This window comes from Sinomonas flava (genome assembly GCF_039531875.1).
Taxonomy (GTDB): domain Bacteria; phylum Actinomycetota; class Actinomycetes; order Actinomycetales; family Micrococcaceae; genus Sinomonas; species Sinomonas flava.
In genome coordinates, this window is the sequence record NZ_BAAAQW010000003.1 from 890,762 (window position 1) to 1,003,902 (window position 113,141).

The following is a 113,141-nucleotide window of genomic DNA, read 5'->3' on the forward strand; positions in this document are numbered from 1 at the left end:
CTGGGCCAGCTGCCCCGGCGTGTCATGCTGCAGGGGCACCGAGACGAGGTCCCGTCTGACCCCGAGGTGTTTGCGGGCGAGCATCGAGAACTCGCGGGCGAGCCCGTGGAACATCTCGAAGTCGCTCCGGGCCTCCCACGGGGGATCGATCGCGGGCGTGAACGCGTGGACGTACGGGTGCATGTCGGTCGATGAGAGGTCGTACTTCTCGTACCAGGTCGCGGCCGGGAACACGATGTCGGAGAGCAGGGTCGTGCTCGTCATGCGGAAGTCCGCGGACATGAGCAGATCGAGCTTGCCCTCGGGCGTCTCCTCGTGCCACGCGACGTCGCGCGGGCGCGGCATCCCGGGCTCTGCCGCAGTCCCCATCACGTTGTTGTGGGTACCGAGCAGGTTCTTGAGGAAGTACTCGTTGCCCTTCGCGGAGGAGCCCATGAGGTTGGAGCGCCACAGCACGAGGGTCCGGGGCCAGTTCTGCTCGGCGTCGACGTCGTCGATCGCGGGCTTCAGCGTGCCTTGCTTGAGCTGTGCCGCCACGTACTCGGCCTCGCTGGCAGCGGCACCCGACGCGACGGCGTCGTGCGCCTCATCCGCGACCGCGAGCGGGCTGCGGTCGAACTGCGGGTAGAACGGCATCCATCCGAGCCGTGCCGACTGCGCGATCGCGTCGGCCGTGTGCATGCCGTCGAGGTGGCCCTCCGCCAGCGGGGAGGCGAGCGAGGCCGCCGAGTACCCGTCGTTGCGCCACTGTCCGGTGTGCATGTACCAGTACGAGGTCCCGGTCATGGTGCGCGGCGGCCGGCTCCAGTCGAGGGCGTTCGCGAGCGAGACCCACCCGGTGATGGGGCGGGTCTTCTCCTGGCCCACGTAGTGCGCCCAGCCGCCGCCGTTGCGGCCCATGGAGCCGGTGAGGAGCAGGAGGGCGAGGATCGAGCGGTAGGTCGCGTCGCCGTGGAACCACTGGCAGATTCCCGCGCCCATGATGACCATCGAGCGTCCCTGGGACTCCTCGGCGTTGCGGGCGAACTCCCGCGCGATCCGGATGCACTGGGACGCCGGGACTGAGGTGATGGCCTCCTGCCAGGCGGGAGTGTAGGGGCTGGACGCGTCGTCGTACCCCGCAGGCCACTCCCCGGGCAGGCCCGGCCGCGCCACGCCGTATTGGGCCATCATCAGGTCGAACACGGTGGTCACGGTGCGTCCCCCCAGCTCGCGCACCGGGACCCCGCGCGTCAGTACCGACCCCGACCCGTCTGGGGCCTCGAAGCAGGGCAGGAGGACTTCGGCCGTGCCGCCCTCGGGATCACCGTGGAGGCTCAGGCGCGGCACGACGTCGCCGAGGTCAAGGTTCCACTTGCCCTCGCCGGAGTCGCTGTAGCGGAAGCCGATCGAACCATTGGGCACCACGGGCTGGCCGGTCGCGTCGTCGAGGAGCACGGTCTTCCACTTCGCATCCTCGGTGCCGTCCTGGCCGCCCTGGTCCTGGCCGTCGGGGAGGTCCGCGGCGGTGAGGAACTTTCCCGGCACCAGCCCCGCGCCGTCGGGCCCCTGCACGAGCGTGATGAGGAACGGGAGGTCGGTGTACCGGCGCGCGTAGTCGGTGAAGAAGCCGACCTGCCGGTCGCGGAAGAACTCGGTGAGCAGCACGTGGCCCATGGCCATGGCCAGGGCCGCATCGGTGCCCGCCTGCGCGGGCATCCACTCGTCGGCGAACTTCGTGTTGTCCGCGTAGTCGGGGCTCACCACGACCACCTTCGTGCCGCGGTAGCGCACCTCGGCCATCCAGTGCGCGTCCGGGGTCCGGGTCACCGGGACGTTCGAGCCCCACATGACCAGGTAGGTGGAGTCCCACCAGTCGCCGGACTCGGGGACGTCCGTCTGGTCCCCGAACACCTGTGGACTGGCCACGGGGAGGTCCGCGTACCAGTCGTAGAAGCTCGTCATGACGCCGCCGATGAGCTGGACGAAGCGTGTCCCGACGCAGTGGCTCACCATCGACATCGCGGGGATCGGCGAGAAACCCGCGCACCGGTCGGGCCCGTACGTGCGGATTGTGTGGACGTGGGCGGCCGCCGCCATCTCGGTGGCCTCGTTCCAGCTGGCCCGCACGAGGCCGCCCTTGCCGCGGGCCTGGTGGTAGCGGCGCCGCCGCTCCGGGTCCGACACGACGTCGGCCCAGGCCTCGACGGGGTCCCCCAGGCGCTGCTTCGCCTCCCGGTACATCTCCAGCAGCACGCCGCGCACGTACGGGTAGCGCACACGCGTGGGCGAATAGGTGTACCACGAGAAGGCCGCACCGCGGGGGCAGCCCCGGGGCTCGTACTCGGGACGGTCCGGGCCCACCGAGGGATAGTCGGTCTGCTGCGACTCCCACGTGATGATGCCGTCCTTCACGTACACCTTCCACGAGCACGAGCCCGTGCAGTTCACGCCATGGGTCGAGCGGACCACTTTGTCGTGGCTCCACCGGTCCCGGTAGAACACATCCCCTGCGCGCCCGCCCTCGCGGAACACAGCGCGCCCATCATCGGTCTCGTCCCAGCGGGTGAAGAAGCGACCCATCGCGAGCATCGCGTCGGATGCGCTTCCGTCCAGCCCGGGGCGGATTGGTCCGGCAGCCATGGCCACACTCTAGGAAGCGGGTCAGACCGGCGTGAAGGACCAAGGACCCTAGCGAAGGAAAATCTGCGCTAATCGGATGCCGGATTTGGATCGGTCACGCGACTGTCCTCGACAGCGGCCGCGACATTCCTTGTGAAGAGCACAAGCCATGAGAGAATGACGCCCGCCACGACGAGCTCCATGGCCGTCATGTTGTAGTACGCGAGGGGCCACCAGATGAGCACGGAGAGCACCGCCGCCCCCAGCATCACGTACCCAGCGGCGTAGAACGTCCGGCCCAGCCCGGGCAGCCACGCGGGCGCGCGCAGGACGAGGAACGTGTAGACGGCCGTCATCGCCGTCGCGAGTGTGTTGTGGAGCGGCATGAAGACGTCCACCGGAATCAGTCCGGCGCCCGCGAGGAGGACCCCGAGGAGCACGAGGCTGGCGAGGAGCGCGCGCTCGCGTGTGGGGCCCAGAGACGAGCGGGCCCGGCGCCTGTAGAGGTCCAGCGACCTCAGGTCGCGGGTCATGTACTCCGCCAGGAGCGTGATGACGGCGCCGGCCGTGACGAGCGTGGCATTGAACGTGAGCGAGACCCCGTAGTCGGCGGCCCCGAGCACGCTGAAGTTCACTTCCCACCAGTCGGTGCGGTTGGTGGTGACCATCGAGGTCAGCACGCCCGCCGCCAGGAAGGTCGCGAGGAGGTTGGACAGGGCGTAGCTGTCCATCCGAGAGCCGGACTGGTGCGACGAGTAGCCGGCGAGACCACCTGCCACCGCCGTCAGGAGCGAGGCGGCGAAGGCGTCCAGCGTCAAGCCGGTGAACGCGCGCTGGAAGATCTGGAAACTCGCCCACGTCACCATGAACGCGATCGCTGCGTGCGCGAAGGACAGCGCCACGAGCCCGAGGAGCCGGCGCCAGAGCGGCCGTTCCGCGAGCCAGCGGCGCTCCGGGTCGGCATAGGAGCGCCGGTAGGCCACCGGGAAGGACACCAGTGCCGCGGCCCCGGCCACGATCGCTGCGACGTCGCCGACCCCGTTGTCTCCCGACAGCGCCGGCCTGCGCCCGGCGAAGGCGGCGAGCGCCACCGCCACACCCACGACGGCGGCCGTCCCCGCAGCGAAGAGCGCGTGGGCTTCCGCCGTGGTCGCCGGGCCCGCGACGCGGCGGGGCGCGGCGGCGTTGCGGCGCTCCGGGCCGGCGACGCGGCGCGGCATGTCGGCGCTGCGCTGGCCGGCCTCGGGGTCCCGGCTCATGGAAGCCTCCTCATGGGCGCCAGTCTAGTGGCGGGCGGCATGCTTCCCCGGGGAACGCGAGAGCCCCCTCCCTGCTCGGGGAGGGGGCTCTCAGTGTCGAGGCGCCGTGGGCCGATCAGCCCTCGAGGATCACCTTGGTCGCGTTCGGGTCGACCGGGACACCCGGGCCGAACGTCGTGGCGACGGTGGCCTTCTGGATGTAGCGGCCCTTCGACGCGGACGGCTTGAGGCGGAGGATCTCCTCAAGGGCGGCCGCGTAGTTCTCGGCCAGCTGGCGGGCGTCGAACGAGCTCTTGCCGATGATGAAGTGCAGGTTCGAGTGCTTGTCGACGCGGAAGTCGATCTTGCCGCCCTTGATGTCCGTCACGGCCTTCGCGACGTCCGGGGTCACCGTGCCGGTCTTCGGGTTCGGCATGAGGTTGCGGGGGCCGAGGATCTTGCCGAGGCGGCCGACCTTGCCCATGAGCTCCGGGGTGGCCACGGCGGCGTCGAAGTCCGTCCAGCCGCCCTGGATGCGCTCGATGAGGTCGTCCGAGCCGACGATGTCGGCGCCGGCGGCCTCAGCGGCCGCGGCCTTGTCACCGGTCGCGAACACGACGACGCGGGCGGTCTTGCCGGTGCCGTGCGGGAGGTTGACGGTGCCGCGGACCATCTGGTCCGCCTTGCGGGGGTCGACGCCGAGGCGGAACGCGACCTCAACGGTGGCGTCCGCCTTCGACGAGCTGATCTCCTTGGCGAGGGCGACGCCCTCGGCCGGGCTGTACAGCTTGCCGGCCTCAATCTTGGCGGCTGCTGCCTCGTATGCCTTGCTGCGCTTTGCCATGCTGCTCTTGATCTCCTTGTGCAGGTGTGGTCGTTGTGGGCCGCGCTAGGCCCTGCCACGGACTTCTCAGGTGGGGCAAAGGCCCCGGTGGTTGCGGAGCCGAAACCCCGGTCAGGAGGGACTAGCCCTCGACGGTGATGCCCATCGAGCGGGCCGTGCCCGCGATGATCTTCTTCGCGGCCTCGACGTCGTTCGCGTTGAGGTCCTCGAGCTTGGTCTTGGCGATCTCCTCGACCTGCGCGTCGGTGAGCTTGGCGACCTTGACGGTGTGCGGCGTGGCCGAGCCCTTGCCGACGCCCGCAGCCTTCTTGATCAGCTCAGCGGCCGGCGGGGTCTTGGTGATGAACGTGAACGAGCGGTCCTCGTAGACCGTGATCTCGACCGGGATGACGTTGCCACGCTGGGATTCCGTCGCGGCGTTGTACGCCTTGCAGAACTCCATGATGTTGACACCGTGCTGGCCAAGCGCGGGACCGATCGGCGGGGCCGGGTTGGCGGCGCCTGCCTGGATCTGCAGCTTGATGAGGCCGGTGACCTTCTTCTTGGGAGCCAATGTAGGGTCCTTCTCTTCTTCTGGTTCCCGGTGCAGCAGGAGCGCCGCACCGGTGGTGACTGCCATGGCCAGGCAGTCCGCCGCCCCGGGGCCGGAAAGGCGTCCGGCCCCGGGGCGAAATCTTCAGTTGTCCTGCCCCGCGCTGGGCTGCGCGGGCAGGGCCCTAGATCTTCGAGACCTGGTTGAACGCGAGGGTTACCGGGGTCTCGCGCTCGAAGATCGAGACGAGCACCACGAGGGTCTGCGACTCCGGCTTGATCTCCGAGATCGTCGCGGGGAGGGTCTCGAAGGGGCCCTCCTTGACGATGACGGACTCGCCGACCTCGAAGTCGACCGCGACCGGCGCGGAGGGAACCCGCTGGCCGGCCTTGCCCGCCGCCTTGGCCTCGGCGGCCTGCTCCTGCTCGAACACAGGCGCGAGCATCGAGAAGACCTCGTCGAGCGTCAGCGGGACCGGGTTGTGGGCGTTGCCCACGAAGCCGGTGACACCCGGGGTGTGGCGTACGGCGCCCCACGAGGCGTCGGTGAGGTCCATGCGCACGAGCACGTAGCCCGGGATGCGCACGCGGTTGACCACCTTGCGCTGGGCGTTCTTGATCTCGACGACTTCCTCCATCGGGACCTGGATCTCGAAGATGTAGTCTTCCATGTCCAGCGTCTGGATGCGGGTCTCGAGGTTGGCCTTCACGCGGTTCTCGTAGCCTGCGTACGAGTGGATGACGTACCAGTCGCCCGGCTGGCGGCGCAGCTTGGCGCGGAACTCCTCGGCAGCCTTGGCTGCGGCCTCGGCGGGGTCGACCGGCGCTTCCGGCTCGGCGGCCTCTTCGGCCTCGGCCTCGTCAGCCTCGACCTCATCGGACTCGGTTTCGTCGGTGCCCTCGGTGGCCAGCTCGTCCTCGGTCTCGATGTGGACGCCCGGCGCGCCGAACGCCTCGGCGGCGACAGCCTCGTCGTCGTCCGTCTCGGCCTCAGCCGACGCCTCGTCGTCCGTCTCAGCCTCAGCCTCAGCCGAAGCCTCGTCCTCAAAGGTGGCCTCGTCCTCGGGGGCGGCAGGGGCAGCCGCGGAGTCGGCGGCATCGGAGAAGGCCGGCTCGAAGGCCGTCTCCTCGTGCTCGGTTCCGCGATCCTCGAGCTCGTGCTCAGACACTTAGTCTCCTGCTTTCCTCATCTGCGACTTAAATGCGTCATCCGCACACCCCGGTCCGGGGTGCCGGATCTCGTTCCAGCACCCGGGCCACGGTCTGCGGACCCGGCCTACCTGTCAGTGGGCGACGTCCCGTCGAAGACCCAGCCGACACCGATCCCGAAGAGGAAGTCCAGGACGGAGACGACGACCATCATGACGACGACGAACCCCAGCACCATCAGGGTGTAGTTGAGCAGCTCCTGGCGCGTCGGCGTGACGACCTTGCGGAGTTCGCCGATGACCTGTCGGAGGAAGAGGGCAATGCGGCCGAAGAAGCCGAGCTTCCTGGCCTGCTTGGGGCGGCCCGCCGAGCTGCTCGCAGCTGTTTCGGTCACCGATTCCTCGCTTACTCCCTTATCGCCCGCAGGACATCCCCGCCGGATCCGTTCTGTGGGTGCTGGAAAAGCCCGGACCAGCCGGGCTATTCCTTGCGCAGGGTAGACAGGACTCGAACCTGCAACCTGCGGTTTTGGAGACCGCTGCGCTACCAATTGCGCCACTACCCTATGGCGGTTCACCGCCTCGACGGCGGAATCACCGTGGACCACCATACCAAGCTTCCGGGCTCGGACGCGCATCGTCCGCGGAAGGCAGGTGGCCCTAGGAGTTCCAGCGCCGAGGATCAAGTCTACGCATATTCCGGGCCGGCGTCGAACTCGCCCCGCCACGCGCGCGGCGCGAGAGGCCCGTACCGCCTAGAGTAGAGGGCGACCCCGCCACCGCTCACGAAGGATGCCCCCATGACCTCCGCCCGCATCTCCCAGCGCATCGGATCCATCGCCGAATCCGCCACCCTTGCTGTGGACGCGAAGGCGAAGGCCCTCAAGGCGGCCGGGCGCCCGGTGATCGGCTTCGGCGCGGGCGAGCCGGACTTCCCGACCCCCCAGTACATCGTCGATGCCGCGATCGAGGCCGCTCGCCAGCCCAAGTACCACCGCTACTCCCCCGCCGCGGGCCTTCCCGAGCTCCGCGAGGCGATCGCCGCGAAGACCCTCCGCGACTCCGGATACGAGGCCGCCGCCAGCCAGGTCCTCGTGACCAACGGCGGCAAGCAGGCCGTCTACAACACGTTCGCCACGCTCCTCGACCCGGGCGACGAGGTCCTCCTCCCCACCCCGTACTGGACCACGTACCCGGAGGCCATCCGCCTCGCGGGCGGAGTGCCCGTGGAGGTCTTCGCGGGCCCCGAGCAGGGCTACCTCGTCACGGTGGACCAGCTCGAGGCCGCGCTGACCGAGCGCACCAAGATCCTCCTCTTCGTCTCGCCGTCGAACCCGACGGGAGCCGTGTACTCCCCGGAGCAGGTCGCCGAGATCGGGCGGTGGGCTGCCTCGAAGGGCCTCTGGGTCGTCACGGATGAGATCTACGAGCACCTCACGTACGACGGCGTCCCGTTCACCTCGATCGCGACCGCCGCGCCCGAGCTGGGCGACAAGGTCGTGATCCTCAACGGCGTCGCCAAGACGTACGCGATGACCGGCTGGCGGGTGGGCTGGATGGTCGGGCCCGCCGACGTGATCAAGGCCGCCACGAACCTGCAGTCCCACGCGACGAGCAACGTCGCGAACGTCTCGCAGATGGCCGCTCTCGCCGCGGTGTCCGGACCGCTGGACGCGGTCCAGGAGATGAAAGCGGCCTTCGACCGCCGCCGCCAGACCATGGTGAAGATGCTCTCGGAGATCGACGGCGTCAACTGCCCGACGCCGAAGGGCGCCTTCTACGTCTACCCGGACGTCCGCGGCCTCCTGGGCAAGGAGATCGCCGGGGTCCGCCCCGCCACCTCGGCCGAGCTCGCGGCGCTCATCCTCGACAAGGTCGAGGTGGCGATCGTCCCCGGCGAGGCGTTCGGCCCGAGCGGCTTCGTCCGCCTCTCCTACGCCCTCGGCGACGCTGACCTCGCCGAGGGCGTGGGCCGGATCCAGGAGCTCCTCGGCACCGCCAAGTAGCCCGCGGCCGGGCGGCACGCCCCAAGTCGCCGAAGTCACCCCCTGTGGCGCCGAGGTCACCCCATGTGGGCCCGAGGTCACCCCGTGCCGGCCGTCCGAGCGGGAGAAGCACCTCAGGCCGCACCAGAAGTGCCCGTGTCATCCACAAGTAGCGGTTTCCACAACTTGTGGATGGCACGGGCACTCTTCGTCCAGCTGTCCTCGTCCGCGCTGCTCCGGGCGCACGACGGCGAGTGGTCGCCTGACGCGAGTTCGGCGCCCAGGGCGCCACGCGACGTCGTGCGTCCCGTAAAGGTGACCTCGCGCCCACACGGGGTGACCTCGGCGCCACACGGGGTGACCTCGGCGCTGCAAGGGGTGACCTCGCGCCCACACGGGGTGACCTCGGCGGGAGAGGGGTGAGGTCACCAGATCCGGCGGTCGGCGGCCCAGCGCGAGAGCTCGTGGCGGTTGGCCAGCTGGAGCTTGCGCAGCACGGCGGAGACGTGCGTCTCGACCGTCTTGACCGAGATGAAGAGCTCCTTGGCCGTCTCCTTGTAGGAGTACCCGCGCGCGATGAGGCGCATGACGTCGAGCTCGCGGGCCGAGAGCTTCCCGAGATCGTCGTCCGCGACGGCGGAGGTGCCGAAGGCGTCGAGGACGAAGCCCGCGAGCCGCGGCGAGAACACGGCGTCGCCGCCTGCCACCCGTAGCACCGCGTCCGTGATCTCCGGCCCCGACGCCGTCTTCGTCACGTAGCCGCGGGCGCCCGCGCGGATGACGGCGACGACATCCTCCGCGGCGTCGGAAACGCTCAGGGCCAGGAAGCGAACCTCGCCGAGGAGCGGCGCGCACCGGGTGAGGACCTCGCGCCCTCCCCCGCCGAGCCCGCCCGGGAGGTGGACGTCGAGCAGGACCACCTGCGGTCGGAGCCGCTCGATCACCTCGACGGCCTGCTCGACCGTCCCGGCCTCGCCGACCACCTCCACCTCCTCTCCGAGGTCTGCCTTGAGTCCAGACCGGAAGATCGTGTGGTCGTCCACGATCACCACGCTCACAGGCACAGGGCGGGCTCCCCCCGCGGCGTTCTCGCTCATGTCTCCTCCGTTCCTGGCAGCCGCAGCCGCACCTCGGTGCCGCCGGGACCGCTCGCGATCGTCGCCTCGCCCCCATGGCGGCGCATCCGGCCGATGATGGACTCCCGCACGCCGAGCCGGTCGGTTGGCACCGCCTCCAGCTCGAAGCCGGGGCCCCGGTCCCTCACGAACACCTCCACCGCACCTCCGCGGGACTCGGCATACACGGACACCGGACCGCCGCCGCCGTGCCGCGACGCGTTCAGCATCGCCTCGCGGGCGGCCTGCAGGAGCGCATCGTAGGCGCCGTTGCCCTGCTCCGCCGACCCCGCGGCGTCGGGCGCCACGCCCACGACAACGACGTCGATCGGCGCGCCCACCGCCGTCTCGACTTCGGCGGCGAGCGCCGTGAGGCGGTCCTCGAACGACCCGCCCGACGTCCGGGCGTCCCGGTACAGCCATTCGCGCAGCTCGCGCTCCTGGGCGCGGGCGAGCCGCACGACGTCGGCCTCGCTCCCCGCGCGCCGCTGGATGAGGGCGAGGGTCTGCAGGACGGAGTCGTGCAGGTGGGCGGCGATCTCGGCGCGCTCCTCCTCGCGCACGCGGGCGGCACGCTCGGCGCCGTACTCCCGCCAGAACTTGAGCCCCCACGGGAGCAGGACGAGCGCCACACCCGCGATCACCGCGAACGACGCGATGAGCGCCGTCCCGATGACGCTCCACTGGCCCCCCGAGACGGCCAGCACCACGCCCGCGACGACCAGGGCCAGCCCGGCCCCGAGCCGCAGCCAGCCCGTCCAGCGCTCGGCCCCCGCGCCGCGCACGAGGCTCTGCCGGCGCGACTCGTCGAGCTGCATCCACGCGAGCGCCACGCCGCCGAGGATGGCCGCGATCGGGACCACCGTGTCGACCGGAACGTCCACTCCGAACACCTGTCCGCCCAGCACGAGGGCCCCGATGACGAGCACCGCCCCGAGCAGGATCTCCCGCGTGTAGCGGGGCAGCTGGCGGGGGCGCGGGGGCCCGGGCTCCGGCGGAGGGGCGGCCGCCACCGCCGGTGCGATGGGCGACGCCGGTCGGCGGGCCGCGCGACGGGCAGCCTCCGCCGCCGTGGGAACCATGATCCACAGCCACGCGTACAGGACGATCCCGGCCCCGCCGAGGAAGGCCGCCGCCACCATGCCCCAGCGGACCAGGTCCACGCGCAGGCCCAGATGGCGGGCAAGGCCGGAGCAGACGCCTGCGACCACACGGTCCTCGCCCCGGACCAGGGCTGGACGGACGGGCACGGTGCTCATGCATTCATCCAAGCACGCTGGGGCCTCCTCAGGGACGCTCCGAGCCGCTTCCCCGGGTCCGTTCAGGGTCCGCTCAGGGGAGGCCCCCATGGGAGGGCCGCGGTGCCAGCGGAAGGATTGAGGCATGAGCACCGAATCCCAGTCCCACCACCCTGATCCGGACCCCGCCCCGGGCCCCCAGCCGACTGGCCCCCAGCCGGGCACGCCGCCGGGCCCACAGTCAGTCGGCCCCCAGCCGGATTCCCAGCCCGGCGCCTACCCGCCGTCCGCGGGCCGCCCCTCCCGGCCACCCCGCCAGGGCGACGTCTTCGGCTGGGTGCGCGGGCTCGGCGTCGTGCGCGGCTCGGACCGCTGGGTGGGCGGCGTCGCGAGCGGCATCGCCCACCGCTGGGGCGTCGACCCGATCCTCATCCGCGGCCTGTTCATCGTCGCCGCGATCTTCCTCGGCATCGGGGTCCTCGCCTATGGCCTCCTGTGGCTGTTCCTGCCCGAGCCCGACGGGCGCATCCACGTCCAGGAAGCGGGACGCGGCCACTGGACCAGCGGCATGACCGGCGGCCTGATCGTGACGATCCTCGGCCTCGGCGGCGCCAGGGCCGGGTTCTGGTTCGGCGAGCGCGGGTTCGGCGGCGCCTTCTGGGGGCTGTTCTGGCTCGCGGTCGTGGCGTTCGCGGTCTACAGCATCGTGCGCGGCAGCCGACGCCGGCATGCTGTCCCCGGGGCTGTGCCGCCCGGGAATGTCGCGGGAAGCACCCCGTCCGGCGGCGTCCCGGGAAGCACCCCGGCCCCCGCCGCGCACTACGCAGGGGCCCCGGCGCCCGAGCCGGGCGACGCCTACTACGCCAAGGCGACCACCGCGCCGTCGTACGCGGGCCCCTACGCGCCGTCGGCAGGAGGGCAGCCGGCAGGGGGCTGGGCGCCGGTCCCCACACCCCCGCCGCTGCCCCCGCGACCGCGCAGGCGCGGCCCAGGTGCCGGGTTCGCCACCGTGGTCGTCGGGATCGCCGCGCTCGCGGCCGGCACCCTCCTCGCGCTGACCCTCGCCGGTGCCGTGAGCGTCTCGGGGGGCGCCATGTGGGCCACCGCCGCAGTGGTGATCGGCGCAGGCATCGTGGTGGCCGGGCTCCGCGGGCACACCGCGGGCATCCTGTCGCTCTTCGCGGTGATCGCCCTCGTCTCCGCCGCCCTGTCGCTCGGGATCGAGAGGGCCCTGCACGCGGACGGATTCCCCTGGCGCTCGGACGGCCCGACCCGGGTCGCCTACACGCCGTCGACCGTCACCGAGGCCGAGCACGGCTACCAGGTCACCGCTGCGCAGGGCCGCATCGACCTCAGCGCACTCGACGACGCCGGCCCCCTCGCCTCGGACAGGACCGTCCCGATCGACGTGAGCCTCAGCGATCTCACCATCGAGATCCCCAAGGACGTCCCCGTCACCGTCCGCGCCGACACGACCCTGAGCAGTGTCGAGCTGGGCAGCAGGAGCATCGCGGGGCTGCGGCAGTCGGGCTCGGAGAGCTACAACGCCGACCGGCCGGGCGGAACGCTCGTCCTGGCCCTCGACACGAACCTCAGCGACGTCAAGATCACCAAGGAGAACTGACATGAGCACCGACTACGGCGCGAGCGGCGCATCCGCCGGCGTGCATACCGGCCCCGTGGAGAAGCAGGGGCCCGCCGTGGGAACCATCGTATGGGGGGCAGTCGTGATAGCAGTGGGAGCGCTCATGCTGGCCAACCGGCTGGGATGGCTGACCGTCGACCCGGGCTTCGCGGCCGCAGGGGTGCTCCTCCTGGCTGGGCTGGGGCTCGTCATCGGCGGGCTGCTCGCCTCACGCAGGAGGCGGGGTACGGCGGACGACGCCGGCGCCTCCCCCGCGGGCGAGCATCCTTCCGAGGGTGGTCCCCACGGCGCCAGCCCGTACGCGACCGAGTGAGAGACCAGGAGGAACCATGGACAAATTCTTTGCCGCCATCCGCTCGAGCGGCCTGAAGCGCGGACCGCGACGCATGCTGGGAGGGGTGCTCGGAGGCCTCGCGGCCAGGGCCAACGTGGACGTCGCGTTCGTCCGGATCGGCTTCCTGCTCCTGTGCCTCCTCCCCGGGCCCGCCTTCCTCGCCTACCTCGCGGCGTGGATCCTGATCCCCGGCCAGGATGACCGCATCATCTTGGAGGACTTCCTGAACAACAGGAGCATCGGGAAGGGCGGATCCGCCGGGCCCGGCGTCGGGACAGGCCCGACGGTCTGAGCTCGACAGACGCTGCGCCTGACGCCCGGCCCGCGAGGCCCGGCCCACGAGGCCCGGCCCCTCGTGAGGGGCCGGGCCTCTGCCGTTGGCCGCAGGCAGAGGCCCAAGGCCTCTAGAGGGGGGTGCGGCCCGGCCGGACACTGGAATCAGCGGCCCAGCCCGCCGTGTCGTGTCTGGAAGGACCGAGTCATGAGCAGCCACCCAGCCCAAGGAGCCCCAGGGGCTCCCATCCAGCCCTCCGGACACGCCGGTACAGATTTCTTCACCTGGGTCCGCACGCTCGGCATCTCCCGCGGCACCGACCGCTGGGCAGGAGGCGTCGCGAGCGGGCTTGCCCACCGGTGGGGCGTGGACCCGATCCTCGTGCGGGCCCTCTTCGTCGTCGCGTCGATCCTCCTCGGAGCCGGGCTTCTCGTCTACGGGGTCCTCTGGCTCCTGATTCCCGAGCCCGACGGCCGCATCCACCTCCAGCAGGCCATCCACGGCCACTGGACCGGGGGCATGACGGGCGCTCTCGTAGCCTCGGTCCTCGGCCTAGGCGGGACACGGACCGGCCTGGCCTACGAGGCCGGCAGTGGCGGGCCCGTCTGGGGCGCCGTGTGGGGCGTCTTCTGGCTGGCCGTCGCCGTACTGATCGTGACCAGCATCGCCCGGTCCGCCCGCTCGCGGCGGCCGGGCAGCGTTACTGCCCGACGCCACCGTGGCACCCGACGCCGCTGTGCCGGCGGACAACGCCGTGCCACCCGACGATGTGCCGCCGCCGCTCTATGCCTCGGCCGTTCCATACGGCCCGGCGTACGGAACGGCGCCAGCACCGTCCGGGCACGCGCCCGGCGCCCCGGCACCGACCGTGGTGCGCCCCTCCCGGCCCGGGCCCGGCGGACCGTACGCGACCGTCGTCGTCGGGCTCGCGGTCATCGTCGCCGCGGTGCTGCTCGCCTTCCAGCTCGCGGGGACCCCACTCGTCGACCCGGCCTCAGGCGCCATCTGGGCCGTCGCGGCCGCGGTGGTAGGCATCGGCATCATCGTCGCCGGGCTGCGTGGGCGCTCGAGCGGCATCCTCTCCTTCTTCGCCGTCGTAGCCCTGGCAGGAGCCGCGGTCACGCAGCCCGCCTACCAGCTGAGCCAGACACCCGGGGTGGTGGACCTGTCGCCCAGCACAGTGGCGCAGGCGACCGCCGGCTACTCGCTCACGGGAGCCTCGGGGCAGCTCGACCTGCGGGCGCTGGACACCGCAGGCACCCTCGCCTCCGATGCGGCGGTTCCGGTGGACGCGACGATGAGCAGCCTCAAGATCACGGTCCCCAAGGATGTTCCCGTGCGGGTGGAGGCGGATTCCGTCCTGAGCACCGTGAACTTCGGGTCCAAGTCCCTCTCGGGCATCACTGCCAAGGACTCCGAGACGTACAACGCCGACCGGGCGGGCTCCGCCCTCGTCGTGCGCGTGCACGCGACCATGAGCAGCATCGAGATCCAACAGGAGCGGTGAGATGAGCACGCAGCCCAGCACGGAGCGTGAGTACCGGCAGGGACCGAGCCTGGGAACAGTCATCTGGGGCGCCGTCGTCGTCGCCCTCGCCGCGCTGATCGTGGCGGGACGCCTCGGGTGGTTCGCCGTCGACCCAGGGATGGTCGCCGTCGTCCTGCTCCTCGTCGGGGGCCTGGGACTCGTGGTGGGCGGCGCGGTGGCAGCCGCCCGAGGCCGCCGCGGGCCGGCCGGTGTCAGGTCACCGGAGGAACGCGCGGAACCGTGACACCCGGCCTCGGCTGTGGTGTGCATCACGAAGAGGCCGCCGATACAATCGCCGTGGGCTCAACGGGGCGCCTCGAGCAAGCACGGCGGCCCTCGCATCTGCGGGGCTAGCCGTACCCACCACGGAAAGGCCCTGCATGAAGATCGGCATCCTCACCTCCGGCGGCGACTGCCCCGGCCTCAACGCAGTCATCCGCGGAGCCGTGCTCAAGGGCATCGCCGTCCACGGGCAGGAGTTCGTGGGCTACCGCGACGGGTGGCGCGGCGTCGTCGAGGGCGACATCGTCGACCTCCCCCGCACGAGCGTCCGCGGCATCGCCAAGCAGGGCGGGACGATCCTGGGCACCTCCCGCACCAACCCGTTCGAGAACGGCGGCGGCCCCGAGGTCATCAAGGGCCACATGGACCGGCTCGGCATCGACGCCATGATCGCGATCGGCGGCGAGGGCACGCTCGCCGCGGCGAAGAGGCTCACCGACGCCGGGCTCAAGATCGTCGGCGTCCCCAAGACCGTGGACAATGACCTCGACGCCACCGACTACACCTTCGGCTTCGACACCGCCGTGGAGATCGCGACCGAGGCGATCGACCGGCTCCGCACGACCGGCGAGTCCCACCACCGCTGCATGATCGCCGAAGTCATGGGCCGCCACGTCGGCTGGATCGCCCTGCACGCCGGCATGGCCTCCGGCGCCCACGCGATCCTCATCCCCGAGCAGCGGGTCACCATGGACCAGGTCGCGACCTGGGTGCGCCTGGCCCACGAACGCGGACGCGCCCCGCTGGTCGTCGTCGCCGAGGGTTTCGTCCTCGAGGGCATGAGCGCCCCGCACTCCGAGCGCGGCCTGGACACCTTCGGCCGGCCGCGCCTCGGCGGCATCGCCGAGCAGCTGGCACCCGAGATCGAGTCCCGCACCGGCATCGAGACCCGCGCGACCATCCTCGGCCACATCCAGCGCGGCGGCGTCCCCACCGCGTTCGACCGCGTCCTGGCCACCCGGCTCGGCATGGCCGCAATCGACTCCGTGGTCGAGGGCCGCTGGGGGACCATGGTCTCCCTCGACGGCACCGACATCGTCCATGTCGGCTTCGACGCCGCCCTCGGCCGCCTCAAGACCGTCCCCCAGCACCGCTACGACGAGGCCGCCGTCCTCTTCGGCTGAGACGTGGGCACTGCAGGGACATTCCACCAGGGGAGCCGCGACATCGTGCGGCTCGTCTGGGCGCGCCGGCTGGGTCTCCCCGACCTGGCCTTCGCGGACGACGGCGCGCGGCTGCTCGGGTGCCGCGACGACGCCGAGGAGCTGGTCGCCGTCGTGCTCTTCGGGCAGCTGGCCATCGCTGGGCCGACGGAACTCGTGGAGGCGGCCGCCGACTGTGCGCCTGAAGACCTCGTGTCCGGCCGCGCGCTCCTGAGGCTCGCCGGGCACGGGGCACACGGGCTGCGTACCGCCGTCCTGGGCTTCGCGGACGACCTCCCGCTCGAGCAGCCCGACGTCGAGCCGGAGGTCTCCCGGGGGACGCCCGAGGCGATCGAGCTGGAGATGCGCTGTCCGCCCGACGACGTGAGCTCCGCCGGCCTCACCCGGCGGGAGCACCGTTTCACGCTGATGCTCCCCGATGGCCCGGCGGCCTGTGCCGCGTACGGCGAGGAGGGCGGGCTTCTTGCCGACCTGTCCGTGCTCGTGGCACCGGCCTACCGCGGGCGCGGGCTGGGGCGGCTCGTGGCCTCGATCGCGGCGCACGAGGCCCTGGCCGACGGCCTCGTGGTCCAGGTGGCGGTGCCGTCGCACACGACGGCGGCGCTGCGCCTCGTCGATTCGCTCGGCATCGCCCCTGCGGGCCAGCTGGCCTCGATCCGGCTCGGACCCCGCACCCCCTGACCCGCCGAGATCACCCCCACTGACGCCGAGATCACCCCCACTGACGCCGAGATCACCCCCCGTCGAGCGATCTCGGGCGCAGAAGGGGTGATCTCGGGCGCACACGAGGTGACCTCGGGCGCAGACGGGGTGACCTCGGGCGCACACGGGGTGACCTCGCGCGCACACGGGGCGACCTCGGCGTCGCGGCGTCAGCGGGGGGCGGGCTGCTTCGGCGCCGGAGCCGGCTTCGGCGCCGCGGGCACCTTGACGAAGAAGAACGCGACGGCGAACCCGACGAGCACCACCGCTGCCGGGAGGAGCACCGACTGGCCCATCGCCGCCGAGAACGGCGCATGCAGCATGGGCGGCAGCGCCGCCCCGGCGAAATCACCAGCGGGGCCGGACTGGCCGCCGCCGGGCATCTCGGCCGCAAGGCGCGCCTGGATGAGGGCCGCGATCGCCGCGGACCCGAGGACTGCCCCGATCTGGCGGGTCGTGTTGTAGATCCCGGAGCCCGCGCCGGCCAGCTGCGGCGGGAGGCTCCGCGTGGCGAGGGTCGCGAGCGGTCCCCACAGCCCCGCGTTCGCGAGACCGACAACCGCGCTCGGGATGAGCAGCGCCCAGATCGGCATGTCCGGGGTCAGGAGGACTGCGTAGAGCACGAGTCCGAACGCGAAGAGCAGCATCCCGCCGATGTTCATGATCTTCGCGTACCCGCGGTCCACGAGCTTGCCGCCGACGGGCGCCAGCGCACCGGACAGCACCGCCAGCGGAATCATCATGAGCGCCGACTGGGTCGGCGTCATGCCGCGCACCAGCTGGTAGTAGAAGATCGTCGGCAGCCCGAACGACGTCACGGCGAAGCCCACCGTGGTGATGCCGACGTTCGCGAGGGTGAAGTTGCGGTCCCTGAACAGGCCGAGCGGCACGAGCGGCTCCGCCCGGTTGCGCCACTGCCACACGACGAAGAGCGCCATGACCACCACCCCGGCGATGATCAGCTCCCAGACCGTGAGCGGCCCGGAGATCGTGCCCCACGAGTAGGTCTGGCCCTCCTGGATGCCGAACACGAGCAGGAACATGCCGACGCCGCTCAGCACGACGCCGAGCCAGTCGAAGCGGTGCGCGTGCGTCGCGAGGCGCGGGACGAGCCGCGCCGCGAGGAGGAAGCCGACGACGCCGACCGGGACGTTGATGAAGAACACCCACTCCCATCCGGCCCCGTCCACGAGGACGCCGCCCAGAATCGGGCCGACGAGCATCGCGACGCCCGCCGTCGAGCCCCAGATCGCCATCGCGGAGCCCCGACGCTCCGGCGGGAAGATGCGCGTGATGACCGCCATGGTCTGCGGCGTCATGAGCGACGCGCCGAGCCCCTGCACCACGCGCGCCGCGATGAGCGAACCCACGCTCCCCGAGAGGCCGCACCACAGCGAGGCGAGGGTAAAGACCACGAGCCCGCCCAGGTACATGTTCTTGGGGCCGAAGCGGTCACCGAGCCGGCCCGTGATCAGCAGCGGCACGGCGTACGCGAGCAGGTAGGCGCTCGTGACCCAGATGACCGCGTTGATGTCCGCCCCGAGGGCCCGCATGATCGCGGGGTTCGCCACCGACACGATGGTCGTATCGATGAGGATCATGAAGAACCCGATGACGAGGGACCAGAGGGCGGCCCACGGCCGTTCGACGTTTTCCACCGGACAAGGGTCTCACTTCTTCAGGACAGTGTGGGTCCTCAGGAGTTCGCCCGTGGCGAGAACCACAGCTACCACGTGTTGTTGTTGGTCCTCGCGCGGCCGCCCTTGCCGTCGTCGACCACTGCCCAGCCGTTGGACCAGGGATTGATCGAGTTCTTGCCCAGGAAGCAGTACTGGTTGTTGCGGAAGTAGCCGTTGCCGTCTGTGTTGTCCCAGTACTCGGCGAAGACGTGCGGGTTCGGCGCGGAGTCGATGTAGCACTGCACGTGCACCCTCGTGTTGGGGTGGAAGTTCCGGCCCGTGACGTCGAAGTACCAGCACGCATTGGACGTGCACTGGGGGTCGTTTGCGCGTGGGCCCTGGGCCAGTGTCGCCGAGGGCGACGCCGTGCGGGCCGAGTCCGACTTCGTGGAGCAGTTCGTGGGCTCCCCCTGGACGCAGGCCTTGAGCGTGATCGAGTGCGCCTCGTCCGGCCCGTTGCCGACCGTCGCGGCGCCGTCGTTGGTGACCTGGCCGCCGTCGATCGTCACCGTCACGTTCGTGGGCCGGCCGTTGTCGTAGCCGCCGGTGTTCCACGTCATGTTGACCCGGATGCCGTTCTGGGCGGCGTTGGCGACCGGCGTCTGGGGCCGGCCGTAGGGGTTGGCTGCGTCGCTGTTGCCGTTCGGGCCCGGACCCGCCGAGTTCACGGCGCGCACCATGAACGAGTAGTTCGTCCCGTTGGCCAGGCCCCCGACCACCCGGCTCGCGGCCAGGTTCTGCCAGCCGCCGCCGTTGACGGCGTACTGGTAGCCGGAGATCGCGTCGCCGTTGTCGGCGGGCGCGGTGAAGGCGAGCTTCACCTGGTGCCCGTCGCCGGTGGTGTCGTACGGCGTCGCCGACAGGGTGGTCACGGCGCCGGGCCGGCCGTAGGGCGTCACAGCGTTGCTTCGGGCCCCCTCCGGCGAGGATCCCACCTTGTTCGAGGACACGACGGAGAACGTGTAGCTGGACGAGTTGTCGAGGCCAGTGACCTGCAAGGACGTCTGCGCAGTCTGCGCGGTCGTCTTCTCGAGCGCGCCGTTCCGGTAGACCTTCACGACATATCCGGTGACCGGCTCGCCGTTGCTCTTGAGCGGCTCCGAGGCCCAGACGACGTCGACGGCGCCGCCGTTGACGGCCGACGTCGTGCGAGCCGCCTGGGGTGCCCCGGGCGCCAGCGGCGGCCCGGCCGGCTTGGCGGCGGCCGAGAGCGCGGACCAGTCCGACGGGTCCTTCGCGCCGTTCTTCGCCTGAATCCGCGCCCGGTACTCGACGCCGTTGGTCAGGCCGTCCCACGTGAGCTGGGTGACCGGGCCGACGGTCTTCCGCTGGAGGCCCTGCGACGAGGACAGCTCGATGGTGTAGCTCTGGATCGGGGTGCCCTCGTTCGCGGGGGCCGTCCAGGCCATCGAGATCGCCTTGTCGCCGCGCGTCAGCACGGGCGCCGCGGGGGCCGCGGGCTTGGCGTCCGGAGTCACGGGGGCGGAGGCAGGGCCGGGTGCGGACGGCCCGACAGCGTTGACCGCGATGACCGTGAACGTGTACTGGGTCCCGTTCGTCAGCCCGCCGATGGTGCACGTGTTGGTCGGGCAATCCTGGCTCCCGCCGGCGAAGCCGACCTTGTAGCCGGTGATCTCGGCGCCGTTGTTGGCCGGCGGAGCCCAGTGGAGGACCACCTGGCGGCTCGACATGCTGTCGACGACGGGCGCGCTCGGCGCGTCGGGCCTGTCGCGGACGGTGACCGTGAACTGCCCCTCCACCTCGCGGTCGCCGTCCCCGGTGGCGTCCTGGATCCGGTAGGAGCCGGTGAGCTGGCCGTGGAAGCCCGCGGCGGGGGTCACGACGACGCGATCGCCGTCCACGCGCGCGCTCCCCCCACCGGAGCCGACAGCGGCGTTCAGGAGCCGCAGTGGCTTGTCCGGGAACGGGTTGGCGTCGTTGGCGAGTACGGGGATGTCGACCGGCTTGCCGGCCTGCGCTTCAGGCACCGCGTCGGGATTGGCGACAGCGAGCGGCCGGGTCGAGCGGACAACGCGCACCTCGACCGCCCCGGAGACCTTGCCGCCGCGGCCGTCGTCGACCTCGATGCCGACCTGCCCCGCGGCGCCCCGCTGGGCGCTGCCTGCCTTGGCGACGAGGACCGAGCCGTCGAGGCTGACGTCCACCCCCTCGGGGGCGCCGCCGGTGAGGCGGAAGGACATGCGGTCGATGTCGCCCGGGTCGGGGTCCGTCGTGGCAGCACGGAGGTCCAGCCGCGCGCCGTCCTCGCCCTGCGCCGTCTCGAGCACGCTCGTGGCGAACGTGGGCGGGGTGTTGGGCTTGTCGGCGGTCGGCTCGACATCGAGCGGGATCGTCAGGACGCTCTTGAGGCCCCCGGGGTCGTCGGGGCCGGAGCCGTCCGTGACCTCGAAGGTGATCGAGGCCCGTCCTCCGTAGTCCTTGCGCGCCGCGTACCGGAGGGTGCCGGCGTCCTTCACGAGCGGCTGCCCGTCGGAGGCGATGGCGGTGACCCCAGCCTCGGTCGTGATCCGCGGCGCGCGGCCGGGACGCACGGTGACGTAGTCGCCGAGCTTCAGCTCGACCGGCTCGCCGGCCTTGGCGTGGACCGGGTTCAGGGTCTTCAGGACCGGCCGCTGGTCGCGCAGGCCTGGGACCCAGATGATGGCGGTCGAGGAGAGCCCGTCCACGTCCGTGACGGTGTATGGGATGGCCTGCGGCTGCTGGGCCAGCGCGACGTTCACGGTCCGCCCGTTCACGGTGGTCCCGGCCGCGGCCGCGCTGGCCGGGACCTCGACCCTGAGGTCGCCTGCCACGCCGTCGGGGTCCTCGTCGTTTTTCAGGACGTCCACGGCGAACGTCGTCCTGCCCGCGACGTCCATGGCGTTGACCCGGTCGTCCCGGGCGATCGGCGCCTTGAGCTCCGCCTCGGGGCTGACGTCGACGATGATGCTGCCGATCGCGCGCCCGCCGCGCCCGTCGTCGACCGTGTAGCGGACCGTCGCCGTGCCGGGCGCGGCCGGGGCCGTCACGACGACGCGGCCCTGGTCGGCCCGCGCGGCCGCCCCGTCCGGGACCTCGAAGCCGTCGGAGACGAGGCGGACCGTGTCGCCGTCGGGGTCGGTGTCGTTGGCCAGGGCGTCGACGGACACCGGCCGGCCGGGGCGGACCGAGACCTTGTCGTCCCCCGGGATCGGGGCCTGGTTCCTGTTCGGGGTGGCGGCGACGCCGACGAGCACCGTCGCGACGCCGCGGCCGCCGTAGCGGTCCTCCACGACGTAGGTGAAGGTGTCCTTGCCGTAGGCGTTGTTCGCCGCGCTGTACTCGATGTACCCGTCCTTGACGATCGCGGTGCCGAGGGCGGGCGGCTTCTCGATGCCGGTGATGGTGACGGAGTCGCCGTCGGGGTCCACGCCGTCCAGCGGCACGGCGACCTTCGCGGTGTGGCCGGCGAGGACGCGGGCGGTGAGGTTCTTCGGCACGGGCATGGCGTTCTGGGCGGGGTCGTCCGCGCGGATGGTGATGGTGACCTTCGCGGAGTCCTTCTGGCCCGCGGGGTCGACGACCTCGTAGATGCCGTACACGGTCCCGGGGTTCGGGCCGGCGGAGAAGCGCAGGGTGTCCTGGTCCACGAAGAGGTGCCCCGTGGCCGCGTCCGGGACCTCGACGAGCTTCGGGCTGAGGGTGATGGGGGCGCCGTTGGGGTGGGAGTCGTTGGCGAGGACGGGGATCGTCACGGTGTCCCCCGCACGGACCACCACCTCGTCGCCCTTCGCCACGGGCGGCTCGAGCTTGGCCGGCTGCGGCACGGGCGTCACGGTCACGGTCGAGCTCGCTGTCTTGTCCCCGTTGGAGACGACGTAGCCGATCGAGAGGGGCTCCTTGAGGCCGCGGGTGTCCGTGATCTTCAGGATTGCGTGGTTGATGACGGAGACCGTGATGGGCGCGTCGGAGGGCAGCGAGATCGACTGCACGACGAGGACGCCTCCCGCGGGGTCGGTGTCGTTCGCGAGCGGGTCGACGAGCACGCTCCCGCCCGTGGGCAGGAGCCCGACGTCGCGCACCGCCACGGGCGCCCCGCCGTCGGTCTTCGCCGCCTCGACGTCGATGCGCACGAGGCCCTGCGCCGTCGCGGCGCCGTTCGAGGCGAGGTAGACGGCGTAGTACACCTTGGGCTCGGCCGCCTGGGCCGAGAAGGTGCCGTCCTCGGAGTTCATGACGATGTCGAGCCCGGCGACGGGCTCCACGCGCAGGAGCCGCAGGCCCTTCCCGGAGGGATCGATGTCGTTCGCAAGCGGTGAGACCACGATCGGCTCGCCGACTCCGGTGCGGACGTGGTCCGGCGTGGTCTGCGGGGGCAGGCTCCCGACGGCGCGCACGTCCGCGGAGATCGTCGCCTCGGTGACGTCGCGGCCGTCGGAGACGCGCACGCGGATCTCCTTCTTGCCCAGGCCCAGGCCGCCGTCCGTGAAGACGACCGTTCCGTCGGCCTGGAAGCGGACCGAGTCCCCGGGGGCAGGGGTGCTCGCGCCGGCGAGGAAGAGCTCGTCGCCATCGGGGTCGACGAAGTCCCCGAGGATGTTCTGGGAGACCGTGCTGCCCTGTTCGACGGCGATCGTGTTCGCGCGCAGCTGGCGCGGCGCGGCGTTGGACGACCCGTCCCGCACCGTGAGGTTGACCCGTGCGGAGGCCGTGCCCCCGCGGCCGTCGGAGACCTCGTACTCGAACCCGTCGCTGCCCGCGGCGCCGGCGTTGACCACGATCTGCAGGGCAGCCCCGTTGAAGATCGGCTGCACCTGGCCGATCCGCGCCGCCGTGCCCGTGGGCCGCACGGTGAGGACGTCCCCGTCGGGGTCCGTGTCGTTCAGCAGGATGGGGAGGATCACGGTCCGGCCCGGGCGCACGCCGAAGTCGTCCGGCATGGCGGTGGGGGGCCTGTTCTCCTCGGTCCGGTCCGGCAGCTCCTTCTGGAGCATGATCTCGGCCGAGTCCTCCTTGTCCCCGTCCTTGGTCTGCTTCTGGGGGACGATCTCCTGCCAGTTGTTCACGAGCTGCATCTGCTCGGTCACGAGCCACACGTTGCCCCCGCGGACGTCATTGAGCACCACGATGTCGCGGTTGACCCGGAACACGAGCTCGGAGTCCGGCTTGGCGGAGGGGATGTCCTTGGTCTCGGTCTGGCCGCCGCAGTCGCGCACGTACATGCCCGTCCCGGACCACGCGGCGTGGACGCAGCCGCCCTGCTGGACCGGGCGTGCGGGCAGGCCGGGGCGGCCCTGCGCGGCGTCGAGCTGCCGGCCGGCACCCCCGCCGAGCGGCACGAGCACCAGGGCCTTCGCCGTCGCCACGGCGACGTCGCCGGCCGCTGGACCGGACTGCTGCAGCTGCGCATTGCGGAAGTCGTCGCGCTGGACCTTCTGCCCGCCGGGGAGCAGGAGGGTCCCGCTGCCGGGATCGAGCACGACGGCGTCGCTCCCCACGGTGGCGAGCTGCACCTTCGCGTTCGGGGCCAGGCCGTCGACCGTGGTGAACGTGGCCTCGCGGCCCTCGGGGATGCGCACAATCTCGCTGCGGGCCGGTGAGACCGCAACGACCTCGTTCTCGGACGAGACGGTGGCGACGGCGCCGGGGACGTCCTGCGCGCTGGGCTCCGTCGACTCGGGGTTGAACCCCGAGAGCCGTTCGAGCGGGAGGGCCCACACACGGCCCGTGCCCGGGTCGGCGAGCGCCGCCGTCGTGCTCCCGAACGCCGCGGTCCCGGTGCCGCTGAACGGGAGGTCGCCGCTGAGGCGCACCTCGGCCGAATCGACGGGGCTCAGGGTGGCGACGCCCTTGTCCTGGACGGCCACCGAGCGTGACTGCTGGACGACATCGAAGGTCTTGGAGCGGGCGGCCACGCCGCCGTCGAGGACCTTGGAGGAGAAGTTGAGGTGGCCTGCCATGTTCATGGAGCCGTTGGTGACCCAGACGCCGCCGTCGTTGAGGTCCGCGGAGACCGACCTGAAGCCCGGGTACAGGATCGCGGCGGTAACGAGGACCGCCCCCACACACGCCATCGCAATGGCAGTCACAATGCGCGGCGCGTGCTGGCGCAGCCCCCCGGCTCGTCGCAAAGCGGTCCCCCCGTCAGTCGCGCCGGCCAGCGCACGGCGCACTGGTCCCGGTTCCGCGAGATGTCAGCCGCCGGGCCTCCCCGAGAGGCGCAGCGGCACCCCCCGAGGGTAACGCACCTGTCCGGCGCGTCCCCAGCCGACGGGGAGAACTCCCCATGCCCGGCCCCGAGGGCAGGCCCGGGGGACGGGGAACCGGTCAGCCGGCCGTCCCGAACCGGTCGAGGAGGTCGGACCGGCCGAACATGTGGGCCGCCTGGCGCGCGGACGGAATGCCCGCATCCGGGCTCGCGCCGAGGGCCAGCAGGGCGTCCACGACGTCCCCGTAGTCCTTGAACACCGCTCCCGCGAGCGGGGTCTGGCCGCGGTCGTTCGCGGCCTCGACGTCGGCGCCCCGCTCCCCCAGCAGCCGGACCGCGCCCGCGTGGCCGTGGTAGGCGGCCAGCATCACGAGCGTGTCGCCGGACTGGTTGGCGAGCGACGCCGGCGCCCCGGCGTCGAGGTACGCGCGCAGCACGGCCTCGTCCCCGGCCCGTGCGGCATCGAAGAGCCTGCCGGCGAGGGCGATGACGTCGTCGTCGGGCGCGGGGGCGTCGTTGTTCTCGCTCATGCGTTCCTCCTGAGGAGTCCTGTGGGCCGGCCGACGACCTGGCCGGCGTCCGGGGCGACGATCAGCTCCTGGGCTGCCGCGTAGTCCTCGCCCTCCGCTTCGCCGCGCACCACGAGGGTCGCTGCCGGGTCCACGGACCGCTTGAGCACGGCGAGGGCGATCGGCCCCATCTCGTAGTGCAGCGCAGCCGAGGTGACCTGCCCGACCTGGCGCGCGCCGGCGTCGTGCGTCGCCCCGCCTGCCGAGGCGAACACGGGGCTGCCGACGGCCGGGAGCGTGTGCCCGGAGCCGTCGAGCTGGAGCATCGTGAGCCGCCGCGGCGGGTGGCCCAGGTTGTGCACTCGCGCGACCGTCTCCTGGCCCTTGTAGCAGCCCTTCGCCAGGTGCACGGCGGTGCGGAGCAGGTCGAGCTCGTGGGGGATGGTGCGCTCGTCGGTCTCGAGGCCCCAGCGCGGCCTCCATGCGGCGATGCGCAGCGCCTCGGACGCCATGGCACCGGCCAGCCCGACGCCGTCGGCCTCGAGCGCGGCGACCGCGTCCTGGAGCCGCGAACGCTCGACGACGTGCTCGAACCACGGGCGGTCGAGGCCGGGATGGCGGTCCTCGCCGACCACGGCGTAGGAGTAGCCGCCGGGGGCCACGCGCGGCCACGGGTCTGCCCAGGTCAGCGGGGCGCCGCCGGGGCCGAAGGGGTCGAGCGCGGCGAAGCGGCGCGTGCCGGCCAGCACGGCCCACGCGTCGGTCGCGTCCTCGACCTCGACGCGGAGCATGAACTTCATCGAGGTGAGCCAGGCCGCGAGGCCGGGGGCCTCGGCGCCCTCGACGAGGAGCCACGCGCGCTCGCCGTCGTCGACGATCCGCGCGTCGTACTCGATGCGGCCCTGGACGCTCAGGAGGAGCAGCTCACTGGACTCACCCGGGGCCAGGGACGCGACCTGCTGGGAGGAGAGCGTCGTCAGCCACGAGAGGCGGTCCGGGCCGGAGACCGTGACGATGCCGCGGTGGGAGAGGTCGACGGCGGCGCGGCCGGCGGCGAGCTCCCGCTGCTCCCGCAGCGGATCGCCGTAGTGAGCCGCGACGCCCGCGTCGGCGCCGCCGGCCTCGACGGCACCGGGACGGGCGAGCAGAGGAGATGAAGAGGTCATGTCCGTTCCAACGCCTCGGGGGCCGATTTCACTCCACACCCTCGGCAGGTCACTCGGTCGGCGGCTGCGCGGCGGACGGCGAGGAGGTCCGGTGCAGGATCGCCGACGCGTGCGGGGCCAGCGGAGACTCGCCCGCGGCGACGTCCCAGCGCCAGAAGAGGTCGCCGTTGACGAGGCCGAAGATCCGGGTCGCGGCCTTGTAGTCGCGGGCGTGCGCGCCGCGCAGGACGGCGTCGGTGCTGAGCTGGATCTGGGGGCCCTTGATCTGGCCGTAGTAGAGCTCGGCGATGCTGCCGGGATGCAGGATCGTGACCGTGATGTCGAACCCGTCCTGGTTGTTCCGCAGGGTCTCGACCTCGTCGGCGGACTTGTAGGCCGGGACGATGTCGGCGGGGGTCAGGCCGGGGCCGCCGTCGGCGTCCTGCAGGGGCCTGTCGAGCTGCCAGAAGCCCGTCTCGGTGGACAGGGGCCGCAGCCGGTTCCCGTTCTCGTCGGAGAGCCAGCTGTCAGCGGTGTACTGGAGATAGGGAAAGCCGTTGTGGGCGAACACGACATGCTGGACGAAGTGCTCGTCCCCGGCCTCTCCGGCACCGAGCCGACCCCGCCCTTCCCACTCCCCGATGAGCCACGACAGCGGGACAAGCTCGGGGGTCAGGCCGGACGGGATCTCGATGGGCACTGGGCTCCTTCTTCGGTGCTACGGTGCGGTCTTCCTTCGGCAGCGCGGCCGCTGCCGCCGGGTCAGCGCTGGCCCTTGAACAGCTTCCACACGACGAGGCCGGCGAACCAGGCCATGGAGATACCCGCGACGGCGAGGAGGACAAGGAAGAAGATCTCGAAGGCAACAACGCTCATACGGCCCATCGTAGCGCCTCGGGCGGGGCCCGCTGCCCGTGAGGCTGGCCACAGCGCCGGGCGCCCGGACCCCGTGCCAGCTGCGGGGAGGACGCTGTGCTAGACGACGAGCATCCGGTCGAGGAAGTACGCGATCGACCCGACGGCGAACGCCGGCGCGAGCCCGAGCGCGACCACGCCGAACGGTGCCAGCCGGATGCTGCGCGTGCTGTTGAGCCTGCGGAACGCGGCGAGAACCGCACCGATCACGACCCCGGCGATCGTCGCCGGAAGCACCGAGATCCCCGTCAGGACCAGTCCCGCGAGCGGCGCCGCGAGGCCCGCGAACACGATGGCGAGCGGGGCGACGATCGTGTCCGGCCACCGGATCATGCCGATGAGGAGGGCGACGACCGTGCTGATCCCGGCGACGAGGAGCATGGAGCCCGCACCGGTGAGCCGGGCCGTGCCGATCCACCCGGACCCGAGGCAGCACAGCAGGACGCCCGCGCTCGCGCCGAACGCGGATTCGAGCCGGTGGCTCTGCCCCGTGCCGCGGAGCAGCTGGACGACGACGACCGCCATGACGCCGACCGCGATGGCGAGGGGCGTCCACGAGAGGAGCTCGGGTCCCGAAGTGAAGGTGACCGCCGCCGCCGACGCTACCCCGGCGAGCGCGATGACGGCGCCATTGGTCTTGCGGGCCGGAATCCCCAGGAAGTGGGGCCAGCCGAACCCGACGGCCACGGCCACGGCCGCGACCCCGGCGAGCTGCACGAGCGGGCCGCCCAGGCTCGACCCGACCGCGAGCGCCGTGCCGGCGATCGCGATCGCACCTCCCGCGACGGACCTCACCCAGGACTTCACCGCGCTGTTCCCGTCTGTGCCCTCATCACCCTGCCATCCTGCCTCACCGGGGCACCGGTCTGTGACTTGCCTTCGGCGGGTCTGGGCCGGGCCGCGCCTATAATCGGCGTCAAAGGTACCCCTGCCCGACGCCGTGCAGCCAGATCCTCGGGAGGAACCATGTCGCACATCCTGCTTCTGACGAACGCCAACGGCTCGTCAGTGGACATCCTCCCGGCCCTCGAGCTGCTGAACCACCGGGTCCACATCCTGCCGGCCGAACCGACCGCGCTGCTCGACGCCGATCCCGCCGACGTCATCTTCCTCGATGCGCGCAAGGACCTCGTCGGCTCGCGCTCGCTCACCCAGCTCCTGCGCGCGACCGGCCTCGGCGCGCCGCTCATCCTCATCCTGACCGAGGGCGGGATGGCAGCGGTGTCCTCGGCCTGGACCGTGGACGACATCATCCTGGACTCCGCCGGGCCGGCCGAGGTGGAGGCCCGCATCCGGCTCGCCATCTCGAAGACGTCCGCCGCCGAGGAGCCGGAGACGGAGATCCGCGCGGCCGGCGTCGTGATCGACGAGGCGAGCTACACTGCGAAGGTCAACGGGGAGGCCCTGAACCTGACGTTCAAGGAGTTCGAGCTCCTGAAGTACCTCGCCCAGCACCCCGGCCGGGTGTTCACCCGCCAGCAGCTGCTCACCGAGGTGTGGGGCTACGACTATTACGGCGGCACCCGCACTGTCGACGTGCACGTGCGGCGGCTCCGGGCGAAGCTGGGGCCGGACCACGAGGGGCTCATCGGCACCGTCCGGAATGTCGGCTACCGGCTCACGCTCACGCGCCTCAACGAGGACGAACTGAGCGAGGCCTGACCCCCGCCCCCACCAGCGTTTCGGGTACACCAAAGCCCTCCCCTGAGGGCTTCGGGTACACCAAATCACGCCCCTGAGCGTCTCGGGTACGCGCCGGCTCGCGGCGAGGGTCGGCCGGCGCACGACGGCGGCGAGCCGGCTCGCGCTCGGTGCGCACCCGGCGTCGTGCGCGCCGTGCCCGAGATCCAGCCAGGCCGCATTTCGCGTACCCGGAACGCCTTGGAGCCGCATTTCGCGTACCTGAAAGACCGAGGAGCCGCATTTGGCGTACCCGAAACGCGCCGGGGCTTCCCTGGACGCGCCGAGGGCCCCGCACGGTGGATGCGGGGCCCTCGGGAAGGGTGGAGGACATACGGGTCGAACGTATCAAAGCCACCCCACTGGTGGATCCCCCTCGGCCGCCGGTGCGCCCGGCGACAGGACATTGAGAGTACCCGAGGCGGCCTGCGGCGTCAAAACGCGCGCCAGCCGGGCGCCGTCGTGCGAAACACCCCAATCGGCGGCCTTTTCGCTAGCCTTGCCTACATGACCAGCGCATACCCGCAGGATTGGCCCGTCACCGTTGTCGAAGGCCGCGTCCCGCAGGCTCTCTGGGCCGAGATCCAGGCCCTGCTGGAGGCCGCCGAGGAGTCCGACGGCAACCCCTCCCTCTCCGAGCAGACCACCGTGCTGATGAAGTCCCCCGACACCCGGTCCGAGGAGATCGTGACGGTCGCCGTCCACGCCCTCGACGACACGTCGGGCTCCTCGGCGCCCGAGGACCTCGCGGGCCTTGCCGCGATCGCGTTCGGCGAGGACGGCGCGGGGGTCGCTGAGCTGGCCGTGCACCCGAACTACCGCAACCAGGGCGTGGGCATGAGGCTCGTGGAGGCCATCAAGGAGCTCCGGGGCGCCACGGGCCTGAAGGGCCTCAAGGCCTGGTCCCACGGCAACCACGAGGCCGCGGCGGAGCTCGCCACGCACTACGGGTTCGTGCCCGAGCGCCAGCTGTGGAAGATGGTCCTCGTCCGCCACCCCCACGAGACCGCCGAGCCCCTCCCCGAGGGCGTGCACATCCGCACGTTCGAGCCCGGCCGCGACGAGGACGCGTGGCTGGCCGCGAACCGGACCGCGTTCTCCCACCATCCGGAGCAGGGCTCCCTGCGCCGCAGCGACCTCGAGGCGCGCATGGCGGAGGACTGGTTCGATCCGCGCGGCTTCTTCCTCGCGGTCGACGACGACGGCGGCATCCTCGGGTTCCACTGGACCAAGGTGCACCCGGCGCACGGAGAGCACCGCGCCCTCGGGGAGGTGTACGTCGTCGGCGTGGTGCCCGAGGCGCAGGGGCGGGGGCTGGGGCGGGCGCTGACGCTGCACGGGATCGACTACCTCCACTCGCTCGGGCTGGCGACGATCATGCTGTACACCGATGCGGACAATCTGCCCGCGGTGGCCATGTACCGGCGCCTCGGGTTCACGCTCTGGGACCGGGACGTCCTCTACTCCCTCGCCTAGCCCGCGCCCCTGCGGCGGCGCCCTAGTAGTGTTGACCCGACACACCAAGCTCCTGCGGAGGAACCATGACTGAAGCCGCCCAGAACCAGAGCAGTGCAGCAACGGAGCCGCAGACTGACCCCACCCCCTCGACCCTGTCCGCGCACGACGGCGCCGCCGCGCCCACCGCGGCCGTCGCACCCCGCGCTGTGCCCGTGTTCGGGTCATCGGAGGTGCCCGCGGCGCGGGCGACGCAGGACCGCATCGACATCCCCGAGTTCGCCCCGCAGCAGGTCCCCGAGGGCGACGTGGGCCCGGACCGCTTCCTGGACCGGGAGCTCAGCTGGCTCGCGTTCAACGCCCGCGTCCTCGAGCTTGCCGAGGACCCGGAGCTCTACCTCCTCGAGCGTGTCACCTTCCTCTCGATCTTCGCCTCCAACCTCGACGAGTTCTTCATGGTCCGCGTCGCAGGGCTCAAGCGGCGGATCGCGACCGGGATCGCCGTGCCCTCGGCGGCCGGCCTGAGCCCCATTGAGGTCCTCGAGCAGATCTCCGAGGAGGCGCACCGCCTCCAGGAGCGGCATGCGCGCGTGTTCGCGGACCAGATCCGGCCTGCCCTCGCGAAGGAGAACATCCACATCGTCCACTGGGACGACCTCACCCACGAGGAACATGCGCGGCTGCGCGGCATGTTCTCCGAGCAGGTCTTCCCCATCCTGACCCCGCTCGCCGTCGATCCCGCCCACCCCTTCCCGTACATCTCCGGCCTCTCGCTCAACCTCGCCGTCGTCGTGCGGAACCCGGTCAGCGAGAAGGAGCTCTTCGCCCGCCTCAAGGTCCCCGACCAGCTCCCCCGCCTGATCTCGATCGACGGGCCCCGCGCGGGCGCCGTCGCAGGCCGGACGGCCCGCTTCATCGCCCTCGAGGAGCTCATCTCGGTGCACCTCGACCAGCTCTTCCCGGGCATGGAGGTCCTCGAGCAGCACACGTTCCGCGTCACCCGCAACGAGGACCTCGAGGTCGAGGAAGACGACGCCGAGAACCTCCTGCAGGCCCTCGAGAAGGAGCTCCTGCGCCGGCGCTTCGGGCCGCCCGTGCGCCTCGAGGTGACGGACGACATCAACCCGAACATCCTGGCCCTGCTGGTCCGGGAGCTGGGCGTCGAGGAGAGCGAGGTGTACCAGCTGCCCACGCCGCTGGACCTCCGCGGCCTCAGCGTCATCGCGGGCATCGACCGCGCCGACCTGCACTACCCGAAGCAGCTCGCCCACACGTCGCGCTTCCTCAACGAGTCCGAGACGGCCAAGGCCGCGAACGTCTTCGCCGCGATGCGCCGCCGCGACATCCTGCTGCACCACCCGTACGACTCGTTCTCCACCTCGGTCCAGGCCTTCCTCGAGCAGGCTGCCGCGGACCCCAAGGTCCAGGCGATCAAGCAGACCCTGTACCGGACCTCGGGCGACTCGCCGATCGTGGACGCGCTCATCGATGCGGCCGAGGCCGGCAAGCAGGTCCTCGCGCTCGTGGAGATCAAGGCCCGCTTCGACGAGCAGGCCAACATCTCGTGGGCGCGCAAGCTCGAGCAGGCCGGCGTGCACGTGGTCTACGGGATCGTGGGCCTCAAGACGCACTGCAAGCTCTCCCTCGTGGTCCGCCAGGAGAACGACGGCCTGCGCCGCTACTGCCACATCGGCACCGGCAACTACCACCCGCGCACGGCCAGGTACTACGAGGACCTCGGCCTGCTCACGTGCGACGAGCAGGTCGGCGAGGACCTCTCCAAGCTGTTCAACCAGCTCTCTGGCTACGCGCCGAAGTCGACGTTCAAGCGGCTGCTCGTGGCCCCCCGCTCGGTCCGGTCAGGCCTCATCGACCGCATCGAGACGGAGATCCGCAACGCGCGCGCCGGGCTGCGCTCCCGGGTGGTCATCAAGGTCAACTCGATGGTCGACGAGGCTATCGTCGATGCCCTCTACCGGGCCTCGCAGGCGGGCGTGCAGGTGGACGTCATCGTCCGCGGCATCTGCTCCCTGCGGCCCGGGGTCCCGGGCCTGAGCGAGAACATCACGGTCCGCTCGATCCTGGGCCGGTTCCTCGAGCACTCGCGGGTCTTCGCGTTCGCGAACGGCGGCAACCCGGTCGTCTACATCGGCTCCGCGGACATGATGCACCGCAACCTCGACCGCCGCGTCGAGGCGCTCGTCCAGCTGCGGAACCGCGACGACATCGCGGAGCTCATTGCGCTCCTCGACCGCTACCTCGACGACCGGACGTCCTCGTGGCATCTGGACCGCGAGGGGCACTGGACCCGCCACCACCTCGACGCCGAGGGCCGCCCGCTCGAGGACGTGCAGTCGTGGCTCCTGGCCTCGCGGGCCCGCCAGCGCGCCATGAGCCTCCGGTGATGACTGACACCCCCGTCGCCGACCAGACCGCGCATCCGGGCGAGGACGTCGCCGTCAGGGCGGCCGGGGCCATCCCCTGGCGGAGGGCGGGCGACCGTCTCGAGGTGCTGCTCATCCACCGTCCCCGCTACGACGACTGGTCCTGGCCCAAGGGCAAGCTCGACTCGGGTGAGACGCTCCACGAGTGCGCGTCCCGGGAGATCCGGGAGGAGATCGGGCTCGACGCTCCGCTGGGGGTGCCGCTCGGCGTCACCCACTACCGCGTGGCGGCCGGCCTCAAGTCGGTGCACTACTGGGCCATGCACGTCGACGCCTCCCAACGTGCTGTGCCGGACGGCGACGAGGTGGACCAGGTCCACTGGTGCACCCCGGACGAGGCCGATGTGCTCCTGTCGAACCGCACCGACGTCGCCCCGCTCGAGGCCCTCGTCGCCGCGGAGCGGGACAGCGCGCTCGCAACGCGCCCCCTGATCCTCCTGCGTCATGCCAAGGCCAAGCCGCGCAGTTCGTGGACGAAGGCCGAGGGCGACCGCACCCTGGCCGCGACGGGGGTCCGCCAGGCGCAGGCGGTCGCGAGGCTCCTGCAGGTGTGGAAGCCGACCCGCGTGGTCACGAGCCCCTGGCGCCGCTGCGTGGACACGGTCCTCCCCTACGTCCGCTCCTCGGGCGTCAAGGTCAAGGTCCGCCTCGTCGACCACCTCACGGAACACCGCCACTCCCGCAAGCCGCACAAGGCGGCCGACGTCGTGGGCCGGCTCTTCGACAAGCGCAGGCCAGCGGTGCTGTGCTCGCACCGGCCGGTGCTGCCGACCCTGCTCGGCGAGTTCAGGAAGTACCTCGAGCCGGGCCTCGACGACGTGCTCCCCGTGTCGGACCCGTACCTCGCCCCCGGGGAGGTCATCGTGTTCCATGTGCCGCTCGAGGGGCGGCCGCGGGTCGTGGCGCTCGAGCAGGTCAAGCCGTTCGAGGACTGACAGCCGATGCCAGCGAGCGGATATAGGCTGGACGGCATGATCCCGACCCCCTACGAGGACCTCCTGCGGGACGTGCTCGAGCATGGCGCGCACAAGGGCGACCGCACCGGCACGGGCACCCGTAGTGTGTTCGGCCGCCAGATCCGGTTCGACCTGTCCGAGGGCTTCCCCCTCGTGACCACGAAGCGCGTGCACTTCAAGTCCGTGGCCCTCGAGCTGCTCTGGTTCCTGCGCGGCGACTCGAACGTGCGCTGGCTCCAGGAGCAGGGGGTCACCATCTGGGACGAGTGGGCTGACGACGCCGGCGAGCTGGGTCCCGTCTACGGCGTCCAGTGGCGCTCGTGGCCCACACCGGACGGGGGCCACATCGACCAGATCGCCGCCGTCATGGACTCGCTCCGGACCGCTCCCGACTCGCGCCGCCACATCGTCTCCGCATGGAACGTGGCCGAGATCTCCACGATGGCGCTGCCGCCGTGCCATGCGCTGTTCCAGTTCTACGTCGAGCCGCAGGAGGACGGCCCGGGGAAGCTCTCGTGCCAGCTGTACCAGCGCAGCGCGGACATGTTCCTGGGCGTCCCGTTCAACATCGCCTCCTACGCGCTCCTGACCCACATGGTCGCCCAGCAGCTCGGGATGGGCGTGGGTGAGTTCGTCTGGACCGGCGGCGACTGCCACATCTACGACAACCACGTCGAGCAGGTGCGCGAGCAGCTCTCCCGGGAGCCGTACCCCGCTCCGCAGCTGTCCATCGGACGCGTGCCCGAGAGCCTCTTCGACTACCGCTACGAGGACTTCGAGGTGCTCGGCTACCAGCACCATCCCACGATCAAGGCCCCCATCGCCGTATGAGCACTGATTCGAGCGAGATCGGCCTGATCTGGGCGCAGACGCAAGAGGGCGGCGTCATCGGCCGGGACGGCACCATGCCGTGGCACGTGCCCGAGGACATGAAGCACTTCGCCTCGACCACCACGGGCCACCCGGTGGTCATGGGCCGGCGCACGTGGGACTCGATCCCGGGGCGCTTCCGGCCGTTCACCGGCCGGACGAACATCGTCGTCACCCGCCAGCCGGGCTGGGAGGCCGAGGGCGCCGTCGTCGTGCATTCCCTCGACGAGGCACTCGAGACGGCGCGCCGCAGCGAGGGCGGCGAGCGGGTGTGGGTGATCGGCGGCGGGGAGATCTTCGCCGAGGCGATGCCGCAGGCCGACGTGGCCGTGGTGACCATCCTCGACCTGGACGTGGACGGCGACACCTTCGCGCCCCAGCTGGGCAGCGAGTGGCGGCTCGCGTCGGTCCAGCCGGACGACGGCGGCTGGCTCACCTCCCGGACCGAGGTCCCCTACCGCATCGTGGAGTTCCGCCGAGGCTAGGGCCGCCCGCGGCGGCGACCGCGCGCCGTCGTGCGTCGGCGCTGCCGGGTGAGGGAGCCCACAGGCGCCGGCCGCTGGGCCCCCGTAGAATGGAAGGCATGACTTCTTCGGTAGGCTTCGTCGGCTGGCGCGGCATGGTCGGCTCCGTCCTCATGGAGCGCATGCAGGATGAGGGCGATTTCGCCTCGATCGACCCGGTGTTCTTCTCGACCTCCAACGCGGGCGGCGCTGCCCCGTCCTTCGCCGGTTCTGCCGGGGGCGATGCCGGTGCCCTGCAGGACGCGTTCGACATCGAGGCGCTGAAGAAGCTCCCCATCATCGTGACCGCCCAGGGCGGCGACTACACGAAGCAGGTCCACCCGCAGCTGCGGGCCGCGGGCTGGGACGGCCTGTGGATCGATGCGGCGTCCACGCTGCGCATGAACGAGGACTCGATCATCGTGCTCGACCCGGTCAACCGGAAGGTGATCGACGAGGGACTGGCCTCCGGGGTCAAGGACTTCGTCGGCGGCAACTGCACTGTCTCGTGCATGCTCATGGGGCTCGGCGGCCTGTTCCGCAACAACCTCGTCGAGTGGGGCACGTCCATGACGTACCAGGCGGCCTCCGGCGGCGGCGCCCGGCACATGCGCGAGCTGCTCACGCAGTTCGGCACCCTCCACGGCGAGGTCGCCGCAGAGCTGTCGGACCCGGCGTCGGCCATCCTCGAAATCGACCGCAAGGTCCTGGCGGCCCAGCGCGGCGGCGTCGACGCGACGCAGTTCGGCGTGCCGCTGGCCGGGTCCCTCATCCCGTGGATCGACGCCGACCTCGGCAACGGCCAGTCCAAGGAGGAGTGGAAGGCCGGGGTCGAGACGAACAAGATCCTGGGCACCGCGGCGGGCTCCGCGATCGAGCCTGTCATCATGGACGGGCTGTGCGTGCGGATCGGCGCCATGCGCTCGCACTCGCAGGCTCTGACGCTCAAGCTCCGCGAGGACCTCTCCGTGGCCGAGATCGAGAAGCTCCTCGACGCCGACAACGAGTGGGCCCGCGTGGTGCCCAACGAGAAGCAGGCCTCGATGGACCAGCTGACGCCCGTCGCGGCGTCCGGCACGCTCGAGATCCCCGTGGGCCGCATCCGCAAGCTCGAGATGGGGCCGGAGTACATCGCCGCGTTCACCGTCGGCGACCAGCTCCTCTGGGGCGCCGCCGAGCCGCTGCGCCGCATGCTCAAGATCGCCACCGGCACGCTCTGAGGCCGGCCGGCGCGCCGCGCAGCCCTGCAGGCGGAGGACCCACCCACAAGTGCTGCCTCTGGCCGCTTCTCCTGCGTGAATTCACTCAGGAGAAGCGGCCAGAGGCAGCACTTGCCTTGGGCAATCACCGATCTGCACGGGCGCTCAGGCTGACTGACGTGCGGCGCGGGCGATGGCTGCCGCGAGGCGGCGCCGAACCTCATCAGGTCGGTCGAGGTCTGCCCAGCGCAGCCGGACGAAGATCCAGCCCTGTTCCATGAGCAGCGTCTCGCGGCGGCGCTCGGCAAGCAGGACGTCGGGCGTTGGGGCGTAGTCCATGTACTTCCCTTCCCCGTCGAACTCGATGATGACCATGAGTTCCGGCCAGGCGAAGTCCGCCCGGTATTCGCCCTCGGCCGTGCTGAGCCTCAGCTGGGCAACCGGCCGGGCAAAGCCGAGCATGACCATGAGCAGACGGGCCCGGGTCTCCCCCACCGATTCCGTTGCTGGTTCGAGTGCATCGAGGACGGCCAGTGCTCGCCGACGGCCTCGGCGGGACGCAGCCAGCACAGCTCCTCGCAGGTCCTCAAGGTGGACGAGCCGCCGGTGAAGGGCACTGTCCCCGAGGACAACAGCCTGCTCAAACGGCAGGAACCGTGCGCAGTCAACCAGAGTGCGCACGATCGAGTTCAGCCGCACTGCTTCGTTCCCGGGAGCTGTGACGATGTCCTCCGGGGCGAGATCCAGCTGATGGGTCTGGGTATCGGGTGAGCGACTGGAACGCGCTCCGGAGTACGTGGTGGCGACGTGGATGGCAGGTCCCGGGTTCCACACCGACAGCCCGTGGAGGATGGCAGCGCTGCTGTGGCAGTACACGGAGCTGCCGCCTGTCCCCACGATGTGGGCTTCGAGTCGCACGCGGTCCCGCTCCCAGGGCTTCAGCGAGACCCACCGGTGATTCGGCATGTAGACGCCGCGCCGCAGACGCAGGACCACTCCAAGCCGCACACCGTGCGCCAGCAGTCGGTCGGTGATGCCGGCATCGCGCAGAGCCGCGGTCGTCGCGAGGGAGGTGGCTGGCCAACGAGCGCCGAACAGCGATTCGGCTGTGGGTCTGTCCATGGTCCGATCTTCGCGGCGGCCTGCAGAGCCCGCAACGGGACCGGAAACGCTGTGGATAACCCAGCCTCCCCGTTCCTATCCCCAGCATGTGCTGCCCTCGGCCGCATCTCCTGAGTCAATTGACGCAGGAAAAGCGGCTCACGGCAGCACTTGACGACTGGCTGCTGCTCTGGGCCCAGTCACGGCGGGACAGGCCCGCGCCCTATCCCGCCCAGAAGGCCTCGATGCGCGCCGCGGCCCTGGCCGCGCCCGCTGACGCCGCAGGCCCGAGGGGCTCGAAGAGCTCGAGCTCAACCCGGGGCGCCGATGCGCGGCCGCCCTTGGTCCACGTCCCGACCGCCCGCCCTCCGACCGCGACCATCGCCTTGAAGACACCGTTGGTGCCGGGGATGATCCGCTGCAGGTAGTCGTCCGGTATGGCCACGGACCGGTCCGGGTATCCAATCGCGAGCTCGTCGAAGGCAGGCAGCGCGACCACGGCGCGCGCCCCGGCCCGCGAGTCCGCGACCGTCGCCACCTCCGGCGCGCACCATAGCGTCCGCCCGTCCAGGGCCACGGTCTCGAACCTCGCGGCGGCTGCGGCGAAGGGGCCGCGCACGGCCCCGAGCGGCTGGCCGAGCCACCACGCGAAGTCCCGCTCGTCGACGGGGCCGTGGGAGGCGATGTACCGCGCCGCGAGGTGCTCGAGGGCGTCGTCCCCGGCGAGGCCGGGTCCCGGCGGCAGCCACTCATCGGCGAGGCGAAACTCCTGTTGCCTCCCGCGCAGGGAACCCTGCACGAGGACGAGGCGATGGCTGAGGATCGAGATGAGGTGGATGCCGCGCTGGGACGCGGTGGGCTGCCCCGCGGCCTCGAACACGTCGAACAGCTCGGCACGGGTCATGCCCCGGCCCGGGAGCCGCTCCTCGGCAGCCTTGCGGACCACCGCGACGTCCTCCTCGCTGATCCCGAGCTCGCGGTGGCGGGCCGAGGCGAGCCGCATGACCCTCTCGGCGGCGAGGCCCAGGAAAGTCCGGACGTCCTCTGCCGCCACGGTGAACAGGGTGCCGCGCATGGTCCACGTGCGCACGACGGCGCCGCTCGCCAGAGAGGCCGCCACCCCGGACGCCGTACCTGCCCTCGTGCGGAGCCCGACGGCGAGGAGTCCGGACTGGAGGTCCTGGCTCTGCAGGGCGGCCATCCGGCGCACGGCCGCGGCCGGGTCGGCGGCCGGTCCCAGCCGCTCCCCCACCGAGGCGACCGGGAGCAGGCCCTGCGCCGCGAGCCTGAGGCGCGCGAGCGTCGTCGTGCGTATCCCCCGCGGAGCACTTGAAGAGCCCATGGACCCATGATCCCCCAGGATGGGGACAGCCCGCGTCCTCACCCCGGTCTGGGGGTCACGTTCTGGGGGTCACGTGAGGTGACCTCCAGAACGTGCCCCCCAGAAGGTGACTCCCAGGAGGTGACCCCCAGACGGAAGGCGGGGTCAGCGCTCGAGGAGGAGGGCGTCGCCCTGCCCGCCGCCCCCGCACAGGGCGACAGCGGCCCGGCCGGACCCGCGGCGCAGCAGCTCGTGCACGGCCGTCACGACGACGCGCGCGCCGGAGGCACCGATCGGGTGCCCGATCGCGATCGCCCCGCCGTGGACGTTCACGCGGTCCATCGGCACGCCGAGCAGCGCCGCGGAATGCGCGGCGACGGAGGCGAACGCCTCGTTCACCTCCACGAGGTCCAGATCGTCCGCCGACCAGCCCTCGCGTGCGAGCGCCGCGGAGATGGCCTTCGCCGGCTTGTCCGGCAGCGTGGTGTCCGGCCCTGCGATCTGCCCGTGAGCGCGCACGACGGCGAGCACCTCCAGCCCGCGCCGCTCGGCCTCGGCGCGGGTCGTCAGCACGACCGCCGAGGCGCCGTCGGAGATGGGCGAGGCGTTGCCCGCGGTCACGGTCCCGTCCGCCGAGAACGCGGGCCGGAGCCGGGCGAGGGTCTCGGGGGTGGAATCGGGGCGGATGCCCTCGTCCTGGGCCACGTCGACCACGGCTCCCCGGCGCTGCGGGACCTTGACCCGCACGATCTCCTCGGCCCACACCCCGGCGGCCTCCGCGGCGCCCGCGCGCACGTGCGAGGCCGCCGCGACGGCGTCGGCCTCTTCCCGCGTGAGCCCGAGCGCCGCGTTGGCCCGGTCGGTCGCCAGCCCCATCGCCTCGTGGTCGAAGGCGTCGGTGAGTCCGTCGTGGGCGGTGGCGTCGATGAGCTCCATGGACCCGTACGCGGATCCGGAACGGGTCCCGGTCACGAGCCGCGGCGCCTGGCTCATGGACTCCTGCCCGCCGGCCACCACCACGGACGCCTCGCCGAGTCGCAGCATGCGCGCCGCCTCGATCACGGCGGAGAGGCCGGAGAGGCACACCTTGTTGACGGTGGCCGCGGGCGCCGTCAGCGGGATGCCCGCGGCGACGGCGGACTGCCGGGCGGGGTTCTGCCCCGCCCCGCCCTGCAGCACCTGGCCCATCACGACGGCGTCGACGTCCTCGGGTGCCACCTTCGCCCGCCCGAGCGCCCCCGAGATCGCGGCGCCGCCGAGCTCGACGGCGCTCAGCGCGGCGAGCTGGCCGAGCAGCTTGCCCTGCGGGGTGCGGGCGGCGCCGACGATGACGACATCGTCCGGGGTACGCCTCGCAGGGACCTCCGGGCAGGAGGCCTGGGTCTCGGTCATCGTGCTCCTTCCACTGCGGCGAGGGCGCGCAGCTCGTGCTTGAGGGTCTTGCCCGTGGAGGTCTTGGGCAGCTGGTCGGTGAAGTGGATCTCGCGCGGCACCTTGAATCCCGCGAGGAGCTCGCGTACGTGCCCGGAGAGGACCTCGGCCGTGAGCTCCGAGCCCCTGCCGCGCACCACGAACGCGACGGGCCGCTCGCCCCACCGCTCGTCCGGCACTCCGATCACGGCGACGTCGAGCACGTCGGGATGGGAGACGATGGCCTGCTCGACCTCGATCGTGGAGATGTTCTCTCCGCCGGAGATGACGATGTCCTTCGCCCGGTCCTTGAGCTGGATGTAGCCGTCGGGATGCATGACGCCGAGGTCGCCGGTGTGGAACCAGCCGCCTTCGAAGGCGCGCTCGGTGGCCTCGGGATCCCTGTAGTAGCCGAGCATGACGTTGTTGCCGCGCAGCACGATCTCGCCGAGCGTCTCGCCGTCCGCGGGCACGTCCCGCAGCTCGGGGCCGGTGCCGACCTCCACGACGCGCGCCGTCTCGGCCTGGACCATGCCGACGCCCTGGCGGGACAGCTTCGCGGCACGCTCGTCGGCCGGCAGCGCGTCCCACGCGGACTGGTACTCGCACACGGTGTACGGCCCGTAGACCTCGGTGAGCCCGTACACGTGCACCACGGTCACGCCGAGGTCGCCGAGACGGCGGATGATGGTCGGCGACGGCGGCGCTCCCGCCGTGGTGATCCTGAGCGGCCGCTCGAGCCCGTGCGCCTGCTCCGCGTCCGCGATGATCGAGCACACGGTGGGCGCCCCGCACAGGTGGGTCACGCCGTCGTCGAGCGCGTCCCACACCGCCTCGGCGCGCACGGCGCGGAGGCACACGTGCGTACCCGCCGCCGCGGTGACCGCCCAGGGGGTGCACCAGCCGTTGCAATGGAACATCGGCAGGGTCCAGAGGTAGCGGGTGGCCCCGTCGAAGCCCTGGTGGTGGGCCTCGCCGAGCGCGTTGAGGTACGCGCCGCGGTGGGAATAGAGCACGCCCTTGGGCTTCCCCGTGGTGCCGGAGGTGTAGTTGAGCGTGATGGGGGCCTGCTCGTCATCGACGCCCCACGGCAGGTCCGGCCCGTCGGGCGCGGCGGCGAGCAGGTCCGCGTAGAGCTCGCGCTTGCGGCCCTGGGCACCGCGCACGACGGCCGCCGCGGCCTCGGGCGCGCCCGTCCCCGACACTCCGGCTGACTCAGTATCGGGCACGACGACGACCGGCACCTCCGCCGCCGGCCCGCCGAGCTGGGCGACGCCGTCGACCGTCGCCAGCAGCTCCGTGTCGGCGAACAGCAGCGCGGCCTCGGAGTGCTCGAGGATGTACTTCACCTCGTGGGCCGCCAGGCGCGTGTTGAGCGCCACGAGCACCCCGCCGGCCAGCGGCACGGCGAAGTGGGCGATGAGCAGCTCGGGGACGTTGGGGGCGAGGAACGCGACCCGGTCGCCGGGCTGGATCCGAGCGGCGAGGGCCTTCGCGAGGCGCTGGGCCTCGGCGCCGAACTCCGCGTAGGTGTGGCGGCGGGAGCCGTGCTCGATCGCGACCCTGTCGGGGAAGACCGCGGCGGAGCGCTCGAGGAAGCGCAGCGGGCTGAGCGCTGAGAAGTTGGCCTGCATTGGGTGTCCTCCAGACTCAGGCGAACGCGCCCACGCCGGTCACGTCGCGGCCGATCAGGAGGGCCTGGACGCTCTCGGTGCCCTCGTAGGTGTGGATCGACTCGATGTCCATCATGTGGCGCACCACGTGGTTCTCAAGCAGGATGCCGTTGCCGCCGAGGAGGTCGCGGGCCGTCGAGGCGATGGCGCGGGCCTTGCGGGTGTTGTGGTACTTGGCCATGGACGCCTGGGTGGGCCGGAGCTCCCCGGCGGCGTCGAGGCGCGCGAGGTGGACGCAGTGCAGCTGCATGCTCGTGAGCTCGGCGAGCATCTGGGACAGCCGGTCCTGGACGAGCTGGAACTTCGCGAGCGGCTTGCCGAACTGGACGCGTTGGCCGGCGTAGTTCACGGCGGCCTCGTAGGCGGCGGTCGCGTGGCCGAGCGCGGACCAGGCCACGCCGAGACGGGTCGCAACGAGCACCGTGGAGGTGTCCTTGAACGTCCTCGCACCGGGCAGGACGCTGTCCTTCGGGATGCGGACGCCCTCGAGGCGGATGCGGGCCTGGTGGATCGCGCGCAGCGAGCCCTTGCCCTCGATCACCTCGGCCTCGTAGCCGGGGGTGTCCTGCTCGACGAGGAAGCCGCGCACGTTGCCCTCCTCGTCGCGGGCCCACACGACGGTCACGCCGCCGGAGGCGCCGTTGCCGATCCACTTCTTCTCCCCGTCGAGGACCCACTGGTCGCCGTCGAGGCGCGCGGTGGTCTCGAGGGAGACCGAGTCCGAGCCGTGGTCCGGCTCCGTGAGCGCGAAGGAGCCGAGCTCCTCGCCGCGCGCGAGCGGGCCGAGCCAGCGCTCCTTCTGCTCCTCGGAGCCGTGGAACGCGATCGAGCGGAGGGCCAGGCCGCCCTGGACGGCGACGACGGTGCCAAGGGAGCCGTCGCCGCGGGAGATCTCCATGTTGACCAGGCCCGCCGCGAGGGGGCTCATGGGCTCGAGGCCGGGGACCTCGATGCCGTCGGCGAGCAGGTTGAGCTCGCCCATGCGCTTGACCAGATGGAGGGGGTACTCGGCGCGGTCCCAGTACTCGTTCATCTGCGGCAGGGCCTCGTCGATGAAGGCGCGGGCGCGCTCCCAGTGGGCGCGGTCCTCGGCGCTGACCGTGCCGACGGCGGAGAACACGGAGTAGTAGTCGGTGTCGAGGGCTGCGGAGACGTCGTAGTCGGGCATGGCCTTCTCTTTCAGGCGGTGGGTGGGGGATCAGCGGACCGCGAGCGGGGCGAGGAGGGGGCTCAGCCCGCCGGCGGGGTAGTTGGCTCCGAGGACCATGCACCGGTCGATGTCCTCGGCGGACGCGACGACGCCCTCGGCGAGCATGATGCGGACCTCCTCGGCCAGGGCCGCGCGGACGCGCTCGAGAACCTGGGTCTGGTCGACGGCAGCGGCGCCGTGCACGGTCCCGACCGGCCGCGGCAGGAGGGCGGCCGCCTCAGGCGAGAGCGCGCCGTCGTCCGTGAGGAGCCGCCGCACGCCGGAGCCGGCAGCGGCGGCGAGCCACGGCGAGAGCGGGAACCGCTCCGGGTAGGCCGCGTGCATGGTGGCACAGATGTGCTGCTGGACCCCGGTGCCGATGTAGTCGACGAGCGTGAGCGGGGTCATCGGCAGGTTCCACGGGGCGAGTGCGCGGTCGACGGCGAGCGGGTCGCCGCCCGCTGCGGCCGCCGCCTCGATCTCGGCCAGGGTCTCGGAGAAGAGCCGTGTGAGGAGGCGGTTGACGACGAAGCCTGGCGCGTCCGCCACCGGGACGGCGGTCTTGCCGAGCGCGGCGGCGAGGCCGGCGGCGGTCGACATCGCGTCCTCGGACGCGAATGGGGTGCGGACGAGCTCGAGCAGCGGCAGGACCGCGACGGGGTTGAAGAAGTGGAAGCCGACCACTCGCTCGGGGTGGGCGAGCCCCTCGGCCATGGCTGCGACGGAGAGAGAGGAGGTGTTGGTCAGCAGGAGGGTGTGCGGGTCGACCGCTGCCTCTGCGGCGGCGAAGACGGCGCGCTTGACCGACAGCTCCTCGAAGACGGCCTCGATGACGGCGTCGCAGCCGGCGAAGTCGGCCGGGTCCGTGGTGCCGGTGATGAGGGACGCGACCTCGGCGGCCTCCCCGGGGGCGAGTCGGCCCTTGGCCTCGGCGCGCTCGAGCCGGGCCCGGATGGCGCCCAGCGCGGCGTCCACCCGCTCGGCGGAGAGGTCGCTCATGGTCACCGGGACGCGGAGCTGCTGCGCGAAGAGCGTGGCGAGCTGGCTGGCCATCAGCCCGGCGCCGACGACGCCGATGGCGCGGAGCGGACGCGGGCTGGGAGCGGATGCGCGGGACGCGGGCGAGGGAGCGGCGGCGGTGTGGGGCACGCCACCATGTAATCGTGAAACTGAGTGTCAGGTCAAGTGGAACGGAGTGTCAGGAGCGTCGCCGGAGCGTGTCCTCGATGGTCCGGGCAACCTCGGCCGGAGCGGCGGAGCGGGGGAAGACGGCGACGACGATGTCCTCGCCGGGGCCGGCAGTTCCGCCGGCGGCACGCGTCCCGCCGGAGGCGACCGCGCCAGCCTCGCGCGCCGCCGCCCCGTCCAGTGCGACCCCGAAGAGCCGGCGCACGGCGTCGAGCTCGGCGCGCAGCCGGGCCGCGCTGAAGCCCTCCTCACCGCGCATGAGCCCGCGCAGGCAGTAGTTCTGGGTCGCGATCACCGTCGCGGCGAAGCGCACCGCGTCCAAGGGGTCCACGCCGGGCACGGCGCGGCGGAGGTAGCGCTGGAAGAGCCGCTCGTACCGGAAGGTCGTGACGAGCTCCTTGTCGCGCAGGCCGGGCTCCCGCGTCACCACCTGATAGCGCAGCTGTGCCAGGTCCCCGAGCGAGGCGAAATGCGCGAACACGAGCTCGGCGGCGCGGCAGACCGCGTCCCACGGGTCATCGTGGGGTTCGGCGAGGAAGTCCTCGGCCTGGCCCAGGAGCGTGTCGTGGTCGGCGAAGACCACGTCCTCCTTCGAGCGGAACTGCCGGAAGAACGTGCTGCGCGAGAGGCCGGCCGCAGCGGCGATCTGGTCCGCGCTCGTCGCCTCATAGCCCTGCTCGGCATACAGCCGGACGGCGGCGGCCGCGACGTCGAGGCGATGGCGCGCCTGGCCCGCCACCGCGTCCGTCCCGCCGGTCACGGCCGGGTCCCGCGGCTCACAGCTCCATCCCGATGAGCAGCGGCTCGTTGTGCAGCTCGATCCCGAAGCGTGCCCTGACGCCGTCCCGCACCTCGCGCGCGAGCGCGAGGAGGTCCTTCGCCGTCGCATCGCTGCGGTTGGTCAGCGCCAAGGTGTGCTTGGTGGACAGCGACGCGCGGCCGCCCGTGACGCTGTCCGGCTCGAGGCCGTAGCCCTTGGGGAAGCCGGCGCGCTCGATGAGCCATGCCGCCGACGTCTTCACCAGGCCCTCGCCCGCCGGGTAGCGTGGCGCCCCCTCGGGCAGGGACGCGGCGTCGGCCTCGGCCAGAATGGGGTTCGTGAAGAACGAGCCGGTCGAGTACGTGTCCCGGTCGGCGGGGTCCAGGACCATACCCTTGGACGCGCGCAGCCGAAGGACCTGGCGGCGCACATCGAGGGCGTGGGCGCGCTCGCCCTGCTCGACCCCAAGGCCGCGGGCGAGCTCTGCGTAGCGGATGGGGGCGCTCATGCGCCCGAGCGGGAGCTGGAAGTCGACACGGAGCACCACATACCGGGGGGACCCGTTGACGGTGGTCTGCTTGAGGAGCGAGTCGCGGTAGCCGAACCGCAGCTCCGAAGGGACGAACGTCTTCACGGCGCCGGCCTCCCGGTCCCAGGTCCGCACCTGCCAGATGGTCTGCGAGACATCCGCACCGTACGCGCCGACGTTCTGCACGGGCGTCGCACCGGTCGAGCCGGGGATGCCGGAGAGCGCCTCGAGGCCGCTGAACGCGTGGTGGACGGCGTAGTCCACCACCTCGTCCCACGGGTGCCCGGCCTGCACCGAGAGCGAGGCGCCCCCGCACGTGTCCGCGGTGTCCACGGAGATTCCCTCGGAGGCGATCCTGAGCACGGTGCCGGGGTAGCCGTCGTCCGAGATGACGAGGTTGGATCCGCCCGCGATGATCAGGAGCGGCTCGCCCGCGGAATCGGCCTCGCGCACCGCCTCGATGATCTCGGCCTCGGAGCGCGCCTCCTCGAAGCGGGCGGCCGGGCCGCCCACGGCGGAGGTTGTCAGGGAGGACAGCAGGGTCTGGCTCACCCGTCCAGCTTAGCCGCGCCCCTGTTGCGGGGTCCCTGCCACCCTCTTGCGGGGTCCCTGGCGCGCGCCAAGGACCCCGCAACGCGCCGCCAGGGACCCCGCAACGCGCCGCCAGGGACCCCGCAAGGGGGAGGAGTCAGGGCCGGATGGGCGCGACCGTGCGCTGGGCTGCCTGGCCGGCCAGGACGAGGCTGAGGACGACGAACACCAGCACTGTCAGCAGCGAGTACCGCACGCCGGTGAACTCGGCCACGAAGCCCAGCAGGGGCGGCCCGCACAGGAACGCGCCGTAGCCGATGGTGGAGACGACCGAGACGCGGGCCGCAGCGTGGACGGGGTCGTCCGCGGCGGCGGACATGCCCACGGGGAAGCCGAGGGACGCTCCGAGGCCCCAGACCACGAGGCCCACGAACGCGAGCCACAGGGCCGGGGCGAGCACGAACAGCGCGAGGCCGAGGATGGCCAGCACCGCGCACGCGCGCAGCGACAGGACGCGGCCATGCCGGTTGAGCACGGGCGTGCCGAGGAAGCGGCCGGCGGCCATCGCTGCCACGAAGAACGAGTAGCCGGCGGCTCCGACAGCGTGCGAGACTCCGTAGCCGTCCGCGAGCGCGAGGGCGACCCAGTCCCCCGCCGCCCCCTCGGCCAAGGCCAGGCCGAGCACCATGACGCCGAGCAGCACGGTGCGGCGGTCCTTCCAGGCCGCGGCGACCTGCGCGCGGCCCCCGGGTGATGGTGCGGAGGCCGCGGCTTCAGCGGGAGCCCCGTCCGGCGAGCCGTCTGCGGCAGGCGAGGAAGCGGCGTCGTGCGCCGCGGAGGGCCGGCGGCCGGCATCGGCGCGGAGGAAGAACCCCGCTGTGACCACGGTGGCGGCGACCACCACGCCGGCCGCGCCGAGGTGCCACACGAGCGGCACGGCGGCGGCTGCCGCCCACGCGCCGACGACGGCGCCCGCCACCGTGCCGAGGCTGAACGACCCGTGCAGCCGGGGCATGATGAACCGCCTCAGGGCCCGCTCGACGGCGGCGCCCTCGACGTTCGAGGCCGTGTTCCAGCTCGCGGTCCCGAGGCCGATCACGGCGAAGCCGATCGCGGCCGCCACCGGCGAGCGCAGCACGCTCGCCCCGAGGCCGAGCAGCGTCAGGCCCGCTCCGACGAGGGCAGCCCCGGTCTGGATGGTGCGCGCCGAGCCGAGCCGGATCACGATGAGGCCCGACGCCGAGACCGAGACGAACGACGCAAGCGTCATGCACAGCAGGAGCAGCCCGACGCCGCCGGGAGTGAGGACGAGGTCCTGGGCGAGCGCGGGGACCCGCGACACCCAGCTCGAGAACGCGATGCCGCTCGCCGCGTAGGCGGCCACGACGGCGAGGTGCCAGTGTCGGACCTCGGTGGGCACTGCCCGGACGGCGGGTGGCCGGAGCACGTGGGGCTGCTCAGGCGAGCCGGACGACGGCCTGGGCCTTGGTCAGGACCCGCTGCCCTCCCGCGGTGACGGTGAGGTCGATGCGGGCGGTGCGGGCCTCGGCGTCGAGCGCGCCGACGGTCCCGACGACCTCGAGGACGGCGCCGGGCTCGTCGGTGCCGGTGGTGTCGGCCACGGGGACCGGCTTGGTGAAGCGGGTCTGGTAGTCCACGACGCCGCCCGGATCCCCGGCCCAGTCGGTCACGAGCTGCACGGCGGCGCCCATGGTGAACATGCCGTGCGCGATCACGCCCGGAAGCTCGACCGAGGTGGCGAAGTCATTGTTCCAGTGGATCGGGTTGAAGTCTCCCGACGCGCCCGCGTACTTCACGAGGTCGGCGCGGGTCACGGCGATCTCGCGGCGGCCGATCTCCATGCCCTTCTCGAGCTGGTCGAAGACGGGCATGACGGCGGCGGTCCCGGCGGCAGCGTTCTCGGCGCTCACTGGCCTTCTCCCCTCACGAGAATGGACGACACGGTGGTGGCCACCTTCTCGGCGGCACCGGCGGCGCCGTCGGCGGTGATCTCGGCGCGCGTCGTGATCATCGCGCCGCCGCCCATCGCGCGGACCTGGTCGACGTGGAGCTCCGCGGTGAGCCGGTCCCCCGCGACGATGGGCCGGTGGAGGGTGAAGCGCTGCTCGGCGTGGACCACCCGCGAGAAGTCGATCCCGGACTCCGGGTCGGCGATGAGCTGGGCGTCGGCCCGCTGCGCGACGATGATCGCGAAGGTCGGCGGCGCGACGAGGTCGGCGTGGCCGAGGGCGCGCGCAGCGTCGACCTCGTAGTGGGCGGGGTGCTCTGCCTTGACGGCGCGGGCGAACTCGCGGATCTTCTCGCGCGCGACGTCGTACGCCTCCGCGGGCGGGTAGACGCGACCGGCGAGGTCGGGGTTGATGGCCATGGGGAAAGCCTATCGGGTGGCCGGAAGTGCGGACTGACGATATGATGGATTCATCAATCCGTCATCTGGAGGGGTCCATGCTCACTGCCCGCGAGACGCCGCTGTACGAGATCAAGGCAAACCTGTTCAAGGGCCTCGCGCACCCGGCACGCATCCGCATCCTCGAGATCCTCGCTGACTCCCCCGGCCAGTCCTGCCCGGTCAGCGAGCTCCTCGAAGGCACCGGACTCGAAGCCTCCCACCTGTCCCAGCACCTCGCGACCCTCCGGCGGCACCGGGTCGTCACGAGCGTGCGCACGGCCAACACGGTGACCTATTCCCTCACCCACCCCACGATCGCCGAGCTCCTCGCGATCGCCCGCACCTTCCTCCTCGACACCCTCGCCGACACGCGCGCCCAGCTCGAGGCCGCCTCCGCCCTGCCCGCGGTCGGCGCCACCGCGTCCAGCACCGCCCCACCCGCCGCCGCGCCCACCACCGCGCACGACGGCGGTGCCCGGTGAGCGCCGTCGTCCCGCCGCCCGCCCGGACCGGCGCCGTGGCCAGGGCCGCCGCGGGCGCCGCCGCCCTCCTCCCCCGCCGCTCGGACTACGCGCAGCTGGGGCGGTCGTGGCGGCAGGACCTCGTCGCCGGCCTGACCGTGGGAATCGTGGCCCTGCCGCTCGCGCTGGCCTTCGGGGTGAGCTCGGGGGTCGGGGCCGAGGCGGGGATCGTGACCGCCATCGTCGCGGGGTTCGTCGCCGCGGTGTTCGGGGGGTCGCACGTGCAGGTCTCGGGGCCGACCGGGGCTATGGTCGTGGTCCTCGCCCCCATCGTGGCGACCCACGGCGTCGGCGCGGTCGCGCTCCTGAGCCTCGCCGCCGGCGTCGTGCTCGTGGCGCTCGGCGCGTCCCGGCTCGGGCGCGCGGTCGCGTACATCCCCTGGCCGGTCGTGGAGGGGTTCACGCTCGGCATCGGCGTGATCATCTTCCTCCAGCAGGTGCCCCTCGCCGTGTCCTCGCACGTCGCACCCGGCCACAACACCGCTGTGGCCGCCGCCGAGGCGATCACGACGGCGCCGTGGCCGCGCGCGTGGGCGAGCGTGGGCGTCGTCGTGCTCGTCGCGGCGGTCATGCTGCTCGTGCCGCGCCTCCACAGAGCGCTGCCGGCGAGCCTCATCGCGATCCTGGTCGCCGCGGTCGCCGTCGCGCTGCTGGGCCTGGACGTCGAGCGGATCGGCGAGCTGCCGACGTCGCTCCCCGCCCCCTCGCTGCCCGGGATCGGCCTCGGGGACCTGCCCGGGCTGGCGGGACCGACCCTCGCCATCGCGGCGCTCGCGGCCATCGAGTCGCTGCTGTCGGCGCGCGTCGCGTCCGGGCTTGCGGGCCCCGACGGGCGCACGACCGGGACCTACAACCCGGACCGCGAACTCGTGGGCCAGGGGCTGGCATCGATCGCCGCAGGGCTCTTCGGCGGCATGCCGGCCACCGGGGCGATCGCCCGCACCGCCGTCAACGTCCGCTCGGGAGCCCGGACCCGGCTCGCCGCCGTCGTGCACGCGCTCGTGCTGCTCGGGGTCGTGTACCTCGCGGCGCAGCTCGTCGGGCAGATCCCGCTCGCGGCGCTCGCGGGCGTGCTCATGGTCACGGCGGCGCGCATGGTCTCGGTGCGGACGGCCAGGAGCATCCTCGGGTCCACGCGCCACGACGCGCTCGCGTTCGTGCTGACGGCCGTCATCACCGTCTCCTTCGACCTCATCGTGGCCATCCAGATCGGCCTCGTCGCCGCGGCCCTGCTGACGCTGCGCCAGTTCGCGAAGCTCGGCACCGTGAGGCGCGAGCCCATCGCGGGGCCGGCGCACGACGGCGACGAGCACATCGCCGTCTTCCGGCTGGACGGCCTGATGTTCTTCGGCGCAGCCGACCGGATCCTGGAGGAGGTCACGGGCCTGGCCGCGGCGCAGGGCGTCGAGGTGGTGGTGCTGAGGCTGTCCCAGTTGCGCTATCTGGACGCGACCGGGGCGCAGGCGCTCGTGGAAGTGATCCGCACGCTCGAGGCGCGCGGGATCACCGTCCTGCTCAAGGGGGTGCAGGAGCAGCACCTCGAGCTGGTCCGCAAGGTGGGGGTCATCGCGGAGCTGCGGCACCACCGGCACCTCTTCGACACGCTCGAGGACGCGGTCGAGCATGCCAGGAGTCACGTCCGCCGGGCTCGCACGCCCCAGAACCCTCTGGGGGTCACGTCCTGAGGGTCACGTGACGCGCCCACCCGCAGGAGGTGACCTTCAGGAGGTGACCCCCAGGAGGTGACCTTCAGAGGGGCGGGTCAGCGCTGCATCCGGCGGCGGGCGTCACGGGCGCGGATCCCGAGCCCCACGAGGTGCGTGACGAGTCCGACGCCGATGATCGCCATCGAGGCGTAGAGGAGCCACACGATGTGGCCGAGGTTCGCGATGATGCTCAGGACGATGCCCACGCCGAGGAAGGCCATGCCCGAGAGCACGACCTTCCGGTACAGCGGGGACGCGGTCTCCCAGAAGCTGTCGAGCACGGTCTCTGCCGGGCCTGCTAGAGCGCCGGCCGGACGCCGAAGGCGGTGGCGAGCTTCATGATCTTCTCGGCGCGGCCGAGTCGCGGCAGGTCCGAGCCGTCGCGGATCACGCGGCCGTTGGCCTCGAAGTCGTGCATGAAGTCGGTGGCCCAGGCGACATCGCTCGGAGTCGGGGAGATGACCTCGTTGATGATCGTGGTCTGGTCGACGGCGAGGCACAGCTTCCCGGTCATGCCCATCATGACGGTGATCGCGCTCTGCTCGCGGAGGATGGGGTGGTTCGTCCCGACTGTGGGCCCGTCGATCGGGCCGGGCAGGTTGCCCACGCGGGAGGCGACCACGAGCTTGGCGCGGGGGTAGGCCATGGCCTCCTGGGTGGCGGCCATGCCGGTGTCACGGCGGAAGTCGCCCGAGCCGAAGGCCAGGCGGAACGCGCCCTGCGCCTTCGCGATGTGGTTGGCCTCCTCGATGCCCACGGCGGACTCGACGAGCGGGATGACGGGGGTCTTGCCGTCCATGCGGTGGAAGCTCTCGGTCACCTGGTCCGCGGACTCGGTCTTGGCGAGCATGACGCCGAGCAGGCCCGGGTTCCCGCGGAGCCCTGCGAGGTCGTCGGCCCAGAAGGGGCTCGTCGCATCGTTGACGCGCACCCAGGCGCGGCCGCCGCCCGCAAGCCACCGCGAGACGTTCTCGCGCGCGGCGTCCTTCTGCGAGGGGTCCACGGCATCCTCGATGTCCAGGATGATCGCGTCGGCGCGCGAGGCCGCGGATTCGTCGAAGAGCTCCGTCTTCATCGCGTTCACGAGAAGCCACGAGCGGGCGATCTCGGGGCTGATGATCCGACCCTCGCGGGCCTGACGGGTCTGATCGGCGGCAGTGGTTGACGTCATGGATCAACGGTATCCCGCCGGGGCCCCGCTGGGCACATCGGTGCGGCCCCGCCCTGGCGGACAAGGACGGCTGCGGGGCGGCCGGCCGGGGGGTTCAGAAGGTGCCGAGCGCGTAGCGCGACGACCACCCTCCGCAGGTCTCCCACCACCGGATCCCGGCGGGGAGGCCCACTGCGGCCCGCCGCCCCTCGGGAAGCTTCCGCTCGTCGCCGGTCGTGGCATCGGCAGGACGTGCCGTCCCAGAGGACTCCTCATCAGCCATTGTGACTCTCCTGACGTGCGTTCAGTCGAAGAATCGGGCTCCCCAGCCTGGCTCGACAGGTCCAGTCCACGCCGTCGGCGCTAATATGTCAAGCGATTTTACTAACTACTCGCGAGTCGGAAACGGCTATTTCGCCAAGTACACCTGGCGGCCCGAGACATGCTGCGGGACGAGCCGCACGAACAGGTCCCGGATCCCTCCGGCCCACGGCTCATTCTCCATGTGGCCGTGGAGACGCGTGAGCTCCTCGCTGTCCTCGACGACCTCCGCCTCACCGCTGATCAGGACGGACCACCCTGCCTGAACCGAGGGCTGGGTGGAATCGGTCTGGATCGACACGCCGGCCTGCGGGAGGCTCTTCGCGATCGAACCCTCGCGGCTGGTCCGGAAGAAGATCGAACCGTGCAGGACGATGTAGCCCACCGGATAGACGGCCACGCGCCCTTCGTGCACGAAGCCGAAGCGTCCCACGCCGGAGGCGCCCAAGAGGGCCCAGCAGCGTTCCTCGGCGAGCTCGTGGTCCTCGTGGCGGGCACCGAGCCCGTAGCTCACGTTCAGGTCAGACATGGCTCCTCCATTCCCCGCGCGGGCATTGCTGCCTTCAGACTTTCACGCGCCGCGCGGGGACGGAAGGGCAACAGTGCCTATGACGTCACGCGGATCCAGACGGTAGTGTCGCCCGGGAGCTTGCCACCGTCGAGCTCGGCGCTCGCGAGGAGCACCTCGCCCTCGGGCAGTGCGATCGGGGCTGGCCCGAAGTTGGTGATCACGCGCCAGCCGCCGGGACGCTCGAAGGCGAGCACGTCGTCGTCCTCCGTCTGGGCCCAGACGAGGCGCTCCTCGCCCTGGAGCTCGCGGCGCAGGCCCAGCGCCTTGCGGTAGAAGGCGAGGGTCGAGGCGGAGTCCGCCTCCTGGAGGTTCACGGCGTAGTCCGCGAACCACGCGGGCTGCGGCAGGTGCGCGCCGTCGCCGCCGAAGCCGTAGGAGGACCCCTCAGCGGGAGCAGCATCCCACGGGAGCGGCACGCGGCAGCCGTCGCGTCCCACTTCCACCCCGCGGTTGCGGAAGTACGTGGGGTCCTGCCGGTCCTTCTCGGGGATCCGCCCGACCTCCTGGAGGCCCAGCTCCTCGCCCTGGTACAGGTAGGCGGAGCCGGGCAGGGCAAGCATCAGCGCCGTAGCGGCCTTCGCCCGGCGGAGCCCGAGCTGCGCATCCACCTCGGCCGGGTCGCCGCCGTCGAGCAGCCAGTCCTTGCCGTCGGCGCCGTGGCCCGAGCGGCCACTGCCCTTCGGCAGCCCGTAGCGGGTGGCGTGACGCACCACGTCGTGGTTCGAGAAGACCCACGTCGAGGACGTTCCGGTGGCCGCGGCCTCGGCGAGGTTCTTGGCAATGATGGCCCGGTACTGCTCTGCGTCGAAGTCGGCCTGGAGGAGGTCGAAGTTGAAGGCCTGGCCGAGTCCCTCGGGGGATGCGTACCTGGCGCGCCGGTCGGCGTGCACCCATGCCTCGGCAACGGCGGTGCGCGGCGGGGTGTACTCGTTGAACACCTTGCGCCACTCGGCGTAAACCGAATGCACCTCGTCGCGGTCCCAGAGCGGGTGCTCACCCAGGGAGAAGAGGTCCGCGCGGTGGATGGTCTCGAGGTCGTCGTGGACCGCGTCCATGTCCTTCTTGAGGCCGTGGGCCACGTCCACACGGAAGCCGTCGACGCCGCGGTCCGACCAGAAGCGCAGGGTCCTCAGGAAGTCCTCGTGGACCTCGGGGTTGTCCCAGTTGAGGTCCGGCTGCTCCTTGGCGAAGAGGTGGAAGTACCACTGGCCCGGCGTCCCGTCCGGCTCGGTCACGCGCTCCCAGGCGGGGCCGCCGAAGATCGAGGTCCAGCCGTTCGGGGGAAGCTCGCCGTTCTCGCCGAGCCCGTCGCGGAAGATGTAGCGTTCGCGCGCTGCGGAGCCGCGGGGCGAGGCGAGGGCTTCCGCGAACCACTCGTGGCGGTCGGAGGTGTGGTTGGGGACGATGTCTGCGATGACCTTGATGCCGACACCGTGGAGCGCGGCGACCATGGCGTCGAAGTCCTCGAGGGTCCCGAGGCGGGGGTCGACGTTGCGGTAGTCGTCCACGTCGTAGCCGCCGTCGGCGAGGGCCGAGGGGTAGAAGGGGCTCAGCCACACGGCGTCGACGCCCAAGCGGGCGAGGTAGTCCACGCGGGAGGTGATGCCGGCGATGTCGCCGATCCCGTCCGCGTTCGAGTCGGCGAAGCTGCGGGGGTACACCTGGTAGACGACGGCCTGGCGCCACCAGTCGGCGGCGGGGTTCGTGCGGTCGTGCTCGTGGGCGGTGGCGGGCACCGTGCCTCCTGTTCACAGGGGGTTGTTCCATGCGGGGGATTTATATTTAGACTCTAAATCAAAGCCGCAGTCCATTATTCGCGCGGCTGGGAAGGAGGTCAAGGCATGCGGACCGGCCCCGCCGCGGGACCCCATATCGTGCGCCTCGCGAACGCCGACGCCGTCCTGCGCCGCCTCCGCGGCGCCGGCGCCTCCGCGCTCACCGCGACCGAACTCGTCGCCGCAACCGGTCTCACCAGGGCCACCGTGATCGCGGTCTGCGAGGACCTGGTCCAGCGCGGCTGGGCCGCCGAGCTCGAGCCCGAGCGCTCCGGCCCGGCCCGCGGCCGGCCGCCGCGCACGTTCGCCTTCCGGTCCGACGCCGGAGTCGTGATCGGCCTCGACATGGGAGCCCACAAGGCCACCGCCCTCGTCGCCGACCTGCACGGCACGGCCCTCGGCTCGGCGACCGGGGCATTCCCCGAGGGCGCTCGCGGCGAGGCGAGGATCGACGTCGTGAGCACGACGGCGGCGGCCGCGCTCGCGGCGGCGGGCACCGGCCCCGACCGGGTCCTGGCCGTCGGCGCGGGCCTGCCCGCCCCCGTGGACCGGGAGGGGCGGATCGCCACCCCGCGTGGATTCTGGGAGCAGTTCGACGTGGGGCTGGCGGCGCGCCTGCGGGAGCGCCACGGCTGGGACGTCCTGCTCGAGAACGATGCGAACCTCGCCGCCCTCGCCGAGCACTGGAGGGGCGCGGCCCGCGGTGTCGACGACGCCGCCGTCCTGCTTGCCGGCGAGCGCCTCGGCGCGGGGCTGATCGAGTCCGGCAGGCTCCTGCGCGGCCGCAGCGGGGGCGCCGGCGAGCTCGCGTTCCTGAACCTCGTCGACGGCGTCGCGGGCCCGCACGGCATCGCCCAGCTCGCACGCGAGTGGGGCGCAGAGGAGGCGGCGGCGAGCGGAGGGCTCGGCGGGCTCGCGGCGTCGGACGTCACGGCGGAGGCGGTCTTCGCGGCCGCGCACGACGGCGACCCGGCCGCCGCGCGCGTGCTCGCCCGTCTCGCGGGGCGGATGGCGCGCGTCGTCGCCGTGCTCTCGACGCTGCTCAACCCGGAGCTGGTGGTCCTCGGCGGCGCCGTCGCGGGGGCCTCGGCGGCCCTCCTGCCCGGCATCCGGGCCGAGCTGCCGTCCCTGACCGACACGCCCGCCCAGGTCCAGGTCTCCGAGCTCGGCGGAGACGCCGTGGCGCTCGGTGCGGTGCGGCGGGCCCTGGACCACGTCAACGAGCACGCCCTCGAGCTGGTGCTGCCCGGGCGTCCGTAGACCGGCGTCGAGGCAGGGTCAGCCCGGCCGGGTCAGGGCACGCGCCGGCCCCGGGCTGCGGTGAGGAGCGCGTACCACTCGGGGCGGCTCATCGACTGGGCGACGTCCTCCGCGCCTGCGCACGCGCGGATGCGTTCCGGCGTGGCCGAGCCGATGACCGGCGCGATCCGGGCGGGGTGGCGCATGAGCCAGCCCAGCACCACGGCCTCCGGCGTAGTGTCCCGCTCCTCGGCCATCCTCCGCACGAGGTCGGCGGTGGCGAGGTCCGCCCGGGTGCGGTCGTCCGGGGAGCCGCCGGGCGGCGTCGTGCGCCCCGTGAAGCGGCCGCCCGCGAGGGGCGACCATGCCTGCACCTCGGCGCCGGTCCGGGCGCAGTGCTCGAGCGTCCCGTGCGGGAAGCTGACGGCGGCTCCCCCGGGATGGTTGACGAGGATGCCGCTCTCGATGAAGTCCGGCCGGCCGAGGCTCAGCTCGAGCTGGTTGGCGGCGAGCGGCACGGGCAGGTGGTCGGCGAGCGCCTGCATCTGGGCGGCGGAGAAGTTGGACACTCCGATGGCGCGGATCGTGCCCTCCTCGAGCAGGCGCACGACGGCGGCGCCCACCTCGGCGGGATCGAGCAGCGGGTCGGGGCGGTGGAGGAGCAGCAGGTCGAGGTAGTCCGTCCTCAGGCGCGCGAGGATGCCCTCGACGCGGGAACGGATCGCAGCGGCGCTCAGGTCGTAGTAGGCGTCGAGCCCGTCCTCGCCGAGGCGGATCCCGACCTTGCTCTGGATCCACAGCTGCCCGCGGAGGCCGGCGCTGCGCGCGATGACCTCGCCGAAGACCGACTCCGAGGTGCCGCCCCGGTAGATGTCGGCGTGGTCGAAGCGGTCGATCCCGATGCTGCGGGCCGCTTCGATCACGGCGGCCGCGTGGTCCACCTCGGCCGGGCCGTAGTGCGACGAACCCCACGGGCCGCCCAGGCCCATGCAGCCGTAGACGAGGCGTGATCGGGAGGCGGGTTCTCGCGCGGACATGGCGGCTCCTGGCTGGCTGCGTGATGGACCCGGGGTACGAGTAAGGGGCCCGTCTTCCGACGGACCCCTTGACGTAGCGGTGCCGGGACTCGATCCCGGGACCTCACGATTATGAGTCGTGCGCTCTAACCAGCTGAGCTACACCGCCACAGAGCCCCCCACGGGAATCGATCCCGTGACCTCCATCTTACCAAGATGGCGCTCTACCACTGAGCTAGGGGGGCAACAGACAGATACTTTACCGGAAGGGTGGCCGCGCGAACAAATCGGGCCGGACCGCTGTCCGCGCCGCCCCTCCCCCGCCGTCAGGGCAGGCGGAGAACCTGCCCGGGGTGGATCAGGTCCGGGTCCGGGACGGTGTCCGCGTTGGCCGCGACGAGGGCTCCGAGGTCCACGCCGAACTGCTCGGCGATGCCCGAGAGCGTGTCCCCGGGCTCGACCACGACCTCGCGCGTGCCGGTCGGAACGGAGTCGGAAGGCTCGGCTGCGGGGTCCGACGAAGCGGATTGGGCGGCAGCCGGCTCGGCGGCCGCCGGCTCCGCGGCAGCCGGCTCCGCAACCGCCGGCCCTGGGGCCTGGACCGGAGCCTCGGAGACGCTCGGGTCCGCGGGGGATCCGGTGGTCGGGTCGGCCGGCGCCCCGACCGGCTCCGGGGATCCGGTGTCGTTCAGGTCCGCGTCGTTCCGGTCGCGATGGATGGCGTCGTCCAGGTGGCCCTTGACGTCCTCGGCCGCGTTCTCGATGTTCTTGCGCACATCATCCAGGAAGCCCATGGGGAACCTTTCAGTTAGGCCGGCCGGGAGCCGGCATCGAAACCGTGTCCCTGCCCCCTATCCGCAGCGCGAGGATTGAAACGCATCCCTTGGAGTTCCCCGGGAAGCACGGAGCCCGCCCCCGGAGAATCCGGGGGCGGGCTCGCCAGTCACGCGTTGCTCAGGACAGCCTGGGCGTCACCACTTGCGGCCGTGGGCGCCGTCCTTCGCCTGGCGGGGCTTCCGCTCGCCGAAGCTGCGGCCGCCGAAGCCGCCACGGTCACCGCGGTCGGAGCGCCCGCCGAAGCCGCGGTCGTCGCGGCCGAACCCGCGCCCGCCGCGGTCACCGCGGTCAGAACGGCCGGCGAAGCCGCCACGGTCGCCACGGTCGGAGCGCCCGCCGAAGCTGCGGTCGGACCGCTCGCCGTCGCGCTCGCGGTTGGGGCGGCGGCCCGTGTCCAGCTCGAGCTTGATGAGCTCCCCGCCGATCCGGGTCTTGGAGAGCGCCCTCCACTGCTCGGAGCTGAGCTCGGCCGGCAGCTCGACCAGCGAGTGGTCGGCGCGGATGTCAATCCCGCCGATCTGGCTCGAGTGGAATCCGCCCTCGTTCGCGAGGGCCCCGACGATCGAGCCGGGCATCACGCGCTGGCGGCGGCCGACGGCGATCCGGTAGGTCGCGTTCCCCTCGGTCGCGCCGCGGGACGGGCCGCGGGAGCCGAAGCCGTCCTTGTTCCGGTCGCGCTTCTGGAACTCGGGCGTCGCGGGCAGCTCCTTGACGAAGAACGGCTGGTCGCCCTGGACCATCACGGCGAGCGCCGCGGCGATCTCCGCTGCCGGGACCTTGTGCTCCTCCTCGTAGGAGGCGATGAGGTCGCGGAACATGGCGACGTCCTCGGACTCGAGGGTCTCCGTGATCTGGTCCGCGAACTTGCTCATGCGCAGCGAGTTGACCGTCTCCGCGGTGGGCAGGTGCATCTGCTCGACGGCCTGACGGGTGGCCTTCTCGATGGCGCGCAGGAGGTACTTCTCCCGCGGCGTCATGAACAGGATGGCGTCGCCCTTGCGGCCGGCGCGGCCGGTGCGGCCGATCCGGTGCACGTAGCTCTCGGTGTCGTGCGGGATGTCGTAGTTGACGACGTGGCTGATGCGCTCGACGTCCAGACCGCGCGCGGCGACGTCGGTGGCGACCAGGATGTCGATCTTGCCCTCGCGCAGCGCCTCGACGGTGCGCTCGCGCTGCGCCTGGGCGATGTCGCCGTTGATGGCGGCGGCCTGGAAGCCGCGGGCCTTGAGCTTCTCGGCGAGGTCCTCGGTGGCCATCTTGGTGCGCACGAACGCGATGACCCCGTCGAAGTCCTCGACCTCGAGGATGCGGGTCAGGGCGTCGAGCTTGTGGGGGCCCATGACCTGGACGTAGCGCTGGCGGATGTTCTGGGCGGTCGCCGTCTTGGCCTTGACCGTGACCTCTTCCGGCTGGTTGAGGTACTGCTTGGACATCCGGCGGATCTGCGAGGGCATCGTGGCGGAGAAGAGGGCGACCTGACGGCCGTCGGGGGTCTCCTGGAAGATCCGCTCGACGTCGTCGGCGAAGCCCATGCGGAGCATCTCGTCGGCCTCGTCGAGGACGAGGTACTGGAGCTGGGAGAGGTCCAGGGAGCCCTTCTCGATGTGGTCGATCACGCGGCCGGGGGTGCCGACGACGACCTGTGCACCGCGGCGCAGGCCCGCGAGCTGGGGGCCGTAGGCGGAGCCGCCGTAGACGGGAAGGACGGTGAAGTCGTCGAGGTGCTTCGCGTAGGACGTGAAGGCCTCCGCGACCTGGAGCGCGAGCTCGCGGGTCGGGGCGAGGACAAGCGCCTGCGTCTGGCGGGACGGGCCGTTGAGGTCGTGCAGCTCGGCAAGGCGCGAGAGGGCGGGGACCGCGAACGCGGCCGTCTTGCCGGTACCCGTCTGGGCGAGGCCGACGACGTCGCGGCCCTCGAGCAGGAGCGGGATGGTGGCGGCCTGGATGGGCGAGGGCTTCTCGTAGCCGACCTCTGCGAGCGCCGCGAGCACGCGGCCGTCGATGCCGAGATCGGCGAAGCGGACAGTCTTCTCTTCGTCCTGCGCAGGCTTCTCGGCGGGCTGCTGCGTCTCGGCAGCCGGCTCGGTCTCGGCGGCCTGCTGCTGCTCGAGCGCCTCAGCGGGCTGGGGCGCCTCAACGGTCTCGGAGACCTCGGGGGCCTGGGTTTCGTTGGTGGTGTCGGGGGCGATGGCGGTTTCAGACATGCGTGTGTCCTCCGGGTCGGGCGAGCCGTGCCGGCTCTGCGGTCAGGGACGAAGCCCAGCACTGTCTCAATCCCGTGGCATGGCTTCTCGCTGCGTTCGGCGCCACATGCACCCGTACAGCGTTTCCTTCAGCCGGAGTGTCCCCTATGCGATTGCCCGCTCGGCGGGCCCCAACACGCGTACTGTCCTGCCTCAAGAATTGGGCAGGAAAAGGGAGTTCCGGAAAGTGGGGGATACATCCATCATACGGCACGCACGACGCCGCGCGGTCACCGCCGTCGTTCGGCGGCGGTGAGGTTGCGCACAGGGGTCGGGCACGGGCGCCGTCGACCGCTCCCAGCCTCCCTCGCCGCACTCCGTCTGGGGGTCAGATTCCGGGGGTCACCTGAGGTGACTCCCAGAACGTGACTCCCAGAAGGTGACCCTCAGGAGGTGACCCTCAGACGGCGGGGCGGGAGGCGGCACTGTCGACGTAGCGACGGAGCGCCGCCGCGAGGCGGATCTGCCCGTCGGCCTCGGCGTCGAGAAGCGCCTCGGCACGCTCGCGGGTCGGCTCGGCCAGCCATTGGCCGACCCGCACCCCGTGGTCGGGGACATGCTCGACCGTGAACTGGGCGCCCGCCTCGACGTCGCCAGGGGTCACGACCCGCAGGTAGGCGCCCGAGAGCCCGGCCCGGGTGAACCAGGCCACCCAGCCGTCCTGGCCCATGCGCCGGGCGAAGGTCGCGCACGGGATGCGCGGCATCGTCACCTCGAGCACCACCCCGGAGGCGAACCGCCAGCGCTCGCCGATCACGGCATTGCTCGCTGTGATGCCCTCGACGCGCAGATTCTCGCCGAACAGGCCCGGCGGGATGTCGCGGCCGAGCTCACGCGACCAGAGCGCGGCGTCGTCCTCGGAGTACGCATAGACGGCCTTGTCCTCGCCGCCGTGGTTGGCGCGATCGGCCTGCACGTCCCCGTGGAGGCCCAGCCGGCGCACGCGCACGGGTCCCTCGACGGGCCGCTTGTCGATCGCGGTGACCCCCACCGCACCCGGGTCGGAGAGCAGCTGGTGGACACGGCACACGGCAGTGACACGCGCGGTCTTCATGCGTTCAGGGTAGCCGAGCGGCCCGCGCCGCATCCGGCTGCGCAGACCATCTGCCGGCGCGGACCCGTCTGCCTATACTGGCCGGACGCTGGGGGGCGGACCACCGAGACGTGGAGTACTCATGATCGTGGACCCGTTGTACAGGCCGGCCCGCGCTGCCGGACGCACCGCGGCGCCGGCGCGGGCCGTCACGCCGGCGCGGGCCGTCACGCTGGTCTTGGCCGCGGGGCTGTCCCTGGCCACAGGGCTGTCCCTCGCGGCATGCACCCCCTCCCAGCCGCAGCCCAGCAGCAGCTCAGCCGCGGCGTCGGCATCGTCGTCGGCCTCGGCTGACACCGCCTCGCCCCGCAGCACCGGCACGGCCTCCGCAGCTGCCGGCTCCGCGGCCGGATCCGCGTCTGCGGGGGCGGGCTCCCCCGGGTCCGGGCAGGACGCGGTCGCCTCGGGCGACCAGAGCACCTTCGTCGCGGAGCCCCCCACACGGGCCGGCGGATCGGCTCCGGATGCCGGTGCGTGCGTGAACCTCAAGGAGGAGTCGGTGCGGGCTGCCCTCGGATCCACCGCCCCGGCCTCGCTCACGCCGTTCGCGAGCGAGGATGCGGTAGTGGAGGGCTTCCCGGGCGCCGTCAGGCGGGAGTGCACCATGAAGCTTGGGCCTGAGCCGGGCCACACGGTGTCGGTGTCCGCGATCTCCTTCCCCGATGCCGCCGCCGCGGGCTCCTACGGCGTCGCGCCAAAGGGGTTCACGGCTGACCCGGTCTCGGGGGTGGGCGATTCGGCGGCCTTCGTCGCGCAGAAGACCGCGGTCGAGGTCGGGTACTACCTCTTCGTCGGCCGCGGTGCCGACGTCTTCCGCTTCCGCATCGGCCAGCCCGCGCGCGGCTCGGGCACGCCCGCCATGGATGCCGCCGCGGGCCGGGACGCCCTCGTGAAGCTCGCCAAGGCCGCCGGGCTCTGAGGACCCGTCGGGAGGCGGCCGGCCCTCACGGGTCGAAGCGGTAGCCCATCCCGGCCTCGGTGTGCAGGTGCCGGGGTCGGGCGGGATCGTCCTCGAGCTTGCGCCGCAGCTGGGCCAGGTACACGCGCAGGTACTGGGTCTCCTTCGCATAGGCCGGCCCCCACACCTGGGTGAGGATCTCGCGCTGCGTCACGAGCGCTCCGGCCCGGCGCACCAGGAGCGCGAGGATGCTCCACTCCGTCGGCGTCAGGCGCACCTCCTCGCCCCGTCGGACCACGCGGCGGGCGGCGAGGTCCACGCTCAGCTCCCCCGTCTGCACCCGCGGATTCTCCTCGGCGCGCGGTCCCCGCCGGGCCGCTGCCCTCAGCCTCGCGAGCAGCTCTTCGAGGCCGAAGGGCTTGGTCACGTAGTCGTCGGCGCCGGCGTCGAGGGCCTCGACCTTGTCCTCCGAGCCGTGCCTGGCCGAGAGGACGATGATCGGCACCTCCGTCCACGCCCGCAGCCGCCGGATGACCTCGACGCCGTCCATCCCGGGCAGCCCGAGGTCGAGCACCACGATGTCCATGCGCCGGCTGGCGGCGAGCTCGAGCGCGTCCTCGCCGCTTCCTGCGGTGACGGCGTCGTAGCCGTGGACGCGCAGGTTGATCTGCAGGGCCCGGGCTATCTGGGCCTCGTCCTCGACGACCAGCACGGTGGTCTGCTCGGTCATGCCCGTCCCCCTTCCCACAGCGGGAGGGAGACTACCATGGTGAGGCCGCCGCCGGTGGTCGCCTCCGCCTCGATGCGGCCGCCCATCGCCTCGGCGAAGCCCTTCGCGACAGCGAGCCCGAGGCCGACCCCGCCGCGTGCCGAGGCATCGCCGGAGCGCTGGAAGGGCCGGAAGATCGCGAGCAGGTCCTCGGGCGGGACCCCGCCGCCGTGGTCGATGACGCGCAGCTCCCCGCAAGGGCGCCCGTCCGGACCCGGCACTCCGCTGCGCGCCCTGACCTCGACCGCGGCGCCCGGCGCGTAGCGGAGGGCGTTCTCGACGAGGTTCGCCACCACGCGCTCGAGGAGCACGGGGTCCGCGGCCACCCTGGGCTCGTTGGCCGGGATGAGGTCGACGGCGTCTCCCGCGGCGAGTGCGGCTGCGGGCAGGACGTCGCGCCACGCGACGGGGCGCAGGAGCGGCCGGACGGTGTCCGCGGTGATCCGCGACATGTCCAGGAGGTTGCTCACGAGTCCCGTGAGCCGGTCCGTGTAGTCCTCGATCGTGCCGAGCAGCTCAGCCTCCTCCTCGCGGGTGAATTCGACCGTGGGCTGACGAAGGCTGCTCACGCTCAGCTTGATCCCGGCCAGCGGCGTGCGCAGGTCGTGGGAGACGGCCTGGAGGATCGCGGTGCGGATCGAGTTGCCCTCCTCGAGCCGGCGGTTGTCGGCGCGGCTCCTGGCGAGCTGGTCCCGCTGGCGCATCGCCACGAGGTACGCCCCGAACGCCTGAAGCATGCGCCGCTCCCCCGCGTCGAGCGCGTGGCCGCCGACCAGCAGCGTGTAGTAGCCGTCCGGCGCGACGGAGTCGTCGGCGGCCGCGTGGGAGACGGGCGGGGCCTCCCCCGCGCTCGCGAGCACGTCCCAGCCCGAGGCGACCTGGCCGGCGTCGTCCGTCCTCCTCGCCACGAGCGTGACGGCGCGCAGCCCGAGCGTCGCGCGCACCCGCTCGAGGAATTCGCCCGTGTCCCCCGCCGAGCCGAGGATTCCGACGGCGAGCTCGCTCATCGCGTCCGCCTCCGCCGCGGCCTGCCTCGCCTGCTCGTACCGCCGCGCGGAGGCTCCCACGGCGAGCGCGACCGAGCAGGCGACGGCGAGGAACACCACGAGCTCGACGACGGACTCGCCCCGCGCGACCACGAAGCTGCCCACCGGGTCGGTCGAGAACCAGTTCAGGGCCAGCATCCCGAGGACCGCGGCGAGGATCGCCGGCCACAGACCGCCCACGAGGGCCACCACGACCGCGGCCGCGAGCGCCAGCAGCATGGCCAGGGACACGTCCCGGGACCCGGCCGCCGCGGCCACCAGCTCGACGCCAGCCGGCAGCACGACGGCGAGGGCGAACCCGGCCCACAGGCGGCGTCGGTCCAGGATGCCCAGCTCGGCCAGACGCAGCCGGTGCTCCCGGGCCGGGAAGAAGGGCGTGCGCTGGCTCATGCGGCCATTGTGGCAGGCCCGCCCCGGTGGGCGGGCTCGCCCGCGCCTAGTTCCGGGTGACCTGCCCCATGGTCGAGGCCACCGGCCGCAGGAAAAGCGGACGGGCGAGGAACCAGAGCCCCACGATGACGAGCACCGCGACGGCGAAGAGGGTGAACCCGAGCCAGTCGCCGCCGTCGTGCGCGGCGAACATGTGGTTGAGGTTCTGCAGCGCGCCCGTGGTGAGCACGAGCGTCACGTGCACGATCACGAACACGACGAAGAACGCCATGGTGGGGAAGTGCAGGGCCCGCGCCCACTCCATGGGATAGGCCTTGTTGAGGCGGGGCGCCTTGGCGTTGGTGGGCCACGCGCCGGACATCCGCAGGCCGGTGACGATCGCCAGCGGAGCGGCCACGAATACCACGAGGAAGTACGTCAGCTGCTGGAGCGCGTTGTAGTTGACCCAGCCGTTCTCGAGCGGCCAGTCCAGGGAGGCGTACTGGATCGCCGTCGAGAGGGCGTGCGGGAAGACGTCCCACGAGGTCGGCACGAGCCGGACCCAGTGGCCGGTGGCGAACATCAGGACGAAGAACACCAGCCCGTTGAGCACCCACAGCGCGTCGAGGGTGAGGTGGAACCAGAGGTCCAGGCTGATCTTCTTGGGCTGGCCCTTGGTCTTGACGAGGCCCTTGTTGTTGCGCTTCCAGTAGCCCTGCGGCCTCGTGACGAACCGCACCTGCAGGCCCGTGCGGACGATCAGCACGATGAACATCATGTTCAGGAAGTGCTGCACGTTGAGCCAGGCGGGCAGCCCCTCGGGCGCCCACGAGGGCAGCGGCGCGTGGCCAGGGTACGTCGCGATGAACTGCGACACGGCCTCGGTGCTGCGCAGCCACTTCGCGACCAGCACGACGACGGCGAGCAGCACCACAGCGCCGACTCCCACCGCCGTGGGACGGAACCAGGGCGCCTGGGTCAGGGCAGGCTTCGCAGGTGAGGTCTGCGGCATGGAAAGCGGTCCTCCGGAAGGGTCAGGGCTGGAGCTGTGCGATCGCCGCGTCGAGGTCCGCGATGAGGTCCTCGACGTCCTCGATGCCCACGGACAGGCGGACGAGGTTCTCGGGGACGGCCAGCTCGGTGCCCTTGACGGATGCGTGCGTCATCTCCGAGGGGTAGTTCATGAGTGACTCGATGCCGCCGAGGCTCTCGGCGAGTGTGAACAGCCGGGTGGACTCCGCGACCTTGCGCGCCGCGGCCTCCCCGCCCGTGAACTGGACCGAGATCATGCCGCCGAAGCGGCGCATCTGCTTCGCCGCGAGCTCGTGGCCGGGGTGGTCGGGCAGGCCCGGGTAGAGCACCTTCTCGACCCCGGGGCGGCCCACGAGCCACTCGGCGATCCTCTGGGCGTTCTCCGAGTGCCGCTCCATGCGCACGCCGAGGGTCTTGAGGCCGCGGGTGGTCAGGAACGCGTCCATGGGGCCGGACACGGCACCCACGGCGAACTGGACGAAGCCGACCTTCTCGGCCAGCTCGTCGTCGTCGAGCACGACGGCGCCGCCCACCACGTCGGAATGGCCGCCGATGTACTTCGTCGTCGAGTGCACGACGACGTCCGCGCCCAGGGCGAGCGGGTTCTGCAGGTACGGCGAGGCGAAGGTGTTGTCGACGACGAGGAGGGCTCCGGCGTCGTGGGCGATGTCCGCGAGGGCCGTGATGTCGGTGATCTTCATCATCGGGTTCGACGGGGTCTCGACCCACACGAGCCGTGCGCCCTGCTCGACGACGGTGCGGACCCGGTCGAGCTGGGACATGTCGATGGGCCTGTTCTCGATCCCCCAGGGCTTCAGGACCCGCGAGATCAGGCGGTAGGTGCCGCCGTAGGCGTCGTTGCCGAGGACTATCCGGTCCCCCGGGGAGCAGAGGGCGCGGATGAGCGCGTCCTCGGCCGCGAGGCCGGACCCGAACGAGTAGGCGTGCCGGCCGCCCTCGAGCGCGGCGAGCTGCTCCTGGAGGGCGTCGCGCGTGGGGTTGCCGCCGCGGCCGTACTCGTAGCCCGCACGGAGGCCGCCGATCCCCTCCTGCGCATAGGTCGAGGAGAAGTGCAGCGGGGGCACGACCGCGCCCGTGCGCGGCTCGAACTCCTGGCCGGCGTGGACCGCGCGGGTGTTGAAGCCGGTGCCCTGCCCGGCCTGTCCGTTGGAGCTGTGTGGCATGGTGGTCGTCCCCTTACTTGTTGAGGTTGGCCAGGAGGTCGTGGCGGGTCAGGATGCCGATCGGGGCGCCCACGAAGGTGACCATGACGGCGTCCTCCTCGCTGAGGACCTTCCGCAGCTCGGCCTGGCCCTCGAGGGACCCGATGACCGGCAGGCGCTCGCCCATGTGCTCGGAGATCTTGTCCGTGAGCTTGGCCTCGCCGCGGAAGAGCTTGGCCGACAGCGAGCGCTCGTCGACGGCGCCGAGGACCTCGCCCATGACCACAGGCGGCTCGGCGGAGAGCACCGGGAGGTGGCTGATGCCGTACTCGTTCATGATGTCGATGACGTCGCGGACCGTCTCGTTGGGGTGCGTGTGGACGAGCTCCGGGAGCCGGTCGCCCTTGCCCTTGAGCAGCTCGCCGACGGTCGTCTCCTCCGCGCCCGGAAGGAAGCCGTAGGAGCGCATCCAGTCGTCGTTGAAGATCTTGGCGAGGTAGCCGCGGCCGGAATCCGGCAGGATCACGACGACGACCGCGTCCTCGGGCAGGTCCTTCGCCACGCGCAGGGCGGCCACGACGGCCATGCCGGACGAGCCGCCGACCAGGAGGCCCTCCTCGCGGGCGAGGCGGCGCGTCATCGCGAACGACTCCGCGTCGGTCACGGCAAGCACCTCGTCCGGAACCGACTTGTCGTAGTTGGCCGGCCACATGTCCTCGCCCACGCCCTCGACGAAGTAGGGCCGCCCGGAGCCGCCGGAGTAGACGGAGCCCTCGGGGTCGGCGCCGATCACCTTGACCTGGCCACCCTCGGCCTCGGGGCGGTCGCTGCTGGCCTCCTTGAGGAAGCGGCCCGTGCCGGTGATCGTCCCGCCGGTCCCGGCGCCGATGACCACGTGGGTGACTTTGCCGTCGGTGTCGGCCCAGATCTCGGGGCCGGTGGTCTCGTAGTGGCTGCCGGGGGCGCCGGGGTTGGAGAACTGGTCCGGCTTGAAGGCCCCGGGGATCTCGGTCACGAGGCGGTCTGAGACGCCGTAGTAGGACTGCGGGGAGTCGGGCGCCACGGCCGTGGGGGTGACGACGACCTCGGCGCCGTACGCCTCGAGGACGGCGCGCTTCTCCTCGCCCACCTTGTCCGGGACGACGAAGATGCAGCGGTACCCCTTCTGCTGGCCCACCAGGGCGAGCCCGACGCCGGTGTTGCCGCTCGTGGGCTCGACGATCGTCCCGCCGGGGGCGAGCCTGCCGTCCGCCTCGGCCTGCTCGATCATCTTCAGCGCGATGCGGTCCTTGATGGACCCGCCGGGGTTGAGGTACTCGAGTTTGACCAGGACCGTCGCCTTGATGCCCTCAGTGACCTTCTGGAGCTTGACGAGGGGCGTGTGCCCGATGAGTTCGACGACGGAGTTGGCATACTTCACGACCCCAACTGTAGCCGCTGGCGCGGATTGACTTCTTCGAACACATTTTCGAAAATAGTTCTATGTCCCTCGCACTCAGCTCCGATCCAGCCGTCTCCGCGGCCGGGCAGCTGCGCGAGCTCCAGGAACGCATCCACACCCTCCAGGGGCGCCGTAACCATCAGGGCTCCCACCCGGTGCTCCCCTGCTTCTCGTCCCTCTTCCCCGCAGGGCTCAGGGGCGGAACAGCCTACTCGCTCGACACCCCGCTCTCCGTCGCGATGGCCCTCCTCGCGGGCCCCTCAGCCGAGGGCCACTGGTGCGGCGCCGTGGGGTTCCCGGACTTCGGGGCCGAGGCGGCAGCCAGCTTCGGTGTCGACCTCGACCGGCTCGTGCTCGTTCCCGACCCGGGGGCCGAGTGGCTCACGGCGGTGGGCGCCCTCGTGGACGTCCTGCCGGTGGTCCTGGCCCGGCCCGCGGGTCCTGTCCGCCCGGCCGAGGCGTCGCGCCTGGGGTCGCGGCTGCGCGAACGGGCCGGTGTCCTGCTCGTCATGGGCCCCTGGCCGCAGAGCGAGGGCGCCCTCGAGGCGAGGGCCTCGAGCTGGGAGGGGCTCGGGCAGGGGCACGGGCATCTCCGGCGCCATCGGGTCGAGCTCGCCCTGAGCCAGCGGGGCCGGACCCGCACGGCCGCCGTCGACCTCGCCTCCCCGCAGGCGGGGGCACTCCCCCAGCTGGGCGGCGTGCAGGGCCGGAGTGGGGCACCGCGATGAGCGGGGCCGCCCCGTCCGGGGTCCCGAGGGCCCTGGTCCTGTGGTTCCCGGACTGGCCGCTCATCGCCGCCCAGCTGGCCGGCGAGGTCCCCGACCGCGTGGCGGCGGCCGTCATCGACAAGGGGCTGGTCGCCGTGTGCTCTGCCGAGGCGCGGGCCGCCGGCGTCGCGCGAGGGCTGCGGATCAGGGAGGCGCAGGTCAGATGCCCCGAGCTCGCCACGGTTCCCGCCGACCCGGAACGCTCCGCCCGCGAATTCGAGCCCGTCGTGCGGGCCCTCGAGACCGCCGTCCCCGGAGTGCAGGTCCTGCGGCCGGGGCTGTGCGCCGTGAAGGCCCGCGGCGCCGCCCGCTACTACGGGAGCGAGGAGGCCGCCGGGGGCGCAGCGCTCGACTCGGCGGCCAGCCTCGGGCTCGAGGCACGGGCCGGGATCGCGGACTCCGTCTTCGCCGCCGAGCAGGCGGCCCGGGACGCCGCCGAGCTGCGTCCCCTCCGGATCGTCGGCCCCGGCGGATCCGCCCGGTTCCTCGCCCCCCTGCCCGTCAGCGCCCTGGGCGACGCCCGGCTCGCCTCGCTCCTGAAGCGGCTGGGCCTGAGCACGCTCGGAGACTTCGCCGCCCTTCCGGCCGCGGACGTCCGCTCCCGGTTCGGCGACGAAGGGCTCGCCGCGCACGCCCGCGCGAGCGGCCGCGACCCTCGCGCCGTCGTGCCCCGCGTTCCCCCGTCGCCCCTGGACCGGACGGCCGATTTCGAGCCCGGACTCGACCGGGTGGACCAGATCGCTTTCGCCCTGCGCCCGGTGGCCGAGGACTTCATCGGCGGGCTGATGCGCGCCGGCCTCGCCTGCACCCAGCTGAGGGTGGTGATCACCGACGAATCGGGGGCCCGTTCCGAGCGGTCCTGGGGGCACCCCAACCAGTTCAGCCCGGCCGACGCTCTGGACCGGGTCCGCTGGCAGCTGCAGTCCTCGGGGCAGGAAGTGCATCCGCGCCGCCACGGCGGTGCCGCCTGGCGCTCGTCGGGCGAGTCGATGGCCGCTCCCGTGGTCCAGGTCCGGCTGCTCCCCGAACACGTGGACCTCCTCGGACGCCGGGCACAGGCACTCTTCGGGGGCGTGGACGAGCGGCTCGACCACGGCCTGCACCGTCTTCAGACCATGCTCGGCCACGGGTCAGTGCTCCATGTGGCCTCGGGCGGCGGGCGCCTCCTGGCGGAACGGTGCCTCCTCGTGCCCTGGGGCGAGGACGCGCCGCCGGGCACGGCGGACCGCGCGGGGCGGCCGTGGCCCGGGTCGGTCCCTCCTCCCCTGCCCGCCGTCGTCTTCCCCGAGCCCCTTCCCGTGGTGCTCCTGGGCGATGACTCGGCGCCCCTGGACGTGGACGACCGCGGACTCCTCAGGGCCGCGCCTGCCTGGTTCACCCCCGCACCGGGCTCCGCCCGTCGGCCTGTCCGCAGCTGGGCAGGCCCGTGGCCCCTGCGGGAGAGGTGGTGGGACACCGCCGAGAGCCGCAGGGCCGAGCGGTTCCAGATCCTCGACGGCGACGGCGAGGCCTGGCTCCTGCTCAGGGAAGGCGGCCGCTGGTGGGCGGAGGCCCGCTATGACTGACGACGGCTGAAAGGAGGCCCCGTGGGCTGGAACAATCCGCCGATCCCGTGGAAGCACCTCCACGACATCCTCGAGGGCAAGGAGGTCTCCGCGGACGACCTCCGCGGCCGCCCCAGCCGGACCGATGCCGGGCGCGCGCCCATCGAGCATGACGGCGGGGACAGCCCCGCCTGGTCGCGCAAGCGCGGCCCCTACATCCCGCTCCCCGCGCTCGGGGAGGGCGCGCACGACGGCAGGCCCGCGCCGTCGTCCGTCGGCGCGGCGGGGCAGGCGGTCCCCTACGCGGAACTGCACGTCCATTCGCACTACAGCTTTCTCGACGGGGCCTCCTCCCCCGAGTCGCTCGTCGAGGAGGCCGTGCGCCTGGAGCTGCATGCCCTGGCGATCACCGACCACGACGGCTTCTACGGCGTCGTGAGGCTTGCCGAGGCCGCCGAGGCCTACGGGCTCCCGACGGTGTTCGGCGCGGAGCTCTCCCTCGGGCTGGGCGGGCCGCAGAACGGCGAGCCGGACCCCGAGGGAGAGCACCTGCTCGTCCTGGCCCGCGGCGAGGATGGCTACCACCGGCTCGCCGCGGCCATCACCGCCGCCCAGCTCGCCGAAGGCGCCGAGAAGGGCCGGCCCGTGTACGCGCTGGAGGACCTCGCGGAACGGCTGAGGGGGCACTGCCTCGTGCTGACCGGCTGCCGGAAGGGAGCGGTGCGCCGGGCCCTCGCCGGCCACGGGGAGGCCGCCGCCGAGCGCGCGGTCGAGGACCTTGTCGCCCTGTTCGGCGCGGACGGTGTGGCCGTCGAGCTCTACGACCACGGGAACCCGCTCGACAGTGCGCACAACGACGCCCTCGCCGCCGTCGCCGACCGCGTCGGGCTGCCCTGCGTGGCCACGAACGCGGTGCACTACGCCAGCCCGTCCGGGCATCCGCTCGCGACGGCCCTGGCCGCCGTGCGGGCGCGACGCAGCCTCGACGAGCTCGACGGCTGGCTGCCGGCGAGCGACGGCGCCCACCTGCGCAGCGGGGAGGAGATGGCCCGGCTCTTCGCCCGCTACCCGGGGGCCGTGGAGAACACCGTGCGGCTCGCGGACAGCCTCGCCTTCCCGCTGCGCTCCGCACGCCCCAGGCTGCCGAAGCAGGAGGTGCCCGAGGGGCACACCCCCATGTCCCACCTGCGCGGGCTCGTGGACCGCGGCATCGAGGACCGCTACGGCATCCCGGGCCCGGGATGGCGGGGGCCGGTCCCCCCGGAGGAGGTCCGCGAGCGCGTCGAGAAGGAGCTCGCGGTCATCGAGAAGAAGGACTTCCCGGGCTACTTCCTCATCGTCCACGAGATCGTGCAGTTCGCCCGCAGCCGCGGCATCCTGTGCCAGGGGCGCGGGTCGGCGGCCAACTCCGCCGTGTGCTACCTGCTCGGAATCACGGCCGTGGACAGCATCGCCTACCGCCTGCCGTTCGAGCGCTTCCTGTCGAGCCTGCGGGAGGAGGAGCCGGACATCGACGTCGACTTCGACTCGGACCGCCGCGAGGAGGTCATCCAGCACGTCTACGCGAAGTACGGCAGGGCGAACGCGGCCCAGGTCGCCAACGTGGTGAGCTACCGGCCCAAGAACGCCGTGCGGGACGTCGCGAAGGCCTTCGGCTACAGCCAGGGCCAGCAGGACGCCTGGTCCAAGCGCCTCGAGCGCTGGGACGCGCTCTCCGCCGCGAAGAGCCAGCCCGGCCCGGGAACCGGGGGGCCGCCCGAGGCCGACGGCATCCCGCCGCGGGTCCTCGCGCTCGCCGAGCAGTTCCTCGGCTACCCGCGCCACCTCGGCATCCATTCGGGGGGAATGGTGCTCACCGAGCGGCCCGTGGGCGAGGTGGTGCCGATCGAGCATGCCCGCATGGAGGACCGCACCGTCCTGCAGTGGGACAAGGACGACTGCGAGTGGATGGGGCTGGTCAAGTTCGACCTGCTCGGGCTGGGCATGCTCGCCGCCCTCCAGTACTGCTTCGACATGGTCGAGGAGCACTTCGGCGTGCGGTGGCGGATCGAGGACATCCCCAAGGAGGAGCCGGCCGTCTACGACATGCTGTGCCGCGCCGATTCGGTCGGGGTGTTCCAGGTGGAGTCGAGGGCCCAGATGAGCACACTGCCGAGGCTGCGTCCGCGGGAGTTCTACGACCTCGTCGTCGAGATCGCGCTCATCCGGCCGGGCCCCATCCAGGGCGGGGCGGTCCATCCGTACATCCGGCGGCGGGCCGGCGAGGAGGACATCACCTACCCCCACCCCCTCCTCAGGCCGGTTCTCGAGCGCACGCTCGGCGTCCCGCTGTTCCAGGAGCAGCTCATGCAGATGGCCATGGCGATCGGGGGCTGCACCGCCGAGGACGCGGACCTCCTGCGCCGGGCCATGGGATCCAAGCGGGGCGTGGAGAAAATCGGCACCCTCCGCGAGAAGCTCTTCGCCGGGATGGCGGCGAACGGGCTGACGCCCGAGGAGTCGAAGGCCATCTATACCCAGATCGCGGCGTTCGCGGACTTCGGCTTCGCGGAGTCCCACTCGATCAGCTTCGCCGTGCTGGTGTACGCGAGCTCGTGGCTCAAGCTGCACTACCCCGGGGCGTTCCTCGCGGCGCTGCTGCGGGCCCAGCCCATGGGGTTCTACTCCCCGCAGACGCTCGTCGCGGACGCGAGGCGGCATGGCGTCGTCGTGCTCCGTCCCGACATCCTCCGCTCCCGCGCGGACGCGTGCCTCGAGGCGCACGACGCCGAGGGGCCGCCGACGGTGCCCTGGCCGCCGGCGTCGTGGGCCGGGGAGGAGTCCGCCGGCCTCGACGCGTGCCTCGACAGGTTCCAGCCGCCGATCGGCCCGTTCGACCCGGAGGCACCCGACGAGTCCGCCGCGCACCGGCGCGACGGCAGCCGTGCGGTGAGGCTGGGGCTCTCGAGCGTCAAGGGGATCGGCAAGGACCTCGCCGAGCGGATCGTCGCCGAGCGGGAGTCCGGCGGGGCGTACCGGGGCATCGCGGAGCTGTCGCGCCGCACGGGCCTCACGGCGGAGCAGCTCGAGTCGCTCGCGTCGGCGGGGGCACTGGACTCCCTCGGGCTCACGCGGCGCGAGGCGCTGTGGCAGTCGGGGGCCGCCGCCCTCGAGCGGCCGGGCCAGCTCCCCGGCTCCCAGCCGTACGTCCAGCCGCCCCTCCTGCCGGAGCTGAGCGAGGAGGAGGTGGTGGCCTACGACCTCTGGGCCACGGGGGTCGCCACGGACGGCCATCCCCTCCGGCACGCCAGGGACGTGCTCGACGCCCGGGGCGTGCTCCGCATCGACCAGCTGCGCACCGCGGAACCGGGCAGCCGCATCGAGGCCGCCGGTGTCGTGACCCACCGGCAGCGGCCCGGGACGGCCCAGGGCATCACGTTCCTCAATCTGGAGGACGAGACGGGCATCCTCAATGTGGTCTGCAGCGTCGGGGTCTGGACCCGGTACCGGCGGGTGGCGCAGCAGGCACCGGCCATGGTGATCCGGGGCATGCTCGAACGGTCCAAGGAGGGCGTCACGAACCTGGTCGCGGACCGGCTCGAGGCCCTGCCCCTGCGGGCGAAGACGTCGAGCCGGGACTTCCGCTGAGCTGCCTCCCGGGCGCTACCCCTGCTGCGGTGCGTTCTGCCACAGTCCGAGGATGTTGCCCTCCGTGTCCTTGAAGTACGCGGCGAAGCCCATCTCCCCCACGGGCAGCTTCGGGGACACGGTCGATCCGCCCAGCTTCCCGATCGTCGCGAGGGCGGCGTCGATGTCCTCGACGTCCACGGTGATGATGGGGGTCTTGGGCGGGAACTCCTCGCTGCGCACGAACATGCCGCCGTTGATGCTGCCCGATTCGGTCGGCGTGCCGTTCTCGTCGCTGGGCGTGGTGCCGACCATCCAGTAGTCCATCCCGGGGACGGGCGTGAGGCCCCACCCGAAGGCCTCGGAATAGAACTTCTCCGCGCGCCCCGAATCGTCCGCGGGAATCTCGAAGTGAACGACTTTCCCTGACATGGCATCGCCTTCCTCGTCAGCGCCACGGCGCCGCTTCCAGCGCCACCAGCATGGTTTTGGACCGAGCGGCGCACGTCAAGGGTTCACGCGGCCACGGCCGCACGTTTGTCGTCGGCGCGTGGCAGGATGATGCGGTGACGCTCGCCGACCCCCTCCCCCGGGCCGCCCTTCCCGCCCTGGGAACGGCGGACGCCGACGGCTCGTGGCCTGCGCCCGACCACTACTCCCTGGCCGCCACGTGCTTCCCCCTCCAGCGGGGCGATGGGGACCCCTGCTTCGCGCCCCACCCCGCCGGCCTCTGGGCGGCCTTCCGGACACCCGAGGGGCCCGCCTCGCTCCTGCTGACCCACGCCGCCGGGACGCTGAGGGCCCGCGCCTGGGGCGACGGCGCGGCGTCGGCCGTCGCGTCAGCGCCCGCGCTGCTCGGCCTCACCGACGACTGGTCCGCGTTCGACGACGAGGCGTACCTCGCGCGCCTGCCCCGCCTCGTCCGCGAGGCACGACGCCGCAACCCGGCGCTGCGCCTGCCCTCGACGGGGCGCGTGGTCGACGCGCTCGTGCCCACGATCCTCGAGCAGAAGGTCACCACCCTCGAGGCCCGGCGCGCCTACCGGTACCTTGTGCGCCGCCACGGCTCCCAGGCGCCCGGTGCGGGAACCGTCGCGCCCGCGGGGCTCATGGTCGCTCCGAGCGCGGAGGGCTGGCTGCGGATCCCTTCGTGGGAGTGGCACCGCGCAGGGGTGGGCCCCCAGCGCTCGGACACGGTGATGCGCGCGCTGCGGTCGGCGGCGGGGCTCGAGCGGCTCGCGTCCCGGACCGCGCAGGAGGCCGCAGCCGCGCTGCAGTCCATCCCCGGGATCGGCATCTGGACGGCCGCCGAGGTCACGCAGCGCACGCACGCGGACCCGGACTCGATCTCGGTCGGGGACTACCACCTCGCCCACTTCGTCGGCTATGCGCTCACCGGCGAGCGCACCGACGACGCCGGGATGCTGCGCCTCCTCGAGCCGTGGCGCGGGCACCGGCAGCGGATCGTGCGCATGCTGTACCTCTCGGGCGTCCGGGCGCCGCGGTACGGGGCCCGGATGACGGTCCAGGACCACCGCTTCCACTGACTCCCGCCGAGATCACCCCCACTGACGCCGAAGTCACCCCCAAGTGACGCCGAAGTCACCCCCAAGTGACGCCGAGATCACCCCCTGCGGCGGTCCGGACCCGCACTGCGTGACCCCTAGACTTGACGCCATGCCTCTGGCCGCTGTGGGCGCCGTCCTCCTTGTCCTCGGCGGTGCGGCCGTCGCTGCCGGCCTTCTGGCGTGGGAGGACGTCGGCGCCCTCGCCGATCGGGTGGTTCCGATCCTCGCCTTCGTCGCGGCCATCACGGTCGTCACCGAGCTGTTCAACGCGGCGGGCCTCTTCGAGTGGATCGCTGCACGCTTCCGCCGCTGGGGCCGGGGCCGGGCCTGGCTGCTATGGGGCCTCGTCACGGTCCTGTCCCTGACGGCCACGGTCTTCCTCTCCCTGGACACGACAGCGGTGCTGCTGACTCCGATCGTCGTGGTGCTCGCCCGGAGCTGCCGGCTCCCGCCGCTGCCGTTCGCGCTCACGGCGGTGTGGCTCGCCAACACCGGGTCCCTGCTGCTCCCGGTCTCCAACCTGACGAACCTCCTGGCCCTGCACTCCCTGGGCAACGTGTCGCCGGTGGAATTCGCCGCCCGGATGGCGCTGCCCGCCCTGTGGTGCGCGCTCGTGCCAGTGCTCGCCGTCGGCGTGCTGTTCCGGAAGGACCTGCGCGCCCGCTACGACCCGCTCCGCGCGTCCCGGACGCCGGCGGAGGGAGACGGCGGCGCTCGGGCCGATCGGGTCCTGCTCGGAACCAGCGCCGTCGTCCTCGCGTTCCTGCTGCCGGGCCTCGTCTCAGGCCTGGCCCCCTGGATCCCCTCGGTGGCCGCGGCTGCAGTGCTCGTCCTCGCGTTCGCGGCACGGCGGCCGCGGGCCCTGCGCTGGGCGCTCGTGCCGTGGCAGCTGGTGGTGTTCGCGGCGGGCCTGTTCCTGCTCATGGAGGCGCTCCAGCACCTTGGCGGCGGTGACCTCGCGGCGGCGCTGCTCGGCTCGGGGAGCGGGCCGCTGGACCTCGTCCGGGTCGCAGCCGTCGGCGCGGCCGGGTCCAACCTCGTCAACAACCTTCCCGCGTACCTCGCCTTCGAACAGTCCGCGGGGGGTCCGGCGCGCCTGGCCGCCCTGCTCGTGGGCGTCAACGCCGGGCCACTCATCACGCCCTGGGCCTCGCTCGCCACGCTGATCTGGCATGAGCAGCTGCGGCGGCTCGGCGTCTCGATCTCGTGGTGGGGGTACGCGGCGGCGGGGGCCGTGCTCGTCCCGCTCATGGTCGTTCCGGCCGCGCTCCTCGCCGCCGTCCCGTGAGCTGTTCAGCCGAGCCCGAGCCGGGCGATGGCCTCCTCGCGCATCTCGACCTTGCGGATCTTCCCCGACACGGTCATCGGGAACGACTCGCGGATGTCCACGTACTGCGGGACCTTGTAGTGGGCGAGCCGGCCGCGGCAGAAGTCGGCGATATCCGCGGCGGTCAGCGGCTCCGCGCCCGGCTTCAGGATGATGCAGGCCATGAGCTCCTCGCCGTACCTCGCGTCCGGGACGCCGATGACCTGGACGTCCTGGACGGACGGGTGCTGGTAGAGGAACTCCTCGATCTCGCGCGGATAGACGTTCTCGCCGCCGCGGATCACCATGTCCTTGATCCGGCCCTCGATCACGAGGTACCCGTCCTGGTCCATGCGGGCGAGGTCGCCGGTGTGCATCCACCCGTCGGGATCGATGGCCTGGGCGGTCTTGTCGGGCTGGTCCCAGTACCCGGCCATGACGGCGTAGCCGCGCGTGCAGAGCTCCCCGATCTGGCCGCGTTCGACCGTTTCCCCCGAGGGGCCCACGACCTTCGACTCGAGGTGCGGCATGGTCCGCCCGACGGTCTCGGTGCGCTGGGCGAGCGTGTCGCCGTCGCGCGTCATCGTGGAGACCGGCGAGGTCTCCGTCATGCCGTAGCAGATCGCGACGTCCGTCATGTGCATGTCGGCGATGACGCGCTTCATGACCTCGATCGGGCACAGCGAGCCCGCCATGACCCCTGTCCGCAGCGTGCCGAGCCGGTACGAGGAGAAGTCGGGCAGCGCGAGTTCGGCGATGAACATCGTGGGCACCCCGTAGAGGGATGTGCCCCCGAAGTCCTGCACGGCGCCCAGCGTCGCGGCGGGGTTGAAGCCGCGCGCGGGGAGGATCGTGGCGCACCCGTGCGAGTAGGCGGCCAGGTTGCCGATGACCATCCCGAAACAGTGGTAGAAGGGCACCGGGATCACCACGCGGTCCTCCTCGGTGTACCGCAGGAGCTCCCCGATCGAGAACCCGTTGTTGAGGATGTTCCGGTGCGTGAGCGTCGCGCCCTTGGGGAACCCGGTGGTGCCGGAGGTGTACTGGATGTTGATCGGGTCCCCGGGCGCCAGGGTCGCCGCGCGCTCGGCGACGGCCGACGCCGGCACCTCCCCCGCCCGCCCGACGAGCGCCTCCCACGTGGTCTCCTCGGGCGACACCGGCTCGCCCGCCTCGTAGACCGCCCCGCCCGAGGCGCGGGGCGCCGGCAGGAACACGAGCTCGCGCAGGTCCGGGCACTCGGCAAACGCGTCGCGGGCCATCGCGACATACTCGCTCGTGCGGTCGCTCGGGGCGACGACCAGCATGCGCATGCCGTTCTGCTTCACCACGAACTGCAGCTCGTGGCTGCGGTAGGCGGGGTTCACGTTGACGAGGATTGCGCCGATCGCCGCGGTGGCGTACTGGAGGATGGTCCATTCGGCGCAGTTCGGGCTCCAGATGCCCACCCGCTCGCCCTTGCCCACCCCGGCGGCGAGCAGGCCGCGGGCGGCGGCATCGACGTCGTGCGCGAGCTCGGCGTAGGTCCAGCGTCGGGCGGCGTCAGCGCCGGCGTCGGACGCGGCTTCCACGAGGGCCTCGCGGTCCGCGAAACGCTCCGCGATGCGGGCGAAGTTGGCGCCGATGGTCTCCTCGAGCAGGGGCGTCGTCGTCTCGCCTGCCGTGTAGGACGTCTGCATGATGGAAAGCTACCAACTCGGTAGGCTGGCCACCATGACTGATCCCGTGCGCCTGAAGGCGACCTTCATCCCGAACGAGGGCGAGTTCTTCCGCGTGAAGCTGGCCCTGGACATCGCGATCGAGGAGGTCCAGCGCGAGCCGGGCTGCCTCCAGTACGAGATCACGGAGGAGTCCGAGGACCGGATCATCCTGTCCGAGCTGTGGGCCTCCGAGGAGGAGCTGGACGCGCACTCGAAGGGCGCCGCTGTCCAGGACCTCAACGAGTCCCTCAGCGCCCTCCTGGCGGAGCCCGTCAAGGTCGAGCGCGTCTGACCGCTGCACGCGCGCTGACCCCGGCGTAACGACGACGGGGCCGCTCCCCCTCCAGCGGGGGGCGGCGCCGTCGCGCTGTGGTCAGCGCTGCAGGCTCAGTTGTCCGAGCCCTTGGCCTGCGCCTCGGCGACCTTCTTGTGGACGTCCTCCATGTCGAGGCCCTTGACCGCCTCGATGACCTGCTCGAGGGCGGCCGGCGGGAGGGCGCCGGGCTGGGAGAAGACGAGGACCTTCTCGCGGAATGCCATCAGGGTCGGGATGGAGGTGATGTTGGCCTGCGCCGCCAGCATCTGCTCGGCCTCGGTGTCCACCTTCGCGAAGACCACGTCGGAGTGCTTCTCCGAAGCAGCCTCGTAGGTCGGCGCGAACTGGCGGCAGGGGCCGCACCAGGACGCCCACCAGTCGACCAGGACGATGTCGTTGTTCTCGATGACGTCGGCGAACTGCTCGCCGGTGATGTTCTTGGTTGCCATTCCCGCGCTCCTCACGTGTTTCTGCGGTCTTGGAAGTCTCAACGATACCCGTGGGGGTTTCATTCCCACGCGGCCCACCCGGTCGCGGACACACCGCACCGTCGTGGTTACCTTCCCCCGCAGCCGCCGCTCAAACGGCGGAGGGCTCGTGGGCGGTGACGTAGCGCCGGCCCGCCAGCGCGATCGCGATCGACACCACGAGCGCGGCCGCCGAGGCGTAGAACGGGACGGGGGCGCCGAAGGTCTCCCCGAGCCACGTGGCGATGAAGGGCGCAAGCGCCCCGCCCATCCAGCGCACGAAGTTGTAGCCCGCACTGGCCACCGGGCGCGGCGCGTCGGAGATGCCCATCACGAGCTCGGTGTAGACCGTGTTGTTCACGCCCAGCAGCGCGCCGGCCACGATGGTCAGCACGACGACGGCCGGGACCGCGTGGACCGCGGCCGCGACGGCGAGGCCCACGAGGACGAGCGCGAGGCCTGACAGGGTTCCGGCGAGGACGGTGATGTCGCCGAACCGGGCCTGGAGCGGCGGGGCGAGGAACACCGAGCAGACCGCGAGCGCGACGCCCCAGCCGAAGAACACGGCGCCGATCCCGTACGCATCCATGCCGAGGATGAACGGGACGAAGGCGAGGACCGTGTAGAAGCCGAAGTTGTAGAAGAACGCGCTGCCCGCCACCGAGCGCAGTCCGGCGTGGCCGAGGGCCTTGAGCGGGTCGCGGAACCTGGTCTTCCGGGCAGCCGCCGGGGTCTTGGGGAGCGTGGCCAGGATGGCGATGAACGCCACGGCCATGAGGGTGGCGGTGCCGAAGAACGGCATGCGCCACTGCCATCCGCCAAGGAGGGCTCCCGCGAGCGGGCCGAGGGAGAGCCCGAGTCCCAGCGCGGCCTCGTAGAGGATGATCGCGGTCGCCGTCCCGCCCGAGGCCACGCCCACGATCACGGCCAGCGCCGTGGCCACGAAGAGCGAGTTGCCCAGGCCCCAGCCGGCACGCCACCCGATGAGCTCGGCCACGCTCTGGCTCGTGCCGGCCAGGCTCGAGAAGACGACGATGAGGGCGAGGCCGATGAGCAGGGTCTTCTTCCCGCCGATCCGCGAGGAGACCCACCCGGTCACGAGCATCATGACGGCCGTGACGAGGAAGTAGCTCGTGAACAGGAGGGAGACCTGGCTCGGACTCGCATCCAGGTTGGCGGCGATGGCCGGGAGGATCGGGTCCACGAGGCCGATCCCCATGAAGGCGAACACCGAGGCCGCGGCAGTGGCCCAGACCGCCTTGGGCTGGCGGAAGAACGAGGCCTTCTCCGCAGCGAGGACCTCGTGGCCGGCCGGGTGGCCCGCCTGGGGTGACGCCGGGGCGCTGGTCTGGTGGGAGCGGACGCCGGGTTCGGCGGTCATGCGGGCTTCTCCGTCTCTGTGAAGTACTGGTTGATCTTGTCCATGACCGGCAGCGCGGCGGCGAGGGCTGCGCGCTCCGCCTCGGTCAGGGTGGCGATAGCTGCTGCCATGAGCTCATTGCGGCCGCCGTTGGCCTCGGCTGCGGCACGGTCACCGGCCGGGGTGCGGCGCACGACGACGGCGCGCGCGTCGAGCGGGTCGGCGCGCCTTTCGAGGAGCCCGGCCCGTTCCAGCCGGGCCACCTGCTCTGTCGCGGAAGGCACCTTCACGCCGAGGTTCTTGGCGATGACGCCCATGCGGAGCCCCTCGCCCTCGGCCATGTTCAGCACGCTCAGCTGGGCGGCGGGGAGGGTCGAGACCTCATCGAGCCTCCGCGCGACCCATACGCCGTGCCGGAGGGCTTCGCGGAAGCCGCCTGCAAGGGCGGTCACGTCGTCACTGGAACTCATATTTAGGTAGCCTAAATGTTAGGATGCCTAAAATCAAGCTCCGGCTCGCCGCCCCGTACACTCAGTGCACCGGCAGGAGGGGGTCCCGTGAGCAGTTTCCTGTTCGTCACGTGGGAGGGCGGCGGCAACGCGGTGCCCTTCCTCGCCCTCGGGCAGGAGCTTGTGGCCCGCGGGCACGCGGTCACCGTGATGGGGCATGCCTCCCAGTCCGGAGCCTTCGCTGCCGCGGGGGTCCCGTTCTGCGGGTCGCCCGGCGCCGCGGCGCTGACCGGCACGTCGCCGCTCGCGCTCCTGAAGGTCATCACGAGCCCGGGCATGCAGCAGGACGTCCTCGCCGAGGTCGCCACGCGGCCGGCGGACGTCGTCGTCGTCGACGTGGTCCTGTTCGGGGTCATGGACGCCCTGCGCCGCGTCGGCCGCGAGTACGTCGTCCTCGAGCACACCCTGGACGGCATGCTCCGCAGGATGCTCCCCGTTGCGCAGGCCGCCCTGCTCCCCGTGGGGCTGTGCCCGATGGACCTGCTCGACGCCGGCCGGCCGGTCATGACGGCGTCGATCCCGGAGTTCGACCGCGGCCACGGCAACGTGGTCCACGTCGGGCCGATGGTGCGCGGCGTCCCCGCGCGCCCGGAGACGCCCACGGTGCTGGTCAGCCTCAGCACGGCCGGCTTCCCGGGGCTGGCCGCGACGTTCCAGCGCGTCCTCGACGCGGTCGACGGCGTTGCGGCGCGGCTGATCGCGACGACCGGGCCCTCGCTCGACCCGGCGGCGCTCCGGATCCCCGACGGGGTCGAGGTGCACCGGTGGCTGCCCCACGAGGAGGTCCTGCCGCACGTGTCGCTCGTGGTCTCACACGGCGGGCACGGGACCGCCATGGCGGCACTCTCCCACAGCGTCCCTCTCCTGATCCTCCCCCTCAGCCCGACGACCGACCAGCCGTGGGTGGGGCGCGCCGTCGAACGCGCCGGGGTCGGCAGGAGGCTTCGCCGCACCTCGGCACCGCGGAGGATCCGCGCGGCCGTCGAACAGCTCCTCGGCGACGGCCCGCACCGCGCCGCGGCAGCACGCATGGGCGAGCGCGCCAGGGCCCTGGACGGGCGGACGCGCGGCGCGGACCTCCTCGAGTCGGTGGCGGCACGAAGCCCGTGAGAGGGCGCTGCCAGCGATCCCGCCCCTAGACGAGGGGACTAAAATGTACTGATGGGTACAGATGAACTCCTGGCGCTGATCCAGGAACACCACGCCGACGGTCTGGCCCACCTGCGAGCCCGCCTATGGTCCCCCTCCGGACGCGACGGCCCGGACCGGGGGCCGGATTGGCAGCGCCCCTCCATGGGGCCCGTCAGGTCCGTGGAGGACCGGTCCCTGAGCGTCACGCTGGACGCCCGCGTCAGCTCCTACTCGTGGTTCGCCTCCGATCCGTCGCTGACCGGGGACCTCTACACCGTGTCCATGAGGACCGATCACAGACTGCTGGGCCAGCGGACGGCGCTGGGCCACAGCGAGGCCGACGCCTGGGCGCTGGCGGTCCTCGGCTCGCAGAACGCCCGGATGATCTACTGGTCCGTGGCCGTCGTGGGCCTGGTCACGACCCTCTGCCACCACCTGTACGTGGATCCGGCGGGCCAGACGGCGCGGCTTCCCCGGGGAAGCTCTCTGGCGGAGCGGTCGGCGCGCATCTCGGATTCACTGGACTGACAGGAAAGCAGAACACCCCCGGTCCGAAGACCGAGGGTGTTCTCTCACAACGTGGCAGATGAGGGATTCGAACCCCCGTAGGCAATGCCAGCTGATTTACAGTCAGCCCCCTTTGGCCGCTCGGGTAATCTGCCAAGATCAACACGCAGTTCACCGGCCATCCGGTGTCCTGCGGTGCGAGCAAGACAACCTTACAGAACATTCGGCCACGCGTCGAATCGGGGCTCGGGCAGGGGCTGCGGCCAAGTTTTCAGGCAGTCCCGGCGCCGCTGGCGGCGGCATCCGAGAGGATCTGCTGCCTCAGCTGGGCCTCCAGGAATGCCGCCTGCTCTCCCGTGATCTGCCGGAGCGCCACAGCGCGCTGGAGGTCCGCGTGGACGCCGTCGAGCCGTGCCGTGGGCGCCGGGGCCGGGGACATCACGACGCCGGCGGCGAGCGTCGCCGCTGCCACGACGCCGCCCGCGGCGGCGGCCGCCCTCCCTGCGAAGGTGCGCTTCGCCGTCGTCGATCCCTCAGCGCCTCCGCGGCGCGCGTCTGTCGAAGACACGGATTCCTCCCTTGCCAGCCTTGTCGATGGATCCAACGATTCCAGCGGAGATTGCGATCCCACTGGGCTTCGGCTGAGAGTGAACTGTGCGCCGCAACCCACGCTCACGGGGTCGCCGGAAGGGCGCAGGAGGCTAGTCTGGTGGCCAGCATCTGACCACGAACAGTTCCGGAGGCAGCCATGGCAGATTCGACATTCGACGTTGTGAGCAAGGTAGACAAGCAGGAGGTCGCCAACGCCCTCAACCAGGCGCAGAAGGAGATCGCCCAGCGCTACGACTTCAAGGGCGTCGGGGCGGAGATCGACTTCTCGGGCGAGAAGATCCTCATGAAGGCCAACGCCGAGGAGCGGGTCAAGGCCGTTCTGGACGTGTTCGAGTCGAAGCTCATCAAGCGCGGCATCTCCCTGAAGTCCCTCGACGCCGGCGAGCCCTTCGCCTCCGGCAAGGAGTACCGCATCGAAGCCTCCATCAAGGAGGGCATCTCGCAGGAGCACGCGAAGAAGATCTCCAAGCTCATCCGCGACGAGGCGCCCAAGAGCGTCAAGGCGCAGATCCAGGGCGACGAGCTCCGTGTCTCCTCGAAGTCCCGCGACGACCTGCAGTCCACGATCGCCCTGCTCAAGGGCTACGAGGACGTGGACCTCCAGTTCGTCAACTTCCGCTGAATCGGGGACTTCTCCCGCATGATTCCGGGCCTCAGTTAGCCCGAGTCCTCACACACTCCCCAGGGTTCCCGAGGACCGCACGCATCAGCCCCGATGCTGCGGTCCTCGTCCTGTCTTCGGCGGACGGCCATAGGTGGGCATAGTGTTGAGCGTGAGGCTCGGCTTGCGTGCCCGATGGACCGCTGGACGGTCACGACGTCGCCCCCGTCCGCGATGAGGCCCGAGGCGCAGAAGTGCCGCAGGTCGTGCAGCGTGAACTCCTCGAGCCCAGCAGCCTCCCGCACGTTGCGCCACTGGTTCCCGGCCGCGTTCCGGTTGAGCAGGTGCCGCCCAGACTGAACAGCCACTGCTCGTCGCCGTAGACCCCCACCGTCTCGATATGCGGGTCAGCATCGTCAGGAACTCGTCCGGGAGGAACACGACCCGCTCGGACCCGTGCTTGGGCGGCACCACCTCGGTATTGGCGCGGTTGTCCCCCGAACCTGCCGGGATACCGCGATCGTCCGGCGCAGGAAGTCGACGTCCCGGACTTGCAGCCGTGACGCCTCCCCCAGACGCAGGCCAGCGAAGGCACACAGGTGGATCAGAAGGTGTCGCACTCGATGGAGACGAGGACGCGACGGCGAATTCGACAATCCTGTTTCCCTGGTGCAATCAGTCGCAGGGGAATCGTCCCATGCCGCGCGCCCGTGGCGCAGCCGAAGACGAGCTCGCTAGGGTGAGGCGCTGCCGGGGGACTTGACCAGAAGACGATTGAAGCGCGCCTGACGACCTAAGGCGCGGCCCTGTGGAAAGGCAAGCCGTATGCGTGGCTTGAGGCACGTTCCGAGTGGGAGCGGGAGCACGACGCCGTCCTCGCGGACGCGCCGAGCTGGCCGGACTTCCCGTGGGATCCGAAGCTCGATCCGGGTACGGAGCGGCCAGCTTCCCCGGTGGGACACTGACGACCATCCCCGAAGGAGTGTCTACCCTATGATGAGTTGGCTGATCGCATTCTTCACGGCCGCGGCATCGGCGTGCGAAACTCGGAACTCGATGGTGTTGCCGCTTGTGATGACGCACACCTTGGAGTTGACGAGGCCGTCCCGTTTCGTTGTGACCCCTGTGATCTGCTTGATCGGGATCATGTCGGTTGAGGCCTTCTTACGCGGTGCCAAGAGGGACATCCCCGACGTGAAGGCGGCTGCCGCAACGCTCCTGCTCTTGTCGCGATCCCACTCGATGCGGTCGGAGTAGATTCGGACCTTGGCGTTCTTTCCCTCTATGTGGCTTGTGAATTCCATGACCGGTGTCGTTTCCATGACAGCTGTCCTCTCGGCTTGTTCACGTCCGTTGAGCCACAGGCCTTGCAGTATCTATGCTGCGGCGAAGGCCTGCCCGCGGTCCATACGTTGATCCCCGTAAGCCGTGATCGCATCCGGTGCGATCAGTGCGTAGAGGCTGGCAGCTCTCGACGGGGCGACGTGGAGTATAGGCGAGCGAGCCCCAGCATTGCTTTCCACATGATCTTTCAGCCACGCCTGGCCGCATCCATGGCTCGGGCCGGCATTTCAGCCGCCCTGCATGCTGAGGTTCAGCGCGAACGGGCTCTGCTAGAACCCCAAGGGCTTCCCTGTTCGCCGACGGTCTTGACCCTCGAAAAGGGCAGGACGAAACTAAGGCCATCGCACAACACTGCGAGCAGGGGGATGTGACAATGGCGAGGAAAGCAAATACTGGCCCGACCCCGCAACGGCCGTCAGGCCAAGGTCCAGAAGCCAAGGCGAAGCGCCCGTTCTGGAAGAAGAAACGGTTCATCATTCCCGCCGCACTCTTGTTTCTGATCATTATCATCAGTGCGCTCAGCGGCCGGGGCGGGAACACAAGCCAGCCGAGTGCAAACCAGGCTTCCGAGACGGCCTCTCCCAGCGCCACCACGCAGCCTGCAGCGCCCAGCCCCTCACAAACCGCCCCAGCGCCTGCGGCGACCCAGCCTGCTCCGGCGCCGAAGACGACTCAAGCTGCCCCGGCGCCCGCTCCAAAGATCCAGCCCTTTACCCGAAACGGCGCGGGAGATGATGTCTTCAACATCGATCTCGGCGGCAACCCGGCCATCGTGATGTTCGACTGCCCTGCGTGTTCATCGAACACCGTGCTTCAGACCAACGGCCGTGACAGTCTGCTGGTCAACACCATCGGCGCCTACAAGGGTTCGCATCTGATCGACACGTCGAAGACCTCGAACACCACAGAGCTCACGGTAAAGGCGGATGGCGACTGGACGGTCACCATCACTGACCCGTCGACCGCTCCTCGCACAGATGGACCGGCCCAAGGCCATGGCGACGCGGTCGTCTACATGGAGGCGAAGTCGAGCAAGGCCAGTATCACGAACACCGGCAAGGGAAACTTCGTGGTCACTGGTTATGCCAGCGCATTCCCGCAGCTCGCGGTCAACGAGATTGGCTCCTACAAGGGAACTGTTCCTTTGAGCCTGCCCGCTTTCGTACAAGTCATCTCCGAGGGCGACTGGACGATTACTCCGGGTTAGGGACGACCCTTGGTTCCCGTTCCGCCCGCTGACAACCGCCAGAGAACGGAAGCTCGTAGCGACCGATTGGGGCCCGGTCTGGGACGGGGTGAGAAGCCTATCGATAAGGTGGAGCGAAGAGGCTAGCTTCTTGCGGCTCCGCAGGGAAAGGGAGAAAGTCCGCAGGAGGCCCAGCCAAGTGCCGTTCAGGCCATCACTGCCCAAAGCAAAACCCCGGAATCATGCGGAAGACAACGATTGCCGGCCTGTCGTATTCCGGGCGTTCCTGCACGTGACACGCCCTCCTGCCGGAGTGTCAGCCGAGCATGGCGGTGAGGGCGTTGATGAGGGTGGATTCGACGCCGTTGGTGCCGGCGCGGAAGTGGGCGATGTGGCCGTAGACGGTCATGGAGCCGCCGGCGATGCCGGGGGCGTCGGTGTCCCAGCCGCCTTCGTAGCTGCCGGCGGTCATGTACGGGGAGAAGTACTCGTTGGTCGGGATGTAGCAGCAGGATTCGTTGGCGTAGCCGCCGATCCAGATCCCGGCCGATCCGCCGTACTTGGACCGGAAGTAGACGGCGTAGCCGCTGACCATCTCCCCGCCGACGAAGGCCATCCGCAGCGGGGTGCCGCCGCCGATGGTCCAGACCTGGAAGGGGGAGGGGACGCTGGTGGCGACGTTGCCGGAGTCGATCCTGGCCATCATCATCTGCGCGTGGCGCACGTAGTATGCCGGGAAGCCGCTCGGGTTGGGCAGGCGGGCGGCGTAGGCATTGCGGAGCGCGGCCAGGTTCCCAGCCGAGGTGTCGATGTCGAGGGGCAGGCCGACTTCCTGGTACCTGGTGGTGATGGGGCCGGTGAGGGCGCGGCCGGCGCTCTGGGCGGCGCTGAGGACGGCAGACCCGAGGCTGTCTCCCCACTGGTCGCGCAGCGCCCAGCTGGGGGGAGAGCCCGCAGGGTTCTGGTCGCCTGCCGGGCCGAGGAGGAAGAGGGCGAAGGCGTCGGAGCGGTTCTCGATGTAGTTGCACGCCCCGGCGGGGTAGTCGCCGTCGAACAGGGAGCGGTCGCCCGCGGCGACGGGGTGGGTGCCATAGCCGAAGATGACCACGGCCGGCGTGCCGTTCGACCGCCGGCAGACGAGCACGGGCACATCGGTCTCGACATAGCGCAGGCCAGCCCTATTCACCGACCAGGTCTGCTGGATGACCTGGTAGTCCAGGGTCACGCTGGTCTGCGCCGCGCCGAGCGCGCTCTGGGCGGCCTCGACGATCCGGTCCTCGAGCCAGGACGAGTACGCCCGGATCTGGTCGAGCTGGACCATCCCATACGTCGTGAACGGGTGCAGCGCGTCGACGAGCGTCGGACCGTTGTGCGTGTGGGTGGCCTGCAGCAGGATGTCCGAGGTTGCCCAGTTCGCGAGCGCGAGGAGCCGCGGCCGGATGCGCTGGTGCATCGTCCGCGGGATCGCGAGGATGTCGACGCTCAGGATCAGGCGCGGGGCGCCGTTCTCACGGATCACCGCCGCGCGGACCCACAGCGGCTGGTACGGGGTGCTGCTCGTGGCGAGGCGTCCGCCGTCCGGCGTGCCGTAGCCGGCCATGTAGGGGTTGGAACTCAGGGTGGGCGTGATGTTGACCTTCGCCGTCGCCACAGTGAACGCCATCCGCGCTCCCCTCGGGTCATCTGCCTTCGGGAGCGCGGCCCCTCTCGGGCGAGCCCATCGGCATCTCGATGTCTGAAATCGCTTTATTAGACCACGCGGAACCGCAGCTTCCCTGCACCCCTCGGTACGCCCCGCCGCCTCCCCTACCAGCCAATAGCGCATGAAATATTTGCGTAATCTCCACATGGGCCACTACTGTCCGAGTTAGGCAAGCCTCACCAAACTGATGCACCCACCTGACCGAAGGACAACCATGCCCTCGACCGCCAAGCCGGCCGCACGCCGTCGTGCGCGCCTCACAGCCCTCCGTTCCCTGGCCTTCCGTTCCGCAGCCCTCGCCGCCGTCGTCGCGGCGCCGCTCGCCCTCGCAGCGTGCGGCGGGGACACGACGGCCTCGCCGGCCGCGTCCCCGTCCACCACCAAGACGGTAGACGCCGAGACCGCCGCGCTGCTCGAGAAGGGCGAGAGCACCTTCACCGCGTTCATCAAGAGCGAGTCGGACACGCTCCTCGAGGGCACCAAGGCCTTCGCCGCCGAGTTCGAAGAGGGCGACGTCGACAAGGCGCGGGCGCTCTACGCGAGCACCCGCATGCACTGGGAACGGATCGAGCCGGCAGCCGAGAAATTCAAGGAGTTCGACGCGAAGCTCGACACCCGCGAAGCGGACCTCGAGCCGGGCGAGGAATGGACCGGCTGGCACCGCGCCGAGAAGGACCTTTTCCCGCCGGCGGGCTACACGGCCATGACCAAGGCCGAGCGCGAGAAGATCGCCGACGCGCTCGTCGCGGACACCGAGGGCCTCCACAGGAACATCCAGACGGTGACGTTCGAGGCCGCTGAGCTCGGCGCCGGTGCCAAGGAGCTCCTCGACGAGGTGGCCCGCGGCAAGGTCACCGGCGAGGAGGAGGCCTTCTCGCACACCGACCTGTGGGACTTCAGGGCCAACGTGGACGGCGCGAAGGCCGCCTACGAGGCCCTCAAGCCGGCCCTCGTCCGCAGCGACGCCGCCCTCGTCGCGGACCTCGACGCGAAGTTCGCCGCGGTCGATTCGGGGCTCGGGAAGCATGCCGCGGGCGAGGGCTTCGTGGCCTACACCGAGCTCACTCCCGCCCAGGTCCACGAGCTGGCCGGCCTCGTCGACGCGCTCGGCGAGCCGCTCTCGAAGCTCACCGCGGCCGTCGCGGCGTGACGGGGGCCTCGGCATGACGCAGGGACGCACGACGCCGCCGCTCTCCCGCCGCGGCCTGCTCACCGCGGCCGGGGCGACCGGGGCAGGGGCGGCCGGCCTCGCGCTCGGCTGGGCGGGGCACGGCGCTGCCCTCGCGGCGCCCGCGAGCGCGGTCGAGGACATCATCCCCTTCCACGGGGAGCACCAGGCCGGCATCGTCACGCCCGCCCAGGACCGGCTGCACTTTGCGGCCTTCGACGTCGTCACCGACGACCGGGCCGCGCTCGTGAAGCTGCTCCAGGACTGGACCGCTGCGGCGGAGGCCCTCACTGCCGGCCGCGAGACGGGCAGCACGGGCGCGACCGGAGGGCACCCGGCGGCCCCGCCCGAGGACACGGGCGAGGCCCTCGGCCTCTCCGCGTCCCGGCTGACCCTCACGTTCGGTTTCGGCCCGAGCCTCTTCGCCAGGGACGGCGCGCCCCGCTTCGGGCTCGAGGGGCGCCGGCCCGCGGCCCTGGCCGAGCTCCCGCACTTCCCCGGCGACGCCCTCGAGCCCACCCGTACCGGGGGGGACCTCATGGTGCAGGCCTGCGCGGACGACCCGCAGGTGGCCGTGCATGCCGTCCGCAACCTCGCACGGATCGGCTTCGGCACGGTCCGCGTGCGCTGGTCCCAGCTCGGCTTCGGCCGCACGTCCTCGACAACCCGATCCCAGGAGACGCCACGCAACCTCTTCGGGTTCAAGGACGGAACGGCGAGCCTGCGTGCCGAGGACTCCGACCTGCTGCGCGACCATGTCTGGGCCGGGTCCGGGGAGACGCCGGGCGAGGCGTGGATGGAGGGCGGGTCCTATCTGGTGGCGCGGCGGATCCGGATGCACATCGAGATATGGGACCGCACGAGCCTGGGCGAGCAGGAGGCCCTCATCGGCCGTACGAAGGCCGCCGGCGGTCCGCTCTCGGGCGGCGGCGAGTCCGAGGCACCGGATTTCGCCGCGAAGGGAGCCAACGGGCGCCCGGCCATCGCGAAGGACGCGCACGTCCGGCTCGCGCACCCCGAGCAGAACAAGGGCGTGCGCATGCTCCGCCGCGGCTACAACTACACCGACGGCAGCGACGGCCTGGGGCACCTCGACGCCGGGCTGTTCTTCCTCGCGTTCGTCAGGGATCCCCGTACCCACTACGTGCCCATGCAGATGGCCATGGCGAAGTCCGACCGCCTAGCGCTCGAGTACCTCAAGCACACCGGCTCGGGCCTGTTCGCGGTGCCGCCGGGGGTGCGGTCTGGCGGCTTCATCGGGGAGCGGCTCTTCGCCTGATCCCCGGCCAGCGGGGGCGACAGCGGGGGCACCGCTCAGCCGAGGCGCGCAGCGACCTCGGCGGGCGCGAAGAAGCGACGGGTCCGCTCGACCTCGTGGACCAGCTCGATGAGCGCGGCGTTGACCGGCGCCTCCGCGCCGACCCCGCGCGCCCGCTCCACCACGGCGCCGCTGAGGTAGTCGATCTCGGTCGGCAACCCGCGCTGGACGCTCTGCAGGGTCGAGCCGAAGACGGGCTCGGTGCCGAGCCGCCGCGCCATGATGCCGAGCAGGACGCGTCCGACGGCGCGTGGCGCGGACCCGAGCACGGCGAGCGTGAGCGGGGTCATCCCCTCGAGGGAGCCGAATGCGACCCCCTGCCTGCGGCCCACGCGGATGGCTTCCCGGATGCTCTCCAGGACGATCGCCCGCAGCGTCCGGTCCCTGAGGGTGGCCTGCACGCTCATCCCGGTCACGGCAGGCATGGCGTTGATCTGGTTGACCACGAGCTTGGTCCACTGGCAGCCGAGGAAGTTCCGCACGGCCCGGGCCGGGATCCCCTCACCCAGCGCACGGGCCGCGGCGACGGCGTCGGGGCTGGGCTCGCCGTCGCCGGAGCCAAGGTACAGCGGGCCGGGAACCAGGACACGCACCTCGCCGGGTGCCGGACAGTCCGCGCTGAAGAAGGCGATGGCCCCGACGGTGGGCGCGCCGGGCGTCCCCGCGCCGTGCCGGACGGACTCCGCGCGCACCACGCCGTCGAGCCCGTTCTGCACGACCACGAGCGGGACGCCGTCGAGGAGCGCGGCATTCGCACGGATCGCCTCCTCCTCGTCCTGGGCCTTGACGCAGAGCAGGGCGAGGTCGGGCCGCGTCGCGAGCCGTTCCGCGACCGCCACGCGGGCGACGTGATCGCCCCACGCCCCCGACAGCCGGATCCCGCTGGCCCGGATCGCGGCGAGCCGCTCGCCGCGGGCCGTGGCCTCCACGGTGTGGCCACCCCTGTCCAGCAGCGCCGCAAGGGTCGCGCCGATTGCCCCGGCTCCGATGACGGCGATCCGCATCGTCAGCGTCCCAGCGGCCGGCCGGCCATCCCCTCGAGCCGGGCGATGCGCTCGGCCATGGGCGGATGCGTCGCGAAGAGCTTGGCCATCCCGGCGCCCCGGAATGGGTTCGCGATCATGAGGTGGGAGGTGTTGACGAGCTTCTGGTCCTGCGGGAGCGGCGCCATCCGCACGCCGCCCTCGATCTTGCGCAGCGCAGAGGCCAGCGCGAGCGGGTCGCCGGTGAGCTGGGAGCCGTCCTCGTCGGCGTCGTACTCCCGGGTGCGGGAGATCGCGAGCTGGATGAGCGAGGCCGCGAACGGCGCCAGGAGGCTCAGGGCCAGCAGGGCGATCGGGTTGACGTTCCGGTCCCGGTCGCTGCCGCCGCCGAAGAACATGGCGAACTGGGCAACGGATGTGATGACGCCGGCCACCGCCGCGGCGATCGACGAGGTGAGGATGTCGCGGTTGTAGACGTGCATGAGCTCGTGGCCCAGGACTCCGCGCAGCTCGCGGGCGTCGAGCAGCTGCAGGATGCCCTCCGTGCAGCACACGGCAGCGTTCTGCGGGTTGCGGCCGGTGGCGAAGGCGTTCGGCGACTGCGTGGGCGAGACGTAGATGCGGGGCATGGGCTGGTTGGCACGCTGCGAGAGCTCCCGCACGATCTGGTAGAGCCCGGGCGCTTCCGCCTCGGTCACCGGGTAGGCATGCATCGAGCGGAGCGCGATCTTGTCGCTGTTCCAGTAGCTGTAGAACGTCATCGCGAGGCCGATCGCCGCGAAGATCCAGATCGGGGCGGCGCTGCGCGTCCCGACTCCGACGAGCGCCCCGATGCCGAGAAGGACCGCCCAGAGCACGCCGAAGAGCGCCGCGGTCTTGAGTCCGTTGTTGTGGTTGTGCACCCTGACCTCCTGCTGTCTCAACGATCCGGCACGGGCCAGCAGTTCCATTCCCCGAGCACACCGTCCAGGAGCTCCAGGAAGGCGGGGTGGCCGAGGATGCGGAAGTGCCCCACGACCGGCAGGCGCACGTTCCGGGCACCCTCGAGTTGGGTGCCGCGCGAGACGACCGGGTCCACCGCGCTCGCCACGGAGACGATCCTGCTGTTGACCGACTGCTCCCTGACGAGGGCCGCGAGCGCCGGCAGCGCCGGGTTGAAGGCCCTCAGCGAGGGGGTCGGCGCGAAGCGCGAGTACGGGTGGCCCGCGAACGGCGTGGAGGCCGCCACCATCCCCGCGGCGAGGCGGGGGTGCGACACCATCAGCTCCTTGCCGATGAGGCCGCCCTTCGAGTGCGCGACGACGAGCGCGTCCGCGATCCCGACCTCCTCGAGGCGGGCCGCCACGAGGCTGGCCGATTCCTTCAGCGGGCGCAGGTTCCAGCCCAGCTCCTCGACGATGGCCACCTCGTGGCCGCGCTGCTCGAGCCACAGGCGCAGGGGGTCCATGAACGCGGCCGGCTCGTAGATCCCCGGGATGAGCACGACGGCGGGTGGGCGGCGCGCGCTCGGAGGCGCCGGCGTCGTGCGCACCACGCGCGTGCCGTCGGGTCCGACCGCAGCCGCCCCGCGGCGTCGTGCGCCGAGCGCGCCCAACTGGCGGATGGTCACGTAGGCCGCGTCTCGGGCCAGTCCCTCGGCCAGCCATGCGGCCCGGCCGAGCCGCTCCCGCGGCTTCCGGTTCGACGGGCTCACGCCTTCTCCTCGGCGCGGTCCGCCTCCTGCACGATGCTGCGGGCGACTTCCGGGGCGCCGCGGAACATCAGGACATGGGCCTCCCGGTCCAGGACCGCGGTCCGCGCCGACCGGGCGAGGCCGGCGAGGGTGCGGAGCCAGGAGGGCGGGCTGATGGGATCGCGCCGACCGGACATGAGCAGGATGGGTGCCTCGACGAGCGGGATCCGCTGCTCGATCCGGTGCCGCATCATCTCGCGCAGCGTCCGCACGTACCAGGGGACGCCGCAGCGGATGTAGTCGCCGAAGACGATCGGCGTCACGCCGAAGGGCTCGATGATGCTGTCCCACGTCAGCCGGAGGGCCTGGCGCGGGACCGTGCGCTCGCGGACGTTGACGGTGGGCCCCAGCAGCACGATCGGGCGGGGGCTGGGCCGGTCGATGGCCATCTCGACGACCACTTGGGCGCCCATCGAGTGGCCGATGAGGACGGGGTCGCGGATACCGAGCGTGTCCAGGGCCTCCCATGCCGTCTCCGCGAAGTCCTCGATGGAGAGCGGCCTGCGGGGCGTGAGCGACTTGCCGAAACCAGGGAGCTCGACCACGTGGACCCGGCCGTGCACCGCGAGCACCTCGGCGAGCGGACGGTAGTAGAGCGACGAGACTCCGATGCCGTGCACGAGGACGTAGTCCCGGCTGCCCGCGCCGCCCGAGTAGACCCAGAGCTCGCGGCCGCCCTTGACCACCTGCCGTTCGCCGAACCGGCGCATGTGCCTCCCTCTCTCCGACCGTCCCCCAAGAGTAGCGACCGCCGGCGACCCGAGCTCCCAGCTACCCCACAGAACCGGTAAGGCTCGCCTTATTGTGAACTTGTCAAAATAAGTGCTTGAATGGAGCCATGCATCCGAGCTCAGAGCACACCGAATGGGCTTCGGCCCTGCGCGCTCACGGCCGACGCGTGACCAAGCAGCGTCTCGCCGTGCTCGACGCCGTCGAGGCCCACCCGCACTCGCCGGCCGAGGCCATCCTCGCCGCTGCACGCGACGAGCTTCCGGACATCACCCCGCAGTCCGTGTACGTGGTGCTCGGCGACCTCACCGACCTCGGCATGCTGCGCCGCTTCGAGCCCCCGCACTCCCCCGCGCTGTACGAGACGCGCGTCGGGGACAACCACCACCACGCGATCTGCTCGGTCTGCGGCCGGGTCGAGGACGTGGACTGCGCCGTGGGCCATGCCCCCTGCCTCACCCCGAGCGACACGCACGGGATGACGATCATGATCGCCGACGTCACGTACGTGGGCATCTGCGCGGACTGCGCCGCGAAAGGGGCTCCCGCCCCCACGGCCTGAGCCGCCACGAGCTTTCCAGCCACACGACAACCAGTACAGGCGCGCAGCGCCTCGAGAAGGAGAGACATGACGCTCAACTACTCCACCACCCAGTCCGGGGCGCCGGTCGTCTCGGACGCCCACGCTCAGTCCGTCGGCGCCGACGGTGCGATCATCCTCACCGACCACTACCTGGTCGAGAAGCTCGCGCAGTTCAACCGCGAGCGCGTCCCGGAGCGCGTCGTCCACGCCAAGGGCGGCGGGGCGTTCGGCGTCTTCAAGACCACTGAGGACGTCTCGGCGTACACGAAGGCCGCGTTCCTGCAGCCCGGCGAAGAGACCGAGATGCTCATCCGCTTCTCCTCGGTGGCCGGCGAGAACGGCTCCCCCGACACCTGGCGCGACCCGCGCGGCTTCGCGGTGAAGTTCTACACGAGCGAGGGCAACTACGACCTCGTCGGCAACAACACCCCGGTGTTCTTCATCCGCGACGGCATCAAGTTCCCCGACTTCATCCACTCCCAGAAGCGCCTCCCGGGCAGCCACCTGCGCGACGCCGACATGCAGTGGGACTTCTGGACCCTCTCCCCCGAGTCCGCGCACCAGGTCACCTGGCTCATGGGCGACCGGGGCCTCCCGAAGACCTGGCGCCACATGCAGGGCTACGGCTCGCACACCTACCAGTGGATCAACGCCGAGGGCGAGCGCTTCTGGGTGAAGTACCACTTCCACACGAACCAGGGCGTCGAGAACCTCACCGGCGAGGAGGCCGAGCGCCTGGCCGGCGAGAACGCCGACTACTACATCCAGGACCTCTACGAGAACATCGCCGAGGGCAACTTCCCCAGCTGGGACCTCTTCGTCCAGGTCATGCCGTACGAGGACGCCAAGACGTACCGCTACAACCCGTTCGACCTGACCAAGGTCTGGTCCAAGAAGGACTACCCGCTCATCAAGGTCGGCACGATGGAGCTCAACCGGAACCCGGAGAACTACTTCGCGCAGATCGAGCAGGCCGCCTTCGCGCCGTCGAACTTCGTCCCGGGCATCGCCGCCTCGCCGGACAAGATGCTCCAGGCGCGCATCTTCTCCTACGCGGACGCGCACCGCTACCGCGTGGGCACGAACCACGCGCAGCTGCCGGTCAACGCCCCGAAGAACGAGGTCCGCAACTACAGCCAGGACGGCGCGGGGCGCATCACCTTCAACTCCCCGAGCACCCCGGTGTACGCGCCGAACTCCGTGGGCGGCCCCGCCGCGATCGAGCCCACTGAAGCTGCCGGCGGCGTCGGCGGCGGCTGGGAGAACGACGGCGCGCTGACCCTCGCCGCGCACTCGCTCCACGCCGAGGACGGCGACTTCGTCCAGCCGGGCATCCTCTACCGCGAGGTGTTCGACGACGGCGAGCGCGCCCGCTTCCTCTCCACCATCGCCGGGGCGGTCGGGGGCGTGAAGAGCCCGGAGATCAAGGAGCGCGCGATCCAGTACTGGACGAACGTCGACTCCGAGCTGGGCGCCAAGCTCCGGGTGGAGCTCGGCCGCCAGGACGTCTCCCAGGCAGAGGCGGCCAACAAGGTCGGCTGACGCCTCAGACGCTGAAGGGGCGCCGTGCACTGTGCACGGGGCCCCATTGCGTCCGCGGGCAGGCCGCCGGACGCGGCGCTCAGGACGCGGCGCTGCGGGCCGGTGCCGAGAGCTGCTGCACGAAGGCCACGGCGATGAGGTCGAAGGACTCCAGGACGGCGCGGCGCTCGCCGGTGATGACGAAGTCGTACAGGAGCCCCATGATCGCGCCGACGTAGGTGCGGGCAATCGACGCAGCCTGTGCCGCGGGAACTCCCTGCGACACGAGCCAGCCAGCCAGGAAGGCCCGCCAGTGCTCGTAGGCGTCCACCCCTGCCCTGCGCGGGTTCTCGGCCACGACATCCTGCACCGACGCCTCGAACTCGAGGCGCTGCAGGTGCCGCCCGCGGTGGTCGAGCGAGAGCTCGAACGCGCGGCGCGCCCACGCGACGAGGTCCGCCCGGCCGGTCCGAGGGATGCCGTCGGCCTCGATGCTCTGGAAGCGCTGGGCGATCCCGCGGATGATCTCACCCACGAGCTGGTCGCGGTTGCCGAAGTGGTAGACGAGGACGTAGCTGCTGATGCCGAGTCCCTCGGCGAGTCGACGGAACGTCAGGTCAGCGAGCGTCGAATCCAGCAGATAGTCAAGGATCTGCTCGAGGAGCTCCTGCTTGCGTTCCGGCCGTGGAGGTCGTGCCATGCCTCTATCCTAGACAGGAACGATCACCTTTGTGACAGATCCTGCAAAACGAGTCGTAGTCCAGCTCCCATTCGCCGGGGTCAGCCCTAGCCCCGCGCTTCCGACTGCTGCGTGACGGCGTCCCTCTCGCGCGAGAAGCGCTCGTTCAGCCGCGAGTGCCGCTGCCCGTAGAGGAAGTAGATCGCAAGGCCCACGACAAGCCAGACCGCGAAGTAGATCCAGGTCTCCACCGCGAGGTTCGTCATGAGGTAGAGGCACAGGATCGCCGAGACCACCGGCACGACCTTGCCGAACGGGACCCGGAACGCGGGCTTGAGGTCGGGGCGCTTCCGGCGCAGCACGAGGATGCCCAGGCTGACGACGACGAACGCCGAGAGCGTCCCGATGTTGATCATCTCCTCGAGCACGTCCACGTTGGTCAGGCCTGCGACCAGGGCGACCGCCGCGCCGCAGATGATCTGCAGGCGGGCCGGGGTCGCGCGCTTCTCGCTCGTCACCGAGAGGGCACGGGGAAGCAGCCCGTCGCGGCTCATCGCGAGGATCACCCGGGCCAGGCCCATGAGGAGGACCATGATGACGGTCGTGAGGCCCACGAGCGAGCCGAAGGCGATGACCTTGGCAGCGTCCGTGTTGCCGACAGCCTCGAAGGCCGTGGTCAGAGTCGGCGCCTTCGCCTCGGCGAGCGTGGTGTAGGGCACCATGCCGGTGAGCGCGAGCGAGACGAGGATGTACAGGAGCGTCACGAGCGCGAGGCCGCCGAAGATGCCGCGCGGCAGGGTCTTCTGGGGGTTCTTGACCTCTTCGGCGCTCGTGGCCACGACGTCGAAGCCGATGAACGCGAAGAAGACGAGCGCGGCGCCGCCGAACACGCCGAAGAGCCCGTACTGGGCAGGCGCGGAGCCGGTGAGGAAGGAGAAGAGCGACTGCTGGAGGACCTCTGTCCCGCCAGTGCCCTTCGTGGCGACGGCGTCGGGGATGAACGGGGCGTAGTTCTCGGCCTTGACGTAGAAGAAGCCGACCACGATCACGAACAGCACGACGGCGACCTTGATCACGGTGAACACGTTCCCCACGCGAGCCGAGAGCTTGGTGCCGAGCACGAGGAGGACCGTGAAGATCGCGACGATGAGGAACGGGCCCCACACGAGCTCGACCGGCCCGAGCTGGATGCTCGGGGGGACGTCGAGTCCGGCGAGCGAGAACACCTTGCTGAGGTAGATGCCCCAGTACTTGGCGATCACCGCGGCGGCCGTGAAGAGCTCGAGGATGAGGTTCCACCCGATGATCCAGGCGAGGAGCTCGCCCATGGTGGCGTAGGTGAAGACGTACGCCGATCCCGCCACGGGGATCGCGGTGGCGAATTCGGCGTAGCACATGATGGCCAGGGCGCAGGTGACGGCGGCGATGGCGAAGGACAGCGTCACGGCGGGACCGGCGAAGTTCGCGGCGGCCTTGGCGCCCACGGAGAAGATCCCGGCGCCGACGGCGACGGCGACGCCCAGGATCATGAGGTCCCACGTGCTCAGGGACCGCTTGAGTCGGCGGCCGGGCTCGTGCGAATCGGCGATCGTGGTCTCGATCGGCTTCGTTCGGAGGATCTGCATACCAGACTCCTGCTGTTCAGGGGGATGACACAAACCCGTCAACTGTACGCGTCCAGCACGCGAGACCTTCAGAACGTCTCAGCATGCGAGACATCGGGGGCGTGGTCAGCCCCCGGCGGCCGGAGACCCGAAGGTCACGGGCGCGGCGGCGCCAACCATTGCAGCCGTCGCGGAGATGCCGTCCCGCGACTGCTCCGGAGCACTCCACAGGACCCTGACCGGCGGCAGCGCGCCGCCGGTCACCACACCGGCATGCCTGCACTCGACGTCCCCCGGCCTCTCGGCCTGGCAGGTCCAGCCCTCGGTGCTCACCGCCATGGGGCCGGTCGCTCCCGCAGGGTACACGATGGAGAGCGTCACCGTGGCTGGCGGCCGCTGGTCCCCGGCCGGATCCGCGAAGACGCTGAAGGTGTCGGTCCGGATGCCGGTGGCGGCGTCCCAGGCCTGCACGAGGGTGCCGGAGAGGACGTAGGAGGGGCTGGCCGTCGGGGTCGGTGGCGGCGCCGTGCTCGGGGGTGACGCACCCGGCTCGGTAGTCGTCGGGGTCGGCGCGGCAGAGGCAAGTGGGGGTACGGGCGTTCCTCCGCCCGACGGCGGTCCGGCAGGCTCGGTGGGCGACGACGGCGCGCCCGTCTGCGCCGCGGTGGGCGATGGTGATGCAGCGGCCTCCGCGGTGGCCGGCGCTGTCGGGGCTGCCGAGGGCATGGCAGCCGCGGCGGGCGGCGCGGCCGGCGGCACGGGGCCGGGCGGCGCTGCCTTGGCCGGCAGTTCGGGCAGGGAGATCCCCGGGAGCGCGTCAGGCGTCATCGTGCTGGAGGGATCGGGGACGATGGTCGGTGCCACGGCGGGCACGGGGGCTCCCACGATGGTCGGCGCGTCGACCGCGGGGACGGCCTGCGGCGTCGGGCTCCCCTGACGCGGCCCGCTGGCCAGGGCGACGGCGATCACGGCCGCCCCCAGCGCGCCGGCGAGGACCGCGCTGCCGACCTCAGCCCTCCAGCGGGCGCGGCGGAGCCGCGCGCGGACGCCGGAGGCGCCTGCCGCGGGGGACTCCGCGGCTGCGCCGCTTCCGTGCCGGGCGGTCGCTGCCATCGGCGCGTCCTTCCCCCGGTCTCTTCCGCGGACTGCGGCAGAGGTTAGAGCCGATTCTAAGCCCCGGCGGAGCGGGCGTTACCCCCTCGGTGCAGGACCGCTCCGCGGGCGGATCAGCCGACGTTCTTGCGCGAGATGCGCACCATGTCCTCGCGCGGCACCACCTTGACCCGCTCCCGGAGGATCCGCTCGCCCTCGGCCCCGGTCTGGCCGTCGGCTGCCTGTTCGGCCCAGGCCTGGCCGAGGGCCCGCTCATGGGCGTCGAGCTCGTTCCAGCCGGCCCACGTGGTGTACTCGATGCCCCGTTCCTCGAGCAGCGCGATGATCGCGTGCTCGTCGGGGTTCTCGGCGGGCGGCAGGGAGTCCCGATCCTCGAGGAGGCAGCCGATGGTCTCCAGCGCGTCGCCCTTGGTGTGGCCGATGAGGCCCACCGGCCCGCGCTTGATCCACCCAGTCGTGTAGATGCCCACCAGCGGGTTGCCCTCCTCGTCGAGGACGCGCCCGCCCTCGTTGGGGATCACGCCGCGGCGCTCGTCGAAATGGATCTCGGCGAGCTCGGACCCGCGGTACCCGATGGCCCGGTACACCGCCTGCACCGGGTAGTCCTCGTACGTTCCGGTCCCGCGGACGTTGCCGGTGCCGTCGAGCTCCATGCGCTCGAAGCGGATCCCTGCCACCTTCCCCGGCGTCTCGGGCGAATCGTAGATCTCCACCGGGCTCTGCAGGAAGTGAAGGTGCAGGCGGCGGGACGCCCCCGTGTCCTGGTCCTCCGCAATCCAGTTGGCGAGCGTGTTGACCATGGTCTTGACCTGGTTGTTCGTCTTGATCGCTTCGTCGGAGGCGTCGTCGAACTCGAAGTCCTCGGGGTAGAGGACGATGTCCACGTCGCGCGAGTGCGAGAGCTCGCGCAGCTCGAGAGGGGTGAACTTCACCTGGGCCGGACCGCGGCGGCCGAACACGTGCACGTCGGTGACCGGGCTGGCCTTGAGGGCGCGGTAGACGTTGTCCGGGATCTCGGTCACGAGCAGGTCGTCGGCATGCTTCGAGAGCATCCGGGCGACGTCGAGGGCCACGTTGCCGTTGCCGATGACCGCGACCTCCTTCGCCGTCAGCGGCCAGTCGCGGGGGACGTCCGGGTGGCCGTCGTACCACGAGACGAAGTCCGCGCCGCCGAAGGAGCCCTCGAGCTCGACGCCCGGGATCTCGAGCGGTGCGTCCTTGAGCGCGCCCGTCGCAAAGATCACGGCGTCGTAGAAGCCGCGGAAGTCCTTCAGCGTGAGGTCCCGCCCGTAGGTGACATTGCCGATGAAGCGGATGTCGCCCCGGTCCAGGACCTTGTGCAGCGCGTTCACGATGCCCTTGATGCGGGGATGGTCCGGCGCCACGCCGTAGCGGATCAGCCCGTACGGCGCCGGGTACTGGTCGAACAGGTCGATGCTGACCTCGACGTCGCCGTCCTTGACCTCGTTCGACTTGGTCAGTATGTCCGCCGCGTACACCCCGGCTGGGCCGGCGCCGATGATGGCGACGCGCAGCGGGCGGGAAGCGGGAGCCTCAGGCACTTCAGTTCCTTCCGGACGGGATGCAGGCGGCGGCGGACCGCGCACAACGCCCCAGTCTAGTTCCCAGCGTTCACCGGCGCTTCACACGTCGCGGGGAATAGGTGAGTGACCCTGTATGTTGTCGCGCGAGTGACCGAAAAGCAGATCGCCGACTCCCCCGCGCCCACCAGGCCCTCTGACGCCGCAGTGGGGTCCCGCCCAGCGAAGTCCGCCGGCCTGCTCTTCGGCATCGGAGCCTATGGCCTCTGGGGCCTGCTTCCGCTCTACTTCATCACCCTCGCACCCGCCGGACCGGTGGAGATCGTCGCAGACCGGGTGCTCTTCTCCCTCGTCGTCTGCTTCGCGCTCATCGCGGTCATGCGCTCGTGGCGCGCACTCGGGACCGCATTCGGCAATGGCCGCGTGTTCGGCCCGCTGGCGCTCGCGGCGGCACTCATCGCCGTCAACTGGCTCACGTACACGTTCGGGGTGCTCAACGGCCAAGCGATCGAGGCGGCCCTCGGGTACTTCATCAATCCGCTCGTCTCCGTGCTGCTCGGCGTGCTCATCCTCAAGGAGCGGCTGCGGCCCCTCCAGTGGGCGGCCGTCGGAATCGGCACACTCGCCGTCGTCGTGCTCACCGTCGCCTATGGGCAGGTGCCATGGATCGCGCTGATCCTCGCCTTCAGCTTCGGCTTCTACGGGCTCGTGAAGAACCGCGTCGGCTCGAAGGTCGACGCCGTCACGAGCCTCACGGTTGAGACGGTCGTGCTCGCGCCCCTCGCGGCAGGCGTGGTCGTGTGGCTCGCGGCCGCCGGGACGCTGACGCTCACGGGGAACGGGGCCGGACACTTCTGGCTGCTCGCCGCAAGCGGCATCATCACCGCGACCCCGCTCCTCTTCTTCGGCGCCGCGGCCCGCCGGCTGCCGATGACCACGGTCGGCCTCCTGCAGTACATCGCGCCCCTGACCCAGTTCGTCCTCGCGGTGACCGTCCTCGGCGAGCACATGCCGGCGGAGCGGTGGGTCGGCTTCGGGATCGTGTGGCTCGCCCTTGCGGCCCTCACCGCGGACATGCTCCTCGTGTCCCGTCGCCGCCGGACGGCACTGCGCTCCCGCGCGGCCTGAGCCGGCGCAGGACGGACCCTCGGCGGCCGGCCCCGAGCATCAGCGCTGCGTGTGCCGCCTGCGCACCGGACCGAGGTCCCGGTGATCCGCGCTCAGCTCCCGGAACAGCAGCATCGAGATGACCGTGTGCGCTGCGAGGTATACGGCTGCTGCCCCCGCGCCGACGAGTGCCACCGCGAGCGTGGCTCCGCCGGCCACGAACGTGATGAGCGCAGCGAGGACCGCGGTGACCATGGTGTTGAAGCACAGCAGGAAGAACGCGGTGCTGGACACGGCGTGCAGCACCACCGGTCGCCGCGCGCCGAGCGTGTAGGTCGCGATCACGCCCAGGTGGTCGTCCGAGGCGGACGTCACGAACGCCTCCTCGATGCCGGGAGCCAGGTCCCGGTACGCGGCGCGCAGGCGGTTCATCCCCGCGATCAGCAGGTGGTCCTCCTGGCTGCCGATCGTGACCCGGAGCAGGGTCAGCGTGCCGAGCACCAGGATCACCGAGGCGAGTCCGATCGCCATGACCCAGAAGCCCCCGCCGAATCCCGTCCCTTGCGCGACGAGCGCGAGCACCACGAGGGCCGCCGAGGAGACGGTGAGGTGGATGCTGATGCGGCTCATGAGCTCGCTCCAGAGCATGCTCCGCGTGCCGAGCAGGCTCCAGTGCTCCGTGGCGAGGATCTGGGCAACCACCGCCGGCGGCGCCTTGGCCACGCTCGGGGTCTGGGCTGCGTCCGGGGTCTGGGCTGCATCCGGGGTCTGGGCGGCGGGCTGCTCGGACCGGACAGCGGGAAGGGGACCCGGAGGAGGAGGGGCGACGGCGCGGGGTTCAGCGCTCATGCTCCATGGTCGTCCCGTCACCCGGACCCCGTAAAGCCCGGGCCGTGCGCGCTCCCCCGGGCGCACGACGGCGGCGGCGAGCCGAGCGCGTCAGGGCGCGGGCGGCGTCGTGCGCACCACCACGGAGGCGAGCCGAACATCTGCCGAGGCGCGGACCATGCGGACGATGACGGCGGGATCGACGACCTCGCGGACCAGACGGTCGAGGTCCTCGGTGGCGGCTCCCTCCGCTTCCGCGTCGACGTCCGGGACGATGCCGGTGGAGCGCGGATCGGTGGGGGCGGCTTCGCCCTCGGTGCCGGGCGCCGCCGTCGTGATCCGAGCCGCGAAGTCCATCGCGCCCGCCCTAGCCGAGCGGGTGGGACTCGACGCGCTCGTAGTCGCGGGGCACCACGACCATCGGGACAGGCAGCGAGCGGAGGACCTTGTTCGCGGTGGACCCGAGGAACAGCTGGTTCTTCTGCGCGAGCCGGCTCGAGCCGACGATGACGATCTCGCCGTCGAGCCAGTCGATGCTGTCCACGGCATCCTCGAAGGTGCGCCCGTGCGCCACCTCCACGGTGGCCTCGTGGCCTTCGGGGAGCCGGTGCGCGGCCTCGGTGAGCACAGTGTTCGCGTGCCGGTGGGCGGCGTTGATGTTCTCCCCGAAGTCGTCCGCCCGCGCGTCCAGCTCGACGAGGGAGACGAAGCGCAGTGGCACGTTGCGGCGCCCGGCCGCGATGAGGGCGACCTCGACCGCGGCCTCCGCGCCTTCCCGGCGACCGATGAACGCGGTGATCCGCTCGAGGGGGTCGGTGTGGTGGAACCCGCGGGGCGCGAGCGCGACCGGGACGGGGGATGCGTGGAGGAGCGCGTTTGCGACCGAGCCCACGGTGTAGCGCTTGAAGAGGCCGTTGCTCGCGGCCCCGATGACGATGAGCGCGGCCTCGAACTCGACCGCGGCCTCGATGAGGGTCGCGGCGAAGGAGTGGCCCTGCCGGAGGTGGAAGCGGGCCTCGACGTCGGCCGGGACGAGCGCCAGCGCCTCGGTCTGTGCCTGGAGCGCCTGCTGCTGCTCGGCGCTGAGCTTCTTGCCGTCCTCGTTCACCTCGGCGAACGGCACGTCCTCGCCGAGCACGAGCATGAGGTCCAGCGAGGCGCCCTGCGCGCGGGCGACCGCGACGCCCAGGGCCACCGCGTCTGCGCCGCGATGGTCCGGCTGGTATCCGACAACGTAACGCATGGGCCACCCTCCGTGGTCGAGTCACGGCAGACGGCGAGGGCGCCCGGATGCCAGGGCGCCCTCGTCCGGCCTGCGGCTGATACCGCAGACTCTACCGGTGATCGCGGCTCAGGCGACGGAGCGGATCGCTGCCTCGAGCACGTCGAGGCCGTCGTTGAGCAGCTCGTCGTTGATGACGAGCGGCGGCAGGAGGCGGATCACGTTGCCGTAGGTGCCGCAGGTGAGGATGATGACACCCTCTTTGAGGCAGTACTCGGCGATCTTCTTCGTCGTCTCGGCGTCGGGCTGCTTGTCACCGGAGGCGCTGCCGGACTTCACGAACTCCAGGGCGAGCATGGCGCCGCGGCCGCGGAGGTCGCCGATGATGTTCTTCTCGCCGAGCTCGGTCTGGAGCCTGCCGAAGCGCTCCCTGACGATGGCCTCGATCTCGCGGGCGCGGCCGCGCAGGTCCTGCGAGTCCATCGTCTCGATGGCCGCGAGCGCAGCAGCGCAGGCGACCGGGTTGCCGCCGTAGGTGCCGCCGAGGCCGCCGCCGTGCACGGCGTCGAGCAGCTCCGCGCGGCCCGTCACGGCAGAGAGCGGCATGCCGCCAGCGATGCCCTTGGCGGTGGTGATGAGGTCAGGGACCACGCCCTCGTGCTGCACCGCGAACCACTCTCCGGTGCGGGCGAAGCCCGACTGGACCTCGTCCGCGATGAAGACGATGCCGTTCTCCTTGGCGAACTCGGCGAGGCGCGGCAGGAAGCCGTCCGCCGGGACGATGAAGCCGCCCTCGCCCTGGATGGGCTCGACGATGATCGCGGCGACTTGGTCCGCGCCGATCTGCTTGCTGATCATGAGGATGGCGCGCTCGGCGGCCTCCTTGCCCGTGATCTGGGCATTCTCCTCGCGGAACGGGTAGCTCATCGGGGCGCGGTAGACCTCGGGCGCGAACGGGCCGAAGCCGTGCTTGTAGGGCATCGCCTTGGCCGTCAGGCCCATCGTGAGGTTGGTGCGGCCGTGGTAGGCGTGGTCGAACGCGACGACGGCGTTGCGGCCCGTGGCGACACGGGCGATCTTGATCGCGTTCTCGACGGCCTCGGCGCCCGAGTTGAACAGGACGGTGCGCTTGGCGTGGTCACCCGGGGTGAGCTCGTTGAGCTTCTCGGCCACAGCGACATAGCCCTCGTACGGGGAGACCATGAAGCAGGTGTGCGTGAAGTGCTCGACCTGCTCCTTCACCGCACCCACGACGGCGGCGTCGGACGCGCCCACCGTCGTCACCGCGATGCCCGAGCCGAGGTCGATGAAGGAGTTGCCGTCGACGTCGTGGATGATGCCGCCGTCGGCATCGGCGACGTAGACCGGGACGGACGAGGCGACACCGGCGGCGACAGCGTTGGCGCGGCGGGCCGCGAGCTCGAGCGACTTCGGGCCGGGGAAGTCGGCAAGGACCTTGCGCTTCTGCTCGAGGCGGTACTGGATATCCATGGGTGCAGTTCCTTTCGTCCGTTCAAAAGTATGCGAGCGGCGACACAGAGTGAATGGCCGATCGCACCAGTTCATCGAACAGCCGTAGTGCGATCGGCCAGCACGAAACCCTATCGTTGTGACCATGGCCCTGACCCTCGCCGCCCTCCTCGCACGCCCCAGCCTGGGGCTCCGCCTCGCCGGCTCCGCGACCGCGACGCTCGAGCAGGAGATCCAGTGGGTCGCCGTCACCGAGCTCGAGAATCCGGCGCCGTTCCTGACCGGCGGCGAGCTGGTCCTCACCACCGGCGTCAGGCAGCGCACCGCCGTCGACCAGCGGAGGTTCGTGCGCGTCCTGCAGCGGGCGGGGGCACTCGGCATCGGGTTCGGCGTGCGCCTCGGGCACGACGAGATCCCCCCGGCGCTCATCGCGGAGGCGAACCGGTGGGGCCTGCCCGTGATCGAGGTGCCCTACCAGACCCCGTTCATGGCGATCGGCAAGCTCGTCGCGGACTCCCACTCGGCGGACCACTACGCGAGCCTCGAGCGGCTCATCGCCGGCCACCAGGTCCTGGCCCGCTCGCTCCTGACCGGCGGCGGCCTCGAGGACCTGCTCAAGCGGCTCGGGTCGATGCTCGGCACGGACCTCGTGCTCACCCAGTTCACGGCCCAGCTGTACTCCTCGAGCCCGGACGCCGGCGTGCCCTCGATGGACCGCTGGGTCGCCTACCCGATCCCGACAGGCCGCCGCGACGCGTGCACGCTGTGGGCCAAGAAGCCGTTCGAGGACACCGGCATCGTCTCCTACGCCCAGAACCTGATCAGCCTCGAGCTGAACAACCTCACGAAGCAGCGCGAGGCCCAGCGGGCCCTCGCCGGGCAGGTGATGAACGACGTCGTGCGCGGGACCCTCGAGCCGGACGAGGCCTCGCGGCGCCTCGCCGGGGTGGGCGTGAACTCGACCAAGCGGAACGTGGTCCTGCTCGCCGAGTCCGCAGCGCACCACAGGAACCTGCGCGGGACCACGCTCCCGGCCGCCCTCGACGGCGCCGTGAGCGCGATGGTGGACCGGGACCTCGTGGTCATCGTGGAGGACGACGGCGCCCGGGCGCCGAAGCTCGCCCGCCTCCTCGCCGACCACCTCACCGAGGCCGGGATCCACGCGACGACCGGGATCGGCGGGGCGTACACCAAGCCCAACGGGCTGCGCTGGAGCTACTTCGAGGCGAAGGAGGCCGCCGGGCGCGGGCTTGACGTCAACGAGCCGGAGCGGCTCAGCCTCACGTCGCTGCTGCTCGCGAGCGAGGACGTGCCGCTCGCCGACATGGCCGGGGAGGCGATCGGGCCGCTCGTGCGCTTCGACACGCAGCATGGAGCTGAGCTCGTGCACACGCTCGAGACGTACCTGGCTCACAACGGGTCCGTGGCGCAGGTGGCGGAGGAGCTCAACCTGCACCGGAACACTGTCCGGTATCGGCTCGGGCAGATCGCCGAGCTCACCGGGTACGACCCGGCGGTCACCGCCGACCGCGTCCAGCTGTACCTGGCCCTCGCGGTGCGGAAGATCGCCAAGGCCTGATCCGGGCCTCCCACTCCCCCCTCTGCCGCCGAGGTCACCCCCTGTGCCGCCGAGGTCACCCCCTCTGCCGCCGAGGTCACCCCCTGTGGAGCGCCAATAGCTGGCACGGGGTGACCTCACGGCCACACGGGGTGACCTCGGCGGTGGTGGTGGGGTCAGCTGGGGATGGCTGCCCCGTTGGAGATCTGTACCATCTCCTCGCGGGAGACGACCTTGACGCGCTCGCGCGCCACCTCGCCCTTGTGCGTCACAGCCGGGGCAGCGGCGGCGCCGAGGGCCTTCTCGTGGGCGTCGAGGGCGATCCAGCCCTCCCACGTCGTGAACTCGACGCCGCGCGACGCAAGCAGCTCCGTCACCGAGTCCTCGGCGGGCTCGTCGGCGACGGGAAGGTCCTCGCGGGCGTCGAGCAGGTGCCCGATGGTCTCGAGGGCATCGCCCTTGGTGTGGCCGATGAGGCCCACCGGCCCGCGCTTGATCCAGCCGGTCGCGTAGACGCCCGGCACGAACGCGCCGTCGGCACCCAGGACGCGGCCGCCGTCGTTCGGGACGACGCCGCGACGGTGGTCGAACTCGAGGTCCGGCAGGGACGAGCCGAAGTAGCCGATCGCGCGGTAGACAGCCTGGACGGGGTAGTCGGTGAACTCGCCGGTGCCACGGACGTTCCCTGTGCCGTCGAGCTCCTGGCGCTCGAAGCGGATCCCGGCAACCTTCCCCGGGGTCTCGGGCGAGTCGACTATCTCGACCGGGCTCTGCAGGAAGTGCAGGTGCAGGCGGCGGGACGCGGTGAGCTCGGAGGGGTCCTCGGGCTGCTCCGCGATCCAGTTGGTCAGGGTGCCGACCATGGTCTTGACCTGGTTGTTGCTCTGGATCTCGCGGTCCGAGGCGTCGTCGAACTCGAAGTCCTCCGGGTACAGCACGATGTCGACGTCGTGCGAGTGGGAGAGCTCGCGCAGCTCGAGCGGGGTGAACTTGACCTGCGCGGGGCCGCGGCGGCCGAACACGTGCACGTCCGTGACCGGGGACTCCTTGAGGATCCGGTAGACGCTGTCCGGGATCTCCGTCACGAGCAGCTCGTCGGCGTGCTTCGAGAGCACGCGCGCGACGTCGAGGGCCACGTTGCCGTTGCCGATGACGGCGATCTCCTTCGCCTCCAGCGGCCACTCGCGCGGCACGTCGGGGTGCCCGTCGTACCACGAGACGAAGTCGGCCGCCCCGAATGAGCCCTCGAGCTCGACGCCGGGGATGTTCAGGTCCGCGTCCTTGATGGCGCCGGTCGCGAAGATCACGGCGTCGTAGTGGCGCTGGAGATCCGCGAGCGCAAGGTCCGTGCCGTAGTCGACGTTGCCGAAGAAGCGGATGTCGCCCCGGTCGAGCACCTTGTGCAGCGCGTTGACGATCCCCTTGATCCTGGGGTGGTCCGGCGCCACGCCGTAGCGGATCAGGCCGTATGGCGCCGGGTAGCGGTCGAACAGGTCGATGCTCAGCGTGAGCTCCCCGGAGGAGACGGGGGCGCTCTTGGTCAGGAGGTCCGCTGCGTACACGCCGGCGGGGCCGGACCCGATGACGGCGATGCGGAGCGGGCGGGCGGCGGTGCCGCGGGGGTCAGGGGGGGTGTTCGACACTAGGTGGTTCCTTCGGTGTGGTGATCCATTGCTGAGCAGATGTCGTTATGGGTGCTCAGAACGACATCTACGGAGCAGTCGATGACAGGTGGGGGGCCCGGCGAAGGTCCGAGGGCGCGTACGGGCTCACGCGCACGACGTCGCCGATGACGATCACAGCCGGGTTCGCGACACCGACGGCGCGGGCCCGATCTACGATCGTACCCAGTGTCGCGATGGTGACGCGCTGCTCAGGCGTCCAGCCACGCTCGACGATCGCGACCGGCGTCGTGCCGGCGAGGCCGCGGGAGCGCAGGACGGCGACGGAGTCGGCGAGCCGGCGCACGCCCATGAGCAGGACGATCGTGTGGTCGGGCCGGGCAGGTAGCGCAGCGTCGGCCCGGAGCTCATCGTGGCCGGTTGCCACCGAGAAGCCGGTCGCGAGGCCCCGGTGCGTGACCGGGATCCCGGCGGCAGCGGGGACGGAGACGGCGCTCGTGACGCCAGGGACCACTTCGACGTCGACGCCGTGGCGCCGGCAGTACTCGGCCTCCTCGCCCCCGCGGCCCAGGACGTACGGGTCGCCGCCCTTGAGGCGCACGACGACGTTCCCCGCCGTGGCCTCGCGCACGAGGATCTCGTTGATCTCGTGCTGGGTGGCCTGGTGCGCGCCGGGGGCCTTGCCGACCTCGATGACGCGCACGGAGTCGGAGAGCTCGGCCAGGAGGCCGCGCGGGCCGAGGCGGTCGGCCACGACGACGTCGGCCTCGGCCAGGAGCTGGCGGCCGCGGACGGTGATGAGCCCCTCGGCGCCGGGGCCGCCGCCCACGAGGGACACGCGTCCTGCCGGGGAGGGAGCGCGGTGGCGGCGCAGCGGGAGCTTGCCCTCGCGGAGTGCCGCGACGATCGCGTCCTTGAGCGCCTTCGCCCGTCGCGGGTCTCCCCCGGCGTTCACGGCGACGGTGACGTCGTCGACCCGGGCGGTCGCAGGGGTCCACGCCGCGGAGGCCTCGTGGTCCGCGGCGTTGACGCACCAGATGCGGCGCTCCTCCGCCTCGGCGGCCACGCGGGTGTCCACGCCGGGCACCCCGGTCGCGGTCTGGACGAACCACACGCGGTCCAGGTCGCCGGTCTCGTACCCGCGGCGCACCCACGCGACGAGGCCCGCCTCTGCCAGGCGCACGACGTCGTGCCCCGCCTCGGGCGCCACGACGGTCACCTTCGCGCCGGCGTCGAGCAGGCCCTGCGCACGTCGCGCGGCGACCTTGCCGCCGCCGACCACGAGCACGTCCCGCCCGAGCAGCCGCAGCGAGGTGGGGTACAGGTCGATGCCGCTCATCGCGTGCCTCCTGCCAGGAGTCCGCGGCGCGTCAGCAGGCGCCGCTCGACGGGTCCGAACACGGCGAGCTCGATGAGGACACCGACGCCGAGGATGATGAGGATGGCGCTCATGACCACGCCCATGTCGCTCAGGGTCCGGCCCTGGTCGAGCAGGGAGCCGAGTCCGAAGCCCATCGTGCCGCCCACGGCGATGATCTCCGCAGCCATGAGGGAGCGCCACGAGAAGGCCCAGCCCTGCTTGAGCCCCGCGACGTAGCCGGGCAGGGCGGCGGGAAGGATGACCTGGAGCGCGAGCTCGGTGCGCGAGGCTCCGAGGACTGTCGCGACCCGTCGGTACTGCGGCGGCACCTGGTCGATGCCGGAGACGAGCCCATTGACGATCGAGGGGATCGCGCCCATGAGCACCACGAAGTACACCGTCGCGTCGGTGAGGCCGAACCAGATGATCGCCGCCGGGACCCATGCAACGGACGGGAGCACCTGGAGGCCCGAGATGAGCGGGCCGAACGCGCGGCGCAGGGTCTTGACCTGGCCGAGCAGCAGGCCGAGCGGGGTGGCGACGACGACGCTCACCGCGAAGCCGAGGAGGCCGCGCTGCAGCGACGTCCAGACCGACCCCTGCACCGTGCCCTCGGCCCAGAGCTGGGCGAGGGAGCCGAGGACGTCGAGCGGGCCGGGGACGAGGTCGCGGCGCTTGAGGCCGAGGCTGACGTACAGCTGCCACACGAGCAGCAGCACGACGACGGCCCCGAGGGGCAGGAGCGCCCGGCTCCAGTCGCGGCGCCGCCTGACAGTGTCGGACTGGAGCTCGTCGAGGCCGGCTTCGAGGGCACGGAGCTCGGCGGCGTCGACGGAGTCGACGGAGTCGACGGAGCCGACGGAAACGCCCGTGGGCTCCTTCTCGAGGGTGGAGTTACTTGCCATGGCGTGCGATCTCCTCGCGCAGTCGTGAGGTGAGCTGCCCGGTGAGGGCGGCGGCAGCGGCGGCGTCGTGCTTGGTCGCGCCGGGCACCGCCCACTCGGCGACGACTCTGCCGGGCCGAGACGAGAGGAGCAGTACCCGCTGGCCGAGGCGGACGGCCTCGCGGACGTTGTGGGTGACGAAGATGATGGTCCGTCCGGTCTCGCGCCAGATCCGGGTGAGCTCCTCGTGGAGGAGGTCGCGGGTGATGGCGTCGAGTGCCGCGAACGGCTCGTCCATGAGGAGCACCTGGCGGTCCTGCGAGAGCGCGCGGGCGAGCGCCACGCGCTGGCGCATGCCTCCGGAGAGCTCGTGCGGCCGCTTGTCGCCGGCCTCGCCGAGGTGGACCAGGTCGAGGAGCTCGACGGCGCGTGCCCGCCGCTCGGCCTTCGGGACGCCGCGGAGCCTGAGAGCGAGCTCGATGTTCCCGCGCGCAGTGAGCCACGGGTAGAGGGCGGCGTCCTGGAACATGAACGCCGCGCCGTCGGCCGGCACCTCGAGCGCGCCCGCGGTGGGCCGCTCGAGGCCGGCGATGATGTTCAGCAGCGTGGACTTGCCGCAGCCGGAGGCGCCCAGCAGCGCGACGAACTCGCCCTGGGCGATGCTCGCGTTCACACCGTCGAGGACGGGGGCGCCGTCGCCGAAGCGCTTGCCGAGGTTCTCGAGAAGTACGGTCATCGGGTGGCCTCCTCGGGCCGGTGCGGGTCGTCGAGCCAGTGCAGGTCGTCGAGCCAGTGCAGGTCGAAGAGTCCGGTGAGGTCGGCCTCCTTCGTGACGCCGGCGGTGACGCCGTCGTGGAGGAGCTTCGGGTACGCGCCGGCGAGCGGATCGGTCGTGAAGGTGATGTTGGCCAGGGCCCGCTCGATCACGTCGGCGGGGAGCTCGGCTCCGGAGGCTGACTTGAGCGCGGCGTTGACCGTGCTCGCCTTCTCGGCCGTGCTGGCCCTGCTGAGCCAGTCGACGGCGGCGACGTGGCCCTTCAGGAGCGCCTCGACGGTCTGGGGGTGCTCTGCGGCGAACGTCCTGTTGACGATGAGGACGGTGGTGGGGAAAAGCCCCGGCTTGCCCGTGCCGGTCCCGTCCCAGAGGTCCTTCTCGTCGACGAGCACCCTGGCGCCGGCCTGCAGCACGAGGCGGGACGCCCACGGCTCGGGCAGCCACGCGCCGTCGAGCTTCCCGTCCTGGAAGAGCTTGAGGGTCTGGGCGTTCTCGGTGGGATTGACGGTGACGTCTCCGCCGCCGTTCGGGGTCGTGGCCAGGCCCTTCGAGGCGAGGTAGGCGCGCAGGGCCACGTCCTGCGTCCCGCCGAGCTGCGGCGTGGCCAGGACCTTGCCCCTGAGCTGGTCGGGGGACGTGATCTCGGGCTTCACCACGAGCTGGGCGCCCCCGGCCGCCGCCCCGGCGATGACGGCGATGGACTGGCCGTTGCTCTTGACGAAGGAGTTGATGGCCGGGTTCGGACCGACGTAGGCGGCGTCGATCGCCCCCGCGTTGAGGGCCTCGATCGCTGCGGGGCCGGCGTTGAAGACCTGGGTGGCCAGGGTGCCGGTCCCGGCGGCCTTGAGCGCGTCGGCGACGAGCCCGTTCTGCACACCGACGAGCGCCGGGGCATGGGTGACGTTGCCGAAGTAGCCGAGCCGCAGCTGCGTGGCGGGCGTCCCGGCAGCGGCCGCGGACGCGGTCGGCTTCTCGCCCGGAGTCACGGCGGTCGCGATCGCGGCGGCCGCGCCGAGCAAAAGCACGACGGCGGCGGCGAGCCCGAGCTTGAACCCTCGCCCGCGCGTCGCCTCCCTCGCGGCGGAGTCGGCGGTGATGCGGATGGTGTCGGGGCGGCTGGCGGGCGTCTCGGTGCTCTGGGTCATGAGGCGGTCCTCGGTCTCTCGCAGGGTCGGCAGGTCTCGGGTGGGGCCTATCGACGAGCCCGACATCGGGGCGTGCCGGCCACGGTGCGGGTGCGGTCCTGCGGGATCATGCGTTCAAGCATGGACGCGGCGGGTTCCGCCGGCCAAGGGTCCGGTCACGGGCGTTCACGCTGCGTCACGCGGCGTCACAGACCGCCGCGGGGCGTCCCCGTCAGTGCCGCGGAAACGCGAGAGGCGCGGCCCCTGAAGGGACCGCGCCTCTCGCAGGCTGCGGGGATCAGCGGAGGTCGAAGCGGTCCGCTTCCATGACCTTGGTCCACGCCGCCACGAAGTCGTTCACGAACTTCTCCTTGGCGTCCTCGCTCGCGTAGACCTCGGAGAGGGCGCGGAGCTGGGAGTTGGAGCCGAAGATGAGGTCGACCGCAGTGGCCGTCCACTTCAGCTCGCCCGTGGAGACGTCGCGGATCTCGTAGACGTTCTCCTCGCTCTCCGAGGCCTTCC

At 71.6% G+C, this 113,141-nt stretch carries 101 protein-coding genes, 4 tRNA genes and 1 pseudogene (2 of these 106 running past the window's edge); 36 read left to right on the forward strand and 70 right to left on the reverse strand.

What is annotated here, in order from left to right; translation table 11 throughout:
* The 7 genes from ABD298_RS06770 to ABD298_RS06800 all read right to left on the reverse strand — a co-directional run.
* A protein-coding gene (locus ABD298_RS06770; protein ID WP_344298860.1) for a nitrate reductase subunit alpha crosses the window boundary here: on the reverse strand, positions 1–2,622 show its 5' portion. Its footprint begins 1,116 nt before the window's first position; 2,622 of the gene's 3,738 nt are visible here — the first part of the coding sequence; the start codon lies at positions 2,620–2,622; its stop codon lies beyond the left edge, outside the window.
* Positions 2,623–2,690: 68 nt separating this feature from the next.
* Entirely contained in the window at positions 2,691–3,860 is a 1,170-nt protein-coding gene (locus ABD298_RS06775; RefSeq protein WP_344298862.1) for a hypothetical protein, read from the reverse strand.
* Positions 3,861–3,975: 115 nt separating this feature from the next.
* On the reverse strand, positions 3,976–4,683 hold the full coding sequence (rplA, locus tag ABD298_RS06780) for a 50S ribosomal protein L1 (RefSeq protein ID WP_208709984.1): 708 nt from the start codon (positions 4,681–4,683) through the stop codon (positions 3,976–3,978).
* Between the two features lie 121 nt (positions 4,684–4,804).
* Positions 4,805–5,236, reverse strand: coding sequence for a 50S ribosomal protein L11 (gene rplK, locus ABD298_RS06785; protein WP_208713059.1), 432 nt, complete (start codon positions 5,234–5,236; stop codon positions 4,805–4,807).
* A 163-nt stretch (positions 5,237–5,399) separates the two neighbouring features.
* Positions 5,400–6,383, reverse strand: a complete 984-nt coding sequence (gene nusG, locus ABD298_RS06790; protein WP_344298863.1) for a transcription termination/antitermination protein NusG — start codon at positions 6,381–6,383, stop codon at positions 5,400–5,402.
* Between the two features lie 107 nt (positions 6,384–6,490).
* Positions 6,491–6,757 carry a preprotein translocase subunit SecE gene (gene secE, locus ABD298_RS06795; RefSeq protein ID WP_208709988.1) on the reverse strand — a complete coding sequence of 89 codons (267 nt, stop codon included), beginning with the start codon at positions 6,755–6,757 and terminating at the stop codon, positions 6,491–6,493.
* Positions 6,758–6,855: 98 nt separating this feature from the next.
* Positions 6,856–6,928 (reverse strand) — tRNA-Trp (locus tag ABD298_RS06800).
* Between the two features lie 234 nt (positions 6,929–7,162).
* On the opposite strand from ABD298_RS06800, the gene ABD298_RS06805 reads away from it, so the two are divergent.
* Positions 7,163–8,368 carry a pyridoxal phosphate-dependent aminotransferase gene (locus ABD298_RS06805; protein WP_344298865.1) on the forward strand — a complete coding sequence of 402 codons (1,206 nt, stop codon included), beginning with the start codon at positions 7,163–7,165 and terminating at the stop codon, positions 8,366–8,368.
* Between the two features lie 404 nt (positions 8,369–8,772).
* On the opposite strand, the gene ABD298_RS06810 is transcribed toward ABD298_RS06805, so the two are convergent.
* Both ABD298_RS06810 and ABD298_RS06815 read right to left on the reverse strand, forming a co-directional pair.
* A complete protein-coding gene (locus tag ABD298_RS06810) occupies positions 8,773–9,444 on the reverse strand; it encodes a LuxR C-terminal-related transcriptional regulator (RefSeq protein ID WP_344298867.1) in 672 nt (223 codons plus the stop codon).
* A complete protein-coding gene (locus tag ABD298_RS06815; protein ID WP_344298868.1) occupies positions 9,441–10,721 on the reverse strand; it encodes an ATP-binding protein in 1,281 nt (426 codons plus the stop codon). Before ABD298_RS06815 ends, ABD298_RS06810 begins: the two co-directional genes overlap by 4 nt.
* Before the next feature lie 124 nt (positions 10,722–10,845).
* Here ABD298_RS06815 and ABD298_RS06820 point away from each other — a divergent pair, with 124 nt between their 5' ends.
* From ABD298_RS06820 to ABD298_RS06850, 8 genes and pseudogenes are all read left to right on the forward strand, one after another.
* Positions 10,846–12,324, forward strand: a complete 1,479-nt coding sequence (locus ABD298_RS06820; protein WP_344298869.1) for a PspC domain-containing protein — start codon at positions 10,846–10,848, stop codon at positions 12,322–12,324.
* 1 nt (position 12,325) lies between these two features.
* Positions 12,326–12,658 carry a hypothetical protein gene (locus ABD298_RS06825; RefSeq protein WP_344298870.1) on the forward strand — a complete coding sequence of 111 codons (333 nt, stop codon included), beginning with the start codon at positions 12,326–12,328 and terminating at the stop codon, positions 12,656–12,658.
* 16 nt (positions 12,659–12,674) lie between these two features.
* Entirely contained in the window at positions 12,675–12,971 is a 297-nt protein-coding gene (locus ABD298_RS06830; protein WP_344298871.1) for a PspC domain-containing protein, read from the forward strand.
* A gap of 189 nt (positions 12,972–13,160) precedes the next feature.
* Positions 13,161–13,406 (forward strand): annotated as a pseudogene (locus ABD298_RS18675) (PspC domain-containing protein); the annotation flags it as partial.
* A 301-nt stretch (positions 13,407–13,707) separates the two neighbouring features.
* Positions 13,708–14,460: a hypothetical protein gene (locus ABD298_RS06835; RefSeq protein ID WP_344298872.1), complete on the forward strand. Its 753-nt coding sequence runs from the start codon at positions 13,708–13,710 to the stop codon at positions 14,458–14,460.
* Between the two features lies 1 nt (position 14,461).
* Complete coding sequence (locus ABD298_RS06840) at positions 14,462–14,725, forward strand: hypothetical protein (protein WP_344298873.1); 264 nt, start codon at positions 14,462–14,464, stop codon at positions 14,723–14,725.
* A 136-nt stretch (positions 14,726–14,861) separates the two neighbouring features.
* The gene (locus ABD298_RS06845; protein ID WP_208710006.1) at positions 14,862–15,887 is read left to right on the forward strand and encodes a 6-phosphofructokinase; all 1,026 of its coding nucleotides are present in this window, start codon (positions 14,862–14,864) and stop codon (positions 15,885–15,887) included.
* Between the two features lie 3 nt (positions 15,888–15,890).
* The gene (locus tag ABD298_RS06850; RefSeq protein ID WP_344298875.1) at positions 15,891–16,607 is read left to right on the forward strand and encodes a GNAT family N-acetyltransferase; all 717 of its coding nucleotides are present in this window, start codon (positions 15,891–15,893) and stop codon (positions 16,605–16,607) included.
* Positions 16,608–16,798: 191 nt separating this feature from the next.
* On the opposite strand, the gene ABD298_RS06855 is transcribed toward ABD298_RS06850, so the two are convergent.
* From ABD298_RS06855 to ABD298_RS06880, 6 genes are all read right to left on the reverse strand, one after another.
* On the reverse strand, positions 16,799–18,286 hold the full coding sequence (locus ABD298_RS06855; protein ID WP_344298876.1) for a DHA2 family efflux MFS transporter permease subunit: 1,488 nt from the start codon (positions 18,284–18,286) through the stop codon (positions 16,799–16,801).
* A gap of 68 nt (positions 18,287–18,354) precedes the next feature.
* Positions 18,355–24,351: an Ig-like domain-containing protein gene (locus tag ABD298_RS06860; protein ID WP_344298877.1), complete on the reverse strand. Its 5,997-nt coding sequence runs from the start codon at positions 24,349–24,351 to the stop codon at positions 18,355–18,357.
* A gap of 262 nt (positions 24,352–24,613) precedes the next feature.
* Complete coding sequence (locus ABD298_RS06865; RefSeq protein WP_344298878.1) at positions 24,614–25,024, reverse strand: ankyrin repeat domain-containing protein; 411 nt, start codon at positions 25,022–25,024, stop codon at positions 24,614–24,616.
* Positions 25,021–26,169 (reverse strand): CAF17-like 4Fe-4S cluster assembly/insertion protein YgfZ, encoded by a 1,149-nt coding sequence (gene ygfZ, locus ABD298_RS06870; RefSeq protein ID WP_344298880.1) that lies wholly within the window; start codon positions 26,167–26,169, stop codon positions 25,021–25,023. Before ygfZ ends, ABD298_RS06865 begins: the two co-directional genes overlap by 4 nt.
* Positions 26,170–26,218: 49 nt before the next feature.
* The gene (locus ABD298_RS06875) at positions 26,219–26,848 is read right to left on the reverse strand and encodes a nitrobindin family protein (protein WP_344298881.1); all 630 of its coding nucleotides are present in this window, start codon (positions 26,846–26,848) and stop codon (positions 26,219–26,221) included.
* Between the two features lie 275 nt (positions 26,849–27,123).
* Positions 27,124–27,870, reverse strand: coding sequence for a permease (locus ABD298_RS06880; RefSeq protein ID WP_344298882.1), 747 nt, complete (start codon positions 27,868–27,870; stop codon positions 27,124–27,126).
* Positions 27,871–28,029: 159 nt separating this feature from the next.
* On the opposite strand from ABD298_RS06880, the gene ABD298_RS06885 reads away from it, so the two are divergent.
* The 7 genes from ABD298_RS06885 to asd all read left to right on the forward strand — a co-directional run bounded on the left by ABD298_RS06885 (position 28,030) and on the right by asd (position 36,191).
* Entirely contained in the window at positions 28,030–28,725 is a 696-nt protein-coding gene (locus tag ABD298_RS06885) for a winged helix-turn-helix transcriptional regulator (RefSeq protein WP_344298883.1), read from the forward strand.
* A 525-nt stretch (positions 28,726–29,250) separates the two neighbouring features.
* Positions 29,251–30,219 (forward strand): mycothiol synthase, encoded by a 969-nt coding sequence (gene mshD, locus ABD298_RS06890; protein ID WP_344298884.1) that lies wholly within the window; start codon positions 29,251–29,253, stop codon positions 30,217–30,219.
* 65 nt (positions 30,220–30,284) lie between these two features.
* Entirely contained in the window at positions 30,285–32,603 is a 2,319-nt protein-coding gene (locus tag ABD298_RS06895) for an RNA degradosome polyphosphate kinase (RefSeq protein WP_344298886.1), read from the forward strand.
* A complete protein-coding gene (locus tag ABD298_RS06900) occupies positions 32,600–33,577 on the forward strand; it encodes an NUDIX hydrolase (protein WP_344298887.1) in 978 nt (325 codons plus the stop codon). The genes ABD298_RS06895 and ABD298_RS06900 overlap by 4 nt, the downstream gene beginning before the upstream one ends.
* Before the next feature lie 36 nt (positions 33,578–33,613).
* Entirely contained in the window at positions 33,614–34,429 is an 816-nt protein-coding gene (locus ABD298_RS06905; RefSeq protein ID WP_344298888.1) for a thymidylate synthase, read from the forward strand.
* A complete protein-coding gene (locus tag ABD298_RS06910; RefSeq protein WP_344298889.1) occupies positions 34,426–34,953 on the forward strand; it encodes a dihydrofolate reductase in 528 nt (175 codons plus the stop codon). Before ABD298_RS06905 ends, ABD298_RS06910 begins: the two co-directional genes overlap by 4 nt.
* 98 nt (positions 34,954–35,051) lie before the next feature.
* Positions 35,052–36,191 (forward strand): aspartate-semialdehyde dehydrogenase, encoded by a 1,140-nt coding sequence (asd, locus tag ABD298_RS06915; RefSeq protein ID WP_344298890.1) that lies wholly within the window; start codon positions 35,052–35,054, stop codon positions 36,189–36,191.
* 144 nt (positions 36,192–36,335) lie between these two features.
* On the opposite strand, the gene ABD298_RS06920 is transcribed toward asd, so the two are convergent.
* The 11 genes from ABD298_RS06920 to ABD298_RS06970 form a co-directional block, all read right to left on the reverse strand.
* Positions 36,336–37,292: a hypothetical protein gene (locus ABD298_RS06920; RefSeq protein ID WP_344298891.1), complete on the reverse strand. Its 957-nt coding sequence runs from the start codon at positions 37,290–37,292 to the stop codon at positions 36,336–36,338.
* 202 nt (positions 37,293–37,494) lie between these two features.
* Positions 37,495–38,613, reverse strand: a complete 1,119-nt coding sequence (locus tag ABD298_RS06925; protein ID WP_344298892.1) for a winged helix DNA-binding domain-containing protein — start codon at positions 38,611–38,613, stop codon at positions 37,495–37,497.
* 144 nt (positions 38,614–38,757) lie between these two features.
* Positions 38,758–39,984, reverse strand: coding sequence for an acetyl-CoA C-acetyltransferase (locus ABD298_RS06930; protein ID WP_344298893.1), 1,227 nt, complete (start codon positions 39,982–39,984; stop codon positions 38,758–38,760).
* Positions 39,981–41,636 (reverse strand): AMP-binding protein, encoded by a 1,656-nt coding sequence (locus ABD298_RS06935; protein WP_344298895.1) that lies wholly within the window; start codon positions 41,634–41,636, stop codon positions 39,981–39,983. The genes ABD298_RS06930 and ABD298_RS06935 overlap by 4 nt, the downstream gene beginning before the upstream one ends.
* A gap of 16 nt (positions 41,637–41,652) precedes the next feature.
* Entirely contained in the window at positions 41,653–42,843 is a 1,191-nt protein-coding gene (locus tag ABD298_RS06940; protein WP_344298898.1) for an acyl-CoA dehydrogenase family protein, read from the reverse strand.
* A gap of 30 nt (positions 42,844–42,873) precedes the next feature.
* Positions 42,874–44,013, reverse strand: a complete 1,140-nt coding sequence (locus ABD298_RS06945) for a 3-hydroxyacyl-CoA dehydrogenase (RefSeq protein WP_344298899.1) — start codon at positions 44,011–44,013, stop codon at positions 42,874–42,876.
* 49 nt (positions 44,014–44,062) lie between these two features.
* The gene (locus ABD298_RS06950; RefSeq protein ID WP_344298900.1) at positions 44,063–44,812 is read right to left on the reverse strand and encodes a TetR/AcrR family transcriptional regulator; all 750 of its coding nucleotides are present in this window, start codon (positions 44,810–44,812) and stop codon (positions 44,063–44,065) included.
* Positions 44,813–44,828: 16 nt separating this feature from the next.
* Entirely contained in the window at positions 44,829–45,893 is a 1,065-nt protein-coding gene (locus tag ABD298_RS06955) for a UDP-N-acetylmuramate dehydrogenase (protein ID WP_344298901.1), read from the reverse strand.
* Positions 45,894–46,029: 136 nt separating this feature from the next.
* Positions 46,030–47,319 (reverse strand): MFS transporter, encoded by a 1,290-nt coding sequence (locus tag ABD298_RS06960; protein WP_344298902.1) that lies wholly within the window; start codon positions 47,317–47,319, stop codon positions 46,030–46,032.
* A gap of 10 nt (positions 47,320–47,329) precedes the next feature.
* On the reverse strand, positions 47,330–47,764 hold the full coding sequence (locus ABD298_RS06965) for a MaoC family dehydratase (protein ID WP_208713063.1): 435 nt from the start codon (positions 47,762–47,764) through the stop codon (positions 47,330–47,332).
* A 35-nt stretch (positions 47,765–47,799) separates the two neighbouring features.
* Positions 47,800–48,261, reverse strand: a complete 462-nt coding sequence (locus ABD298_RS06970; protein ID WP_344298903.1) for an FAS1-like dehydratase domain-containing protein — start codon at positions 48,259–48,261, stop codon at positions 47,800–47,802.
* 77 nt (positions 48,262–48,338) lie between these two features.
* Between ABD298_RS06970 and ABD298_RS06975 the strand changes: the two genes are divergently transcribed.
* Positions 48,339–48,764: an ArsR/SmtB family transcription factor gene (locus ABD298_RS06975; protein ID WP_344298904.1), complete on the forward strand. Its 426-nt coding sequence runs from the start codon at positions 48,339–48,341 to the stop codon at positions 48,762–48,764.
* Positions 48,765–48,799: 35 nt separating this feature from the next.
* Complete coding sequence (locus ABD298_RS06980) at positions 48,800–50,488, forward strand: SulP family inorganic anion transporter (RefSeq protein WP_425564348.1); 1,689 nt, start codon at positions 48,800–48,802, stop codon at positions 50,486–50,488.
* Positions 50,489–50,565: 77 nt separating this feature from the next.
* Here ABD298_RS06980 and ABD298_RS06985 read toward each other — a convergent pair whose 3' ends face one another.
* From ABD298_RS06985 to ABD298_RS07005, 5 genes are all read right to left on the reverse strand, one after another.
* Positions 50,566–50,790: a DUF3188 domain-containing protein gene (locus tag ABD298_RS06985; RefSeq protein WP_344298905.1), complete on the reverse strand. Its 225-nt coding sequence runs from the start codon at positions 50,788–50,790 to the stop codon at positions 50,566–50,568.
* A 17-nt stretch (positions 50,791–50,807) separates the two neighbouring features.
* On the reverse strand, positions 50,808–51,680 hold the full coding sequence (locus ABD298_RS06990) for an HpcH/HpaI aldolase/citrate lyase family protein (RefSeq protein WP_344298906.1): 873 nt from the start codon (positions 51,678–51,680) through the stop codon (positions 50,808–50,810).
* 94 nt (positions 51,681–51,774) lie between these two features.
* Positions 51,775–51,942: a hypothetical protein gene (locus tag ABD298_RS06995; RefSeq protein ID WP_344298907.1), complete on the reverse strand. Its 168-nt coding sequence runs from the start codon at positions 51,940–51,942 to the stop codon at positions 51,775–51,777.
* Between the two features lie 126 nt (positions 51,943–52,068).
* On the reverse strand, positions 52,069–52,509 hold the full coding sequence (locus tag ABD298_RS07000) for a pyridoxamine 5'-phosphate oxidase family protein (RefSeq protein WP_344298908.1): 441 nt from the start codon (positions 52,507–52,509) through the stop codon (positions 52,069–52,071).
* A gap of 77 nt (positions 52,510–52,586) precedes the next feature.
* A complete protein-coding gene (locus ABD298_RS07005; protein WP_344298909.1) occupies positions 52,587–54,287 on the reverse strand; it encodes a glycoside hydrolase family 13 protein in 1,701 nt (566 codons plus the stop codon).
* A gap of 105 nt (positions 54,288–54,392) precedes the next feature.
* On the opposite strand from ABD298_RS07005, the gene ABD298_RS07010 reads away from it, so the two are divergent.
* Complete coding sequence (locus tag ABD298_RS07010) at positions 54,393–55,586, forward strand: ROK family protein (protein ID WP_344298910.1); 1,194 nt, start codon at positions 54,393–54,395, stop codon at positions 55,584–55,586.
* 32 nt (positions 55,587–55,618) lie between these two features.
* Here the strand turns inward: ABD298_RS07010 and ABD298_RS07015 are convergent, their stop codons facing one another.
* From ABD298_RS07015 to ABD298_RS07040, 6 genes are all read right to left on the reverse strand, one after another.
* On the reverse strand, positions 55,619–56,602 hold the full coding sequence (locus tag ABD298_RS07015; RefSeq protein ID WP_344298911.1) for an aldo/keto reductase: 984 nt from the start codon (positions 56,600–56,602) through the stop codon (positions 55,619–55,621).
* A 74-nt stretch (positions 56,603–56,676) separates the two neighbouring features.
* Positions 56,677–56,750, reverse strand: a tRNA-Met gene (locus ABD298_RS07020).
* A 4-nt stretch (positions 56,751–56,754) separates the two neighbouring features.
* Positions 56,755–56,826 (reverse strand) — tRNA-Thr (locus ABD298_RS07025).
* An 81-nt stretch (positions 56,827–56,907) separates the two neighbouring features.
* Positions 56,908–57,375, reverse strand: coding sequence for a LysM peptidoglycan-binding domain-containing protein (locus ABD298_RS07030; RefSeq protein ID WP_344298913.1), 468 nt, complete (start codon positions 57,373–57,375; stop codon positions 56,908–56,910).
* Between the two features lie 177 nt (positions 57,376–57,552).
* Complete coding sequence (locus ABD298_RS07035) at positions 57,553–59,622, reverse strand: DEAD/DEAH box helicase (RefSeq protein WP_344298915.1); 2,070 nt, start codon at positions 59,620–59,622, stop codon at positions 57,553–57,555.
* Between the two features lie 439 nt (positions 59,623–60,061).
* A complete protein-coding gene (locus tag ABD298_RS07040; RefSeq protein WP_344298916.1) occupies positions 60,062–60,715 on the reverse strand; it encodes an MOSC domain-containing protein in 654 nt (217 codons plus the stop codon).
* Between the two features lie 127 nt (positions 60,716–60,842).
* Between ABD298_RS07040 and ABD298_RS07045 the strand changes: the two genes are divergently transcribed.
* Positions 60,843–61,673, forward strand: a complete 831-nt coding sequence (locus ABD298_RS07045) for a hypothetical protein (RefSeq protein WP_344298917.1) — start codon at positions 60,843–60,845, stop codon at positions 61,671–61,673.
* Positions 61,674–61,698: 25 nt separating this feature from the next.
* Here the strand turns inward: ABD298_RS07045 and ABD298_RS07050 are convergent, their stop codons facing one another.
* From ABD298_RS07050 to ABD298_RS07070, 5 genes are read right to left on the reverse strand one after another with little or no spacing between them, the layout of a single operon-like run.
* Positions 61,699–62,382 (reverse strand): response regulator, encoded by a 684-nt coding sequence (locus ABD298_RS07050; RefSeq protein ID WP_344298918.1) that lies wholly within the window; start codon positions 62,380–62,382, stop codon positions 61,699–61,701.
* Positions 62,379–63,857, reverse strand: coding sequence for a sensor histidine kinase (locus tag ABD298_RS07055; protein WP_344298919.1), 1,479 nt, complete (start codon positions 63,855–63,857; stop codon positions 62,379–62,381). Before ABD298_RS07055 ends, ABD298_RS07050 begins: the two co-directional genes overlap by 4 nt.
* 46 nt (positions 63,858–63,903) lie before the next feature.
* The gene (locus ABD298_RS07060) at positions 63,904–64,848 is read right to left on the reverse strand and encodes a cytochrome b/b6 domain-containing protein (protein WP_344298920.1); all 945 of its coding nucleotides are present in this window, start codon (positions 64,846–64,848) and stop codon (positions 63,904–63,906) included.
* Between the two features lie 22 nt (positions 64,849–64,870).
* A complete protein-coding gene (locus tag ABD298_RS07065; protein ID WP_344298921.1) occupies positions 64,871–66,052 on the reverse strand; it encodes a cystathionine gamma-synthase in 1,182 nt (393 codons plus the stop codon).
* A 13-nt stretch (positions 66,053–66,065) separates the two neighbouring features.
* Positions 66,066–67,451 (reverse strand): cystathionine beta-synthase, encoded by a 1,386-nt coding sequence (locus ABD298_RS07070; RefSeq protein ID WP_344298923.1) that lies wholly within the window; start codon positions 67,449–67,451, stop codon positions 66,066–66,068.
* A gap of 62 nt (positions 67,452–67,513) precedes the next feature.
* On the opposite strand from ABD298_RS07070, the gene ABD298_RS07075 reads away from it, so the two are divergent.
* The 3 genes from ABD298_RS07075 to ABD298_RS07085 are packed head-to-tail and all read left to right on the forward strand — an operon-like array spanning position 67,514 to position 73,410.
* The gene (locus tag ABD298_RS07075; protein WP_344298924.1) at positions 67,514–68,200 is read left to right on the forward strand and encodes a hypothetical protein; all 687 of its coding nucleotides are present in this window, start codon (positions 67,514–67,516) and stop codon (positions 68,198–68,200) included.
* Positions 68,197–69,804, forward strand: coding sequence for a DNA polymerase Y family protein (locus ABD298_RS07080; RefSeq protein WP_344298925.1), 1,608 nt, complete (start codon positions 68,197–68,199; stop codon positions 69,802–69,804). Before ABD298_RS07075 ends, ABD298_RS07080 begins: the two co-directional genes overlap by 4 nt.
* Positions 69,805–69,825: 21 nt before the next feature.
* Positions 69,826–73,410, forward strand: a complete 3,585-nt coding sequence (locus ABD298_RS07085) for an error-prone DNA polymerase (RefSeq protein ID WP_425564335.1) — start codon at positions 69,826–69,828, stop codon at positions 73,408–73,410.
* A 15-nt stretch (positions 73,411–73,425) separates the two neighbouring features.
* Here the strand turns inward: ABD298_RS07085 and ABD298_RS07090 are convergent, their stop codons facing one another.
* Positions 73,426–73,821, reverse strand: coding sequence for a VOC family protein (locus ABD298_RS07090; RefSeq protein WP_344298926.1), 396 nt, complete (start codon positions 73,819–73,821; stop codon positions 73,426–73,428).
* A gap of 134 nt (positions 73,822–73,955) precedes the next feature.
* Between ABD298_RS07090 and ABD298_RS07095 the strand changes: the two genes are divergently transcribed.
* Together ABD298_RS07095 and ABD298_RS07100 are read left to right on the forward strand one after the other, a co-directional pair.
* Positions 73,956–74,936, forward strand: coding sequence for a DNA-3-methyladenine glycosylase family protein (locus ABD298_RS07095; RefSeq protein ID WP_425564336.1), 981 nt, complete (start codon positions 73,956–73,958; stop codon positions 74,934–74,936).
* Between the two features lie 130 nt (positions 74,937–75,066).
* Positions 75,067–76,245, forward strand: a complete 1,179-nt coding sequence (locus ABD298_RS07100) for an ArsB/NhaD family transporter (protein ID WP_344298927.1) — start codon at positions 75,067–75,069, stop codon at positions 76,243–76,245.
* Positions 76,246–76,250: 5 nt separating this feature from the next.
* On the opposite strand, the gene ABD298_RS07105 is transcribed toward ABD298_RS07100, so the two are convergent.
* Positions 76,251–77,942, reverse strand: a complete 1,692-nt coding sequence (locus ABD298_RS07105; protein ID WP_344298928.1) for an AMP-binding protein — start codon at positions 77,940–77,942, stop codon at positions 76,251–76,253.
* Between the two features lie 34 nt (positions 77,943–77,976).
* Between ABD298_RS07105 and ABD298_RS07110 the strand changes: the two genes are divergently transcribed.
* On the forward strand, positions 77,977–78,255 hold the full coding sequence (locus ABD298_RS07110) for a putative quinol monooxygenase (RefSeq protein ID WP_208710107.1): 279 nt from the start codon (positions 77,977–77,979) through the stop codon (positions 78,253–78,255).
* Between the two features lie 95 nt (positions 78,256–78,350).
* Here ABD298_RS07110 and trxA read toward each other — a convergent pair whose 3' ends face one another.
* From trxA to ABD298_RS07125, 3 genes are all read right to left on the reverse strand, one after another.
* On the reverse strand, positions 78,351–78,728 hold the full coding sequence (gene trxA / locus ABD298_RS07115; RefSeq protein WP_208710109.1) for a thioredoxin: 378 nt from the start codon (positions 78,726–78,728) through the stop codon (positions 78,351–78,353).
* Positions 78,729–78,858: 130 nt separating this feature from the next.
* Positions 78,859–80,127, reverse strand: a complete 1,269-nt coding sequence (locus ABD298_RS07120; protein WP_344298929.1) for an MFS transporter — start codon at positions 80,125–80,127, stop codon at positions 78,859–78,861.
* Positions 80,124–80,576, reverse strand: coding sequence for a MarR family winged helix-turn-helix transcriptional regulator (locus ABD298_RS07125; RefSeq protein WP_344298931.1), 453 nt, complete (start codon positions 80,574–80,576; stop codon positions 80,124–80,126). Before ABD298_RS07125 ends, ABD298_RS07120 begins: the two co-directional genes overlap by 4 nt.
* 87 nt (positions 80,577–80,663) lie before the next feature.
* On the opposite strand from ABD298_RS07125, the gene ABD298_RS07130 reads away from it, so the two are divergent.
* Both ABD298_RS07130 and ABD298_RS07135 read left to right on the forward strand, forming a co-directional pair.
* A complete protein-coding gene (locus ABD298_RS07130; RefSeq protein ID WP_344298932.1) occupies positions 80,664–81,725 on the forward strand; it encodes a glycosyltransferase in 1,062 nt (353 codons plus the stop codon).
* Positions 81,726–81,776: 51 nt separating this feature from the next.
* On the forward strand, positions 81,777–82,274 hold the full coding sequence (locus ABD298_RS07135; protein ID WP_344298934.1) for a hypothetical protein: 498 nt from the start codon (positions 81,777–81,779) through the stop codon (positions 82,272–82,274).
* A gap of 52 nt (positions 82,275–82,326) precedes the next feature.
* Here the strand turns inward: ABD298_RS07135 and ABD298_RS07140 are convergent.
* Positions 82,327–82,408, reverse strand: a tRNA-Tyr gene (locus tag ABD298_RS07140).
* Positions 82,409–82,524: 116 nt separating this feature from the next.
* A complete protein-coding gene (locus ABD298_RS07145) occupies positions 82,525–82,821 on the reverse strand; it encodes a hypothetical protein (RefSeq protein ID WP_344298935.1) in 297 nt (98 codons plus the stop codon).
* A 180-nt stretch (positions 82,822–83,001) separates the two neighbouring features.
* Between ABD298_RS07145 and ABD298_RS07150 the strand changes: the two genes are divergently transcribed.
* Entirely contained in the window at positions 83,002–83,487 is a 486-nt protein-coding gene (locus ABD298_RS07150) for a YajQ family cyclic di-GMP-binding protein (protein ID WP_208710121.1), read from the forward strand.
* A 35-nt stretch (positions 83,488–83,522) separates the two neighbouring features.
* On the opposite strand, the gene ABD298_RS18680 is transcribed toward ABD298_RS07150, so the two are convergent.
* Together ABD298_RS18680 and ABD298_RS07155 are read right to left on the reverse strand one after the other, a co-directional pair.
* A complete protein-coding gene (locus ABD298_RS18680) occupies positions 83,523–83,834 on the reverse strand; it encodes a tyrosine-type recombinase/integrase (protein ID WP_425564337.1) in 312 nt (103 codons plus the stop codon).
* 618 nt (positions 83,835–84,452) lie between these two features.
* Complete coding sequence (locus tag ABD298_RS07155) at positions 84,453–84,788, reverse strand: hypothetical protein (RefSeq protein ID WP_344298937.1); 336 nt, start codon at positions 84,786–84,788, stop codon at positions 84,453–84,455.
* A gap of 395 nt (positions 84,789–85,183) precedes the next feature.
* Here ABD298_RS07155 and ABD298_RS07160 point away from each other — a divergent pair, with 395 nt between their 5' ends.
* Positions 85,184–86,017 (forward strand): hypothetical protein, encoded by an 834-nt coding sequence (locus tag ABD298_RS07160; RefSeq protein ID WP_344298938.1) that lies wholly within the window; start codon positions 85,184–85,186, stop codon positions 86,015–86,017.
* Between the two features lie 295 nt (positions 86,018–86,312).
* On the opposite strand, the gene ABD298_RS07165 is transcribed toward ABD298_RS07160, so the two are convergent.
* Positions 86,313–87,659 (reverse strand): hypothetical protein, encoded by a 1,347-nt coding sequence (locus tag ABD298_RS07165; protein ID WP_344298939.1) that lies wholly within the window; start codon positions 87,657–87,659, stop codon positions 86,313–86,315.
* A 253-nt stretch (positions 87,660–87,912) separates the two neighbouring features.
* Between ABD298_RS07165 and efeO the strand changes: the two genes are divergently transcribed.
* Positions 87,913–88,848, forward strand: coding sequence for an iron uptake system protein EfeO (efeO, locus tag ABD298_RS07170; RefSeq protein WP_344298940.1), 936 nt, complete (start codon positions 87,913–87,915; stop codon positions 88,846–88,848).
* Between the two features lie 13 nt (positions 88,849–88,861).
* Positions 88,862–90,145, forward strand: a complete 1,284-nt coding sequence (gene efeB / locus ABD298_RS07175) for an iron uptake transporter deferrochelatase/peroxidase subunit (protein ID WP_344298941.1) — start codon at positions 88,862–88,864, stop codon at positions 90,143–90,145.
* A gap of 35 nt (positions 90,146–90,180) precedes the next feature.
* On the opposite strand, the gene ABD298_RS07180 is transcribed toward efeB, so the two are convergent.
* From ABD298_RS07180 to ABD298_RS07195, 4 genes are read right to left on the reverse strand one after another with little or no spacing between them, the layout of a single operon-like run.
* Complete coding sequence (locus tag ABD298_RS07180) at positions 90,181–91,188, reverse strand: ketopantoate reductase family protein (protein WP_344298942.1); 1,008 nt, start codon at positions 91,186–91,188, stop codon at positions 90,181–90,183.
* Positions 91,189–91,190: 2 nt separating this feature from the next.
* The gene (htpX, locus tag ABD298_RS07185; RefSeq protein ID WP_344298943.1) at positions 91,191–92,069 is read right to left on the reverse strand and encodes a zinc metalloprotease HtpX; all 879 of its coding nucleotides are present in this window, start codon (positions 92,067–92,069) and stop codon (positions 91,191–91,193) included.
* Positions 92,070–92,086: 17 nt separating this feature from the next.
* Positions 92,087–92,860, reverse strand: coding sequence for an alpha/beta hydrolase (locus tag ABD298_RS07190; protein WP_344298944.1), 774 nt, complete (start codon positions 92,858–92,860; stop codon positions 92,087–92,089).
* Positions 92,857–93,609 carry an alpha/beta fold hydrolase gene (locus ABD298_RS07195; RefSeq protein ID WP_344298945.1) on the reverse strand — a complete coding sequence of 251 codons (753 nt, stop codon included), beginning with the start codon at positions 93,607–93,609 and terminating at the stop codon, positions 92,857–92,859. The genes ABD298_RS07190 and ABD298_RS07195 overlap by 4 nt, the downstream gene beginning before the upstream one ends.
* Positions 93,610–93,737: 128 nt before the next feature.
* On the opposite strand from ABD298_RS07195, the gene ABD298_RS07200 reads away from it, so the two are divergent.
* Together ABD298_RS07200 and ABD298_RS07205 are read left to right on the forward strand one after the other, a co-directional pair.
* Positions 93,738–94,190 (forward strand): Fur family transcriptional regulator, encoded by a 453-nt coding sequence (locus ABD298_RS07200; protein WP_344298946.1) that lies wholly within the window; start codon positions 93,738–93,740, stop codon positions 94,188–94,190.
* Positions 94,191–94,256: 66 nt separating this feature from the next.
* Positions 94,257–95,753 carry a catalase gene (locus ABD298_RS07205; RefSeq protein WP_344298947.1) on the forward strand — a complete coding sequence of 499 codons (1,497 nt, stop codon included), beginning with the start codon at positions 94,257–94,259 and terminating at the stop codon, positions 95,751–95,753.
* A 79-nt stretch (positions 95,754–95,832) separates the two neighbouring features.
* On the opposite strand, the gene ABD298_RS07210 is transcribed toward ABD298_RS07205, so the two are convergent.
* The 4 genes from ABD298_RS07210 to ABD298_RS07225 form a co-directional block, all read right to left on the reverse strand.
* Positions 95,833–96,432, reverse strand: a complete 600-nt coding sequence (locus tag ABD298_RS07210) for a TetR/AcrR family transcriptional regulator (protein ID WP_344298949.1) — start codon at positions 96,430–96,432, stop codon at positions 95,833–95,835.
* Between the two features lie 86 nt (positions 96,433–96,518).
* Positions 96,519–98,036 carry an APC family permease gene (locus ABD298_RS07215; RefSeq protein ID WP_344298950.1) on the reverse strand — a complete coding sequence of 506 codons (1,518 nt, stop codon included), beginning with the start codon at positions 98,034–98,036 and terminating at the stop codon, positions 96,519–96,521.
* Positions 98,037–98,141: 105 nt separating this feature from the next.
* Positions 98,142–99,128 (reverse strand): hypothetical protein, encoded by a 987-nt coding sequence (locus tag ABD298_RS07220; RefSeq protein WP_344298952.1) that lies wholly within the window; start codon positions 99,126–99,128, stop codon positions 98,142–98,144.
* A gap of 113 nt (positions 99,129–99,241) precedes the next feature.
* Positions 99,242–100,690, reverse strand: a complete 1,449-nt coding sequence (locus tag ABD298_RS07225; RefSeq protein WP_344298954.1) for an FAD-dependent oxidoreductase — start codon at positions 100,688–100,690, stop codon at positions 99,242–99,244.
* A gap of 129 nt (positions 100,691–100,819) precedes the next feature.
* Here ABD298_RS07225 and rarD point away from each other — a divergent pair, with 129 nt between their 5' ends.
* A complete protein-coding gene (gene rarD / locus ABD298_RS07230; RefSeq protein WP_425564338.1) occupies positions 100,820–101,797 on the forward strand; it encodes an EamA family transporter RarD in 978 nt (325 codons plus the stop codon).
* Positions 101,798–101,836: 39 nt separating this feature from the next.
* On the opposite strand, the gene ABD298_RS07235 is transcribed toward rarD, so the two are convergent.
* The 4 genes from ABD298_RS07235 to gabT form a co-directional block, all read right to left on the reverse strand.
* Entirely contained in the window at positions 101,837–102,625 is a 789-nt protein-coding gene (locus tag ABD298_RS07235; RefSeq protein WP_344298955.1) for a hypothetical protein, read from the reverse strand.
* Positions 102,626–102,715: 90 nt separating this feature from the next.
* Positions 102,716–102,961, reverse strand: a complete 246-nt coding sequence (locus tag ABD298_RS07240; RefSeq protein WP_344298956.1) for a hypothetical protein — start codon at positions 102,959–102,961, stop codon at positions 102,716–102,718.
* Positions 102,962–102,971: 10 nt separating this feature from the next.
* Positions 102,972–103,847 carry a universal stress protein gene (locus ABD298_RS07245; protein WP_344298957.1) on the reverse strand — a complete coding sequence of 292 codons (876 nt, stop codon included), beginning with the start codon at positions 103,845–103,847 and terminating at the stop codon, positions 102,972–102,974.
* Positions 103,848–103,955: 108 nt separating this feature from the next.
* The gene (gene gabT / locus ABD298_RS07250) at positions 103,956–105,317 is read right to left on the reverse strand and encodes a 4-aminobutyrate--2-oxoglutarate transaminase (RefSeq protein WP_344298958.1); all 1,362 of its coding nucleotides are present in this window, start codon (positions 105,315–105,317) and stop codon (positions 103,956–103,958) included.
* A gap of 124 nt (positions 105,318–105,441) precedes the next feature.
* On the opposite strand from gabT, the gene ABD298_RS07255 reads away from it, so the two are divergent.
* The gene (locus tag ABD298_RS07255; protein WP_344298959.1) at positions 105,442–106,875 is read left to right on the forward strand and encodes a PucR family transcriptional regulator; all 1,434 of its coding nucleotides are present in this window, start codon (positions 105,442–105,444) and stop codon (positions 106,873–106,875) included.
* A gap of 155 nt (positions 106,876–107,030) precedes the next feature.
* Here ABD298_RS07255 and ABD298_RS07260 read toward each other — a convergent pair whose 3' ends face one another.
* From ABD298_RS07260 to katG, 6 genes are all read right to left on the reverse strand, one after another.
* Complete coding sequence (locus ABD298_RS07260) at positions 107,031–108,497, reverse strand: FAD-dependent oxidoreductase (protein WP_344298960.1); 1,467 nt, start codon at positions 108,495–108,497, stop codon at positions 107,031–107,033.
* 67 nt (positions 108,498–108,564) lie between these two features.
* Positions 108,565–109,815, reverse strand: coding sequence for a uroporphyrinogen-III C-methyltransferase (gene cobA, locus ABD298_RS07265; protein ID WP_344298961.1), 1,251 nt, complete (start codon positions 109,813–109,815; stop codon positions 108,565–108,567).
* On the reverse strand, positions 109,812–110,741 hold the full coding sequence (locus ABD298_RS07270) for an ABC transporter permease (protein ID WP_344298962.1): 930 nt from the start codon (positions 110,739–110,741) through the stop codon (positions 109,812–109,814). The genes cobA and ABD298_RS07270 overlap by 4 nt, the downstream gene beginning before the upstream one ends.
* Positions 110,731–111,456, reverse strand: coding sequence for an ABC transporter ATP-binding protein (locus tag ABD298_RS07275; protein ID WP_344298963.1), 726 nt, complete (start codon positions 111,454–111,456; stop codon positions 110,731–110,733). Before ABD298_RS07275 ends, ABD298_RS07270 begins: the two co-directional genes overlap by 11 nt.
* On the reverse strand, positions 111,453–112,640 hold the full coding sequence (locus ABD298_RS07280) for an ABC transporter substrate-binding protein (protein ID WP_344298964.1): 1,188 nt from the start codon (positions 112,638–112,640) through the stop codon (positions 111,453–111,455). Before ABD298_RS07280 ends, ABD298_RS07275 begins: the two co-directional genes overlap by 4 nt.
* A gap of 277 nt (positions 112,641–112,917) precedes the next feature.
* Positions 112,918–113,141, reverse strand: the 3' end of a protein-coding gene (gene katG, locus ABD298_RS07285) for a catalase/peroxidase HPI (protein ID WP_344298965.1). Its footprint extends 2,017 nt past the window's final position; 224 of the gene's 2,241 nt are visible here — the last part of the coding sequence; its start codon lies off the right edge, out of view; it ends in the stop codon at positions 112,918–112,920.

What these genes read in the sequence shown, in the direction of transcription:
- mshD (WP_344298884.1), top strand. Translation starts at nt 29,251, where the DNA reads ATGACCAGCGCATACCCGCAGGATTGGCCCGTCACCGTTGTCGAAGGC.
- ABD298_RS07245 (WP_344298957.1), bottom strand. Translation starts at nt 103,847, where the DNA reads ATGCGTTACGTTGTCGGATACCAGCCGGACCATCGCGGCGCAGACGCG.
- ABD298_RS07240 (WP_344298956.1), bottom strand. Translation starts at nt 102,961, where the DNA reads ATGGACTTCGCGGCTCGGATCACGACGGCGGCGCCCGGCACCGAGGGC.
- ABD298_RS07100 (WP_344298927.1), top strand. Translation starts at nt 75,067, where the DNA reads ATGCCTCTGGCCGCTGTGGGCGCCGTCCTCCTTGTCCTCGGCGGTGCG.
- ABD298_RS07040 (WP_344298916.1), bottom strand. Translation starts at nt 60,715, where the DNA reads ATGAAGACCGCGCGTGTCACTGCCGTGTGCCGTGTCCACCAGCTGCTC.
- efeB (WP_344298941.1), top strand. Translation starts at nt 88,862, where the DNA reads ATGACGCAGGGACGCACGACGCCGCCGCTCTCCCGCCGCGGCCTGCTC.
- ABD298_RS06990 (WP_344298906.1), bottom strand. Translation starts at nt 51,680, where the DNA reads ATGACGTCAACCACTGCCGCCGATCAGACCCGTCAGGCCCGCGAGGGT.
- ABD298_RS07075 (WP_344298924.1), top strand. Translation starts at nt 67,514, where the DNA reads ATGTCCCTCGCACTCAGCTCCGATCCAGCCGTCTCCGCGGCCGGGCAG.
- ABD298_RS06805 (WP_344298865.1), top strand. Translation starts at nt 7,163, where the DNA reads ATGACCTCCGCCCGCATCTCCCAGCGCATCGGATCCATCGCCGAATCC.
- ABD298_RS07090 (WP_344298926.1), bottom strand. Translation starts at nt 73,821, where the DNA reads ATGTCAGGGAAAGTCGTTCACTTCGAGATTCCCGCGGACGATTCGGGG.
- ABD298_RS07215 (WP_344298950.1), bottom strand. Translation starts at nt 98,036, where the DNA reads ATGCAGATCCTCCGAACGAAGCCGATCGAGACCACGATCGCCGATTCG.
- ABD298_RS06930 (WP_344298893.1), bottom strand. Translation starts at nt 39,984, where the DNA reads ATGACCGAGACCCAGGCCTCCTGCCCGGAGGTCCCTGCGAGGCGTACC.
- ABD298_RS07210 (WP_344298949.1), bottom strand. Translation starts at nt 96,432, where the DNA reads ATGGCACGACCTCCACGGCCGGAACGCAAGCAGGAGCTCCTCGAGCAG.
- ABD298_RS06905 (WP_344298888.1), top strand. Translation starts at nt 33,614, where the DNA reads ATGATCCCGACCCCCTACGAGGACCTCCTGCGGGACGTGCTCGAGCAT.
- ABD298_RS07160 (WP_344298938.1), top strand. Translation starts at nt 85,184, where the DNA reads ATGGCGAGGAAAGCAAATACTGGCCCGACCCCGCAACGGCCGTCAGGC.
- ABD298_RS07010 (WP_344298910.1), top strand. Translation starts at nt 54,393, where the DNA reads ATGCGGACCGGCCCCGCCGCGGGACCCCATATCGTGCGCCTCGCGAAC.
- ABD298_RS07105 (WP_344298928.1), bottom strand. Translation starts at nt 77,942, where the DNA reads ATGCAGACGTCCTACACGGCAGGCGAGACGACGACGCCCCTGCTCGAG.
- ABD298_RS07235 (WP_344298955.1), bottom strand. Translation starts at nt 102,625, where the DNA reads ATGAGCGCTGAACCCCGCGCCGTCGCCCCTCCTCCTCCGGGTCCCCTT.
- ABD298_RS07030 (WP_344298913.1), bottom strand. Translation starts at nt 57,375, where the DNA reads ATGGGCTTCCTGGATGATGTGCGCAAGAACATCGAGAACGCGGCCGAG.
- ABD298_RS06830 (WP_344298871.1), top strand. Translation starts at nt 12,675, where the DNA reads ATGGACAAATTCTTTGCCGCCATCCGCTCGAGCGGCCTGAAGCGCGGA.
- ABD298_RS07015 (WP_344298911.1), bottom strand. Translation starts at nt 56,602, where the DNA reads ATGTCCGCGCGAGAACCCGCCTCCCGATCACGCCTCGTCTACGGCTGC.
- ABD298_RS07200 (WP_344298946.1), top strand. Translation starts at nt 93,738, where the DNA reads ATGCATCCGAGCTCAGAGCACACCGAATGGGCTTCGGCCCTGCGCGCT.
- ABD298_RS07165 (WP_344298939.1), bottom strand. Translation starts at nt 87,659, where the DNA reads ATGGCGTTCACTGTGGCGACGGCGAAGGTCAACATCACGCCCACCCTG.
- ABD298_RS06920 (WP_344298891.1), bottom strand. Translation starts at nt 37,292, where the DNA reads ATGGACAGACCCACAGCCGAATCGCTGTTCGGCGCTCGTTGGCCAGCC.
- ABD298_RS07150 (WP_208710121.1), top strand. Translation starts at nt 83,002, where the DNA reads ATGGCAGATTCGACATTCGACGTTGTGAGCAAGGTAGACAAGCAGGAG.
- rplA (WP_208709984.1), bottom strand. Translation starts at nt 4,683, where the DNA reads ATGGCAAAGCGCAGCAAGGCATACGAGGCAGCAGCCGCCAAGATTGAG.
- ABD298_RS06810 (WP_344298867.1), bottom strand. Translation starts at nt 9,444, where the DNA reads ATGAGCGAGAACGCCGCGGGGGGAGCCCGCCCTGTGCCTGTGAGCGTG.
- ABD298_RS06815 (WP_344298868.1), bottom strand. Translation starts at nt 10,721, where the DNA reads ATGAGCACCGTGCCCGTCCGTCCAGCCCTGGTCCGGGGCGAGGACCGT.
- ABD298_RS07195 (WP_344298945.1), bottom strand. Translation starts at nt 93,609, where the DNA reads ATGCGCCGGTTCGGCGAACGGCAGGTGGTCAAGGGCGGCCGCGAGCTC.
- ABD298_RS07180 (WP_344298942.1), bottom strand. Translation starts at nt 91,188, where the DNA reads ATGCGGATCGCCGTCATCGGAGCCGGGGCAATCGGCGCGACCCTTGCG.
- ABD298_RS07080 (WP_344298925.1), top strand. Translation starts at nt 68,197, where the DNA reads ATGAGCGGGGCCGCCCCGTCCGGGGTCCCGAGGGCCCTGGTCCTGTGG.
- trxA (WP_208710109.1), bottom strand. Translation starts at nt 78,728, where the DNA reads ATGGCAACCAAGAACATCACCGGCGAGCAGTTCGCCGACGTCATCGAG.
- ABD298_RS07205 (WP_344298947.1), top strand. Translation starts at nt 94,257, where the DNA reads ATGACGCTCAACTACTCCACCACCCAGTCCGGGGCGCCGGTCGTCTCG.
- efeO (WP_344298940.1), top strand. Translation starts at nt 87,913, where the DNA reads ATGCCCTCGACCGCCAAGCCGGCCGCACGCCGTCGTGCGCGCCTCACA.
- ABD298_RS06970 (WP_344298903.1), bottom strand. Translation starts at nt 48,261, where the DNA reads ATGGCCATCAACCCCGACCTCGCCGGTCGCGTCTACCCGCCCGCGGAG.
- ABD298_RS06845 (WP_208710006.1), top strand. Translation starts at nt 14,862, where the DNA reads ATGAAGATCGGCATCCTCACCTCCGGCGGCGACTGCCCCGGCCTCAAC.
- ABD298_RS06910 (WP_344298889.1), top strand. Translation starts at nt 34,426, where the DNA reads ATGAGCACTGATTCGAGCGAGATCGGCCTGATCTGGGCGCAGACGCAA.
- ABD298_RS06825 (WP_344298870.1), top strand. Translation starts at nt 12,326, where the DNA reads ATGAGCACCGACTACGGCGCGAGCGGCGCATCCGCCGGCGTGCATACC.
- ygfZ (WP_344298880.1), bottom strand. Translation starts at nt 26,169, where the DNA reads ATGACCTCTTCATCTCCTCTGCTCGCCCGTCCCGGTGCCGTCGAGGCC.
- asd (WP_344298890.1), top strand. Translation starts at nt 35,052, where the DNA reads ATGACTTCTTCGGTAGGCTTCGTCGGCTGGCGCGGCATGGTCGGCTCC.
- ABD298_RS06940 (WP_344298898.1), bottom strand. Translation starts at nt 42,843, where the DNA reads ATGCCCGACTACGACGTCTCCGCAGCCCTCGACACCGACTACTACTCC.
- ABD298_RS07255 (WP_344298959.1), top strand. Translation starts at nt 105,442, where the DNA reads ATGGCCCTGACCCTCGCCGCCCTCCTCGCACGCCCCAGCCTGGGGCTC.
- ABD298_RS06895 (WP_344298886.1), top strand. Translation starts at nt 30,285, where the DNA reads ATGACTGAAGCCGCCCAGAACCAGAGCAGTGCAGCAACGGAGCCGCAG.
- ABD298_RS06965 (WP_208713063.1), bottom strand. Translation starts at nt 47,764, where the DNA reads ATGCCCGTCTTCGACCAGCTCGAGAAGGGCATGGAGATCGGCCGCCGC.
- ABD298_RS06840 (WP_344298873.1), top strand. Translation starts at nt 14,462, where the DNA reads ATGAGCACGCAGCCCAGCACGGAGCGTGAGTACCGGCAGGGACCGAGC.
- ABD298_RS06935 (WP_344298895.1), bottom strand. Translation starts at nt 41,636, where the DNA reads ATGCAGGCCAACTTCTCAGCGCTCAGCCCGCTGCGCTTCCTCGAGCGC.
- ABD298_RS07055 (WP_344298919.1), bottom strand. Translation starts at nt 63,857, where the DNA reads ATGAGCCAGCGCACGCCCTTCTTCCCGGCCCGGGAGCACCGGCTGCGT.
- ABD298_RS07125 (WP_344298931.1), bottom strand. Translation starts at nt 80,576, where the DNA reads ATGAGTTCCAGTGACGACGTGACCGCCCTTGCAGGCGGCTTCCGCGAA.
- ABD298_RS07275 (WP_344298963.1), bottom strand. Translation starts at nt 111,456, where the DNA reads ATGACCGTACTTCTCGAGAACCTCGGCAAGCGCTTCGGCGACGGCGCC.
- ABD298_RS06820 (WP_344298869.1), top strand. Translation starts at nt 10,846, where the DNA reads ATGAGCACCGAATCCCAGTCCCACCACCCTGATCCGGACCCCGCCCCG.
- ABD298_RS07135 (WP_344298934.1), top strand. Translation starts at nt 81,777, where the DNA reads ATGGGTACAGATGAACTCCTGGCGCTGATCCAGGAACACCACGCCGAC.
- ABD298_RS07035 (WP_344298915.1), bottom strand. Translation starts at nt 59,622, where the DNA reads ATGTCTGAAACCGCCATCGCCCCCGACACCACCAACGAAACCCAGGCC.
- ABD298_RS06885 (WP_344298883.1), top strand. Translation starts at nt 28,030, where the DNA reads ATGTCGCACATCCTGCTTCTGACGAACGCCAACGGCTCGTCAGTGGAC.
- ABD298_RS06865 (WP_344298878.1), bottom strand. Translation starts at nt 25,024, where the DNA reads ATGAGCGAGAACAACGACGCCCCCGCGCCCGACGACGACGTCATCGCC.
- cobA (WP_344298961.1), bottom strand. Translation starts at nt 109,815, where the DNA reads ATGAGCGGCATCGACCTGTACCCCACCTCGCTGCGGCTGCTCGGGCGG.
- gabT (WP_344298958.1), bottom strand. Translation starts at nt 105,317, where the DNA reads ATGGATATCCAGTACCGCCTCGAGCAGAAGCGCAAGGTCCTTGCCGAC.
- ABD298_RS06775 (WP_344298862.1), bottom strand. Translation starts at nt 3,860, where the DNA reads ATGAGCCGGGACCCCGAGGCCGGCCAGCGCAGCGCCGACATGCCGCGC.
- ABD298_RS07155 (WP_344298937.1), bottom strand. Translation starts at nt 84,788, where the DNA reads ATGGAAACGACACCGGTCATGGAATTCACAAGCCACATAGAGGGAAAG.
- ABD298_RS07110 (WP_208710107.1), top strand. Translation starts at nt 77,977, where the DNA reads ATGACTGATCCCGTGCGCCTGAAGGCGACCTTCATCCCGAACGAGGGC.
- ABD298_RS06925 (WP_344298892.1), bottom strand. Translation starts at nt 38,613, where the DNA reads ATGGGCTCTTCAAGTGCTCCGCGGGGGATACGCACGACGACGCTCGCG.
- ABD298_RS07000 (WP_344298908.1), bottom strand. Translation starts at nt 52,509, where the DNA reads ATGTCTGACCTGAACGTGAGCTACGGGCTCGGTGCCCGCCACGAGGAC.
- ABD298_RS07120 (WP_344298929.1), bottom strand. Translation starts at nt 80,127, where the DNA reads ATGACCGCCGAACCCGGCGTCCGCTCCCACCAGACCAGCGCCCCGGCG.
- ABD298_RS07270 (WP_344298962.1), bottom strand. Translation starts at nt 110,741, where the DNA reads ATGGCAAGTAACTCCACCCTCGAGAAGGAGCCCACGGGCGTTTCCGTC.
- ABD298_RS06975 (WP_344298904.1), top strand. Translation starts at nt 48,339, where the DNA reads ATGCTCACTGCCCGCGAGACGCCGCTGTACGAGATCAAGGCAAACCTG.
- ABD298_RS07060 (WP_344298920.1), bottom strand. Translation starts at nt 64,848, where the DNA reads ATGCCGCAGACCTCACCTGCGAAGCCTGCCCTGACCCAGGCGCCCTGG.
- ABD298_RS07220 (WP_344298952.1), bottom strand. Translation starts at nt 99,128, where the DNA reads ATGGCAGCGACCGCCCGGCACGGAAGCGGCGCAGCCGCGGAGTCCCCC.
- ABD298_RS07065 (WP_344298921.1), bottom strand. Translation starts at nt 66,052, where the DNA reads ATGCCACACAGCTCCAACGGACAGGCCGGGCAGGGCACCGGCTTCAAC.
- ABD298_RS06995 (WP_344298907.1), bottom strand. Translation starts at nt 51,942, where the DNA reads ATGGCTGATGAGGAGTCCTCTGGGACGGCACGTCCTGCCGATGCCACG.
- ABD298_RS07280 (WP_344298964.1), bottom strand. Translation starts at nt 112,640, where the DNA reads ATGACCCAGAGCACCGAGACGCCCGCCAGCCGCCCCGACACCATCCGC.
- ABD298_RS07050 (WP_344298918.1), bottom strand. Translation starts at nt 62,382, where the DNA reads ATGACCGAGCAGACCACCGTGCTGGTCGTCGAGGACGAGGCCCAGATA.